Origin of the sequence: Acinetobacter sp. NIPH1876 (genome assembly GCF_022808535.1) — a bacterium.
GTDB classification, from domain to species: Bacteria; Pseudomonadota; Gammaproteobacteria; order Pseudomonadales; family Moraxellaceae; genus Acinetobacter; species Acinetobacter higginsii.
Genome location: NZ_JALGBR010000003.1, coordinates 115343 through 230685 on the forward strand (window position 1 = coordinate 115343; position 115343 = coordinate 230685).

104 protein-coding genes, 6 tRNA genes and 1 pseudogene (1 of these 111 cut by a window edge) are annotated in these 115343 nt (G+C 41.3%); 67 read left to right on the top strand and 44 right to left on the bottom strand.

Annotated elements, in window-relative coordinates; genetic code table 11:
* Positions 1 to 12 precede the first annotated feature (12 nt).
* From MN869_RS04445 to MN869_RS04465, 5 genes are all read left to right on the top strand, one after another.
* A complete protein-coding gene (locus MN869_RS04445; RefSeq protein ID WP_004652355.1) occupies positions 13 to 375 on the top strand; it encodes a response regulator in 363 nt (120 codons plus the stop codon).
* 40 nt (positions 376 to 415) lie between these two features.
* On the top strand, positions 416 to 952 hold the full coding sequence (locus MN869_RS04450) for a chemotaxis protein CheW (protein WP_005206065.1): 537 nt from the start codon (positions 416 to 418) through the stop codon (positions 950 to 952).
* A 46-nt stretch (positions 953 to 998) separates the two neighbouring features.
* Positions 999 to 3083, top strand: coding sequence for a methyl-accepting chemotaxis protein (locus tag MN869_RS04455; protein ID WP_005322576.1), 2085 nt, complete (start codon positions 999 to 1001; stop codon positions 3081 to 3083).
* A gap of 153 nt (positions 3084 to 3236) precedes the next feature.
* Positions 3237 to 8324 carry an Hpt domain-containing protein gene (locus tag MN869_RS04460; RefSeq protein ID WP_241304718.1) on the top strand — a complete coding sequence of 1696 codons (5088 nt, stop codon included), beginning with the start codon at positions 3237 to 3239 and terminating at the stop codon, positions 8322 to 8324.
* Positions 8325 to 8337: 13 nt separating this feature from the next.
* The gene (locus MN869_RS04465) at positions 8338 to 8793 is read left to right on the top strand and encodes a hypothetical protein (RefSeq protein ID WP_241304719.1); all 456 of its coding nucleotides are present in this window, start codon (positions 8338 to 8340) and stop codon (positions 8791 to 8793) included.
* A gap of 51 nt (positions 8794 to 8844) precedes the next feature.
* On the opposite strand, the gene dapE is transcribed toward MN869_RS04465, so the two are convergent.
* The 3 genes from dapE to MN869_RS04480 all read right to left on the bottom strand — a co-directional run bounded on the left by dapE (position 8845) and on the right by MN869_RS04480 (position 11224).
* Positions 8845 to 9978 carry a succinyl-diaminopimelate desuccinylase gene (gene dapE / locus MN869_RS04470; protein ID WP_241304720.1) on the bottom strand — a complete coding sequence of 378 codons (1134 nt, stop codon included), beginning with the start codon at positions 9976 to 9978 and terminating at the stop codon, positions 8845 to 8847.
* A 123-nt stretch (positions 9979 to 10101) separates the two neighbouring features.
* Positions 10102 to 10245 carry an entericidin A/B family lipoprotein gene (locus MN869_RS04475; RefSeq protein ID WP_016541456.1) on the bottom strand — a complete coding sequence of 48 codons (144 nt, stop codon included), beginning with the start codon at positions 10243 to 10245 and terminating at the stop codon, positions 10102 to 10104.
* 121 nt (positions 10246 to 10366) lie between these two features.
* Positions 10367 to 11224 (bottom strand): DUF1853 family protein, encoded by an 858-nt coding sequence (locus MN869_RS04480; RefSeq protein ID WP_241304721.1) that lies wholly within the window; start codon positions 11222 to 11224, stop codon positions 10367 to 10369.
* A gap of 100 nt (positions 11225 to 11324) precedes the next feature.
* Here MN869_RS04480 and MN869_RS04485 point away from each other — a divergent pair, with 100 nt between their 5' ends.
* From MN869_RS04485 to MN869_RS04520, 8 genes are all read left to right on the top strand, one after another.
* Entirely contained in the window at positions 11325 to 11690 is a 366-nt protein-coding gene (locus MN869_RS04485; protein ID WP_004802942.1) for a YbaN family protein, read from the top strand.
* 309 nt (positions 11691 to 11999) lie between these two features.
* The gene (elsL, locus tag MN869_RS04490) at positions 12000 to 12509 is read left to right on the top strand and encodes a cell wall-recycling L,D-carboxypeptidase ElsL (protein ID WP_004802943.1); all 510 of its coding nucleotides are present in this window, start codon (positions 12000 to 12002) and stop codon (positions 12507 to 12509) included.
* 163 nt (positions 12510 to 12672) lie between these two features.
* Positions 12673 to 12748, top strand: a tRNA-Val gene (locus MN869_RS04495).
* Between the two features lie 23 nt (positions 12749 to 12771).
* Positions 12772 to 12848: transfer RNA gene (locus MN869_RS04500), tRNA-Asp, on the top strand.
* Between the two features lie 93 nt (positions 12849 to 12941).
* Positions 12942 to 13017, top strand: a tRNA-Val gene (locus MN869_RS04505).
* A gap of 39 nt (positions 13018 to 13056) precedes the next feature.
* A tRNA-Asp gene (locus MN869_RS04510) sits at positions 13057 to 13133 on the top strand.
* Positions 13134 to 13272: 139 nt separating this feature from the next.
* A tRNA-Val gene (locus tag MN869_RS04515) sits at positions 13273 to 13348 on the top strand.
* 89 nt (positions 13349 to 13437) lie between these two features.
* Positions 13438 to 13920, top strand: a complete 483-nt coding sequence (locus tag MN869_RS04520; RefSeq protein ID WP_004802944.1) for a DUF2750 domain-containing protein — start codon at positions 13438 to 13440, stop codon at positions 13918 to 13920.
* Between the two features lie 20 nt (positions 13921 to 13940).
* Here MN869_RS04520 and MN869_RS04525 read toward each other — a convergent pair whose 3' ends face one another.
* The 4 genes from MN869_RS04525 to yccS form a co-directional block, all read right to left on the bottom strand.
* Entirely contained in the window at positions 13941 to 14726 is a 786-nt protein-coding gene (locus MN869_RS04525; RefSeq protein ID WP_004802948.1) for a YdcF family protein, read from the bottom strand.
* Between the two features lie 120 nt (positions 14727 to 14846).
* Complete coding sequence (locus MN869_RS04530) at positions 14847 to 17384, bottom strand: sulfite reductase flavoprotein subunit alpha (protein WP_241304722.1); 2538 nt, start codon at positions 17382 to 17384, stop codon at positions 14847 to 14849.
* Positions 17385 to 17547: 163 nt separating this feature from the next.
* The gene (locus tag MN869_RS04535) at positions 17548 to 18129 is read right to left on the bottom strand and encodes a YcxB family protein (RefSeq protein WP_004802952.1); all 582 of its coding nucleotides are present in this window, start codon (positions 18127 to 18129) and stop codon (positions 17548 to 17550) included.
* Between the two features lie 106 nt (positions 18130 to 18235).
* Positions 18236 to 20410, bottom strand: a complete 2175-nt coding sequence (gene yccS, locus MN869_RS04540; RefSeq protein ID WP_243306907.1) for a YccS family putative transporter — start codon at positions 20408 to 20410, stop codon at positions 18236 to 18238.
* A gap of 107 nt (positions 20411 to 20517) precedes the next feature.
* Here yccS and MN869_RS04545 point away from each other — a divergent pair, with 107 nt between their 5' ends.
* Positions 20518 to 21732, top strand: coding sequence for a multidrug effflux MFS transporter (locus tag MN869_RS04545; protein WP_241304724.1), 1215 nt, complete (start codon positions 20518 to 20520; stop codon positions 21730 to 21732).
* 20 nt (positions 21733 to 21752) lie between these two features.
* On the opposite strand, the gene MN869_RS04550 is transcribed toward MN869_RS04545, so the two are convergent.
* Positions 21753 to 22457: a nitroreductase gene (locus tag MN869_RS04550; protein ID WP_171550157.1), complete on the bottom strand. Its 705-nt coding sequence runs from the start codon at positions 22455 to 22457 to the stop codon at positions 21753 to 21755.
* 423 nt (positions 22458 to 22880) lie between these two features.
* Between MN869_RS04550 and MN869_RS04555 the strand changes: the two genes are divergently transcribed.
* The 6 genes from MN869_RS04555 (at position 22881) to MN869_RS04580 (ending at position 32098) form a co-directional block, all read left to right on the top strand.
* Positions 22881 to 24269: a DcaP family trimeric outer membrane transporter gene (locus tag MN869_RS04555; protein WP_241304725.1), complete on the top strand. Its 1389-nt coding sequence runs from the start codon at positions 22881 to 22883 to the stop codon at positions 24267 to 24269.
* Between the two features lie 188 nt (positions 24270 to 24457).
* Positions 24458 to 25693 carry a sodium/glutamate symporter gene (gene gltS / locus MN869_RS04560; protein WP_033134684.1) on the top strand — a complete coding sequence of 412 codons (1236 nt, stop codon included), beginning with the start codon at positions 24458 to 24460 and terminating at the stop codon, positions 25691 to 25693.
* A gap of 94 nt (positions 25694 to 25787) precedes the next feature.
* Positions 25788 to 27269, top strand: a complete 1482-nt coding sequence (locus MN869_RS04565; protein ID WP_004652334.1) for an alanine/glycine:cation symporter family protein — start codon at positions 25788 to 25790, stop codon at positions 27267 to 27269.
* A gap of 156 nt (positions 27270 to 27425) precedes the next feature.
* Positions 27426 to 28406 carry a patatin-like phospholipase family protein gene (locus tag MN869_RS04570; protein WP_241304726.1) on the top strand — a complete coding sequence of 327 codons (981 nt, stop codon included), beginning with the start codon at positions 27426 to 27428 and terminating at the stop codon, positions 28404 to 28406.
* Between the two features lie 227 nt (positions 28407 to 28633).
* A complete protein-coding gene (sbmA, locus tag MN869_RS04575; RefSeq protein WP_241272114.1) occupies positions 28634 to 29827 on the top strand; it encodes a peptide antibiotic transporter SbmA in 1194 nt (397 codons plus the stop codon).
* Between the two features lie 219 nt (positions 29828 to 30046).
* Positions 30047 to 32098 carry a M13 family metallopeptidase gene (locus MN869_RS04580; protein WP_241304727.1) on the top strand — a complete coding sequence of 684 codons (2052 nt, stop codon included), beginning with the start codon at positions 30047 to 30049 and terminating at the stop codon, positions 32096 to 32098.
* Positions 32099 to 32147: 49 nt separating this feature from the next.
* Here MN869_RS04580 and MN869_RS04585 read toward each other — a convergent pair whose 3' ends face one another.
* Positions 32148 to 32663 (bottom strand): chromate transporter, encoded by a 516-nt coding sequence (locus MN869_RS04585; protein ID WP_241304728.1) that lies wholly within the window; start codon positions 32661 to 32663, stop codon positions 32148 to 32150.
* Positions 32660 to 33232 (bottom strand): chromate transporter, encoded by a 573-nt coding sequence (locus MN869_RS04590; protein WP_004652328.1) that lies wholly within the window; start codon positions 33230 to 33232, stop codon positions 32660 to 32662. The genes MN869_RS04585 and MN869_RS04590 overlap by 4 nt, the downstream gene beginning before the upstream one ends.
* A 100-nt stretch (positions 33233 to 33332) precedes the next feature.
* Here MN869_RS04590 and MN869_RS04595 point away from each other — a divergent pair, with 100 nt between their 5' ends.
* Positions 33333 to 34232, top strand: a complete 900-nt coding sequence (locus MN869_RS04595; RefSeq protein WP_004802973.1) for a LysR family transcriptional regulator — start codon at positions 33333 to 33335, stop codon at positions 34230 to 34232.
* 6 nt (positions 34233 to 34238) lie between these two features.
* Here MN869_RS04595 and MN869_RS04600 read toward each other — a convergent pair whose 3' ends face one another.
* Positions 34239 to 34988 carry a DUF4850 domain-containing protein gene (locus MN869_RS04600; protein WP_241304729.1) on the bottom strand — a complete coding sequence of 250 codons (750 nt, stop codon included), beginning with the start codon at positions 34986 to 34988 and terminating at the stop codon, positions 34239 to 34241.
* A 288-nt stretch (positions 34989 to 35276) separates the two neighbouring features.
* Here MN869_RS04600 and MN869_RS20470 point away from each other — a divergent pair, with 288 nt between their 5' ends.
* The 7 genes from MN869_RS20470 (at position 35277) to MN869_RS04630 (ending at position 39398) form a co-directional block, all read left to right on the top strand.
* A complete protein-coding gene (locus tag MN869_RS20470) occupies positions 35277 to 35414 on the top strand; it encodes a PAAR domain-containing protein (protein ID WP_338149692.1) in 138 nt (45 codons plus the stop codon).
* 36 nt (positions 35415 to 35450) lie between these two features.
* Positions 35451 to 35822 (top strand): hypothetical protein, encoded by a 372-nt coding sequence (locus MN869_RS04605; RefSeq protein WP_241304730.1) that lies wholly within the window; start codon positions 35451 to 35453, stop codon positions 35820 to 35822.
* Positions 35806 to 36342 (top strand): hypothetical protein, encoded by a 537-nt coding sequence (locus MN869_RS04610; RefSeq protein WP_241304731.1) that lies wholly within the window; start codon positions 35806 to 35808, stop codon positions 36340 to 36342. The genes MN869_RS04605 and MN869_RS04610 overlap by 17 nt, the downstream gene beginning before the upstream one ends.
* The gene (locus MN869_RS04615) at positions 36339 to 36716 is read left to right on the top strand and encodes a hypothetical protein (protein ID WP_241304732.1); all 378 of its coding nucleotides are present in this window, start codon (positions 36339 to 36341) and stop codon (positions 36714 to 36716) included. The genes MN869_RS04610 and MN869_RS04615 overlap by 4 nt, the downstream gene beginning before the upstream one ends.
* A gap of 155 nt (positions 36717 to 36871) precedes the next feature.
* A complete protein-coding gene (locus tag MN869_RS04620; protein WP_241304733.1) occupies positions 36872 to 37936 on the top strand; it encodes a DUF1176 domain-containing protein in 1065 nt (354 codons plus the stop codon).
* Positions 37937 to 37970: 34 nt separating this feature from the next.
* On the top strand, positions 37971 to 38741 hold the full coding sequence (locus tag MN869_RS04625; protein WP_241304734.1) for a hypothetical protein: 771 nt from the start codon (positions 37971 to 37973) through the stop codon (positions 38739 to 38741).
* A gap of 135 nt (positions 38742 to 38876) precedes the next feature.
* Positions 38877 to 39398, top strand: coding sequence for a hypothetical protein (locus MN869_RS04630; RefSeq protein ID WP_005322606.1), 522 nt, complete (start codon positions 38877 to 38879; stop codon positions 39396 to 39398).
* 85 nt (positions 39399 to 39483) lie between these two features.
* Here MN869_RS04630 and MN869_RS04635 read toward each other — a convergent pair whose 3' ends face one another.
* The 5 genes from MN869_RS04635 to gatC form a co-directional block, all read right to left on the bottom strand.
* The gene (locus MN869_RS04635; RefSeq protein WP_005322607.1) at positions 39484 to 40296 is read right to left on the bottom strand and encodes an NYN domain-containing protein; all 813 of its coding nucleotides are present in this window, start codon (positions 40294 to 40296) and stop codon (positions 39484 to 39486) included.
* Between the two features lie 70 nt (positions 40297 to 40366).
* Positions 40367 to 40849, bottom strand: coding sequence for a hypothetical protein (locus MN869_RS04640; RefSeq protein ID WP_005322608.1), 483 nt, complete (start codon positions 40847 to 40849; stop codon positions 40367 to 40369).
* A 97-nt stretch (positions 40850 to 40946) separates the two neighbouring features.
* Positions 40947 to 42416, bottom strand: coding sequence for an Asp-tRNA(Asn)/Glu-tRNA(Gln) amidotransferase subunit GatB (gene gatB / locus MN869_RS04645; RefSeq protein WP_241304735.1), 1470 nt, complete (start codon positions 42414 to 42416; stop codon positions 40947 to 40949).
* Positions 42416 to 43894 (bottom strand): Asp-tRNA(Asn)/Glu-tRNA(Gln) amidotransferase subunit GatA, encoded by a 1479-nt coding sequence (gene gatA / locus MN869_RS04650; protein ID WP_241304736.1) that lies wholly within the window; start codon positions 43892 to 43894, stop codon positions 42416 to 42418. Before gatA ends, gatB begins: the two co-directional genes overlap by 1 nt.
* A 53-nt stretch (positions 43895 to 43947) precedes the next feature.
* Positions 43948 to 44265, bottom strand: coding sequence for an Asp-tRNA(Asn)/Glu-tRNA(Gln) amidotransferase subunit GatC (gene gatC, locus MN869_RS04655; protein ID WP_004652310.1), 318 nt, complete (start codon positions 44263 to 44265; stop codon positions 43948 to 43950).
* Positions 44266 to 44398: 133 nt separating this feature from the next.
* Between gatC and MN869_RS04660 the strand changes: the two genes are divergently transcribed.
* From MN869_RS04660 to MN869_RS04685, 6 genes are all read left to right on the top strand, one after another.
* Positions 44399 to 45439, top strand: coding sequence for a rod shape-determining protein (locus MN869_RS04660; protein WP_004652309.1), 1041 nt, complete (start codon positions 44399 to 44401; stop codon positions 45437 to 45439).
* Between the two features lie 17 nt (positions 45440 to 45456).
* Complete coding sequence (mreC, locus tag MN869_RS04665; RefSeq protein WP_004802987.1) at positions 45457 to 46314, top strand: rod shape-determining protein MreC; 858 nt, start codon at positions 45457 to 45459, stop codon at positions 46312 to 46314.
* Positions 46301 to 46792, top strand: a complete 492-nt coding sequence (gene mreD / locus MN869_RS04670) for a rod shape-determining protein MreD (protein WP_005206019.1) — start codon at positions 46301 to 46303, stop codon at positions 46790 to 46792. Before mreC ends, mreD begins: the two co-directional genes overlap by 14 nt.
* Entirely contained in the window at positions 46780 to 47340 is a 561-nt protein-coding gene (locus MN869_RS04675) for a Maf-like protein (protein ID WP_241304737.1), read from the top strand. The genes mreD and MN869_RS04675 overlap by 13 nt, the downstream gene beginning before the upstream one ends.
* 63 nt (positions 47341 to 47403) lie before the next feature.
* Positions 47404 to 48858: a ribonuclease G gene (gene rng / locus MN869_RS04680; RefSeq protein ID WP_004802994.1), complete on the top strand. Its 1455-nt coding sequence runs from the start codon at positions 47404 to 47406 to the stop codon at positions 48856 to 48858.
* A gap of 135 nt (positions 48859 to 48993) precedes the next feature.
* Entirely contained in the window at positions 48994 to 49167 is a 174-nt protein-coding gene (locus tag MN869_RS04685; protein WP_004775299.1) for a PA1571 family protein, read from the top strand.
* A 36-nt stretch (positions 49168 to 49203) separates the two neighbouring features.
* On the opposite strand, the gene MN869_RS04690 is transcribed toward MN869_RS04685, so the two are convergent.
* Both MN869_RS04690 and MN869_RS04695 read right to left on the bottom strand, forming a co-directional pair.
* Complete coding sequence (locus MN869_RS04690; RefSeq protein WP_004802995.1) at positions 49204 to 50586, bottom strand: wax ester/triacylglycerol synthase family O-acyltransferase; 1383 nt, start codon at positions 50584 to 50586, stop codon at positions 49204 to 49206.
* A gap of 186 nt (positions 50587 to 50772) precedes the next feature.
* A complete protein-coding gene (locus MN869_RS04695; RefSeq protein WP_005206012.1) occupies positions 50773 to 51504 on the bottom strand; it encodes a phosphoadenylyl-sulfate reductase in 732 nt (243 codons plus the stop codon).
* A 173-nt stretch (positions 51505 to 51677) separates the two neighbouring features.
* Here MN869_RS04695 and thrH point away from each other — a divergent pair, with 173 nt between their 5' ends.
* Entirely contained in the window at positions 51678 to 52295 is a 618-nt protein-coding gene (thrH, locus tag MN869_RS04700) for a bifunctional phosphoserine phosphatase/homoserine phosphotransferase ThrH (protein ID WP_004652299.1), read from the top strand.
* An 89-nt stretch (positions 52296 to 52384) separates the two neighbouring features.
* Here the strand turns inward: thrH and MN869_RS04705 are convergent, their stop codons facing one another.
* Positions 52385 to 53614, bottom strand: a complete 1230-nt coding sequence (locus tag MN869_RS04705; protein ID WP_241304738.1) for an outer membrane protein transport protein — start codon at positions 53612 to 53614, stop codon at positions 52385 to 52387.
* Positions 53615 to 53868: 254 nt separating this feature from the next.
* On the bottom strand, positions 53869 to 55386 hold the full coding sequence (locus MN869_RS04710) for an outer membrane protein transport protein (RefSeq protein ID WP_005206009.1): 1518 nt from the start codon (positions 55384 to 55386) through the stop codon (positions 53869 to 53871).
* A 488-nt stretch (positions 55387 to 55874) separates the two neighbouring features.
* On the opposite strand from MN869_RS04710, the gene kdpA reads away from it, so the two are divergent.
* The 8 genes from kdpA to MN869_RS04750 all read left to right on the top strand — a co-directional run bounded on the left by kdpA (position 55875) and on the right by MN869_RS04750 (position 65510).
* Complete coding sequence (kdpA, locus tag MN869_RS04715) at positions 55875 to 57581, top strand: potassium-transporting ATPase subunit KdpA (RefSeq protein ID WP_241304739.1); 1707 nt, start codon at positions 55875 to 55877, stop codon at positions 57579 to 57581.
* Between the two features lie 16 nt (positions 57582 to 57597).
* Positions 57598 to 59610, top strand: a complete 2013-nt coding sequence (kdpB, locus tag MN869_RS04720) for a potassium-transporting ATPase subunit KdpB (protein ID WP_241304740.1) — start codon at positions 57598 to 57600, stop codon at positions 59608 to 59610.
* A gap of 9 nt (positions 59611 to 59619) precedes the next feature.
* A complete protein-coding gene (kdpC, locus tag MN869_RS04725) occupies positions 59620 to 60255 on the top strand; it encodes a potassium-transporting ATPase subunit KdpC (protein ID WP_241304741.1) in 636 nt (211 codons plus the stop codon).
* 12 nt (positions 60256 to 60267) lie between these two features.
* A complete protein-coding gene (locus MN869_RS04730) occupies positions 60268 to 62922 on the top strand; it encodes a sensor histidine kinase KdpD (RefSeq protein ID WP_241304742.1) in 2655 nt (884 codons plus the stop codon).
* 11 nt (positions 62923 to 62933) lie between these two features.
* Complete coding sequence (locus MN869_RS04735) at positions 62934 to 63632, top strand: response regulator transcription factor (RefSeq protein ID WP_241287142.1); 699 nt, start codon at positions 62934 to 62936, stop codon at positions 63630 to 63632.
* A 146-nt stretch (positions 63633 to 63778) separates the two neighbouring features.
* Entirely contained in the window at positions 63779 to 64450 is a 672-nt protein-coding gene (locus MN869_RS04740; protein ID WP_241304743.1) for a CsgG/HfaB family protein, read from the top strand.
* A gap of 17 nt (positions 64451 to 64467) precedes the next feature.
* Positions 64468 to 64836 carry a DUF4810 domain-containing protein gene (locus tag MN869_RS04745; protein WP_241304744.1) on the top strand — a complete coding sequence of 123 codons (369 nt, stop codon included), beginning with the start codon at positions 64468 to 64470 and terminating at the stop codon, positions 64834 to 64836.
* Positions 64833 to 65510 (top strand): GNA1162 family protein, encoded by a 678-nt coding sequence (locus MN869_RS04750; protein ID WP_241304745.1) that lies wholly within the window; start codon positions 64833 to 64835, stop codon positions 65508 to 65510. Before MN869_RS04745 ends, MN869_RS04750 begins: the two co-directional genes overlap by 4 nt.
* A gap of 59 nt (positions 65511 to 65569) precedes the next feature.
* Here the strand turns inward: MN869_RS04750 and MN869_RS04755 are convergent, their stop codons facing one another.
* The gene (locus MN869_RS04755; RefSeq protein ID WP_241304746.1) at positions 65570 to 67030 is read right to left on the bottom strand and encodes a coniferyl aldehyde dehydrogenase; all 1461 of its coding nucleotides are present in this window, start codon (positions 67028 to 67030) and stop codon (positions 65570 to 65572) included.
* Between the two features lie 131 nt (positions 67031 to 67161).
* On the opposite strand from MN869_RS04755, the gene MN869_RS04760 reads away from it, so the two are divergent.
* The 5 genes from MN869_RS04760 to MN869_RS04780 all read left to right on the top strand — a co-directional run bounded on the left by MN869_RS04760 (position 67162) and on the right by MN869_RS04780 (position 73665).
* Positions 67162 to 68241: an AraC family transcriptional regulator gene (locus MN869_RS04760; RefSeq protein ID WP_241304747.1), complete on the top strand. Its 1080-nt coding sequence runs from the start codon at positions 67162 to 67164 to the stop codon at positions 68239 to 68241.
* Positions 68242 to 68722: 481 nt separating this feature from the next.
* On the top strand, positions 68723 to 70060 hold the full coding sequence (locus MN869_RS04765; RefSeq protein WP_241304748.1) for a CitMHS family transporter: 1338 nt from the start codon (positions 68723 to 68725) through the stop codon (positions 70058 to 70060).
* Between the two features lie 142 nt (positions 70061 to 70202).
* The gene (locus MN869_RS04770) at positions 70203 to 71312 is read left to right on the top strand and encodes a porin (protein WP_005322642.1); all 1110 of its coding nucleotides are present in this window, start codon (positions 70203 to 70205) and stop codon (positions 71310 to 71312) included.
* A gap of 213 nt (positions 71313 to 71525) precedes the next feature.
* Positions 71526 to 72086 (top strand): undecaprenyl-diphosphatase, encoded by a 561-nt coding sequence (locus MN869_RS04775; protein ID WP_005322644.1) that lies wholly within the window; start codon positions 71526 to 71528, stop codon positions 72084 to 72086.
* A gap of 166 nt (positions 72087 to 72252) precedes the next feature.
* Complete coding sequence (locus MN869_RS04780) at positions 72253 to 73665, top strand: glutamine synthetase family protein (RefSeq protein WP_241272093.1); 1413 nt, start codon at positions 72253 to 72255, stop codon at positions 73663 to 73665.
* A gap of 45 nt (positions 73666 to 73710) precedes the next feature.
* Here the strand turns inward: MN869_RS04780 and MN869_RS04785 are convergent.
* Positions 73711 to 73783, bottom strand: a tRNA-Arg gene (locus MN869_RS04785).
* Between the two features lie 69 nt (positions 73784 to 73852).
* Positions 73853 to 75211: an amino acid permease gene (locus tag MN869_RS04790; RefSeq protein WP_005205978.1), complete on the bottom strand. Its 1359-nt coding sequence runs from the start codon at positions 75209 to 75211 to the stop codon at positions 73853 to 73855.
* A 372-nt stretch (positions 75212 to 75583) separates the two neighbouring features.
* On the opposite strand from MN869_RS04790, the gene prpF reads away from it, so the two are divergent.
* From prpF to MN869_RS04805, 3 genes are all read left to right on the top strand, one after another.
* Positions 75584 to 76771 carry a 2-methylaconitate cis-trans isomerase PrpF gene (gene prpF / locus MN869_RS04795; RefSeq protein ID WP_241272091.1) on the top strand — a complete coding sequence of 396 codons (1188 nt, stop codon included), beginning with the start codon at positions 75584 to 75586 and terminating at the stop codon, positions 76769 to 76771.
* 170 nt (positions 76772 to 76941) lie between these two features.
* Complete coding sequence (locus MN869_RS04800; protein WP_004803041.1) at positions 76942 to 77859, top strand: polyprenyl synthetase family protein; 918 nt, start codon at positions 76942 to 76944, stop codon at positions 77857 to 77859.
* A 193-nt stretch (positions 77860 to 78052) separates the two neighbouring features.
* Positions 78053 to 78421 (top strand): MmcQ/YjbR family DNA-binding protein, encoded by a 369-nt coding sequence (locus MN869_RS04805; protein WP_241272090.1) that lies wholly within the window; start codon positions 78053 to 78055, stop codon positions 78419 to 78421.
* Positions 78422 to 78468: 47 nt separating this feature from the next.
* On the opposite strand, the gene MN869_RS04810 is transcribed toward MN869_RS04805, so the two are convergent.
* From MN869_RS04810 to MN869_RS04825, 4 genes are all read right to left on the bottom strand, one after another.
* Entirely contained in the window at positions 78469 to 79320 is an 852-nt protein-coding gene (locus MN869_RS04810; protein WP_004803045.1) for a stomatin-like protein, read from the bottom strand.
* Between the two features lie 19 nt (positions 79321 to 79339).
* On the bottom strand, positions 79340 to 79801 hold the full coding sequence (locus MN869_RS04815; RefSeq protein WP_241272089.1) for an NfeD family protein: 462 nt from the start codon (positions 79799 to 79801) through the stop codon (positions 79340 to 79342).
* 182 nt (positions 79802 to 79983) lie between these two features.
* A complete protein-coding gene (locus MN869_RS04820; protein WP_004803049.1) occupies positions 79984 to 80901 on the bottom strand; it encodes a patatin-like phospholipase family protein in 918 nt (305 codons plus the stop codon).
* 62 nt (positions 80902 to 80963) lie between these two features.
* A complete protein-coding gene (locus MN869_RS04825; RefSeq protein WP_004803051.1) occupies positions 80964 to 81590 on the bottom strand; it encodes a 1-acyl-sn-glycerol-3-phosphate acyltransferase in 627 nt (208 codons plus the stop codon).
* A 144-nt stretch (positions 81591 to 81734) separates the two neighbouring features.
* Between MN869_RS04825 and MN869_RS04830 the strand changes: the two genes are divergently transcribed.
* The 5 genes from MN869_RS04830 (at position 81735) to MN869_RS04850 (ending at position 88416) form a co-directional block, all read left to right on the top strand.
* Positions 81735 to 82982 carry an MFS transporter gene (locus tag MN869_RS04830; protein WP_241304749.1) on the top strand — a complete coding sequence of 416 codons (1248 nt, stop codon included), beginning with the start codon at positions 81735 to 81737 and terminating at the stop codon, positions 82980 to 82982.
* Between the two features lie 347 nt (positions 82983 to 83329).
* Complete coding sequence (locus MN869_RS04835) at positions 83330 to 84436, top strand: porin (RefSeq protein ID WP_004803055.1); 1107 nt, start codon at positions 83330 to 83332, stop codon at positions 84434 to 84436.
* Positions 84437 to 84738: 302 nt separating this feature from the next.
* On the top strand, positions 84739 to 86376 hold the full coding sequence (locus tag MN869_RS04840) for a phosphoethanolamine--lipid A transferase (protein ID WP_241304750.1): 1638 nt from the start codon (positions 84739 to 84741) through the stop codon (positions 86374 to 86376).
* A 14-nt stretch (positions 86377 to 86390) separates the two neighbouring features.
* A complete protein-coding gene (locus tag MN869_RS04845; RefSeq protein ID WP_004803058.1) occupies positions 86391 to 87068 on the top strand; it encodes a DNA-binding response regulator PmrA in 678 nt (225 codons plus the stop codon).
* Between the two features lie 4 nt (positions 87069 to 87072).
* A complete protein-coding gene (locus MN869_RS04850; RefSeq protein WP_005205968.1) occupies positions 87073 to 88416 on the top strand; it encodes an ATP-binding protein in 1344 nt (447 codons plus the stop codon).
* Positions 88417 to 88429: 13 nt separating this feature from the next.
* On the opposite strand, the gene MN869_RS04855 is transcribed toward MN869_RS04850, so the two are convergent.
* The 11 genes from MN869_RS04855 to MN869_RS04905 form a co-directional block, all read right to left on the bottom strand.
* A complete protein-coding gene (locus MN869_RS04855; protein WP_241304751.1) occupies positions 88430 to 89245 on the bottom strand; it encodes a lipopolysaccharide kinase InaA family protein in 816 nt (271 codons plus the stop codon).
* A gap of 61 nt (positions 89246 to 89306) precedes the next feature.
* Positions 89307 to 90023 (bottom strand): phosphatase PAP2 family protein, encoded by a 717-nt coding sequence (locus tag MN869_RS04860; protein ID WP_241304752.1) that lies wholly within the window; start codon positions 90021 to 90023, stop codon positions 89307 to 89309.
* Positions 90024 to 90260: 237 nt separating this feature from the next.
* On the bottom strand, positions 90261 to 90986 hold the full coding sequence (locus MN869_RS04865) for an amino acid ABC transporter ATP-binding protein (protein WP_171068244.1): 726 nt from the start codon (positions 90984 to 90986) through the stop codon (positions 90261 to 90263).
* Between the two features lie 14 nt (positions 90987 to 91000).
* On the bottom strand, positions 91001 to 91684 hold the full coding sequence (locus MN869_RS04870; protein ID WP_241304753.1) for an ABC transporter permease subunit: 684 nt from the start codon (positions 91682 to 91684) through the stop codon (positions 91001 to 91003).
* Between the two features lies 1 nt (position 91685).
* The gene (locus tag MN869_RS04875; RefSeq protein WP_004803070.1) at positions 91686 to 92429 is read right to left on the bottom strand and encodes an amino acid ABC transporter permease; all 744 of its coding nucleotides are present in this window, start codon (positions 92427 to 92429) and stop codon (positions 91686 to 91688) included.
* A 79-nt stretch (positions 92430 to 92508) separates the two neighbouring features.
* Positions 92509 to 93453 carry a transporter substrate-binding domain-containing protein gene (locus MN869_RS04880; RefSeq protein WP_241304754.1) on the bottom strand — a complete coding sequence of 315 codons (945 nt, stop codon included), beginning with the start codon at positions 93451 to 93453 and terminating at the stop codon, positions 92509 to 92511.
* A gap of 433 nt (positions 93454 to 93886) precedes the next feature.
* A complete protein-coding gene (locus tag MN869_RS04885; protein ID WP_243306909.1) occupies positions 93887 to 95074 on the bottom strand; it encodes an ammonium transporter in 1188 nt (395 codons plus the stop codon).
* Between the two features lie 351 nt (positions 95075 to 95425).
* Positions 95426 to 96835 carry a TIGR00366 family protein gene (locus MN869_RS04890; protein WP_241304756.1) on the bottom strand — a complete coding sequence of 470 codons (1410 nt, stop codon included), beginning with the start codon at positions 96833 to 96835 and terminating at the stop codon, positions 95426 to 95428.
* 131 nt (positions 96836 to 96966) lie between these two features.
* A complete protein-coding gene (locus tag MN869_RS04895) occupies positions 96967 to 97608 on the bottom strand; it encodes a CoA transferase subunit B (RefSeq protein ID WP_033133597.1) in 642 nt (213 codons plus the stop codon).
* A 2-nt stretch (positions 97609 to 97610) separates the two neighbouring features.
* On the bottom strand, positions 97611 to 98315 hold the full coding sequence (locus MN869_RS04900; protein ID WP_070075836.1) for a CoA transferase subunit A: 705 nt from the start codon (positions 98313 to 98315) through the stop codon (positions 97611 to 97613).
* Positions 98316 to 98495: 180 nt separating this feature from the next.
* Positions 98496 to 99380: a LysR family transcriptional regulator gene (locus MN869_RS04905; protein WP_004803082.1), complete on the bottom strand. Its 885-nt coding sequence runs from the start codon at positions 99378 to 99380 to the stop codon at positions 98496 to 98498.
* 505 nt (positions 99381 to 99885) lie between these two features.
* Between MN869_RS04905 and MN869_RS04910 the strand changes: the two genes are divergently transcribed.
* Together MN869_RS04910 and MN869_RS04915 are read left to right on the top strand one after the other, a co-directional pair.
* The gene (locus MN869_RS04910) at positions 99886 to 101310 is read left to right on the top strand and encodes a GntP family permease (protein ID WP_241289371.1); all 1425 of its coding nucleotides are present in this window, start codon (positions 99886 to 99888) and stop codon (positions 101308 to 101310) included.
* Between the two features lie 72 nt (positions 101311 to 101382).
* Positions 101383 to 102168, top strand: coding sequence for a 3-hydroxybutyrate dehydrogenase (locus MN869_RS04915; RefSeq protein ID WP_241304757.1), 786 nt, complete (start codon positions 101383 to 101385; stop codon positions 102166 to 102168).
* Between the two features lie 63 nt (positions 102169 to 102231).
* On the opposite strand, the gene MN869_RS04920 is transcribed toward MN869_RS04915, so the two are convergent.
* Positions 102232 to 102840, bottom strand: coding sequence for a hypothetical protein (locus tag MN869_RS04920; RefSeq protein ID WP_241304758.1), 609 nt, complete (start codon positions 102838 to 102840; stop codon positions 102232 to 102234).
* A gap of 163 nt (positions 102841 to 103003) precedes the next feature.
* On the opposite strand from MN869_RS04920, the gene MN869_RS04925 reads away from it, so the two are divergent.
* The 5 genes and pseudogenes from MN869_RS04925 to MN869_RS04945 all read left to right on the top strand — a co-directional run bounded on the left by MN869_RS04925 (position 103004) and on the right by MN869_RS04945 (position 106546).
* On the top strand, positions 103004 to 103591 hold the full coding sequence (locus tag MN869_RS04925; protein ID WP_241289379.1) for a hypothetical protein: 588 nt from the start codon (positions 103004 to 103006) through the stop codon (positions 103589 to 103591).
* Positions 103592 to 103694: 103 nt separating this feature from the next.
* Entirely contained in the window at positions 103695 to 104714 is a 1020-nt protein-coding gene (locus MN869_RS04930) for a molecular chaperone DnaJ (protein ID WP_241289382.1), read from the top strand.
* Positions 104715 to 104860: 146 nt separating this feature from the next.
* A pseudogene (locus MN869_RS04935) lies at positions 104861 to 105142 on the top strand (endonuclease domain-containing protein); the annotation flags it as partial.
* 173 nt (positions 105143 to 105315) lie between these two features.
* Complete coding sequence (locus MN869_RS04940; protein ID WP_241304759.1) at positions 105316 to 106029, top strand: FRG domain-containing protein; 714 nt, start codon at positions 105316 to 105318, stop codon at positions 106027 to 106029.
* Positions 106030 to 106036: 7 nt separating this feature from the next.
* Entirely contained in the window at positions 106037 to 106546 is a 510-nt protein-coding gene (locus MN869_RS04945; protein WP_241289387.1) for a YfbU family protein, read from the top strand.
* A gap of 53 nt (positions 106547 to 106599) precedes the next feature.
* On the opposite strand, the gene MN869_RS04950 is transcribed toward MN869_RS04945, so the two are convergent.
* A complete protein-coding gene (locus MN869_RS04950) occupies positions 106600 to 109500 on the bottom strand; it encodes a valine--tRNA ligase (RefSeq protein ID WP_159886705.1) in 2901 nt (966 codons plus the stop codon).
* Between the two features lie 371 nt (positions 109501 to 109871).
* Here MN869_RS04950 and MN869_RS04955 point away from each other — a divergent pair, with 371 nt between their 5' ends.
* From MN869_RS04955 to MN869_RS04970, 4 genes are all read left to right on the top strand, one after another.
* Positions 109872 to 110552 (top strand): hypothetical protein, encoded by a 681-nt coding sequence (locus MN869_RS04955; RefSeq protein WP_005322691.1) that lies wholly within the window; start codon positions 109872 to 109874, stop codon positions 110550 to 110552.
* A gap of 112 nt (positions 110553 to 110664) precedes the next feature.
* A complete protein-coding gene (locus tag MN869_RS04960) occupies positions 110665 to 111327 on the top strand; it encodes a hypothetical protein (RefSeq protein ID WP_159886709.1) in 663 nt (220 codons plus the stop codon).
* Positions 111328 to 111340: 13 nt separating this feature from the next.
* Complete coding sequence (locus MN869_RS04965; RefSeq protein ID WP_241304760.1) at positions 111341 to 112147, top strand: SDR family NAD(P)-dependent oxidoreductase; 807 nt, start codon at positions 111341 to 111343, stop codon at positions 112145 to 112147.
* Positions 112144 to 112854, top strand: a complete 711-nt coding sequence (locus tag MN869_RS04970) for a diphthine--ammonia ligase (protein WP_005205929.1) — start codon at positions 112144 to 112146, stop codon at positions 112852 to 112854. Before MN869_RS04965 ends, MN869_RS04970 begins: the two co-directional genes overlap by 4 nt.
* Positions 112855 to 112885: 31 nt before the next feature.
* Here the strand turns inward: MN869_RS04970 and MN869_RS04975 are convergent, their stop codons facing one another.
* The 4 genes from MN869_RS04975 to adeJ form a co-directional block, all read right to left on the bottom strand.
* Positions 112886 to 113326 carry a YbjQ family protein gene (locus tag MN869_RS04975; protein WP_033133586.1) on the bottom strand — a complete coding sequence of 147 codons (441 nt, stop codon included), beginning with the start codon at positions 113324 to 113326 and terminating at the stop codon, positions 112886 to 112888.
* Between the two features lie 8 nt (positions 113327 to 113334).
* Entirely contained in the window at positions 113335 to 113685 is a 351-nt protein-coding gene (locus tag MN869_RS04980; RefSeq protein ID WP_005296351.1) for a YbjQ family protein, read from the bottom strand.
* A gap of 108 nt (positions 113686 to 113793) precedes the next feature.
* Positions 113794 to 115257, bottom strand: a complete 1464-nt coding sequence (gene adeK / locus MN869_RS04985) for a multidrug efflux RND transporter AdeIJK outer membrane channel subunit AdeK (RefSeq protein ID WP_005205918.1) — start codon at positions 115255 to 115257, stop codon at positions 113794 to 113796.
* 5 nt (positions 115258 to 115262) lie between these two features.
* Positions 115263 to 115343, bottom strand: the final stretch of a protein-coding gene (gene adeJ, locus MN869_RS04990) for a multidrug efflux RND transporter permease subunit AdeJ (protein WP_005192618.1). The gene runs 3093 nt beyond the window's last position; 81 of the gene's 3174 nt are visible here — the last part of the coding sequence; its start codon lies off the right edge, out of view; it ends in the stop codon at positions 115263 to 115265.

Genomic DNA, 115343 nt, shown 5'->3' on the forward strand with positions numbered 1-115343 from the left:
ATTGAGGAAAAAATGGCTCGTATACTTATTGTAGATGATTCACCTACTGAAACATTTCGCTTTAGAGAAATTTTGACGAAGCACGGTTATGATGTTATTGAAGCGACCAATGGTGCTGACGGGGTCACTATGGCTCAAGCAGAATTGCCTGACTTGGTATTGATGGATGTGGTGATGCCAGGGATGAATGGCTTTCAAGCAACACGCCAGATTAGTAAGGGCAAAGACACACAGCATATTCCTGTTGTAATCGTGAGTACCAAAGATCAGGCGACAGACCGTGTATGGGGTAAACGTCAAGGGGCTTGTGATTATTTGACTAAGCCGATTGATGAACAGCAGCTTATTGATGTAATTAAACAATTATTAAGTTAATTTTTTGCTCAAGATGAGCCTTCTCAATACGGGATAGGGTATGGCAGCAAATGGATTTATCGAATTGCTTCGTTTATCCAAGCGAGGCAATAAACAATACACTTCAACTCAAAATGAAGTCAGCCGTTGGTCTGGTATCGCATTTGAGATGTTAGGGCAATATTTTGTTGCGCCGTTAGGGGAAATTTCGGAGGTGATTTATCCTCCGAAATATACACCAGTACCAAATACTCAGGCGTGGGTACGTGGTTTGGCCAATATTCGTGGACGACTACTTTCAGTTTCTGATTTAACACATTTTATTTCAGGACAACGAAGTCAGTTTTCCCCAACGCAAAAAGTGATTTGTATTAGCCATCAAGACCATTATGTGGGGTTGGTCGTCGATCAGGTTTTGGGGATTCAACACTTTAATAAAAAGAGTTTTTTCTCTCAAAATAATGAGCTGGATAATAAATTGAAAGATTATTGCCAAGGTCACTTCCACCAACATAATCAACAATGGCATGTGTTTTTATTGAGTCGGTTGCTCAGCAATCCACAATACATGAACGCATCAATAAAATTTATAAACTAATTTATACGCTACGGAACATAAACGCGTATTCAGGGGAGAAGCTGATATGGGCTTTAAACTTAAAAAAAAGAACGGCAATGGCGATAGTGCAGGGCTGAAAAAAGGTGGTGCGTTTTTAGATAATATTAAAGCGCAACTTGACCAGTTTTCACGCTTATTCGGTGAAACAGAGAAATCGAAACCGATTATCTATCGTGCTTTAATTGCTTTGGCCCTTGCAGTTATCCTCTTAATTTACTTATTCGTGAGTGTTCCGCGCTCGAACCAGTTGACCCGTAGTTTGGGTGAATTGCGTTTGTTATCGCAAACCATTTCGCGTCAAGCAACTGAAGCAACTGCATCTGGTACGCCAGAAGCGATGAAAAAACTAGTTGAATCAGAGAAGCAGTTTGCTGAAAACCTAGACACTGTTGAGAGTGTCTACGGTAAAGGCTCTGATGAGTACAAGAAGGTGAGTGGTCTTTGGGATACTGTTGCCAAGAATATTGACCTGATTGCATCGCAACAAAAAGTTATTAACCAGCTTTACGACACCAACATCTCGATCAGTGAAACCATTCCTGAAATTCAGGCGGAATATAACTTGATGGTTGACCAGATGGTTCGTGAAAACATGCCAAGTAGTCAGGTAATTATCACCAAAAACCAAGTGTTCATTGCAGAACGTATTTTACGTTCGATCAACTCGGTATTGGTCGGTACGGACAACTCAAACGTTTCAGCGAATGACTTTGGTGCCGATATTGATACCTTTGGCGTGTATTTAAATGCACAGTTAAATGGTAGCTCAGAGCTTGGTGTAGACCGCATCAGTTCAGCAGCATTGCGCGAATCTGTAGACAGTATTAAATCTGATTATGATGCCGTATTGAAATCTGCGGCAGCAACGGTATTGCAAAACGCCAACCAGATTGTTCGTGTACGTCAGGCATCTTCACAAATTTTCTCTCAGTCCGATGCACTTTTAACTTCGCTCAATGATTTATCAAATAAAGCCGAAGGCGGTTGGGATAATGTAGTTGCAGGTATTGTACTGATTGGCGCTTTGGGTTTACTTGTATTCTCAGCATTACAATTACTTGCATTACGTAGTAATACTGATAAAGAACGTGTAACGCGTCTACAAGACGAATATGACCGTAACCAAAACGCGATTTTACGTTTACTGGATGAGATCGCCGACTTAGCGGATGGTGATTTACGCTCTTACGCAACAGTATCGGAAGACTTTACGGGGGCGATTGCCGACTCGATTAACTTCGCGATTGACCAGTTACGTGACCTTGTATCTCGAATTACCGATACCTCGCAAGAAGTTGCACGTTATACCCAAGATACCCAGAGCATTACTAACCAGTTAGCAGAAGCTTCTGAACATCAGGCGCAAGAAATTGCAGGTGCATCAGCGGCGATGAACGAAATGGCATTGTCAATTGACCAAGTATCTGCCAATGCATCTGAATCTGCTGATGTAGCACAACGCTCGGTACAAATTGCAACCAATGGTGCGCAAGTGGTAAACCGTTCGATCGAAGGTATGGATCATATTCGCGAACAGATTCAAGAGACTTCAAAACGTATTAAACGTTTGGGTGAATCTTCTCAAGAGATTGGTAACATTGTCTCGTTGATTAACGATATTGCCGACCAAACCAACATCTTGGCATTAAACGCAGCGATCCAAGCATCGATGGCGGGTGAAGCAGGTCGTGGTTTCGCGGTCGTAGCCGATGAAGTACAGCGTCTTGCAGAACGTTCTGCATCAGCAACCAAGCAGATTGAAAGCTTAGTAAAAACCATTCAAACAGATACCAACGAAGCCGTAATTTCGATGGAACAAACCACGTCGGAAGTTGTACGTGGTGCGAACTTGGCAAAAGATGCGGGGATTGCACTGGATGAGATTCAGACTGTATCGGGCGACTTGGCAAAACTGATTGAAAGCATTTCGGATGCAGCAAAACTTCAGTCTGCATCTGCCAGTCATATTGCAACTACGATGAATGTCGTACAGGAAATTACTTCACAAACAACAACTGCAACGTTTGATACAGCGCGCTCAGTTTCTGAGTTGGCAAACATGGCTGAATCATTACGTGAATCGGTAACTGACTTTAAGTTACCTGAGTAAACCGAATTGGAAAGGCAGATGGGGGTGTCTGTCTTTCCATTTTTAGAGATGTTGGATATCTCAACAAGGTGATGGCGAAATGTAACTACATCTTGTGTGATAGATAGACGTAATTTTTACCCACGTTGGTGGATAAAAACGAAAGAAGCAGCTATGAAACAAATATTAAAAACGTTAGTTGAAACGATGACGCTTCCTGAAGACAGTTATCTTGAACAAGATGCAGAGATTCTTGAAATTTTTATTGAAGAATTAGATGAGATCTTTGTTGAGTTAGAACCATTATTAGTTCAATGGACGGAACAACCACATCAGCAAGATGTGCTCACCGATATTCGTCGCCATTTCCATACGCTTAAAGGGTCTGGAAGAATGGTGGGGGCGAAGTCGTCTGGAGAGTTGGCGTGGACGGTTGAAGATACTTTAAATCGTGTGATTGCGGGTACGATTAGCTTAAATACCGATATCCAACGCTATATACAAGCAGTTTTCAATCTCTACCGTTTTAAACTGATTCATGATTTTAAAGCAGTTCAAAGTCATCTGATCGACTTCAGACCACTGGTTTTATTGGGACAACAATTACAACAACAGCAAAGTCCTGAGCCAGCATTGGCCGAGTTATTTAAGCTTGCTACTGATCTGACGCATGATGATGTCGTGACAGGTCTTGAATGGGCAGATGTCGAAGCAGTTGAAGAAACTGTTCCTGAAACTATCGCAGTCGAATCTCTTTCGGCTGAGACAACAGTTCATACCGATGATGAGGTTCTTGCGAAGGAAACTTTGGCCATCTTCTTGGAAGAAGCAGAAGAGCATCTCGCCACGATTGATCAATTCTTGGTGAATGATCGTCCAAGTAATGATCACTATAATACGCTGATTCGAGCATTACATACCTTACGTGGTAGCTCTGCCATGGCGCAGGTTGATCATGTGTTTGAGGCTAGCTCAAAAGTTGAGAACCTGTTTAAAACATTATTACAAGAAGAGTTGGATTCAAGCTCAGATGAAACGGCTCTGTTGACACATTATGCTCAATTTGTACGTGATTATTTACACACTTTGAAACAGCAAGCTCCACAGCAGAAATTTGATGAAATCTACCAGACCTTCAATGTTGCTTGGGATAGCTACGATTTCCAACTTGAAGAAAAGAATGGGAACACCGTTCGACCACAAGGTTTAGTCTCTGAGTTACTTGAACTCAATATTAATGATCTCTTAGACGTTGAGTTTGATTTTGAAAAACGTGCACGTCATGAGTTCCCGAAATATATTCAGTTACTCAGCCAGCAAGCTGAAACCTTGTTACAGCATACTCATCACCATGCAACCATTGGCATGTATCAATACACCAGTCAGTTGCGTTCTAGCTATCAAGATATTCTCTTTAAACCAAGTCTGCTTAATCTTGATTATGCATTTGAGCTTTATCATCAAGTCCATCAACAGTTTATCCAACTGTTTGATACTTTGGCTGCAGGACAGCGTGTTACCTTAAGCAAAGCGCATGAGCTTGTTTTAAATGAATTAAGTTCCTTCACTCAACAAAATGTTGAGTCTCTAGAAACACCTGTTGTTGAGGTGACTGAGGCAGTTGAAGAGATAAATACAGTTGAACTCCAACAGGCAACTACGCCTGTTATTGCGAGCACCGATTTAGCCGCTCAATTTGCTTTAGATAAGCAGCAGTTACAGTCAGATGAAGCGAATCGAGATTTTGACCCTGACGTATTGGATATCTTCCTTGAAGAAGCCGACGAATTACTGGGTGGGATTGATACTGACCTGAATACATGGGCTGCGGATCATCAAAACGTCAATGCCCTAAAGAATCTGATGCGCTATTTGCACACCTTAAAAGGTGGTTCAAATATGATTCAAGCGCGTCATATTGGTTTGATTGCGCATGAGTTGGAAACCATCTACGAGAAGTTGATCAACCAACAGATTCAAGCAACGCCACAGTTGATTACTGCGATTCGTTCAGTGCAAGATGATATTGCTGATCGTATTCAAACCATTCGTGATCAGCAGGTAGATTATCCATCGACACACACTTTGATTGTGTTAGCCGATTTGTCCAAAACAGCTGCTGTGGCAGATCCCGTTGAAACTGAATCGGTACCAGCAACACTACAAGATCCATTAGCTGTAATTGAAGATGTTACTGAGTCATCAGATGCAATTATAACGGTTGCGCCAGTCCAAACTGAGTCTATGTCAGCAACGATTGATGTCACCACATTCGCTGCTCAGTTGGCTCTGGATAAGCAACAGTTACAATCAACTGATGCAAACCGTGACTTTGATCCTGACTTGTTGGATATCTTCCTTGAAGAAGCAGATGAGTTGATGGGGGGGATTGATGCTGATCTAATTACATGGACTGCCGATCACCAAAATATTAATGCTTTAAAGAACTTGATGCGTTATTTGCACACCTTAAAAGGTGGTTCAAATATGATTCAAGCACGTCATATTGGTTTGATTGCGCATGAGTTGGAAACGATTTATGAAAAACTGATCAACCAACAGATTCAGGCAACACCACAACTGATTGCGATCATTCGTTTAGTCCAAGATGACATTGCAGATCGTATTCAAACCATTCGCGATCAGCAAACAGATTATCCATCGACCCATGTGGTGCAGTTACTGCAACAGGCAGATCAAACAGTTGCTCCTGCAACGCTTGATCCAGTTGTCGAGGCTATACCTGTAACCGAAGTAAATGAAACTGAGCGTGTTGATGCTCCGGCAGACGTACTTGAACTTGTTGAAGCTGAAGCCGATGTGCAGCCAATAGCACTTGAAGAGCAAGTTGGCATTGTTGAAGTTGAAGAAGAAGTGTTGGAAGATACTTCAGCAGCTCAAACCGTTGAGACAGAGAACGTGTCGGCTGATGACGATGTCCGTTCTCTGGTTGAACAAACTTTCCTTGAAGAAGCAGAAGAATTAATAGAGCAGGCACAGGGCTTATTAAAACAATGGTTTGATCAACGCAGTAACCGTAGTTTACTGTTGCAGTTACAGCGTAATGCCCACAGTCTTAAAGGTGGTGCACGTATGGCAGAAATGGATGCGATTGCCATTATTGCCTACCACTTAGAAAATGCATTTGAGCAATTTGGTGTACATCATTTCAACTCGAATGTGTATGACAACCTACTCAACACTGCATTTGCATGGCTTGAGGATGCGATCTCTAAACGCCAATATGCAAACTTTGATGGCTTAAAACAAAGCTTGGAGAAGATGGAATTTGTCGATGTTTCGGCACAACTTCCACAGAAACTCTCTGCCAAAGACATCTTTACGCCTGAATATACGATGGAGTTTGTTCAAGGGGATGGCACTGAGCCGCCGTCAATGCTAGGTGAATGGGAAACCGCTGAACGCATTGAACAGAATAATGAAATGATCCGTGTTTCTGCTGACGTCATCGAGAAGATGATTGATTTGTCAGGGGAGAATGCGATCAACCGTTCACGTATCGAGATGGACTTAGGTCAATTGGGCGGTACCTTGACGGAAATGGAACTGGCAATCAAACGTTTGGCGGATCAGTTACGCCGAATGGAAGGTGAGTTAGAAAGTCAGATTATTGCACGACATGGTGGTGAAAACTCGCGTTATGCCGACTTTGACCCACTGGAAATGGACCAATACTCTTCGCTGAACCAATTGTCTAAATCATTGGCAGAATCTGCATCGGATTTGGTTGATTTCAAAACTACGCTGTCTGAAAAGATTCGTGATACCGAAGGTTTGCTGTTACAACAGTCACGTATTCAAGCAGAAATCCAAGAAAGCTTGATGCGTACTCGCTTGGTACCATTCTCTCGTTTATTGCCGCGTTTGCAACGTATTGTGCGTCAAACAGCATCGACCTTAAACCGCCCAACAGAACTGGTGGTGAATAATACCGAAGGTGAATTAGACCGCAGTATTCTTGAGCGTTTGGTTGCGCCGTTTGAACATATGTTACGTAACGCGATTGACCACGGGATTGAAGACCGCGAACAACGTCTACAGGCACAAAAGCCAGAGACTGGACATATTGTGTTGAACATTGGTCGTCAAGGCACAGATGTAGTGGTGACCTTTAGTGACGATGGTAAAGGGATTGATGTTAACCGCATTAAAGAAAAAGCATTACAGACTGGTTTAATGACCAAAGACCAAAAGCTTGATCAGGAAGAAATTCTACAATTTATCTTCCATCCAGGCTTTAGTACCGCAGCTCAAGTCACTCAAATTTCTGGACGTGGTGTAGGTCTGGATGTTGTACAAAGTGATATTAAAGCCTTAGGTGGTCACGTCAGTGTCGATTCAAGCTTAGGTCAGGGCACCACCTTTACCATTCGCGTACCGACGACGGTGGCGGTGAGCGATGCCTTGATGGTAAAAGCAGGCGATCAACAGTTCGCGTTCCCATTGGCACAGATCGATCGTATTGTACGTATCTCACCAATGGCCTTAGAACAGTACTTTGAAAGTCAGGATGATTACTTCAGCATTGATCAAGAGCGTTATCGTTTACGTTACTTGTCTGAGTTTGTTGCTGGGCAGCCAATTCCACGATTGAGTGGTGTGGTCCATTCCTTACCAGTGCTGTTAATTAAAGGTGCGCAAGGTCAAACCACGGCATTACTGGTTGATCAGTTGATTGGCTCGCGTGGACAGATTGTGGTCAAACCAGTGGGACAACAGTTCTCCAGTATTGGTGTGATTGCAGGTGCAACGATTCTCGGTGATGGTCAAGTCTGTTTGATCTTGGACGGTCAAAACATTGCGCGACAAGCACAGTCAACTGCACGTAGTAAACAGGCGGATGAGACCTATACCAAGCAGCGTTATGACGAACGTCGCTTGATTATGATTGTCGATGACTCGGTGACGGTACGTAAGGTGACTTCACGTCTATTAGAGCGTCAAGGCTATGATGTTGTAACCGCGAAAGATGGTGTCGATGCAATTGAACAGCTTGAGACGGTTAAGCCAGATCTGATGTTATTGGATATCGAGATGCCACGTATGGATGGTTTCGAGGTTTCGAATCTGGTACGACATCATGAAATTCACCGTGACTTGCCAATTATCATGATTACATCACGTACTGGTGAGAAGCATCGTGAACGTGCATTATCATTGGGTGTAAACCAGTATATGGGTAAACCATTCCAAGAAGAGGCGCTCTTGGAAAATATTGAAAGCTTACTTGCGGTGCGCTAAGAGGTGAAAAATAATGGCTAAGAAAAGCGCAAACTCAGCACTGGGACAGATTGACCAGCAAGAGTTACAACATTTAATTACGGTCTCAACCGGATTTATTGATGCATATATTATTCAATGTCATCAAAAAGTGCCGATGCTGTTACCCCAAAATATTGTGTTATCAGCAATGGATACCCAAACCAATGTTGATCATATCGAATGGCATGATCTAAAACTTCCTGTCTATGCCGTGAATGATCCAAAGCAGAAACAAGGGGTTGCTTTGGTGATAGAGGGTGATGACGTTTCTGAACGATTTGCGCTGGTCTGCGATGAAATGCCTGAATCGATTCGTGTGCGTATTTCAGAGATTGTGGATGAAGAGCGTGAAATCAATGACGACAAAGTCTTTAAATATGTAAAAATGGGAGAGCATGAATTCTATGTTCCCCATTTGCAAAATATACAAACCCAGCTCGGGCTGTAATAAAAAAGGAACTCATTTGAGTTCCTTTTTTATTTGCATGATTTTTGGGGTTTAAGCCAGTAATTCAACTAAAATCTGTTCATAGATTTCAGCCAATGGCTCAAGCTCTGCAACATTGACATGCTCATTAATCTGATGGATGGTTGCATTCAACACACCGAGTTCAAGCACTTGTGCACCCGTAGGGGCAATAAAGCGGCCATCAGAAGTACCACCACTGGTTGAAAGCACGGTATCAACCCCTGTGACATTTTTAATCGCGGTTTTTGCAGCATTGACTAACTCACCGACTGGGGTAAGGAAAGGCAAGCCAGATAAAGTCCATTGAATGTCGTAATTGAGCTTATGTTGATCTAAAGTCTCAAGCACACGCTGTTTCAGGATATCGGCCGTGACTTCAGTCGAGTAACGGAAGTTAAAGGTCACTTTTAATGTGCCTGGAATCACATTGGTTGCGCCAGTACCTGCTTGGATATTTGAAATCTGGAATGAGGTTGCAGGAAAGTATTCATTGCCGTTGTCCCAAACTGTTTCGCACAATTCATTGATGGCTTTAGAAGCAGAATGAATTGGATTCTCAGCGAGATGTGGATAGGCAACATGACCTTGCTTGCCATGAACAGTCAGTACAGCATTTAGAGAGCCACGACGGCCATTCTTGACGATATCGCCCAGTTGATTTGTGCTTGATGGTTCGCCAACTAAGCACCACGTCATTTTTTCATTACGCGCTTCTAATGTTTCAACGACTTTAACTGTACCGTTAATTGATGGACCTTCTTCGTCTGAAGTAATCAGGAAGGCAATAGAACCTTTATGATTTGGATGTTTTGCAACAAAACGTTCAGAAGCAACCACCATCGCAGCCAATGCGGTCTTCATGTCCGCAGAACCACGCCCATATAACTTACCATCACGAATACTTGGTAAAAATGGATCTGAATTCCATGCGTCTAAATGACCTGTGGGTACAACATCGGTATGTCCTGCAAAACAGAATACTGGATTTTCAGTACCGCGGCGTGCCCATAAATTATCAACATCTTCAAAACGCATGTTTTCGATATTAAAGCCAATCTTCGATAAGCGTTCAGCCATGATATTTTGGCAATCATGGTCAACAGGTGTGACAGAAGGTTGGCGAAGGAGTTGTAAACTAAGTTCAAGCGTATCGGAATGGTTCATGCGAGATGTAGCTAAATCTGGTGAAATGTGAACCGATATAATAGGGGAATATGCAGCAGAAAGGTATGGGAAAATAAACCTTATCTAGGTTTAGATAAGGTTTTGGTAAGTTGCTTTCAGGGATTACATTTTATCTTGTGTTTTCTCCGCAGTTTGTGTGACTTTATCACCTGCCTTAGACACATCTTTACCAATACCTTTAAATGTATTACAGCCAGTTAAAACAAAAGCAGTCATGATTGAAGCAACTAAAATTTTTTTCATCATCGTCTCCATTTCAATTTAATTATGATGTACTTAAGAGGCTAAAAAAGTTAACAGAAAATGACCATGTGGGTTTGATGGTAGATATGTTATAAAATGTTAATTTGTAGAATAATAATTCACTTTATTTCATAAATAAAAGTGAAGGTTGGCGAAACATATAATAAGAATGTGTTGGCTGATCCTGATAATACAAACCATTGCTCCACCAGACTGCAGTTTGTGATGAAGGCTCTAAATCAGGGCAAAGCCATTCATGCCGTTGTAGGCGGTAATAGGGCGTTTGTGGGATCTGGGTTCCCCAATGCCCTAAACGTCGTGATGTATTGATCCAAGACGGTAGATTTAAGTTATTTTGCTCTTGGGGTAGATAGAGTTGGCCTTTCATCACTGCAAACTTTCTTTGAATTTGATACAGATTGGCTTCTGAAAACTGAAATTGACGTTCAGTAAAATGTGTTAACTTTCGGTGCAAGGTATCTTCGCGGTTTAGGCCGTACCATTGTGCTAAATCTAATTCGTTTTCACCCAGATAATATTTTAAGGCGACTTCCCAATGTTCAATTTCATTTGTTCGTGTATTGAGTACAACAAAATCGAGTTCACCTAAGGTGACTGCACCTGCAATTTTTTGAATACTATGTCCCAACAGTTGGTAGGGATGATAGTCATCATCCAATAACCAGAACCAGAGTAAATTCTCAAAACGTAAACCGAGACGGGTACTTTTGAGTTGTGCCAGAAAATCAATCAGTGGCTGAGGCTGTTGATCGAGCTGCTTTAATCGCTGTTCATAGTTTTGATAATGAGTGAGCCAAATCGAATCATGATGAAGCTCAAAATGATGTTTTACATGAAGCTCATTGGGAATCTGAGCCAATATACTCGGGCTGGCAATACAAAATGCTAAATGTCGTACGATTGGGTTATTAAACTGTAACCACGGTTCAAAATAACTGGAAGTGGTAATCAGGTTAGGCATGAATTAACTCAATCATTGAAATAATAAGTGAAGTTTAAGAAAGAACGATAAAAACACTTTATACTAGCACGGTTGTAAATCGGTGTTGGTTAATTGCTCAATGAAAACATTATTCTGGCGTAGTTTAGTCGTGATTTTTATTACGTTAGGAATTATTGGGGCAATTCTACCGGGGATGCCAACCACTGTCTTTCTGATTTTAGCAGCATGGGCTGCTTCAAAAGGCTGGCCTGAAATGGATGCATGGTTATTGAATCATCCGAAGTATGGACCGACCTTACGAAATTGGCGTGAGCATGGCACAGTTCCGCGCAAGGCGAAATGGATTGCCAGTATCATGATGTTGATCAGCGGTATCTTAATGCTATTTACTAATGCGCCATTTTGGGTAAAAGTTTTTACCGATGTCACTATGTTTATCGTGGCTGTGTGGCTGTGGTTACGCCCCGAGCCTGAGCAGCGTTAAGAAAAGCAACGCTCTTGCGGAATATATTCCTCATGCGCAAGACGAGAACTATGTTCGAGTGAAGAAAGTAACGCTCTTGCGGGAATATCTTCCTCATGCGCAAGACCTTGCGCCAAATATGGCTCATATGCTGTGAGTGGCGAGGATAAATAAACTTAAAGCACTGCTTTTAGCTTATCTCAAAGATAAATCATGCTGTTTTGTTTTTTATATTTAAAACCAACAGATAATTAAAACTACTGAAAAGTACAAGAAAAAGCCGATAGTCTATGTTGAAATAAAGATGTTCTATCAGTTATCGAGATAAAAATGAGCTACACCTTAGATCAGGCAGACATTGTCATTGACTTGGCACAACAGACCTTAAGTTTGCCAAAACATAATAAATTCTATGTGATCTCTTCTGGTAAGAACGGCATTGGTGAGCAAGAAAATAGTGGCAAGACGCCAAGAGGTTGGCATCAGGTTGCTCAAAAGATTGGTGGTGATGCACCTAAAAATGCCGTATTTATTGCACGCCAACCCACGGGTGAAGTGTATGACCAGCAATTAGCGCAACAATTTCCACAACGAGATTGGATATTGTCGCGTATTTTATGGTTGGATGGTTTAGAAGAAGGCTTTAACCATGGGGAAGGGCACGATACCTTTAAGCGTTATATCTATATTCATGGTACTCCTGATACAGAACCGATGGGCATTCCAATGTCACATGGTTGCATTCGTATGAAGAATGATGAAATTCTTGAACTGTTTGAACTCGTTTCTGAGCAAGCTGTGGTTTATATTTCTGAACAAGCCTTAGAAAATAAAGCGTGAAAATGCAAATAAGTGCTTAAATAAAATACGAAAATATCATTTTTTTGATGGAATGACTTATTTTTTAATCATTCGTACGGTTTTTTCGGAAAAGAGTGGCAAAAGCGTTTGACAGGCTGTAAAGATTCTCTATAATGCACCTCACAAACGATGAAGACGTTAAGGGCGCTTAGCTCAGTTGGTAGAGCGTCTGCCTTACAAGCAGAATGTCGGCGGTTCGATCCCGTCAGCGCCCACCAAGCCTTTACGTTAAAACTCAAGTGCAGCGGTAGTTCAGTTGGTTAGAATATCGGCCTGTCACGCCGAGGGTCGCGGGTTCGAGCCCCGTCCGCTGCGCCACTTAAATTTGCAAGAATGAACACCTTGGGATACAAGATGATAATTTTTATCTTGCGTCATAAAGATTGATAGTTAATCAGTTTTTATTCCTTAGGGCGCTTAGCTCAGTTGGTAGAGCGTCTGCCTTACAAGCAGAATGTCGGCGGTTCGATCCCGTCAGCGCCCACCATAATTTGTGACATTTACTTCTCAATAGAAGTAATACAGTGCAGCGGTAGTTCAGTTGGTTAGAATATCGGCCTGTCACGCCGAGGGTCGCGGGTTCGAGCCCCGTCCGCTGCGCCATTCTCTTGATATCAGTTTAAGAGAATGTTAGTTTTAACAAGTATCTTTATACTTGATCTCTGATTCGAGATGCCATTAGAAAAATCGAAGATTTTTCTCTTGCGCTCAGACAAAGCTTCGCTTTGTTTATCCTCGCTCAGGGCGCTTAGCTCAGTTGGTAGAGCGTCTGCCTTACAAGCAGAATGTCGGCGGTTCGATCCCGTCAGCGCCCACCATATATCTTCCCTAAATCTCATATCATTGTAATCCATACAAAGTTATTCTATGATTAGCGTCAATAATGATTCTAATATTGAAGTACTTTATGAGAAACCCTTATCAACGCAAGGCTGCGTCGAAATCTCAAACTACACCTTCTGGTTCTTCACTCAAAGACGCTTACCGTCAGTTCATTCAAAATATTGTTATGCAACGTCATGTGATTGCACTGTATCACGATGGTTGGGCCTTATGCTCAACACCATCTGGACAGCATGCATTATCCGTGTGGCAGAATAAAAGTTTGGCAAAACTGCTGATTAAAGACAATTGGGCGCAATACGAAATTCAGGAAGTACCATTACTGGCTTTTATTGAAAAATTGATTCCATTTTTAAAAGAAAATAATACGATCTTATCTCTAGATTTAACCCCAGAGGGAAACAATTTATTGGTTTCCCCTGATTCTTTGTTATTGGATATTAAGAATTTTTTATACCAAATATATTTACAACGTCCAGATGTCTTTGCTGAGTTAAAACTACCTTTACCACGTGATATTCGGTTGCATAACTCAGCTTCATCCTAATTGAGAGGGTAATCTCTCAATCAATACTCATTTAAGATCCAACCACTCGCATAGGCAAAGTATTCTCTTAACCATGCATTGTAGCGTGTGCTTAGAGGTGTAGTCGCACCGAGTAGGGTAATATCCGTATAGCCTTGTTTCTTAGCAATGGCAGCAGCACGCAAGGTATGAAAGTCACTGGTCACAATTGCAATTGGTTGTTGAATGCTAATCTGTTGTGCCTGCAAGAGCTGTTGGCTATTTTTAAGATTTAGCTCAGTGCTGGTGCTTTTATCTTCCAAAATGATTTGTGATGCAGGAATGTGATAGTGTTGTTGTACGTAACGTGACATCACCACGGCTTCGCTATCAGTTTCACCAAAATCAATACCACCTGTCATGACTAATTTTGCTTGAGGCTGAGCTAAAGCAATTGGGGCGGCACGGTCTAAACGTTTTGCGAGTGTTGCAGATGGTTGTCCTTTCTCTACACCACTACCTAGTACGATAATCGCTTTAACCGCAGGGATATGTTGAGTTTTATCATTGTTATCGGACAGATAATCAAAGAAATAGCCTAAGCTAACTAACCAAATCCAGAAACAGAGCCAGCCAAAGCGCCAGATTGAATGCAAGCGGAAATGATAGAAAAAGAAACGTTCAATATGATAATAGAAATAAGCATAGAGACAGAAAAATAGTCCAAGTAGCAGCGGCAGTACGGTTCCGATATGAATCTTTTTAAAAGCGATCAGAATTGCGCCATCTAAGAACAGAACTGAACCGATAAGGGCTAAAATAATACGAACCCATGAACTTATTTGCATAATCTTAATTGTGTCGATTTGAACCGTGCTAAGTGTATGCAAAATTCAGAGAAAGGCAAATCCTCTTATTGTCTTATAAAAAAACGAGTGGCTAGCACTCGTTTTTTTTATAGAGAAGAATTAATAAACGTCTCGGCGATAACGACCAGCTTGTCTTAACTCATCCAGTTTTTCTTCGCTAAGAATTTCCATCAATGCCTGATCGACACCAGAAGCCATACCTTCAATGCTACCACAGACATAAATCACAGCACCTTGCTCAACCCATTTGATCAGTTCATCTGCATTGTTGCGTAATACATCCTGCACATAGATACGCTGTTCTTGATCGCGAGAAAAGGCGAGGTCTAAACGTTGTAGTGTTCCCATGTTTAACCAGGCTTGAATGGTTTCTTGATAGAAAAAATCATGTTCGCGTTGACGTTCACCAAAGATCAGCCAGTTAGCAGTGTAATTTTGTCGATTACGTTGCTGTAACAAGCTCATAAGACCTGCGATACCAGTACCATTACCGACACAGATAATAGGGCGGTTATCGTCAATTAAATGGAATGATTCATTGGTTCGAATACGCAGGGCGATATTTTGTTTTGGTTGCGCAAATTCGGTTAACCAGCCAGAACCAAGACCGAGTTGATCATTTTCATCACGTTTTTGGCGAACCACCAGTCTTAGTACTTGTTGAGATGGAATACTGGCAATCGAATATTCACGTGCGGGTAGGGTGGGTAATTGTTCCAGTAAGTCTTCAAGTGTACTAAAAGGCTGGATCTCAACCCGCAGATTTCTATTCCACAGTGCTTGTTCAATATTTTGGTTCAATGATTCAACGATACTATGTGCAGGGGTTTGGTACTTGATCAAGAAATTCTTAATATCAGTCAAACTGTTGGCAGGTTGAATTTCTGCAATATCACCCGCATGCCAGGTCATGTCAGATGCTGAGGTCAGCTCGATATTATAAGCTGCCTGCCCTAAGCTATCTGGATTAAGTAGGGTGCGTTCGCTTAGCGTCCATTGATCAAATACTTTCTCAATATTCATGGCATGTAGCTCATGCTGGGTTACCGCAGACAAGCCCTGATTCCAACGCTGAATATCAGAGGCATTGGCATTATCCACTTCGATCAAGTCAAATAAGGGTTGCGCATGACATTGCTTTAGCCATGTATCTACCGCATAGCCGAAGCTACAATAACTATCAAGATATTCTTTTGAACCCAGTGCTAGTACAGCATATTGCATTTGGCTAAGATCAAGCTTTTGTTGCATCAGTTTCTTGCTGAAACTTGCGGCCAGATCAGGTGCCTCACCTGTACCATAGGTACTGACTACGAATAAAACCTGTGCTGCGTGTTGCAGGTCTTGCTCAGTCAGTTGCTGAATTGGTTTAACCGTGGTTGGCTGCTGTGCTTCCTGTAAGCTGGTCGCAGTACGCCAAGCCAACTGTTCAGCCACACCAGTTTGCGTTGCATAAGTAATCAGCCAAGGTTTGGCATTTGGGTCAATCTGCTGTGCGCCGAGTGACTGACGTGCCGCTTGAGTTAATTTCTTCTGTTTACGGCGTTTGAGATACAGCATCCAACCGGTTACAAAGAATAGTGGCATGGCCAATGAAGCCAACATGGCAATAAATTGATAGGTTGAACCAAAGAAGCTACCACGATGCACGGGCAGCATACTGCTCATGATTTTTTCATTGAGCTTCTTGTCTTCATAGAGTTCGAATTTTTCGAATTTATTGTTTTGATAGTTATAGACGGCTTGGTTACGCGCGCGCTCATGCTGTGGAATGGCATCGACAAATGAAAGTTCAACCTTGGCATCATCACGTTTAGGAATATTTAAGGTCAGGCTAGAATATTCACGCCCAATCTGTGCATTTACTCCTGTCCATGTTTGCGTCAGGATGCTATTAACCTGCGTTTTTTCCAGTTCAGGTTGTTTATTTTTGCCACGTTCATTATTTTGTTGATTACGTTGAGGTTGTTCAACGCCCATGACTTTGAACATACCTGCGCGCCACCAGTCATAAGACCAATATAAGCCTGTACATGCAAACAGTAGATAGAATACAACCACCCAGGTTCCGACCACTGCATGCAGATCCCAAATAAAATTACGACCTCTTAGTTTTGGCTTAATAAACAACCATTGTTTAATACTATGTTTCTTTGGAAAGCGTAGATAGATACCACTTAATACAAAGAAAATCAGCATCAGCGTAGATGCCCCAGTAATCTGCGCCCCAAATTCTCCAGCCGTTAAATTACGATGTAAACGCTGAATAAATTGTAAAGTGTCACGACCTTTAATATCAGGTAAGACTTCCGCTGTATATGGATTGACCATCATGTTGTAACCACGACGCGCACCTTCTTTTTTAATATTGACGGTAGAAGATGCTGTTGGGTCAGAAGCAATGGTAATGCTGTTAATTTCAATCTCGGCTTGTTGCTGATTGAAATGTTGATACAGTTGGGCAGGGGTGAGTTTTGGTGTTTGGGCAACCTCAACGACATAGCTGTCTTGGTTGATCCATTTTAGAATCTGTGGTTCGTATGAGTAGATTGCACCTGTTACCCCCATTAAGGAGAGAATAAGCCCCGCAGTAATCCCTAAAAACCAATGGATTTGGAAGAAAACTTTTTTAAACATGGTCAAAGAATGGAAAGATAATGAAATTCATGTAAAAAATTATAACCCAAGAATAAGAACATAATATGGATTTTGCAGGTAATATTGATTTTGATTCTCATTTATTTAATGAGCATTAAAAAACCTCCCATGTAGGGAGGTCTTTTACGTCAGAGACTAAAACTTAAATTGATTTAGGTGCACCAACTGTTTCATTTAGGTGTCTACGTACGGTATTGAACGAGAAATTTTTCGAGTCCATACGCTTTGGTAAAATATAGGCACCTTGTTGTTCTTCGCCTTTTGTTTTTACCTTGAAGTTCACCAAAATAAAGTCAGGTGAACTATACCATTCGTAAATGTCTTTCCAACCAATGGTTGCAGTACCTTCTTGCAGACCCATTTTTTGGCGCATCACGATACCGTGTGGTTGTACGCCTAAACGTAGACCTTTAATTTCCTGTACAGGGAATTCAGTCATCTTGCGTTTAACGTACCACTCCAGACCAAAACGTTTGATCAAATAGAACAGCACCACACTCACAATCACGACCCAACAAATCACAGTTGAGTAGGTTGAATAATATTTAATAAGTCCTGCAGCAACCAATGAGAGCACAACCAGTGCAATCATAATCATCCATGCTTTGCGGCTGAATTTGTTGGTACTACGCCAAATCATCAGTTGAGCTTGACGTTGTTCAGCTTCAGAAACTTCGTAAGGAACAGGTTGTAGCGTATAAGCGTATAGCGTTTTGGCGGTCATAGTATAAAAAATGAGTATATAACTGGGTTTAGTTTAACATCTATTAGCATGCAAAGATATTATGCCAATGGCGAATCATGGGAGGCTATTGCAATCACAACAGCCATTAAAGTGAAGCAAATTCGGTACCATCTTCATTCGGTTCATGGCTCAGACTTTGTTTCAGCATACTTAAGCGTGTTAACACACTGAGCATGAGTGAAAGCTGCTGCAAAATGATCAGCGATTTTGGATCATGATCTTCATTGCGGCTGAGACGGTCACGAATGGTTTGCATCAGATTTTGTGCTGATAAATCAGGAACTTCATCTCTGAGGAGTGCCCCTTGAATATCATCTAAAGCCTGATCGAGTAAGCCTAATACTTCCTGATTTTGGATTTGCTCTCGATGCGCACCTAATGCTGCGATGTAGCTTAAAAAAGTATGGCTCAGGCATAAAAACTCAAACGCTAAACTTTTTTGATTCACATCAATATTCGGTTCAGTTGCAATAGTGGAAATCAGGGAAGCCACTTCAGCATCGGTATTGTGTGCGGCACGTCGAACTACACGATAATTCAAGGCATTATTACGACCCTGATGATATTGTTCTACAACCTCAGCAAGATATTTACATTGTGCCTGTAGAGAGCGTTGAATTGAGCGCGGTAATCTGCGGAACTTCCAGTCTGGCCAAATGAAACTGACACCAAACCATGCCAAGGCGCACCCAATGACAGTATCAATAAAACGGGGTAGACCCGCTGCGAATGCAGAGCCATCCAGATTAAAGTTGATTAAAGCAAGGATGGTTATGAATGCAGTGGCTTGCGCATATTGCTTACTACGCAGCTCCAGAAACAGCACACCACTCAGAATCAACATCACCAATTGACCTTCGATTGAAGGAATAAAATAGATGATGGCAAGTCCAACGATAATACCGACCAATGTTCCGACGATACGTAAATACAAACGTCGTTTGGTGGCATTGAAGTTGGGTTGACATACAAATAACGCAGTGAGCAGAATCCAGTAACCATAGGCGATATTAGTAAGCTGAATAAACAGATAGCCAATAAACAATACGATCGATAAACGTACCGCATGACGGAACAATACCGACTCAGGTGTGAGATGCTGTTTCACTCGTACCATGATGTCATTCCAGCCTTTTAGATCATCATCTTTTAACTGGCTTTCGGTATGTTGTGCATTGATCTTTTGCAGATTTCGTTCGGTTTCTAGGTTTTGTAATTGTGCATCAATCGACTTAAGGTTCTGATAAAGTGCAAATAGGGCATTCACCCGCACCTGATCATAATGTCCATCTTCACGCAGTTTTTCTAAGGACAGTCTTAAATTTTCAAAACTGTGTTTAAAACGCTTGTTATGCACATAACGGGTACGGCTTAAAATGGATTGTGCCAAGTCCTGACAGGCTTTGCCTTGAATAGATAAAATCCGTTGAAAGCGAAATAAGATATCGCTGTGCTGAAAGACCTTTGCCAGTTTTTGATAATCAATATGGGCTGAGTCCGCGCGTTCATGAATATCTTGTGCCACAAAATAGTATTGCAGACTGCGCCGAGTATCTTTTTGTCCTCGGTCACCCTTCAAACGAGTCAATAACGACATGCGCAGATCATTGAAGATCCCCACCAGTTTGCCATTTTCCAAGGCGATATCAATCATGCTTTGTTGATAGCTTGACGGCGTCATGTCGACATCAAATAGGTTTGATTTAGCAAATAAGAAGCTACCAAGAGCTGAATAGGAGGCAGAAAGTTGGTCCTGAACTTTTCGCACAGGGAACAACAGAAAGCTAATGGTGGAGAGTAAGCCATACCAAGCTGCACCTGCGACTAAAAGTGCAGGCTGAATATACCATTGATCGAATAAATGTACGCCCAACATGGTGTAGACAGACGTTACTAAGCAGCCATAAGCAATGGTGGCATAACGTCGTCCGAGAGAACCCAATAAGATCCAGCCAATACAGGATGCAATTAATCCAATCGCAAAGGCAACTGGATAGGGGAATAACAATTGCACCGAAGCGGCGGTAATAAAGAAACCAATATAGGTATAGATCAGATTCTGGATACGTACAGAAAAGCGGTCGTCGATATCACTGATCGCGGCTGCAACAACACCTAAAGTGAGTGGAATAGTGGCTAATTGAAAATTTAAAAGGTAGGGAACAAAAGCAGTTCCAGTAAAGGCAATGAGCATGCGCACGTTATACATCAACGTGGTGTTATAGGTTGTTTGTTTTAAACGTCCGAACCAAGGATTCAAGGGGTGTCCTTCTTGTATTCTACAATCGATTTTATCATTCTTATTATGCACAAATTCATGGAGGATGCTAAGCTTAGAATCCAGATATAGATGAAAAGTAGCGTATTATGCAGACAGAGCAAACCAATCAGCGTCAATATTCAACAGCATGGATTTTGTTGCTTGCTTTGTTAACCGCATTAGGGCCCTTATCGATTGATATGTACTTGCCTGCACTGCCACAAATGGCTGATGAATTTGGGGTGAGTACACAAATGGTGGCCAATACCTTACCTGCTTACTTCTTGGGACTGGCGATTGGGCAATTGATCTATGGTCCGGTGAGTGATCGAATTGGCCGTAAAAAGCCTTTATATTTTGGTTTGGCATTGTATGCAATTGCCAGTTTGGCCTGTGTATTTGCAAGCAATGAGTGGGCCTTAATCGCCGCACGTATTTTCCAAGCCTTGGGTGGTTGTGTCGGTGTGGTGATGGCACGGGCGACCATTCGTGACCGTCTGGATATGCAGGGTTCTGCTCAGGCATTTTCCAGCATGATGATTGTGATGGGGCTGGCTCCGATTCTTGCACCCATCTTTGGGGCATGGATTTTGACCTTCTTCCCTTGGCAGGCAATTTTTATCGTCTTGTCGATGATTGGGGTGGTGTGTTGGCTCTGTGTACATTTCTTCTTTAAAGAATCCCTTCCTGTTGAGCGCCGTTTGAAATTATCGGCCTATCAAGTCAGTACGCTGTATGGGGCAATTTTAAAAGATGAGAGTTTCCGTGTGCCGATGTTTGCGGGCTGTTTAACGGGTGCAGCTTTATTCTGTTATATCAGCTCGGCTTCAGAAGTGTTTATGGGGCAATATGGATTGTCGCAGCAGCATTTCTCTTATGCATTTGCGCTGAATGCCGCAGGGATCATGTTGATGTCTTCGCTGAATAAACATTTGAATACTCGCATGGGAATTTTCCAACGCCTACGTTTGGGTGGTTTAATCCAATGTTTTGGGGCATTGATTGTGCTGACTGCTGGATTGATGACAGATGCACCACTATTGCTGCTAATGTCAGGCTTATTCTTGGTGGTATCCGGAATTGGTTTAACAGGGCCGAATGCCATGGCTTTGGCGATGTCTCAGCAAGGGGCACGTGCAGGTACGGCCAGTGCCATTATGGGCAGTATGCAATTTGCTTGCGGTCTGTTGGCTGGGATTATCTTGAATTTCTTGGTATGGAAGGCATCTTTGAACATGGGCATCATGATGTTACTGTTTACCAGTGCAGGACTGTTTGCCATTTTAAAAGTTGGAAAACAGCAAAGCAGTCTCTCAGCTTAGAGACTGCTTTATTTACAGGTTTAGTCTAAAAACACCGTGAAGTTTTCAACAGGTTCACGCGGTGTAATAAAGGTATTCACAATATGCTCAGGGTCAGCATGACCTAAAGCCACCGCACAAACCAGTTCTTCATCTTCTGGCGCGCCCAAAATATCCAGTACGATTGGATGAAAGTGATTCCATGCGGCTTGCGGGCAAGTATCTAAGCCACGCGCTTTAGCAGCCACCATGACGTTTTGAATCATCATGGCAATATCCATTTTGGATCCGATCCCCATGACTTTATTCACGGTAAAATATAAAGCAACGGGGGCATCGAACAATTGAAAGTTACGCAATTGTTGTGCGGCCATTTTTTCTTTTTCGCCTTTTTGGATGCCCAGCAAACCATACAGTCCCCAACCATTGGCACGACGACGATCAATGAACGGTGAAATCCAAGTTGCAGGATAATAGGCAAAAGTCTCTTGATATTGTGCTGCAAGCTCAGGGTTTTGTAGCAGTTCAATTTGGGCAGTGCAAACACGATCAATCATCTCTGCACGTTTTTGCCCTGTCACCACATAGACTTTCCAAGGCTGAACATTGGTGCCAGAAGGCGCACGACTTGCTACCGCTAAAATATCTTTGATGGTTTGTGTTTCGATAGGGGTATCTAAAAATGCACGGACTGAATGACGAGACGTAATCGCTTCATCTACATAGCGGACTTGTTCCGTGTTCATAAAAAACTCCTCATCATTTTGATCTTTTAATGTGTGCTGACTATAAATCAATAAATGGTTTTTGCAGATAGTTTTTCACATACAACTTTAGCGGTGTGTAAAAAATAATCACAAAAAGAAAGCTTTATGATAAGTTGTAGTATGTTTTATATGTTTTGTTTGGTTTGTGTGAAAAAGAAAACTATTAGTAACATAATGAAATCGAAAAACTATTTTTTTATTCACGCGAAAATGATGAAAACTCCTTAAATAAAAAGTACACACAATATTCGAAATTTATGCATAATACGCCCTTTTTAAAAAACTGATTGGGCTTTCCTTACTGATAAGGTGAGGGGAATTTTCTATCCTAGGCATAGCAAATTTATCCAATTTTATGCCGCTAGAAAATGTTGAAATATACACAGATACAAGGAGCTTCTCATGAGTGTATCTCTCATCCGTAAGCCGTTCGTACTACAAGGTTTAGCAATCACTGTTGCTGCCTTAATGATGAACAACGCACACGCTGCTAGTGAGCAAGAACAGATTCAACAACTTCGTGATGAAGTGAAGGAATTAAAAGCTTTATTACAGCAATATGTTCCCCAAGCAAAACAAAAAAATGACCTTGCTCCTGTACAGGAACATTCTAATTTTAAAGAAACACACCCAGATCACCCTGCAAATGTAGCTGTGGCACCCGCTGTTCCTAAAAAGTCGCAATTGGTGTTTAACACTGCGTCTGGTGCAGAAGTTAAATTACACGGTTTCTTACGTGGTGATGCTTCTTATCAATCTAAAGGTGGTGACGGGATCTTTAACCGCATCAATAAGGTTGATTTAGAAGGCGCTGAAAAGAATAGCGATCGTTTCTATAGCACTGCAACGGTTACCCGTTTGGGGCTTGATTTTAAAGCACCAGTCGAAGGCGCTGAAGTGGGTGGTAAGTTAGAAGTCGATTTCCGTGGTGGTAGTAGCAATGACACCATTCGTATTCGCCATGCTTATTTAACAATGAATGACTGGCTATTTGGTCAAACTACTTCAACTTTCTTGGCAACTGACTTACAGCCAGAAATGCTAGATTTTAACTCGCCGTTGGGAATCGGGACTTACCGTACGCCAATGGTCCGTTATAGTGGTGCATTTAATCCAGCGACACATTATTTTGTTGCTTTGGAAAAAGGCAATGACGATAACCGAGCACCTGCTTTAACTTCAAAATTAAAATATGATTTTGCTGAAGGCAAAGGTACAACGTCTGTACGTGCATTGATTACCGAAGCACGTAGTAAAGATGCGTATAAAGAAGTGTTAACGCAAATTGATAACGATACCTTTAAGAAAGAAACTAAACAGATTAGTGCCAATGATTCAGAATTGGGCTGGGGTGTCGCGGTCGGTGCAAAATATAAGTTCACCGATGCGTTGCAGGCGATGATCGACTATTCGCATGTGAAGGGTGATAGTAAATTCTTGTTGTATACCAACAATGCTTACAACGTAAATCCAAATAATTTCCGTCTAAATTTGAATGAGTTTGATGCGCTGACAGTAGGTGCGACTTATCAAATTAATCCTAAATTACGTAGTACTTTGGCTTATGGCGCAATGTTTGCTGATGACAGTAATGACTTTGCTAAGCAGGCTGTGATCGCCAAAGATTCTGCACAGAACAAAACTTTGCAACAAGGTTGGTGGAATATCATGTATTCGCCAGTTACACCGATTACGTTTGGTCTAGAGTATGTCTACGGTGAACGTAAGACCTTTGATGGACAAAAAGGTAAGGATAATCGTGTAGGGGCCATGGCTCGCTATAACTTCTAAGCCACCTATCCAGTAGGTGTAAATCATCCGTGAAAACTGATCAACGAAACAGCCTTAGTTCTTGCTTAGAACTGTATGCTTTTTATTAAGTTGATTGAGTTTTCACTCATTTTGAGAGTTACTATTTTATGCGTTCCAAAGTGGTGAAAAAATCATCGGTAGAACGAATAAAATAAACGGAAGAAGATATGGAATTTACTTTTAATGGTTTCTATACCCTAATTTCGGCGGTCATCGTCTTGTTATTAGGACGTTTGCTCGTTAATAAAATTGACTTCTTAAAACGCTATAACATTCCTGAGCCTGTGGCTGGTGGTTTGGTTGCAGCGGTACTTTCACTACTTGTACACTCACTTTGGGGTTACAGTATTGTTTTTAGTAGTGAATTACAAACCAGTTTTATGTTGATCTTCTTCGCTTCGATTGGCTTAAGTGCTAACTTCATGAAGCTCAAAGAAGGCGGTATTGGTTTAGTGATCTTCTTGGTCTGTGTCGCCTCTTTTATTGTGGTACAGAACGCTGTCGGTATGAGCCTTGCAACCCTATTGGGTATTGATCCTTTGGTGGGTTTGATTGCAGGTTCAATTACATTGACAGGTGGTCACGGTACTGCAGGTGCGTGGGGTGAAATTCTTGAGACTCAGCATGGGATTCAAGGTGCGTTGGCTTTAGGTATGGCGAGTGCAACTTTCGGTCTGATTATCGGTGGTATTATCGGTGGTCCATTGGCGAAGTTGTTGATTAACCGTTATAGCCTTGCTCAAGCACAGACCCCAGCTGAAATCAAAAATCGCGATACGCATTTAGATCAACATCCTGACGAGCTAGCACCATTTGAAAATCCACATCAGGTTCGTTTAATTACGGCTGATAATGCGATTACGACTTTGGGTATGTTTGCTGCGTGTTTGGCATTTGCAGAATTCATGACAGGTTTCAGTAAGGGCACTTGGTTCGAGTTACCAACATTCGTTTGGGCGCTTGGTGGGGGTGTGATCTTACGTAATGTCTTAGAAAGCGTATTAAAAGTAGATATCTTTGACCGTGCAATTGATGTGTTTGGTAATGCGTCATTATCACTTTATCTTGCAATGGCATTGCTTTCATTAAAATTATGGCAGTTGGCAGATTTGGCTGGCCCGCTTGTCGTTATTTTAGGTGCGCAAACCATTACGATGGCATTATATGCTGCGTTCATTACCTTCCGCGTCATGGGTAAAAACTACGATGCAGCGGTACTGGCAGCAGGTCACTGTGGTTTTGGTATGGGGGCAACACCAACTGCGGTTGCAAACATGCAAGCGATTACCAATATGTATGGACCATCTCATAAAGCCTTCTTGATTGTTCCGCTTTGTGGTGCGTTCTTCGTTGATTTAATTAACGCAACAGTAATTCAATTAATTTTGAAATTCTTTGCCTAAGTCGGATCAAAAGCCCCAAGCGGGGCTTTTTTGATTCATCCATTGTTATCGTATATGTACGGACGTACATAAAATATTTAAAAGCGAATAAGTGATGAATGAAAAATTAAATGACACCCTGATGGCTTGGGTAAGTTTTTTCAATGATCCTTTATGGGACTTTCTCGTTGTTTTTCTGCTAGCAGTTGGTATTTTCTATACCATTGCAACGAAAGCTGTCCAAATCAGAATGTTCTTCCACAGTATCAAGGTGATGAAGGGCAGTCGCAGCAAAAGTGATGAAAAAGATTCACATGGACTGACACCATTTCAGGCATTTGTAACGGGCTTAGCCAGTCGTGTTGGGGTAGGTAACATTGCAGGTGTAGCAATTGCGATTGCGATTGGTGGACCAGGTGCGGTGTTCTGGATGTGGTTTACCGCGATTCTCGGGATGAGCTCAGCATTCATTGAATCTTCACTCGCACAATTGTTTAAAGTCAGAGATAGTAATAGTAAGCAATTCCGCGGGGGGCCAGCCTACTATATTACTCAAGGCTTACGTAGTAAAACCTTTGGTGTGATTTTCGCGCTTGCATTGATCTTTACCTATGGTTTCGTATTCAACTCAGTTCAGATTAATGCGATTGCCAATGCCTCTTCACATGCATGGGGTTGGGACAAAGCCAATTTGGTTGCCCACTTAGGTGGTGTTGATCTCGAAATTTCATGGGTAGGCCTTGCACTGGTTGTTATGGTTGCATTGGCAATTTTTGGTGGTATTAAACGTATTGCCAAATTTGCAGAAATGTTTGTTCCATTAAAAGCAGGTCTGTATCTTGCAGTAGCGATGTATATTGCCATCAGCAATTACGAACTTTTACCTGGTATCTTTAAACTGATCTTCACTGAAGCATTCCAGTTTAATGCTGCAGCTGGCGGTTTCTTTGGCGCCATGATTTCGATGGCGATGATGCAAGGGATCAAGCGTGGTTTGTTCTCTAACGAAGCGGGTATGGGTTCTGCACCAAACGCTGCCGCAGCATCGGATGTGAAACACCCTGTGAACCAAGGCTTGGTGCAAATGCTTGGTGTATTCGTTGATACGTTCATTGTGTGTACCAGTACTGCGATCATTATCTTGGTATCGGGTGTTTATCACGATGCGGGCTTTGTCGGGGTAGAGCTGACACAGCGTGCCTTAGAGACTCAAGTCGGACATTGGGGGGCTGACTTCCTAGCAGTGCTGTTGTTCTTATTCTGTTATTCCGCTGTACTTGGTAACTATGCCTATGCAGAAAGTAATGTGCAGTTTATCAATAACAATCCGAAAGTGATGTTCATCTTCCGAATCTTTGTATTGGTGATGGTGTACTTCGGCGCGATTGGTAGTGTTCCATTGGTTTGGTCAATGGCAGACTTGTTTATGGGGATTATGGCGACGATTAACTTGATCGCAATCTTATTGTTAACCCCTATGGCACGGACTCTGTTAAAAGACTATACCTCTCAGTTGAAGCGCGGCATTAAAGAGCCTGAGTTTAAGATTGATAACTATCCAGAATTAAAGAAAAAAGTTGATTCTGATATTTGGTAATACAGTCAAAGCAAAACTAAAATCATAAAAAGCTCCTTTCGAGGAGCTTTTTTTATGTCTTTTTGATGACAAATACAAAAAATTGCTACAGTTTTTAGATGCGCTAAACGCTAAAATTTAGATCTAGAGATATGGTTAATATGGCAATCGCGGCGTATGAAACAGCTTAAATTATGGATGTTGGGTCTTTCAATGGCAGTTTTGGCTGGTTGCCAAAGTACTTCACATTTAAAACCCGTGATTGAAGATGCCCAAGCTCAAGCTGTAAGCCAACCCTTTAATGCCATAAAACAACAGCAAAAACGCCCTGTGATTGCATTGGTATTGGGTAGTGGTGGTGCGCGTGGTTATGCCCATATTGGCGTGATTGAAGTATTAGAGCAGCAAGGTATTCGTCCAGATTTTATCGTGGGCACCAGTGCAGGCAGTATTGTCGGTTCAATCTATGCCAGTGGTAAAAGTCCTGCTGAATTACGCGATATTGCTTTAAAGCTCAAAGCCAATGATGTGCGTGAAGTCAATGTGAGTCTGAAGGGCTTTTTTGATGGCAAAAAAGTGGAAGACTATATCAACGAGCAAGTGCATAACCTGCCATTAGAAAAAATGACAATCCCAATGTATGTGGTGGCGACCGAATTAAAAGATGGCACCAGAACCGTCTTTAATTATGGCAATACCGGGCAGGCGGTACGGGCTTCCGCATCCATTCCAAGTATGTTTGTACCGACCAAGATTCATGATGTTGAGTATGTCGATGGTGGTTTAGTTAGCCCCGTGCCCGTACAGGTCGCACGTGAATTGGGGGCGGATGTGGTCATCGCCGTGGATATCTTGGCTCAGCCGATTCATACTGAAACCAGTAATGTTTGGGGCTTGTTCAACCAAAATATCAATATCATGCAAGGACGTTTGGCCGAAGAGGAACTTAAAGAGGCTGATATTGTAATTCAACCTGATCTGCGTGAAAAAGCGCATATCTTTGATGTCAAAGGTCGAGAGATGACTATGCAGGCAGGAGTGGATGCTGCCAATGAAAAACTCGCTGAAATTCAATGGGCAATTCAAAGCAAGAGCTTCCCAACGCAAAGCGAGCAACAGGATATTGCCTTAAAAATGAGTACCTCAGCGCCACGTTAAACCTTTATTTTATGAACCTTATAATGGACTTAAGTACTTGAGTCCATTTACTAAACTTATATTTGGGCAAAAACAAATTGTAAATCATCTACAAAAAGCTATTAAAAAGAGAAAAAAACAGGTAAATAACTACAAATCATCAAACTTTTTTATCAGACAGTTTTAAGTTTCAGGTCATAGGATGACCTAGTCAAATGAGTCGCTACCTAACAAGGATTGTTAAACAGATGTTTAAGTCTTTCTTTCCCAACCCACGTTTGTTTTTTATTTCTGTCATCGTATGGTTATCCCTCAATATGTTGCTGTGGTACACCGGTGGTCATAGCTGGGGTGAATATCTAGGTTTTGCCAAAGGTTATACTGATGCGGAACTACCGATTGATGTCAGTCGCTTCTGGGCACCTTCATTTCTTTGGTTTTATATCTGGTTTTTTATCGCAACAGCATTATTTGCTGTTTTTTGGCGGATATGCTCAGACAATAAATGGCAAGCTTGGTCGATTTGGGGATCAGCTTTTATTCTGTTTAATATCTGGTTCAGTGTTCAGGTTGATGTAGTGATCAATGCTTGGTATCAACCTTTTTATAATTTAATTCAGAAAATGGTATCTAGTGGAGGTGGAGAACTTAATCTGCTTTATACTGAGATGCTGACTTTTATCTTTATTGCGATGGTCTATGTCACCATCGCGGTCCTGAATTTATTTTTTGTCAGTCATTATATATTCCGCTGGCGTACAGCGATGAATGAATACTATACCCAGTTCTGGGATAGACTCCGTCATATTGAAGGTGCTTCACAACGTGTACAAGAAGACACGATGCGTTTTGCAAAAACTTCAGAAAGTTTAGGAGTCAGTTTTATTGAAGCAATCATGACACTGATTGCCTTTTTGCCAATCTTGTTGCAACTCTCAGTTCATGTAAAGGTTTTACCAGTCGTTGGCGAAATTCCCCATGCGTTAATGATTGCTGCTTTAGGTTGGGCAATCTTCGGGACAGTTGTTTTGATGTTGGTTGGATATAAGCTTCCTGGTTTAGAGTTTAATAATCAAAAAGTTGAGGCTGCATATCGTAAAGAGTTAGTTTATGGAGAAGATCATGCAAATCGAGCTGATCCTTTGACTCTAAAAGAACTCTTTAGTAAGGTTCGTTTGAATTATTTTAAACTGTACTTTCATTATACCTATTTTAATTTAGTACGTATTTGGTACCTACAATTAGATAATTTATATGGGATTTTTATACTTGCGCCTTCAATTGCAGCGGGTGCTGTTACTTTAGGGATCATGATGCAAATTCTGAATGTATTCCAACAAGTGAGAAAGTCCTTTCAATACCTGATTACATCATGGCCAACGATTATTGAATTATTATCCATTTATAAGCGTCTTAAAGCTTTTGAAAAAACTTTGGATTAATCGTTTAGTTGGTTAATAAAAGAAGCCTTGGCTCAATGCTAAGGCTTTTTTATTGCCAACGGTTTTAGCGAGTTTGTGGTTTTTATGTGAAAAGTGAATATATATTGCAACGAAAATGACTTTATTTGATCAAAGTACTTCACTATAGTCGCTTGATAAAATTAATGATCTTTCATTTCTCTCTTGTATCGCTTAAAACCTAAATAAATAGGATAAATCATGAAACCTATATTGCTCAAAAGTGCATTGGCGCTTGCACTGACTGCCTTTACTGCAACTGTATGGGCAGATCAAGCAATTCAATTCTCCCCAACACAAAAAGTTTCAGGCATAGACCAACAGTATATCGACCAAAGCGTGTCTGCCAATGATGATTTTTATAACTATGTAAATGGCACATGGTTAAAAGAGACTGAGATTCCTGCAGATAAATCACGTTGGGGCGCATTTAACGAATTACATGAGCTATCGACCAATCAGTTACATGCGATTGTTGAAGAGCTTAGTACAAAAAAATGGGCAACAGGAACGGTCGAACAAAAAGTTTCCAGCCTATATGCCAGCTTTATGGATGAAAAAGAGATTGAAGCGAAAGGCATTAAACCTTTACAGCAAGAACTGGCACAGGTTGATGCAATTCAAAACAAACAAGATTTTGCTCAATTAATGGGGCATTTCTCTCGTATTAGCGTCAGAACACCGTTTGATATCAGTATTGATCAGGATATGAAGCATTCCGATGTAATGATTGCAGGTCTGGCACAGCGTCGTTTGGGTTTACCAGATCGTGACTATTATCTAAAAGATGATCAGAAGTTTGTGGAAACTCGCGCTAAATACTTGAAGCATATTGAGCGGATGCTGCAACTGTCTGGTGATCAGCAAGCGGCACAGCATGCACAAGACATTCTCAAGCTCGAAACAGACTTAGCAAAAATCCAGTGGAGTAATGTACAAAACCGTGATTTATCTAAGCGTTACAATATTTACCCACTTAAAGATTTAAATAAGTTAAGTCGTAGCTTTGATTGGGATAGTTATCTCAATACAGTCGGGGTCAAAGACAAAATTCAGACCATTCAGGTGCATCAATTAAGCTATTTCAAAGCACTTGATCCAGTGATCAATAAAACCCCTTTAAATGTGTGGAAAGCTTATTTTAAATGGAACTTGATCAGTAATTTTTCACCCTTCTTAAACAAGGCCTTGGTTGATGAAAGTTTTGAGTTTTACGGCAAAACCTTGCGTGATGTTGCAGAACAAGAAGTCCGCTGGAAGCGTGGTGTACAAACCGTGAATGCAGTATTGGGCGATGGTCTAGGCAAAATCTATGTGGAAAAACATTTTTCTGCAGAGAAAAAACAGCGTATGGATGCCTTGGTGCAGAATTTGATCCAAGCCTATGATCAAAGTATTAGCCAATTGGACTGGATGAGTCCTGCAACCAAAGTGCAGGCTAAAAAGAAATTGGCCAGCTTATCGATTAAGGTCGGCTATCCAAACAAATGGCGTGATTATTCAGCACTTGAGATTAAAGACGGTGATTTGATTGGTAATGTGATTCGTGCCAGAGAATTTGAGCATCAAGACAGTTTGGATAAGTTAGGCAAACCTGTGGATCGTGATGAATGGTTTATGACTCCGCAAACCGTGAATGCCTATTACAATCCATCCTCCAATGAAATTGTCTTTCCTGCTGCAATTTTGCAACCGCCATTCTTTAATATCGATGCTGATGATGCAGTGAACTATGGTGGGATTGGCAGTGTGATCGGGCATGAGATCAGCCATGGTTTCGATGATCAGGGCAGCCAGTTTGATGAATTGGGCAATATGCGTAATTGGTGGACCAAACAAGATCATCAGAAGTTTAAAGCCAAAACACAGGCTTTGGTTGCGCAATATAATGCCTATGAGCCGATTGCAGGCTATCACGTCAATGGTGAACTGACCTTGGGTGAAAATATTGCCGATAATTCGGGTCTATCGATTGCTTATAAAGCGTATCAAATTTCGTTAGCAGGTAAACCTGCGCCTGTGATCGAGGGGCGTACGGGTGAGCAGCGTTTCTATATGGGCTGGACGCAAGTTTGGCGTGCCAAAACCCGTCAAGCACAAGCGATTGTGTATTTAAAAACCGACCCACACGCACCAGATAAAGTTCGCGCCAATGGTGCTTTAGTCAATCAAGCGCCGTTCTATGATGCTTTCAAGATCAAAGCGGGAGATAAAATGTATTTAGCGCCTGAAAAACGGGTCAGTATCTGGTAATTCAAGATTCAATAAAAAACCTGCATCAAGCAGGTTTTTTATTGCCCTTTTAAAGGAAGGCAATTCCAAGCCCTGCGGCTGCGGCCATGACCCAAAGCGGATGAATTTTTTTAAACATGCCGAGGATGGCTGTCAAAATCACGATGATGACCAAAAGCAGATTCTGTGCAGATGCATCCGCAATCAACCATGCACTGACCAGAACTAAACCTACAGTAATCGGTTTCAACGCTTTTTCAAAACGTGCCCGTAATGGATTGGCTTTAAAACGTTCCCAGAATTTCAGTGCATAAATGGTGATGATTGAAGATGGGCCAAACTTCGCGAGAGAAGTGACCAATAGTCCTGCTGGACCTGCGACATGCCAACCGACCAAAGGTACAATCATCATATTCGGGCCTGGGGCAGCCTGTGCCATGGCAAACAGCGAACTAAACTGTTCTGCACTCATCCATTGATGTACGGTTACCACTTGGTGCTGCATTTCAGGGAGAATAGCATTACCACCCCCAAAAGCCAGTAGCGAAAGCTGAGTAAAAACGACAGCAAGGGTGACTAAGATCATGATTTTTTCACTCCTAGAACCAGCATATTAATGCCCAGTAAAATCGCTAAAGTCAGTGCTAAGGGCAGCTTGATCCAGATCATAAATACGAAGGTCAGGCCAATGGTGAAAATGGTCAGATAGCTTTTTAAAATCGGCTTGAGCATCTTAAATCCTGTCGCAAACAGTAAGCCTGCGGCAGCAGCGGCCAAACCTTGAATCATGTGTTTGACTGCGGGGAGGTACTGGAAATGCTCATAGACCTGATAGATGATCAGTACAATTGCAGTCGGGGCAGAGATTAAACCGAGGACTGAGCTGATCGCACCTTTCACGCCTTGGAATTCCATTCCAATGGCAACGGCCATATTGATGATGTTACCGCCTGGCAATAACTGGCACACGCCAAGTAAGTCGGTAAATTTGCCAGCATCAATCCATTTATGTTCTTCAACGATAATGCGATGTGCCAGTGGCAGTACGCCACCAAAACCCATCAACCCCAATTTCATAAATCCCGTAAAAAGTGCCTTACAATCAGGAGCAGTCGCTAGTGGTTCACTCTCTATTGATAGGGCTTGGGCTTTCATTGGATTACCTTTCTGTTCAACCTTGTGAGCTATAGCATGAAAGATTTGTGGTATATTCACAAATGCTATTTTTGCCGTTATCTATACTTTTAGGGTATGTATGATTGATATTCATAAACTCAATGCATTCGTTGCTGTGGTGGAAGAAAGCAATATCTCCAAAGCAGCGGTTAGACTGCATATGCAACAGCCGCCACTGACCCGACTGATTAAAAGTCTGGAAGAAGAGCTGGATACGGCTTTGCTCAAACGTCTGCCGCGAGGTGTGGAGGTAACGGAAGCAGGTAAGGCTTTATATCAGGAAGCGATTACCATTCTGGCGCATGCTCAGTCGATTCCGAAACGGGTCAAAAACATTGCGCAAGGTTTGGAAGGTCAAATCAATATTGGCTTTACCAACTCCGCAGGGCTGCATCCTTTTTTGCCTGCCCTCTTGCGTCAATTCAGGGAAAAGTTTCCTGCTGTCGCCATTCATTTGGAAGAAGATAGCAGTACCGCCTTAACCGATGCAGTGATCAATGAAAAACTGGATATCGTTTTCCTACGCAAACCTGCGCCGATTCATGCCGAAGTACAAAGCATACATGTACTGGATGAGCCCTTGATTGTGGCTTTACCAAGTAATCATCCTTTGGCTGAGCAAGCAGGATCAATCCGCCTACTCGATTTAGAACCGTATGAGTTTGTGTTGTATCGCCGTATTGCGGGGCAAGACTTGTTTGATAATATTTTGGCAAATTGCTATCAGGCAGGGTTTAGTCCCAACATTGTGCAAGAAGCCCCTCGTTTAACTTCGAGCCTGAATCTGATTGCAGCGGGGATTGGACTATCAATTGTCCCAGCCTCAATTCAGGACTTTTGGAATAAGCAAATTGTGTACAAACCGCTAGAAGCGAAAAAGCCCTGTATCGCTCCGATCTATGCAATTTGCCGTGCCAAAGGCAATAGTGTTCGGGTTGAGCATTTCTTGAGTTTACTCAAAGCCAGTCAAGCGGTTTGAAATGGCTCAATGGTTAAAGTGATAGAAGTTTAAAATGGGCCCAACTAAATGCTGCTGTGATTTGTCCAGCGTGACGATGATTTCTCTAAAATTGAAGGTGTCCTCGTCATGGTATTTCGCGACGCCATGGGTTTTATTATTGACGTTTGCAATCTGATAGCTAAAGAAAGCCACTTGTTTAGAAGGATGCACTACGGTCACCAATTTTTGTGGATCTTTATAGCCGCCAAACTCATTTTCAATACTCTCTTTTAACAGATTGGGAAAGTAAAGCGTGGCATTGGGCATGCCGCAACCGACACAGAAGGATGAATCGTATAATTCTATGGCCTGTTTTTGATCTGGACTCATCAGTAGGGCTGAACCCGTACCATTTGCGCCCGCATGTGCCTCCACATCGTGCCAATCTTTGGGTACAAGTACTGCGCCAATTTCAGGTAGCGCAACTAATTTAAGTTGCTTGGCCTGATTTGTATCCAGTTTAAAATCGAAATGGCAGCTTTTTGCTGTACAGCTTTTAAAGTCTTTTAATAAGCCTTCATCGGCAGGATTCAACGCAGTAACGCCATAATAGGGAACACGGACATCGTTGGCAAAGGACACTTCACCCAAGGCATAAATTTGATTTTCGGCTTTTCGCTCTAGCGTTGTATTTGAAAATTTGGGAAAGATCGGCTTAAAGGTGCTGACCTCTGCATGAATTGAAGTGGCTGATAATGCGAATAAAATAGTAAGAATAGAGATTAATGTTTTCATTTTCAGATGATGTTTTGGGTTGAGTTAAAATTAACATATTGTTTGAGATATGGGGGAAAGCAGATTTGAATCATAATAAAAAAAATTGACTGGATTCTACTTAGATTCTCATTGCTCTAATTAATAGGGTAAGAGTTTATAAAGGCTTTTCTAGTTAGAATTCATGCCTTATTAAAACTATGAATTAATAATAATAATTAAATAATTTATTTTTTTTAAAAAATTAAGGGAACAAAAGTAAAACAACTAATCTAGTGCTAATATTTTCTTAATTAGAGCTAGTCAGATATGCAAGCATTTATAACAAGAGGTTGCTTCACTGATCATGGTGGAAAAATTCTGGAAGGTGTGGAAATATGGTTAGTCGATGGAAAGGCTATTCACCTAGAAGGAATGACTCATTATTGTCCTCGATGCAAAGTTTGATCAAAAGCGATTGCTACGGAAAGAGGGTTCATACAAGTGAATGGACGAAACCCAATTGTTGCTGGTGATGTCTCTACTTGTGGTTCAAGGTATATAAAAATTTCAGATTTAGCTGTCCGTAACAGTAGCACTGGAAAAGATACATTCGTAAACGTCGTACCTCTACTGACAGATTATGTAAATGGTCAATTCTTCTCTGATCAATTTATGCTTGTTGACCAGAAAACAGGAAATATACTCTCGGGGATTCCATATCGAATACATAGAGAAAATGGGGAGATAGAAGAGGGTGTTACTGATAAAAATGGATATACAAATAATATATCGAATAGCGAAAGAGCTGAAAATATAACAATAGAAATTAATGATTTTGATTTGGAAAGATTTTTTAATGAAAATTTTAAATAAGACATTGACCGTAGGAGGTAACAATAAAAAAGATCCAGTAAAAATTGAGGTGAAAACTTCCTACAGAATTACGATTATGGTAAATAATAATGATGTTATGGTCGGTACACATGCTGGAATGTTGCTTATCAGTCCGAAAGGGTTTGAAATATTTGATCCCAATGGGAGCTTTTATTATCCAGAAATCGCTGAAGGGCGTTTACGACTGTTTCCTATTTATGAACCGCAGAAGAGAGCGGATGTCTATAGAAGTTACTTAGAATATCAACTAGCCGATGGTGGTGAAGTGTATATTTATACATTTTATCTTTCTAAAGATGAGTTCCTAAAGATTGAAGACAGAATTTTAAATGAAGAGGGTTGCAGTGGCATTTTGAGCTGTTCTAGATGTACCTCCAATTCAATCACAGGGATCGGTGTATTTAAGAATTTTCCACCTGATATTTTCTTACCATCTAAGTTGAAAAAGGAACTTGATAAAATCGCTAACCCAATAAAAATATTGAGAAATAAACCATGATGAAGCCAAGCTATCTAGGGTGGGGATTACTCAATTTACAACTGACCATCTGTTTTGTTTATTCTTATGATTATTTTCATAGACATATTATTGTAGACCATGTTTTAGCTTTTACTTTGTTAGTTACTTTCATTGCAAATCTATTTTTCTTTTTTACTAAATTTATTAAAAATTATTCTCTTAGAGCATTTATTTCTATCATTTTCTCTAGCGTTCTAGTCTCTATATTATTTATTCAACTTAATAGAGAGGATGCTAATTTCATTGTGAGTGATGTTCTCCTTTTGATTGGGTATATGATGCTTAGAATGCTGCTCTATATTACAACTCCTATTGCATTTGTGGTTGAATTCTTTTTAAAGAAAAACAATTAAAATTTATTTGAAAAACAGTTGCTTGTGTTTATTTGTTTTTTGGTAAAGTTGCTTAATCTGTAGCGTTAAAACGTATATAGTATGAGTAATCATGTCAGTATTCATAATGATTAAAATAATAGTATTGAAATTAGACGGCCTAGAGCATAAGTCTTATGAAAAAGATTCTTTCAGCCTGTTCCCTTATTGTCCTGAGTTCCAATGCTTTTGCCCAAGATATTAAAGGCATTTCATTCTCACACGAAGATTGGGAAATTTACTGTAGCAATACAGGCACTTGCCGAGCAGCAGGTTATTACAATGAATATAGTGATGATGAACCCGCATCGCTGTTATTGACCCGTCAGGCAGGTGCAAGACAGCCTGTACAGGTTGAATTTGCATTGGCTCGTTTTGAACAACCGTCTATGCCCGCAGCAAAGCTTAAAAATCTCCTTTTTTATGTGAATGGCAAAGACTTTGGACAGGTGCCCGTCGATGGAACAGAATTCCCACTGATGGGGCAACTCTCTACAAATCAAGTCAATGCCTTATTACAGCAATCTAAGAAAAAGACCGAAATCGTGTTTAAAAATGCTAATCTACATTGGCAAATCTCAGATAAGGGGATGACTGCGGTATTACTGAAAATGGATGATTTTCAAAAACGTATTGGAACAGTGGGCGCTTTAATTAAAAAGGGCAAGGCAGATGAGTCCAAGGTATTGGCCGCTCAACCCAAATTTACCGTCAAGCAGATCAAAACATCCAGTAAGCCTTATCTGACATTGCGGCCAACAGACAAACGCTATGCTGCACTCTATCAAAACTTGATGGCTGCCCAGCCAATTCCGAAACAAGAAGGCTTTTGTGAAGGGGCTTATGATGGTAAGCAAACAGCACCTCAAGCAATTGATCTCTATAAATTGACCAATAAAAAAGTTTTGGCAGCTACCCTATGTTGGCGAGGTGCATATAACGAAGGTTATGGTGCATGGGTATTGGATGAGTCACTGGCTAATAAAGCCACTTTTGTGACGGAACATTCCTCTGAGTTTTATAATGGGATTCTCAGCAGTTCGCAGAAAGGGCGCGGTATTGGTGATTGCTGGTCGAGTGATGAATGGGTCTGGGATGGGCAGAAGTTTGTACATACGCTAGATCGCTGGACAGGGATGTGTCGAGGGCTTGCTGCGGGTGGAGTGTGGGAACTTGATCAGATTGAAGCAATCGTCAAATAATATTGTGAATATAAAAATAGCCTAAGGAAACACAATGCTTAAATATAAGATGGGTTTAGGTGGAATGATTTTAATAGGTGCATCCGCCTATTTTAGTGCATCAGTTTTTGCTGCACCTTTACAGATTCTTGACTTTAAAAAGGGGCAACTGAGTGCAACGGAACAAACACAACTCTGTGAACAAGTCAAAGAGCTGTGTCAGCAGCGCACACAATGGCAGAGTTTGAAAACACCAGATCAAACCTTATGGTTATTATCTGAGGGAAATATTGCCCAGTTTGCGACTTCGACCACAGGTTTTAAATTGTTAAAGCAGTGGCGTATTGAATTGGCGGCTACGGAAGAAATGGCACGATCTAGCCAATATATTTTCCCTAAACTGTTTCCTATGGATCAAAACCGTTATGCCGTTGCAGTGATTGATACCTTTTCGGAAATGTATTCAGGTGGTGGGGCAGGAATTGAACGGGCCAGCTTTTATGAGTTAAAGGATTCAGGTAAAACGCATCGCTTTATTGAAAACTATCCTTTTAATTTTAGCCGTATGATTCGGGCCTGTTTCTCCGAACAGGATTATGAAAGCTCTAAGGGCAAGTGCCATGATGAAGATAGTTTGAGTCTGGATATTCGTCCGATCAAGCCGATGCTTTGGCAATTCCGTTACCGCTACAGTCTGGATGTATCACCTGCGTCAGATTCGGGTGAGAAATCATTTAAGGGCAGCCGCAACCTGAATATTGATTTAAATAAAGCACCTGAACAACCGAATATTCCAGAAGAATGGGATTATGAGGGTGCAGGTTGAGTGATTTACCATCATCATGGTTTTTACATTTTGCCAAAGCTTTAAGGGCGTGGACTTACGCAATTTACAGCGTCATAACAGATGATCTAGACAGAGCATGGTACAAAGGGAAGATTGCAATTTGGAACTGTGCTTATGTCTCGTGTTTATACTTCTGCCCGCCGTAAATTTTCTCATTTGAGTCGTTCTGTGTTGATGGCTGCGGCTGTGTTGGGTACAACCCAAGTGGCGATGGCAGGGCCAACTGTGGATCAATTGAGTGATTGTTTAGTGAAAGCCACAACGGCAGCAGATAAGACTACGGTTTTGCAATGGACTTTCACGGCTTTAGCGGCACATCCAGATTTAAAGTCTTTTAGTAATGTTACACCTGAGCAGAAAACCCAGTTGGATCAGAAATTGGCACAGGTGTTACAGCGTGTGATTGTGGAGCAGTGTTCGACACAAACCAAAGCAGTGATTCAAGCTGAGGGCATTCAAGCAGTTGGACAGGCTTTTCAACAGTTAGGTCAGAGTGCAGGTCAGGATATTGTCAAAGACCCTGCGGTTAGACAGCAGTTGCAAGGTACCTTGCGTTATATTGATTTGAATAAATTGGTTACGACTTTTTTAACACCTGATATCTGGAATAAGTTGGGTGTGTTAAGAGGGCAGTGATGTTTTAGGCCTTCCATTCTAAGAATAGAAGGCCATACAATAAATTAGTTATATTAGACTTAGCATTTTATTAATATTGGATAATTTAATCTTTTAATTTTATATATATTTGTCTGTGTCCATTTTCTAATAGACGCTCATCATACTTGAAAATATCGGTATGGCTTTTGATTAAATCTACAACTTTTTTGAAACCATAATTTCTTGGGTCGAAGTCATTTTGTAATAACTTCCATTGAGACGTGAAAGACGAAGCGGGTATCCATTCAGCATCATGATTATCGAAAATTTGCTTAATTGTTGATAATGGTAGTTTATGACTAATATTGCTGATTATTGGAGTGCTTTCTGTTTTTTTTGTTTCTTTTTGAGGTGTTTTAATATTTGTTTGCTGTTTAGTTGGCAACGGTTGAATGATTTCAGTATCATTTTCATTGCTTAAATTTTCAACATATGTGAAATGTGAGCAAGCATTTTTAAATGCTTCGGGCGTTTGCATTTTACCAAAGCCATAAACGGTTGCTCCTTGTTCTTTAATACGAATAGCTAAAGCAGTGAAATCACTATCACTTGAAATTAGGGCAAAACCATCAAATCGATTCGTATAAAGCAAATCCATTGCATCAATAATCATAAAACCATCAGTAGCATTTTTCCCTGTGGTATAAGCAAATTGTTGCATTGGCTTGATGGCTAAATCATTAATAGCTTGTTTCCAGTTACCATTTTGACTAACAAAATTTCCATAAATTCGCTTTACTGTTGCTTCCCCATATTTTGTAAGTTCATCTAGAATATTTTTAATATCTTTTGCTGAGGCATTATCTGCATCGATTAAAACAGCCAGCTTGGATGTTCTTTCTTCTGTGATGTTAAAAACTGTTTTAGTTTGAGCCATGATTTTTATAGTCCCTAATATGTAAAATCACTATTTTGATTTTACATATAATTTTGATTTATTATAACCTTTAATCTAATTTACAAGCCTTGCCTTCGTATTCGTAGCGATTAACCTTGTAGGCTTGACCATTCCAGCGTAAAACTTCAAAACAGAAACCAGGCCCACCATTCTCAATATCAGGCCAGTCATCTGTTCCTTTCGTTTTTAAAAATTCAGGCATACCAGCTTCTTTTAAAATGGTTTTCCATTGACCGTTTTTCTGTTGGGCCACAATATAATAACCAACGCCTGTATTGCCATAACACATGGTGCCGTAATCTGAAACGATTGCATCTTTCAGCCCATCACTGTTTAAATCGGCATAAGCTGTAATTTCACCGACTGAACAATCACTTTTCCAGCCCTTTTTACTTTTTGTAAAACCTGCTGCTTTGAAAATAGCATCAGTATCCGCTTTCGGGACTTGAGGTGTTTGTGCAAAATTAGAATTGCTGATCAAAAGCAAACAGGCACCTAAGAGTAATCTATTTTTCATAAGTTGAATAATCATGTCAGTTTTAGTTTAAAAATTTATTGTGCGGGTATTTTATCCTATAAAAACCAAAAAACCCGCTCTAAAGCGGGTTTTCTTTTGAAATTAAATCAGTTTAACCAATCAATTTCTTCATTAATTCATTTACTTGGGCTGGGTTGGCTTTACCTTTTGCCGCTTTCATGACTTGACCAACCAGACCATTAAAGGCTTTTTCTTTACCAGACTTGTACTCTTCAACCATTTTTTCATTGGCTGCAAGTACGTCTTTGATAATCGCTTCAATCGCACCGGTATCGGTTTCTTGCTTCAAGCCTTTCTCAGCAATGATGTCATCCGCAGATTTTCCTTCTGCTTCCCACATAAAGCCAAACACTTGCTTCGCAATTTTGCCGTTAATGGTATTGTCGACAATACGTGCAATCATGCCACCTAATTGCTCAGCAGAAACAGGAGAGTCCGCCAATTCTAGGCCCGCTTTGTTTAAAGCACCTGAGAATTCACCCATTACCCAGTTTGCAGAGACTTTACCTTGCTTCGCACCGCCAGCAGCAGCCACAACAGCTTCGTAGAAGTCCGCCATTTCGCGTGACAGCGTCAATACATGCGCATCATACTCAGTTACAGCAAAGTCAGCGATAAAGCGTGCACGGCGCGCTTTAGGTAGTTCTGGAAGGGCAGCACGTGCCGCTTCGATTTGTTCGTCAGCAATAATTACTGGCAACAAGTCTGGATCTGGGAAGTAGCGATAGTCGTTCGCTTCTTCTTTCGAACGCATAGAACGGGTTTCCATCTTGTTCGGATCGAACAAACGGGTTTCCTGATCAATTTCGCCGCCGTATTCCAAAATTTCCATTTGGCGTTCAATTTCGACATTGATCGCTTGCTCAATGAAACGGAATGAGTTGAGGTTTTTCAACTCGCAACGCGTACCAAAAGGTTGACCCGGACGACGGAGTGACACATTACAGTCGGCACGGAATGAACCTTCTGCCATGTTACCGTCAGAAATACCTAACCAACGCACTAGGGTGTGAATCGATTTGATATAGGCAACCGCTTCTTCAACCGAACGCATATCCGGCTCAGATACGATTTCAAGCAATGGTGTGCCCGCACGGTTTAAGTCGATACCCGACATACCTTCGAACTGGTCATGGATCGATTTACCTGCATCTTCTTCAAGATGGGCACGTGTTACGCCAATACGCTTCACAGTGCCATCTTCAAGCTGGATGTCGATATGACCCAAGCCCACAATCGGATTGTCCATCTGGCTGATCTGGTAGCCTTTTGGCGAATCTGGGTAGAAGTAGTTTTTACGTGCAAACACAGAGGCTTGGTCGATATAGGCATCGATACCCAAACCAAAGCGAATTGCAAGATCAACCACTTCAGCATTCAATACTGGCAACACACCCGGCATGGCCAAATCAACAAGGTTGGCTTGTGTATTTGGGTCTTGACCAAATTCAGTCGATGAACCTGAAAAGATTTTAGACTTGGTCGCCAACTGCGTGTGGATCTCAATCCCGATAACGACTTCCCAACCGTCAATAAGCTTTAACTTTTGAGCTTCAGCCATTATGCATTCTCCTCAGCAATTGCCGCACGTTTGGTATGCCAGTCTGTATTTTGTTGATATTGATGCACAATCGAAAGCAATTGTGATTCTGACCAGTAGTTACCAATCAACTGTAAGCCCACAGGCAAGCTGTCTTTATCAAAACCAACAGGTGCGTTGATGGCTGGTAGACCTGCCAAGTTCACAGCAAGGGTATAGATATCGCCTAAATACATTTCAGTCGGGCTGAGATTCGCACCGATCTTATAGGCTGTGGTTGGTGCAGATGGCGCAGCAATCACGTCAACATTTTCAAATGCTTTGAGGAAATCTTGTTGGATCAAACGACGTACTTTTTGTGCTTTGACATAGTAGGCATCGTAGTAACCCGCAGAAAGGGCATAAGTCCCGATCAAGATACGACGTTGTACTTCAGCACCAAAACCTTCTGAACGTGAACGCTTGTACAAGTCCATCAAGTCCACAGGATTTTCACAACGGTAGCCATAACGGACACCGTCAAAACGTGATAGGTTCGAAGAAGCTTCCGCAGGCGCGATCAAGTAGTACGTCGGTACATAAGCTTCAGTCATGTGGAGATCAATCTCAACCAAGATCGCGCCCATGTCTTCAAGCTTTTTCAACGATTCTTCAACGCGTGCTTTTACATCAGCGTCTAAACCGGCCACATTGAAGTATTGCTTTGGAATACCAATGCGTAGACCTTTCACTGCCGTACCGTTTAGGTTAGCAACGTAATCATCCACTTCTTTGTTGATCGAAGTCGAGTCTTTGGCATCATGACCTGCGATGACATTCATCAAATAAGCACAGTCTTCCGCAGAACGTGCCATTGGACCGCCTTGGTCGAGAGATGATGCATACGCAATCATACCGAAGCGAGATACACGACCATAGGTTGGTTTTAAGCCTGTTAAGCCGCAGAATGAAGCAGGTTGACGAATTGAGCCACCTGTATCGGTACCTGTTGCGATTGGCGCAAGATCAGCCGCGACAGCTGCTGCAGAACCACCTGATGAACCACCCGGAACATGATCCAGTGCCCAAGGGTTAGAGGTTGCACCGACATAAGAGTTTTCAGAGGTTGAACCCATGGCGAATTCATCCATGTTCACTTTACCTAAAGTCACGAGACCCGCAGCTTTGGCTTTTGCAACAACCGTTGCATCATAAGGTGAAATGAAGTTATCCAGCATTTTTGAACCCGCAGTGGTTTTAATGCCTTGGGTACAAAAAATATCTTTGTGGGCAAGTGGAATACCTGCCAGCGCGTGTGCATTGCCTGCTTTCAGTGCTGCATCGGCTGCATTCGCTTCAGCAAGAGCCTGTTCTGCGGTAACCGTCACATAACTTTTTACTTTCGGGTCAATTTGGGCAATACGCTTTAAATAATGTTCAGTCAATTCGCGTGATGAAAATTGGGCTTGTTTTAAGCCTTCAGAGAGTTCACGGATTGATAAGCGATGTAAATCTGTCATATGAAAAATTTCTTTACATTCTAAATATAAAATATTGACTAATCGAATAAAACTTATTCAATTACGCGAGGTACGAGGTATAAACCTGCTTCTGTAGCAGGTGCGACCGCTTGATATTCATCACGATGGTTGCTTTCAGTCACAACGTCAGCGCGTAAGGGTTGCGGGTTGTCAAATGGGCTCTTTAAAGGCTCAACATCATCGGTATTAATGCCTTTCAAGCTTTCCATCATGCCAAGGATTTTATTCAAACTTTGAGCATATTCAGCAGATTGCGTGTCATTGAGAGATAAACGTGCAAGGTGTGCAATTTGCGAGACCGTTTGCGCATTTAAGTCAGTTGTCTGCTGAGCATCTGATGATGTAGACATAACTTTACCTAATTCAGTATTAAAAAATTTCAAAATATCGTGCGTTATAATAAGCGATTGACTTGTTCAAATCATCACATTTAGTTAAAGTTGCCACCTTGTATTCACACAAAGTTTAATTGAGAACGCCCCCGTGATTCTAAAACGACTAATTGGCTTGTTTTCGCCGGATTTAGCCATTGATTTAGGTACTGCAAATACACTTATTTATGCACCAGGCCGTGGCATTATATTAAATGAACCAACTGTTGTGGCAATTCGCCATAGTGGTTCACAAAAAATTGTTGCCGCTGTAGGTATTGATGCTAAACAAATGTTAGGCCGTACACCAGCGAATATTTCAGCAATTCGTCCGATGAAAGACGGTGTGATTGCTGATTTTGAAGTCACTGAGACCATGTTGAATCAGTTCATTGGCAAAGTGCATGAAAAGCGTTTATTCCCGCCAGCACCGCGTGTCGTGGTCTGTGTACCTTGTAAATCGACATTGGTTGAGCGTCGTGCGATTCGCGAAGCTGTATTTAATGCAGGTGCGCGTGATGTACGTTTAATCGAAGAGCCAATGGCTGCTGCAATTGGTGCGGGTATGCCTGTTGAGCAAGCATGTGGTTCGATGGTGGTCGATGTTGGTGGTGGTACCACTGAAATTGCAATCATTTCATTACAGGGTTGCGTCTACGCTGATTCATTACGTATCGGTGGTGATGTATTTGATGAGCAAATCATCAATTATGTGCGTAAAGCACACGGTTGTGTGATCGGGGAAACGACAGCCGAAGTCATTAAAAAAGAAGTGGGTATGGCTGTTGCTGATGGCAAGACCCTAGAGATCGAAGTTCGCGGTCGCAACTTGGCTGAGGGCGTACCTCGCGCGATTACGGTGACTTCTGATGAAATTACGCAGGCCATTTCTGATCCGTTACAAAGCATTGTGAGTGCTGTTAAATCTGCACTAGAACAAACGCCACCTGAATTGTCTTCGGATATTGCAGAGCGCGGTATTGTGCTGACAGGTGGTGGTGCATTATTGCGTAACCTAGATAAATTGCTTGCGCAAGAAACAGGTTTGCCTGTAATTGTTGCAGATGATCCTTTAACTTGTGTCACTCGTGGCGGCGGTAAAGTATTAGAGTTCTTTGACAATCCAAACCACGACATGCTTTTCGTTGGTTAAATCATAAGGACTAGGCGGTGCAACCGAATCTTTTTTCAAGACAACCGCCATCTTTTCGCTCATTTGTTATTGCGGTGATTACATGTTTGGTGGTGCTTTTCTTTGATTGGCGCATGCCTTATGTAATTCAACCTGCAAGGGATGTCTTGTACGCCGCGTATAATCCAATTTATGCGCTGGCAAGCTATCCTGTACTGTCGCGAGAATGGCTTAACCAACAAACCAAATCTGAAGCGCAATTGCGTCGTGAAAACACCGCAATGCAAGCTGAACTGCTACAAGCACAAGTCCGCCTCCAAAAACTTTCAGAACTCTCTGCGGAAAATAACCGTTTAAGAGGGCTTTTGGATACGCCATTGATTATTGATGGACGTATGCAAATTGCGGAAGTGATTGGAACGGATGCAGACCCATTACGCCATATTATTATCATTAACCGTGGTTCAGTGGATCATTTAAGTGCGGGACAAACTGTTCTAGACGATAAAGGGATTATGGGGCAGATTATTAATGTCTATCCACATAGTGCCCGTATCATGCTGTTGTCTGATAAAGAGCATTCATTGTCTGTGCGTTTAGAGCGTACCGGAATGCGTGCGATTATTTCGGGTACTGGCGATTTGGGTCAACTCAAAATGGAATATGTGCCTACCAGTGCCAATATTCAGGTTGGTGACAAAGTCTTTAGTTCAGGTTTAGGCGAACATTTCCCAGCAGGTTATTTAGTGGGAACTGTGTCTAAAGTCAGTCGTCATACTTCAGGTGAGTTTGCTGAAATTGATGTTACTCCAGCAGCTCAACTTGCCAGTGGTCATCATGTTGTGGTGCTGTTCTCTGAATCCTTAGCGCAGGAGCAACCTTATGCCGATCGCTAAGCTCAATTATGAGAAACGCAAAGATCCGCTATGGATGATTATTCTATCCATCGTGATTGGTTCTGTATTGATGGTTTATCCAATGGCCTATGAGGCCTCGGGTTGGCGACCATCCATCATGCTAATGATTATGCTGTTCTGGATTCTCTATCAGCCTGTTTGGTGTGGTGTCTGGTTTGCTTTTGGCATGGGCCTGTTTGCCGACCTGCTGCTCGATGCACCGTTTGGCTTAAATGCACTCAGTTTTGTTGTAATCAGTTTCGGTATTCGCTATTTAATCCGTGAGCGCCGTATTCTCACTTTTGGGAATTCGTGGGTGATTGCGGTGATTGCGATTGTTGCACATATTACTTTTTTGTGGATTAGCCAGACCATTGCAGGTACACATTTTTCGATTGCGCGCCATTGGCAACCGGTTGTGACAAGTGTACTGGCATGGCCATTGGTTTATTATTGCTTACATAAATGGCGCATATAATTCTCGCATCAAGCTCGCCTCGTCGGCAGGAGCTACTACAGCAGTTGGGTTTGGACTTTGAAATCTATCGTCCAGATGTCGATGAGGCGGTGCATGAGGGTGAGACTGTTGAGCATTATGTTGAACGCTTGGCGCGCGAGAAGGCACAAGTCGTTTTAAATAAATATACTGACGCAATTGTGATTGCGGCAGATACCAGTTTAAGTTTTGCTGGGCAGATCATTGGTAAGCCAGAGTCAAAGCAACACGCTTTCTCCATCTGGTCGACGCTTTCTGGGCAATGGCATGATGTCTATTCCGGAATTTGTGTTGCAAGTTCTGCTCAGATTTTGAGTCGTGTGGTGAGAACGCAAGTTGAGTTACAGCAACTCAGTCATGCGGAAATGGAAAAATATTGGGCAACGGGCGAACCGATTGGTAAAGCAGGTGCTTATGCGATACAGGGAATTGCAGCACAATATATTCCACAAATTCGAGGCAGTTATAGCAATGTCGTGGGTTTGCCTTTGCATGAGATCGCACAGTTATTAGAAAGCGTTAAAGCCTAAGTATTTCAATACAGGGAACGACACTTTCGGGTATAAGAATTTTTATAAAATTTTGAGTTTGTTATGGCAGAAGAGTTGCTGATTAACGTCACGCCGATGGAATGTCGTGTGGCATTGATTGAAAATGGTACGGTCAATGAATTATTCGTTGAGCGAACTGTAAAACGTGGGTTAGTAGGTAATATCTACAAAGGTAAAGTGGTTCGTGTGCTACCAGGTATGCAAGCAGCCTTTGTTGATATTGGTTTGTCTCGAACCGCTTTTTTGCATATTAACGATATGGTTTGGTCGCGTTCGCAACCGACACCAAACGTTTTTGAGCTGTTACACCCGGGACAGATGCTCACTGTCCAAGTCATGAAAGATATGTTGGGGACCAAAGGTGCTCGTCTAAGTACTGATCTTTCTATCCCGTCGCGTTATCTGGTGTTGATGCCATATGGTAATCATATTGGTGTGTCGCAGCGAATTGAGTCTGAAGAAGAGCGAGACCGCCTACGTAGCATCATTGAACATATTCAGGCAGAACATAATTTGCCGGGTAGCGTCATTGTTCGTACTGCGGCAGAAGGCGTCGATGAAGCTGCGATTGCACAAGATATGTGTTATCTCAGCAAACTTTGGGAATTTATTCAGCGCAAACAAAAAGAAGCGGCAACGGCTGAACTGATCTTTGAAGAATTGCCTTTACCGCAACGTATCATCAGAGATTTAGCCAGTGATGAAACGGCGAAGATCTATGTCGATTCACGCGAGATTCATGGCAAGCTCAGTGAATTTGTCGATGAGTTTGTTCCGACGATTCAAAATCGCTTAATTCATTATCCTGGCGAAAAGCCACTTTTCGATTTGTATAACGTCGAAGAAGATATTCAAAAAGCGTTGCAAACCCGTGTCGCACTCAAGTCTGGCGGCTATCTGATGATTGATCAGACCGAAGCGATGACCACGATTGATGTCAATACCGGCTCATATGTTGGTGGGCGCAGCTTAGAAGACACGGTATTTAAAACCAATATGGAAGCGACTCAAGTGATCGCAAGACAACTGCGTCTGCGTAATTTGGGGGGGATTCTGATTATTGATTTTATCGACATGCAGGAAGCTGAGCATCGTGAAGAAGTAATGCGTCAGTTTGAACGAATGCTGGAACGTGATCATGCGAAAACTAAAATTACCCAAGTTTCGGAGCTGGGCTTAGTTGAAATGACACGTAAACGCACGCGTGAATCATTGGAACATTTGCTTTGTGAATCATGTCCAACCTGCCAAGGGCGGGGCTATGTGAAGACAGCAGAGACAGTATGTTACGAAATATTTCGAGAGATCATGCGTTATGCGCGTGCATTTGATTCCAAGGGTGGCTTTACTGTCGTTGCGCATCCAGCTGTGATAGATCGGCTATTAACAGCAGAAGCCCCAGCTGTCGCGGATTTAGAACATTTTGTGAATCGTGTGATCAAATTCCAAGTGGAAAATCTATATACGCAAGAGCAATACGATATCATTTTGACCTAAAGTTGTAACAAGATTTCGCTTAAGCCTTGTTACAACTGAAATTTTACTTTCTATCACGAATTTTAAATACTAGAACCATAAAATGAGCCATAGGTACTTTTGGGTCCCTTAGCAAATAATATGAGGTATATAACGATGAATGTGAGTGAAAGATTAGTGAACCACGGTTTCAAGCATGTTTTAGACAGCAACCCTGTAAATACATGTTATATGGTAGACAGCCAAGGTAAAGAAGTTCAGATTACTACGGCGATGATTCGTTCAGCCTGCCATCAACTGCTACAACGTTGCCGCACAATCAAAAAATAAGGGGCTACTGAAAGCCCCTTAATTTTTTCTCAATCCTTAATTCGCCACTTTCTGTGGTAAATCTTGAATCGCTTGCTCAAAGCGTTGAATTTCTTCTTCTAAATGGGTCAGTAAATTTTGCATTTTTGGCAAAGCATTACGACATGCAATCAAACCCACTTCCAGTTTATCTAAATAACTGGTCATGGTGATATTCAAAGCCTGTCCATCCATCACAATCGATGCAGGGTAGAGCGCATCTAACTTTGCACCATTCCAATATAAAGGTTCACGCGGACCTGGTACGTTTGAGATGACAAGGTTAAAGGCTTGACGCTTAGGTAACATGCCTGATGCAATATTCAAACCGGCTGGACCATACACAACTGCACTATAATTCAAAATCTCATTGGCAGTCATACGGCTAAAACGCTGTTTCGAGTTCTGTACGCTACGGCGAATAACTTCTAAACGCTCAATTGGATCTTCAATATGGGTCGCAAGATTGGCCAAAATCATGGTAATACGATTGCTGACATCAGAATCGTCGGTACGCAGTGATGCTGGAACCATCGCAATTAAAGGTTTCTTTGGCAAGCTGTTATGGCTGATCAGGTATTCACGTAAAGCACCTGAACATACCGCTAGAATCACGTCATTGAGCGTTACACCCAAAGATTTGGCAATACGACGGAAACGACCGAGTTCAAAGGATTGTGCGGCAAAACGACGTGAAGAACTCACGCGTTGGTTCAGAATAGAAGGTGGTGCTTGAAAGGTTGAGACATAATCTGGATTTTTGCCCATCTCTTTAAAAATGGTTTGCGACAGCTCTTGCATGACTTTAGGGGCAACTTCAAGCTGAGATTTAATCCCTTCCATCACACCTTTGATTTTGCTGACAGTCGGCGGCTTTGGTGCTTTGAGGCGTTTGGTTCGTTTACCTTCTACACACCAAAGTGGTACTACATGCTTTTCATTTGGATCTTGCGAAAGTGATTTTTCAATCAGACGCATACCTGCGACGCCGTCCACCATGGCATGGTGAATTTTGAAATACATGGCAAAACGGTTGCCTTCAATGCCTTCAATAATGTCGCAGGTCCAAAGAGGCTTAGCGCGATCAATCAAGGAGCTATGCTGCTGTGAAATATAAACCAGTAATTCACGGATACGCCCAGGATTTGGCAGCGCAATATGGCGGAAGTGGTGATCCAGATCAAATTCGCTGTCTTCACCCCAGAACAAACCATTCAGTTGATTGTTAAATGGTGGGACAGGAATACTTTTTGATTGGCGAATTTCATTGACGAGATCGTGCACAAACGTGGGTGATGCATTCTCTGGAAGCTCGAATAAAAACAATCCGCCTACATGCATAGGCTGCTGCCTTTTCTCTAGCGAGAGAAAGATAAAATCAATGGGGTGTAGTGGGCGCATAGCAGATCTAGCCTCTCATCGCATTTTTTCTAAGATACTCTCGAAGAGCTCTTATTAGAATTATTGGAACCGTTCTGCGCAGTATATACTGTTTGTTCTGGTTAAAATATGACTTTAGACAGGCGAGTCAGGAAAAATAAAACCACTGACGAATCAGTGGTTTTAATATACCAAATATGTAATTGATTATTTTTTTAGGTTGCCTGCGTGCAAACCACATTCTTTATGCGTGGCCTCTTCCCACCACCAACGACCTTCGCGTTCATGTTGATTTGGCAGCACCGCACGTGTACATGGTTCGCAACCAATTGAAGTAAAACCGCGTTCGTGCAATGGGTTATATGGAATTTCCATCATGCGGATATAACTCCAGACATCGGCACTGCTCCAATTTGCAAGCGGGTTATATTTGATCAATTGCTTGCCTTCACCCGAAAAACCAGCATCAGCTTGAACCACAGGTACCTCGCTACGGGTTGGACTTTGATCCTTGCGTTGGCCAGTAATCCATCCATCTAATGTTGCCAGTTTCTTGCGTAGAGGTTGTACTTTACGGATTCCACAACATTCCTGATGTCCATCTTCAAAAAAGCTAAACAAGCCTTTTTCAGTCACGAATTGCTGAACTGCAGCAGACTCAGGGAAGCAAATTTCAATATCGATCTTATAGTGCTTACGAACAGTTTCAATGAATTGGTAAGTCTCTGCATGTAAACGTCCCGTATCCAAACTAAAAACACGGAAGGGCTTGCCAAGACGAGAAGCAATATCAATTAAAACAACATCTTCTGCGCCTGAAAATGAAATTGCGATTTCACCTTGCTGGCTTAACGCAAGTGCTAAAATTTCTCGTGGCGATTTATCTGCATATTCAGCAGCGAGCGCATCTACAAGGTCAATAGTCGGAATAACAGTCATGGATGTTCCTGGCGATAGGCTTGGGCACAATTGTAAATCAATCGAAGCAAAGCAGTGTGCTTGTCATTGATTTTAATCTTGCAGAATAAAATGATTTTATTCAACAACAGCGCAAAAATTGAATAATCTTAGTGCTATGATACAGCAATTTTTAACCAACATTGGAAGCATTCATGGAAATCGTATGCCTAGATCTTGAAGGGGTGTTAGTTCCAGAAATCTGGATTAACTTTGCAAAAAAAACAGGGATTAAAGAACTCGAAGCAACTACACGTGACATTCCAGATTACGATGTACTGATGACACAACGTTTGAATATCTTAAAACAACATGGCTTGGGATTGAATGATATTCAAGCTGTGATTGCTGATATGGGACCATTTGAAGGCGCGAAAGAATTTGTTGAATGGGTACGTACTCATTTCCAATTGATTATTTTATCTGATACTTTTTATGAGTTTGCGCATCCACTCATGAAGCAATTGGGATGGCCAACGATTTTCTGTCATAAGCTTGAAACTGATGAAAATGGCATGATTACTGCGTATAAATTACGTCAACCTGATCAAAAGCGTCAGGCGGTAAAAGCATTACATGGTTTGAATTTCCGTGTCATTGCAGCAGGTGATTCTTATAACGATACCACGATGCTGGGTGAAGCTGATCATGGTTTCTTATTTGATGCACCAGCCAATGTGATTGCAGAATTTCCACAGTTCCCACCATTGCATGGTTATGAGGCATTAAAACAGGCGATTCGTTCGGTATCGCAACGTGATATTCCTGAATAATGAATTCTCTCCAGCTTTCTTTTAAGTATGTTGGAGAAAATTAAAAGATAAAAGGCGCCTAAATAGCGCCTTTTATCTTGGGTCGATAGTTAGAATTTATAACCAATCTTTAAACCATAAGCGATGGCATCATTATTTTCAAATTCAGCCACATAACCTGGTGTGTTGAATTGTGAACCTGATTGAGCTTTGGCATCGCCGAGCCAGAAGTATTTCACGCCACCCGCAATAAAGGTTGCAGGCGTAGGACTATATTGAACACCGATACCAACATTCCAATAACCTTCAGTTGGACCCAGTGTGGTCACAGGATTACCTGCACCAGAGTCCCAACCCACAGATACATTTCCTGCCCATTGATCATTCAGTTTACGACCAACACCTGCGGTAATTGAGTATTGATCTTCAGTATATGCAACCAGATCAAAACCGTCTTTTTTACCTGTTGAAGCAACGATTGGAGGTAATGTTGAAGCAGCACCAAATTTATATGGACGAATGGCAAAATCTTTCCAGTTCACCCAGCGTAAATTCGCAAATGCAATCGTGTTTTCCATAATCCCTGTTTGGAAATCAAGGTTAACCGATTGAGGGGTGGTGATTTCAGTTGTGCCTGTTGAATGATTGATTTTATTTAAAATCGCATCAAAACCAGCATTGCCAGTCATTCCTGCAATGCCATGAGTTTCATAAGCATTCATTTCATGCTTGATTTTGGCACGGTAAGTTAAAGAGGTCTTGAGTGCAATTTCAGGAATTTGATAAGCAACCCCTGCTAACCAGCCAACTGCTTCATCACGGCCTGTTTTAAAATCATAACCACTATAGGCACTATAGCTTTGACCACGTAATAACACGGTGCTGTCTAAGGTTTGATAAACTGCACCCGCATAAAGGTTCCAGTTTTGTGTTGGTTGATAACCGAATAACAAGTTTAAGTTTTCAGTATCGACAGTAACTGATGTACCACCTTTAAAAGGTAAAGGGCGGCTTTCGATAAAGTTACTTTTGCCTGTATATTCTGCATTTGCACCATAAGGCTGGTCATAGATCAAACCAATCGAGAATTTATCCGTTGCTTGAATTTTTAGGGCAGCATTTGGCGAGTAATAATGATTCGCCATATTCCCTGTATTGTTTTGAGATGTGTCCTTACCTGATACATTGGGATCAAGAACAGTAAGACCTGCTTCAAAATAGTTATTTGGCTGTAAAAATGCTGCAATTGATTGACCTGAGCGATCCAGTGCTGCGGCAAATGTTGTCGTTGTTGGAACTAAGCTAAGTAGAAGAGCCGTTTGAATAGCATTCAGCTTCATTAATATGTTCTCTCAAATCACTTTGTAACAGAATGGCGCGAAAAGTATCATAATTTTTATGCGCTTAAATATTTTACAAATGTCAATAAATGAACTGATAAAGTCACGAAAAATGCTTGAGCATTCATGTTTTCTATTGATGCATCTAAACGTACAAGAGGGTGTGTGTTTATTGATCTATTAATTTGATTTTGTTGATTAAAACATAATAAAAAAGGTCATCCTAAGATGACCTTCTCTTTTCTAAAAATTGATTAGAATTTATAACCAATTTTTAAGCCATATGCGAGCGCATTGTTGTCTTCAAACTTCGCAACATAATCATTGCTACCTGCTTGAGCACCAGTTTGTGCCTTAGCATCACCTAACCAGAAGTATTTTACACCACCAGCGATGAATGTAGCAGGGGTTGGGCTATATTGAACACCAACACCAACATTCCAGTAGCCTTCTGTTGGGCCTAAAGTTGTTACAGGGTTACCTGCGCCAGAATCCCAACCCACAGAAACGTTACCAGCCCACTGTTCACTCAGTTTACGACCAACACCAGCGTTTACAGACCATTGGTCATCTGAATATTCAACTAGGTTAAAACCATTTGCTTTACCTGGTACTAGACCTGCACCACCTAATACTTTAGATAACTCGCCAAATTTATATGGTTGAATAGAGAAGTCTTTCCAGTTCACCCAACGAACGTTTGCAAATGCAACAGTGTTCGCCATGATACCAGTCTGGAAATCTAAGTTAACAGATTGAGGAGTCGTAATTTTTGTTTTCTTATCAGCATTTAATCCTGCAAGTTTAGTTGGATCAACACCTAAACCTGTAAGTACGTTTGTTAAACCAGGAAAAGCTAATAAAGATAAATCTTCTTTGATGTTCACATCGTGATCGATTTCTGAACGGTAAGTTAAAGAAGCTTTTAACGCAATTTCAGGAATTTGGTATGCAGCGCCTGCTAACCAACCCACACCAGTTGTTTCTTTAATATTTGCATCATAACCATTGTAAACGCTGTAAGCTTCACCACGAAGGCTAACATTACCTTTTACAGTCTGAAGCACTGGACCCGCATAGAAATTCAGGTTTTTATTTGGTTGGAATCCAAAAACCATAGAAAGGTTTTGAGTGTCAACTTCAACTTGTGTGCTATTTGAACCTGTGCTTGAGCCAAGGTAGCCTTTTGCTGCATTTAACGCTGCTTGAGTTTGTTGTAGTTTTTGAAGACCAGCACCTACGGCAGCATTACCACCTAGTGCAACTCGTTGTAATGCACCTAAAATTTCTTGTTGAGTAGGATTTGTTGGGTCTTTTGCAACTTGTTGAAGAGCTGGTCCGAATGAAGAACCAGCAGCTTGAACTAACTGACCAACAGATTTGGTTGATAAATCGTTTAGAGATTTTTGATTTAAAACACCGTCAGTTGGGCTAGAAACGAATACATTGTTACCAGTATATTTTGCATCAGCACCAAATGGTTGATCATAAATAAGACCAAAAGAAATGTTGTCAGTCAGTTGCAGTTTTAATGCTGCGCTAGGGAAATAATAATCATCACCCATATCGCCAATTTTACGAGTGGTCGATGATGTACCAGCTTCCTGACCTTTAACTGTTGGGTCTAGAACCGAAAGACCAGCTTCAAAATAGTTACCCGGCTGTAAAAATGCAGACATAGATTGACCTGAACGGTCTAACGCTGCTGCAAAAACTCCAGTTGCAGGTAGCGTTGCTAAGATCATGGCAGTGCTAAGATGTTTTAATTTCATTGTAATCTTTCCTTGAACTTCAAGATTCTTAAGTGTTAAGAAGCTATGATCTGACAACAAAAAAGTTATCTATCGTGATTGGCTATAACTTCATGTAACAAAAATACCATAATTAAAATAAGAGTAAATGTTCTAAATGAACTAAGCAGTACGCTGGATTAGATGAAAATGGATAAAAATAAATCTTAAAAAATTTATATACATATGTGTTTTTATTTGTAAAATAATGATAAATATAAATTATTATTTTAAAATAGTAATCGTTATTTTTTGCATTTTTCCCAAAAAAGTTTTTTATTTGGTCAAAGATTTTTTGTAAAAAATGAGATTTATTTCTCCATATTTTCTTTTTAGGTAAAAATTTCAGCGCATTAGAACATCGTTGAATAATTTTACGCAGAATTTACGTCTACTGGTTTTTTCAATATAGAGAATTTACGTCCTTCATTTCCATACTAACGCTAACCTATTTTTAAATGGCATATGCTATGTGGGAATTTATCTCTGTATTTGTCCTTTCATTACTGCTGGCTTATCCGCTCGGTGCTTATCTTGCAGATGTGATGCAAGCAAAGCCAATGAAAAGTGACGCGTTGTTTAAATGGATTGAACAACCCATTTATGCTGTGTTGGGTGTTAAGCGTAGTGGAATGAATTGGCGGCAATATTTAACGGCATTTGTGCTCAGTAATATTTTACTGCTCGCTGCAAGTGTCACTATTTTAATGACTCAAGCATGGTTACCACTCAACCCTGATCATATTCCAAATATGAATTGGGATCTGGCTTTACATACCAGCATTTCATTTCTGACCAATACCAACCAACAACACTATTCAGGACAGGCTCAACTGTCTTATCTATCGCAAATGACAGTCATTGTTGGATTGCAATATTTATCGCCAATTATTGGGCTGGCTTTGTTGGTGGCAATGTTGCGAGCTTTATTTTTGCAATCAGGTCGAGAAGAAGGCTCGGATAAAAAAAATTGGAATACGATTAATTTAGGTAATTACTGGATGGATATCGTCCGACCATTATTTCGATTCTTTATTCCATTAGGTCTTATTTTTTCTTTGCTACTCACTTTTCAAGGCGTGCCTGCAACACTATCTGCCGGTCCAACCGCACAGGTCTTGGATCAAAGCACAGAAGTAAAAAACCAACATATTCCATTGGGTCCTGTTGCGCCGATGGTGGCGATTAAACAATTGGGGAGCAATGGTGGTGGCTGGTATGGTCCAAATAGTAGTGTGCCTTTAGAAAATCCAACGCCGTTATCCAATGTGATCGAGATGATCGCGATTTTACTGATTCCATTGTCTGTGGTGTTTATGGTGGGACGCTTTATCCAACGTAAGAAATTGATGTGGATGATTTTTGGCACCATGTTACTGATGTCATTGGCTTCAACCTCATTAACGTTGTGGGCTGAAAAATCTTCGTTGATTCCAAACACGGCATTGATGGAAGGTAAGGAAGTCCGCTTTGGTACAGAGGCATCGGCGCTGTGGGCAAGTTTGACCACCCAAGTGAATAACGGTTCAGTCAATATGATGCATGATTCTGCCTCACCACTGACGGGATTGGTTGAACTGTGCAATATGCTGATTAATGCCATTTGGGGTGGTATCGGCTGTGGTCTATTACAGTTCTTTATTTACCTGTTCTTGGCTGTATTTATTGCAGGCTTGATGACGGGACGTACCCCTGAATTGTTTGGCCGAAAAGTTGAAGTGACTGAAATTAAGTTATTGGCTTTGGTCATTTTACTGCAACCCGTGGTGATTCTTGGCTTAACAGCCATCGCCATTGCATTTCCATCGATTACAGGGAATTCAAATCCAGCATTTCACGGCATCAGCCAAGTGTTTTATGAGTATGTCTCTGCTTATGCCAACAATGGTTCTGGTTTTGAAGGTTTAGGCGATAACACTCTGTGGTGGAATCTGAGTGCCAGTGTCGCTTTATTGGCAGGCCGTTATAGCGTATTGATCATTCCAGTCTTGATTACAGTCAGTTTGGCAACTAAGCCTCAAGCAGCCGAAAGCAAAGGTTCTTTACATATTGAGTCACCGACCTTTGCACTGACCTTAATCGGAATCGTGTTGATTCTCACCTTATTGCAATTCATGCCAGTGTTGGTGATTGGGCCAATTGCTGATTATTTATCTGTGCTATCTGTGAAAGTTTAAGCGTGGAGCGACAACAATGAAACATTCAAATGCGACACAACAAATGGATATTTTGAATAAAGAAATTATTCAGCAAACTTTTCATAAACTGTTGCCACAGTATGCTTTTAAAAACCCAGTGATGGCCTGTGTCTGGGTGGGAACAATCTTAACGATTATTGCAACCTTGATGGGCAGTACCAGCTTCGGTTTTGGTTTGGTACTGAGCTTGATTCTATTGGTGACGGTCTTATTCGCCAATTATGCAGAAGCGGTTGCAGAAGCCAAAGGCCGCGGACAAGCCGCATCATTGCGTCAAGCGCGTGAAAACTTAACTGCAAATCGTATTCTAGATTTAAATGCAATACCGAATACCATTTCTGCCAATCTACTTAAAAAAGATGATTTGGTGATTGTCAAAGCGGGTGAAATTGTTCCTGCGGATGGTGAGATTATTCAAGGCTTTGCCACGATCAATGAGTCGGCAGTCACAGGTGAGTCTGCGCCTGTATTGCGTGAAGCCAATACCGACCGTTCAGGTGTGATTGGTGGAACTAAGGTGCTATCTGATGAAATTATTATTCGGGTCAGTAATGAAGCGGGTCATAGCTTCTTGGACCGTATGATTGCATTGGTTGAAGGTGCCAACCGCCAAAAAACACCGAATGAAGTTGCACTCAGTATTTTACTTAATATCATGACCATTACTTTTATTGTAGTAGTCGCAACATTACCTTTTATTGGTTCAATGGTGGGGATCAAAATCAGTATGGTTTTGTTGATTGCACTGTTGGTATGTTTGATTCCAACCACGATTGGTGGCTTGCTGCCTGCGATTGGGATCGCTGGGATGAACCGCGCTTTAAAAGCCAACGTCTTAGCCAAATCAGGTAAAGCAGTTGAAGTTGCGGGTGATATTGATGTGTTGCTGTTGGATAAAACTGGCACGATTACCTATGGTGACCGCCAAGCGACTGCTTTTTATCCATTGGCTGGTGTAACGCCAAGTGAATTGCGTCAAGCCGCGATGTTGACTTCTTTTGCTGATCCAACCCCTGAAGGGAAATCGGTGGTGAGTTTGGGTAAAGAAATGGGTGAGAGCATCCGTGAACCTCAAGATGCCGAATTCATCCAGTTTAGTGCATCGACACGATTGTCTGGTGTGGACTTGGTCACAGGGCAAAAGATTCGTAAAGGCGCAGTGGATGCCATTCTTAAATTCACCCATCAAGATATTAAGGATAACGTTGAGCTTAAAACTCGTGTCGAACAAGTGGCATCAAAAGGTGCAACACCACTCGTAGTGGCTTCGAATCACAGCATTTTAGGGGTGATTGAACTTTCGGATGTGATTAAGCAAGGGATTAAAGAACGTTTTGCGCTGTTACGTGAGATGGGTATCAAAACCATTATGGTCACGGGGGATAATCCGCTGACTGCAGCGGCTATCGCGGCTGAGGCTGGGGTGGATGATTATATTGCTGAAGCAAGACCTGAAGATAAATTGGCTTGTATCCGTAAAGAACAAGCTGCGGGTAAATTGGTGGCAATGGTCGGTGACGGAACCAATGATGCGCCAGCTTTGGCTCAAGCAGATATTGGTTTAGCCATGAATTCAGGCACCCAAGCCGCCAAGGAAGCAGGCAACATGGTGGACTTGGACTCCGATCCAACCAAATTGCTGGATGTGGTGGAAATTGGGAAGCAGCAATTGATTACCCGCGGTGCATTAACCACCTTTTCTCTGGCAAATGACGTGTCTAAGTACTTTGTCATCTTACCTGCATTGTTTGCAGTGGCAATTCCACAACTTGGTGTACTCAATATTCTGCAACTCAGCAGTCCAAGCAGTGCAGTAATTTCAGCATTGATCTTTAATGCACTGATTATTCCGATGCTGATTCCATTGGCATTAAGAGGTGTGCAATTCAAGCCCGCCAGTGCATTGCAATTGTTACGCCGTAATATGCTGATTTACGGTGTAGGTGGCGTGATCTTTCCGTTTATTGCGATCAAATTAATTGACCTTGTTGTGTCATTGTGGATTTAGGAGTGAGAGATGAATACTTTATTGAATCATGAGCAATTGAATAAACAGGATCTACCATTATCCAATTCAGTGCATGCAATTTTACGTCCAAGTCTTGGTTTGATTGTGGTCGGATTTGTGATCGCTGGGGTCTTATATTCTACTGCGAGTGTATCGATTGCTCAGTTGATTTTTCCGAAGCAGGCCAATGGCAGCTTAATCGAACTTGATGGCAGAATTGTTGGTTCAAGTTTGGTGGGGCAAAATTTTGTTGGTGAACAATATTTCCATGGCCGCCCTAGTGCGGTAAGTTACAATGTTGATGGGATGGCAGGCAGTAATTTAGCGGTCTCTAATCCTGATTTACAAAAACAAATTAGGGAAAGAACTGTGCAATTTGCCCAGCATAATCATATTTCAGAGCAACACGTACCGAACGATATGGTCACAGCATCAGGCAGTGGGATTGACCCCGATATTTCACCTGAGAGTGCATTGTTACAGGTGAAGCGAGTGGCTGAGCAACGTCATTTAGCAGAGCAACAATTGCGAGATTTGGTGCAACAACAGATTCAGCCTGCACAGCTTGGTTTATATGGGCAAGCACGAGTCAATGTACTGCAGTTGAATCTAGCCTTAGACCAATTGTCATCTACACCTCGTTAGTAGAGTCCACTTATGCAGATCGACCGTAATCACAAAGCAGATGCATGGCTGGCACATAGCCAGCGTGAACAGTCTGGACGTTTGACCATTTTCTTGGGTGCAGCACCGGGGGTTGGTAAAACCTATGCCATGCTGACTCGAGCACATGAATTGATGCAGCAAGGGCAACATGTGGTGGTTGGGGTGGTCGAAACCCACGGTCGATCTGATACCGAGCGCTTGATTCAAGGCCTCAATGTGATTCCAAGAAAGGCAGTGGAGTATCAAGGCCGTATTTTGGAAGAGATGGATCTTGATCAAATCCTCAAATTAAAGCCTGAAATCGTGTTGGTGGATGAACTCGCACATCGTAATGTACCCAATAGCCGACATGAGTTTCGCTGGCAGGATGTCAATGAACTGTTAGATGCAGGTATTGATGTCTATAGCACCTTAAATATTCAACATTTGGAAAGCCTGAATGATGTGGTTTATCAGATCACTGGTATTCGGGTCAGTGAAACGGTTCCAGATGCGTTATTAAAACGCTTGAAAGATATCCGTCTGGTCGACCTTCCTGTTCCTGAGTTATTGGAGCGAATGAATCACGGCAAGATTTATTTAGCCGATGTTGCACCATATGCACTGCAAGGTTTTTTTAAGCCTGCACATTTAACTGCTTTACGTGATCTGGCAATTCAAACCGTTGCAGGGCAAGTTGAAATTGATTATCGAGAAAAGTTTGTTGCGCAAGGGCAGATTATCCCGATTCAAAATCATGTGATGTTGGCGATTGATGGATCAGAATTTTCTGAAGATCTGGTACGGCGGGCACATCGTATTGCAGAAAGACGCAATGCAATCTGGAGTGTGATCTCGATCCAAAAGAGCCAGAAAACCACAACCCAGACATTAGCCGTGACCAAAGCATTTAATTTGGCACGTAAGCTAGGTGCCGATACCTATTTGTTACATAGTAATTATATTGCATCGACCATTTTACAAGCAGCTTATGATTATGGTGCGTCCAATATTTTACTCGGTAAAAGCCCTAAAAAATCACTCTGGCAGCGTCTATTTTCAGACCATATTGCTGACCAACTTTTAGAAAAACAGCATCCATTTGAGATCACTTTTGTTCAACCTTTAAAAGCTAAAAACAATAATAATGAGGCGAAGCCACAGACAGACAGGGTTTATTCTTCTTGGTTAGAACAAGGCTTGGCATTTAACCCACGAGAGATGATCGAAAGTATTTTGATTGTACTACTGGGATTAATTGCGGCAACTGTGAGTGATCATTTTATTGGTTATAGTGAACTGGCTTTAATCTTTGTGGTCACCGTACTTATCGTGGCGATGCGAGCAAGGATGTTCATCACCATTATCAGTGTCGTGATTTGCTTCTTACTGTATAACTATTTCTTTATTGAACCGAGATTTACCCTCAGAATTAGTGCTGAGCGTGGGGTGATGACCATCATCATCTTTATAATTTCAGCATTATTGGTTGGCCGTTTAGCCAATCAATTACGCGCTCAGGTATTGAGCTTACGTGCAGCAAATTCAGTTTCTTTGCAGTTACAAGAGTTGGAGCGGAAATTATCCAGTTGCGTTGATATTGAACAAGTCTTAAATGTCGCTAAGCAGCATTTAGAAAGCTCTTTAAATGCAATTGTTTGGCTTCGGATTGGAACACAAGAGTTAGGTGATCACTCTTTATTCAATGAAAAAGATCAGATTGCAGCAAATTGGACTCAGAAAAATGCCAAACCTTGTGGACGTTTTACCAATACATTAACGCAATCCGAATGGTGGTTTAATCCGCTTAATCTGGTCGGTAGGTTTGGGGTAATTGCGATTCGCTTTCATCAAAATTCAGAAAACATTAATTTTGAACAACAACGCCTTGCCGAATTGATGATTGATGATATTGCTCAAACTGCTTCTCGTGTACAGTTGTCCTTACAGTTGGAAAACTCCCGCGTAGTTGCTGAAACTGAAAAGTTGCGCTCTGCATTATTGTCGTCAGTCTCGCATGACCTACGCTCACCCTTGGCGGCAATGATCGGTTCTGCTGATAGTCTGAAATACTATGGCGAGCAAATGTCCGAGGAGGACCGACACGAATTGTTAGATACCATTCATGTTGAAGGTGAACGGTTGGATCGTTATATTCAAAATCTACTGGATATGACCCGACTTGGCCATCAAGGTTTGAGTCTCAGTCGCGACTGGATTGGGGTGGAAGAACTGATTGGTTCTGCGACACAGCGACTGAAACGCTATCAACCCAAGGTCAATATTGATGTCACAATGACAGATGACTTGCCGCAATTGCATGTGCATCCTGCGTTGATTGAGCAAGCGATATTTAACGTGCTAGAAAATGCAGCCAAGTTTTCACCTGATGATATCCCGATTGAAGTACATATTCAGCAGGATGACGGTTATCTTCAAATTGATATTATCGACCAAGGTGTTGGCATTCCTGAAGAGGAGAGAGAGCAAATCTTTGATATGTTCTATACCATGCAACGTGGAGATCGGGGCAAAACAGGAACGGGCTTAGGCCTCGCCATTGTCAAAGCCATTATCGGTGCACATATGGGCAGTATTGAAGCTTTGGCTGGTACATATGGTCAGGGCACCTTAATTAGAATACGATTACCACTGCATCAGGATTAAAATTAGCATCTATGCCACAAACATTAAATTCTCAAGCATCTATTCTGATTATTGATGATGAGCCACAGATTCGTAAGTTTTTGGATATCGCCTTACGTGCACAGGGTTATCAGGTACATGTGGCTGAAAATGGTATGAAAGGACTAGAGGTTTTGGCGACGCGTGGTGCTGATTTGTTGATTCTGGATCTGGGCCTACCAGATATGGATGGGCAGGCGGTATTGCTTGAGTTGCGACAATGGTCAGATATTCCTGTGATTGTCTTGTCGGCTCGTCCAGATGAAAATCAAAAAATTAAACTGTTAGATGCAGGCGCGAATGACTATGTCACCAAGCCATTTAGCATTCAGGAGCTCTGTGCGCGTATTCGGGTGATGTTCCGCAATAAGCCACAACAGGCAGAACACAATCTGATGTTTAATGATGGACAGCTCTGGGTTGACGTGGCTGAACATGCAGCCAAACTGGCAGGCGAGGACATTACTTTAACCAAAAAAGAATTTCAGTTGCTGACTTTATTGATTCGTCATCAGGGTAAGATTGTCACACAAAAACAAATCATGACCGAGCTATGGGGCATTACTCATGAAGAGGATACCCATTATCTTCGTATCTTGGTGAAAAAGCTTAGAACCAAAATCGGTGATTCTGCTGTGACGCCCAAGTATATTTTTACTATTGCGGGTGTAGGGTTACGTTTTTGCGAATAATCTGGATTAAGTTGAGCTAATTGGTTGGATTATAAAATTATTTATGATGATTTAAAGGTGGAGCTTGAATTGTAAAATGTTAGATAGTTCACAGTTTTTAAGCTATAATTTTCACGTTTTTTAATCTTTATTTTGATCGAGCGACAATGAAAAAATTATTAGCGGTTACAGTATTCAGTGCTTTCGGCTTAATGGCCTGCTCAACAACAGAAACATCCAAATCAATTCAAAGTCCTCAAGTGACAGCAGCAGTACAACAGATTAAATATAACGGGGTAAAAGTACCTGTTTCGATTGGTAAGTTTGATAACCGTTCAAGTTATATGAGAGGTATCTTCTCTGATAATGTTGACCGTCTTGGTGGGCAGGCGAAAACTATTTTAGAAACGCATTTACAGCAAACGGGTTATTTCTCGGTTCTAAATCGTGATAATTTGTCTGAACTTAAACAAGAAGTGGGATTTAGCAACAGCACTCAAAGCATTAAAGGTGCACGTTATGTGATCACTGGTGATGTGTCTGAATTTGGTCGCAAAGAAGTGGGTGATCAGCAATTATTTGGGATTTTAGGGCGCGGTAAACAGCAAATTGCTTATGCCAAAGTGAACTTGAATATTGTGGATGTAAAAACCTCAGAGATTATACATTCAGTACAAGGCGCGGGTGAGTATGCATTGAGTGCGCGTGAAGTACTCGGTTTTGGTTCTACAGCCTCTTATGACTCAACCTTGAATGGTAAGGTGCTTGACTTAGCGGTACGCGAAGCGGTCAACAATTTGGTGACTGATATTCAAAATAATCGTTGGACTGCGCAATAAGGCTGGACCGCTGTAAAATGAAAAAAATTCTGTTCAGCAGTCTGATGACGATCGGCTTGGTTGGCTGCACTGCGGGGCCTCAACCTTTATATAGTTGGGGCTCTTATACACAACAGACCTATCTGATGTATAACCAGCCAGAAAAAGCCACACCCAGTGCACAAATCATTAAGTTAGAAGCGGAAATTGAAAAAGCCAAAGCGAAAAATCTGGCCGTTCCGCCAGGCTTATATGCACATCTAGGATTGTTATCTTTACAAGTGAATAATGCGCAAAAAGCAGTTGAATATTTTCAATTGGAACGACAAGTTTATCCTGAATCTACGGTATTGATGGATCGGTTGTTGCAGAAGATGGGTGCCAATGGGGGAATTGCAAAGCCATGATCAAGGCATTTTTAGTTTCAAACCTTGTGCTTGCAGGCTTACTGGTTACAGGCTGTGCATCATCTCCAGTAGCGAATAAGGATATGACGGCGTATAAACAGCATATGCCAAAATCTATTTTGGTATTACCGCCTGTCAATGATTCCCCAGATGTAAAGGCAACCTATAGTTATTGGCCGACAGTCGTTATGCCTGTTGCTGAAGCAGGCTATTACGTCTTTCCAATTGCTGTGGTCGACACAATGTTTAAAGAGAACGGTGTGACCAATGGTCATGACGCACAAAGCATTTCGACACAGAAATTGCAGGAAATCTTTGGTGCTGATGCGGCTTTGTATATTCGAATTAAAGAATATGGTTCTCAGTATCAAGTCATTCAAAGTGTTGCAACGGTGAGTGTGGAAGCAAAACTGGTCGATTTAAACACCAATGAGACGCTTTGGTCGGGTGAAAAGAAAGCCGTGCAATCCAGCAATAGTGGCAACAATGACTTACTCACTGCACTGGTCGGGGCATTGGTTGAACAAATTGCGGGGAGCTTAAATGATCGTGCTTATCCCTTGGCAACGATTGTTAATACTCAACTCTTTACCCCGACACAGCATAACCCTGGTTTGGGCTTACTCTATGGACCTCGTTCACCGAAATACCAACAAGATGGCGTAGTGAAGTAATTCATGTTTCATCTGAAGAATAAAAAAGCCTCTTGATGAGGCTTTTTTATTCTCGAATCTTATTTAATATTTGGATCACCTTGTTTCAAGAAGAAACGTAAGGCGAGTTTCTGTACCCAAGTCCCATAAGGTGGATAGAACAACTGTGTTGGGAAGAAGCGATGACGCGCAAAAACAGTTTTTGCATGGGAAAGCTCACGGAAACCTTCTTCGCCATGATATGTGCCCATGCCCGAGTTACCAATACCACCAAATGGTGCATCGTGATTGACCACATGCCAGCCCCAATCATTCAAGGTTACACCGCCTGAATGAGTCTGCTTTAAGACATAATCACGTTCATTGGCATCATGGGTGAAGAGATATAAGGCCAATGGTCGTTCACCCGCTTGAATATAATCAATTGCCTCATCCACGGTATCGTAAGCAACCACAGGTAAAACTGGGCCAAATAGTTCTTCTTTAAGAATCCGCATCTCTGGAGTGCAATTCAGGACGATATGTACAGGCATACGACGTGCATCTTTGTCACGATCATATTCGCCACAGGCAATGATTTGAGCGCCTTTGGCTTTGGCATCATCTAAGATATCAAGCAAACGTTTTAGATGGCGATCATTCACAATCGAGGTGTAGTTGGAGTTTTGGCTAATATTTTTGCCATACATCGCAGTGAAATTCGCTTGGCATTCTGCAACGAATTGATCCACTTTTTCTTTTGGCACCAGTGCATAGTCGGGCGCAACGCAGATCTGACCACAGTTGGTGGCTTTACCATGTAAAACACGTTTTGCTGCATCAGCAAGCGGATAGTTGCGGCTGACTAATGCTGGGGATTTACCACCAAGTTCTAAGGTGACTGGGGTTAAATTATCTGCTGCCGCACGCATCACCACCCGACCAATCGCAGGCGAGCCAGTAAATACAATATGGTTGAAGGGCAGCGAGGTAAATTGTGCTGGATCAAGGATCTCTTCACCAAAAACAGCTACTTCATCTTCACTGAAAATTTCAGCCAGCATCCTTTTTACTACGGCATTGGTTGATGGAGTCACTTCAGGTAACTTGATCATCACCCGATTGCCCGCTGCAATTGCGGCAATTAAAGGACCTAAGGCTAAGTAAACAGGGAAGTTCCAAGGAACAATGACACCGACTACACCTTTAGGCTGGTATTGCACACGTAGGCGATTGGATAAAAATAGCAGCTCAGTGCTACGTTTACTTGGTCGCATCCAACGGCGGACATGACGAATGGCATGTTCTGCTTCAAGTACTGAACCGAGTAAATCAAGCAGTTTTGATTCATCTACCGAGCGTGAACTAAAGTCGGTATTAATTGCAGTCGCAATCACATCTTGATAACGGATAATTTGTTTTTTTATTTGCAATAATTTGGTACGACGAGCATCGAGATCTGGGTAGGGCTGAGCATCAAAAGCAGCACGTTGCTGATTAAAAACCGAATACATATGCTCGGTTGCAGGATCACTGAAGGCTTGTGAAGTTGAAAGTGTCATTGTTGCTCCTTTCATGCTTATTAGTAGAATAGACTTTATGATTGATGAGATTTGTAGTCGATGTTAAATTGAGACAACAAAAGGTAATTTAGTGCCATTATGCATCATCACTCAAGGGATGAGGTGAAAAAATGCGTAAACAGGAGTTGAGCTCAACATTGGTCGAAGCACGTTATGATCAAAATCAATTGGCTCAAGGTACGCCGATTTTAGGTCTAACCAGTCTGCTAGAAGCCATGCAACAGCAAGGTTATCGTTTGGATGAGGTTTTAGCAGGCACAGGCATTTCTCAAGATGCGCTGAATAGTGCAGCCTCTCATATTTCCCCCTATCAAAAATTACAACTGTTTCAAACCATTCAGCGTTTATCTAAAGATCCGCTGATTGGCATGCGGGCTGGGCAAAAACAGCGGCTATCGGATTTTGGCGTTTATGGTTATGCGCTGTCTTCCTCTCGTAATTTCCAACAAGCCGTAGAGTTTGGTATTCGCCATATCAAACTCGCGGCACCCGTCCTTAAGAAAAGCTTTTCAATTCAAAAGCAAGTTGCCATTTTTGAAGGCCATGAAATTATTGCGCTGGGTCAATTATTGCCTTTGGTGTGTGAATTTTGGTTTAGTTCGATGCAAACCTTGATTGAATGTGTTTTGGAAGCACCCTTTCAAGCGAAAAAATTATTACTGCCTTATCCCGCCCCAGCGTATGCGGCAGAGTATGAAAAAGTCTTTCGCTGTCCAGTCGAGTTTGATGCTGATGTGATGCAATGGCATTTTGATCTTGATTGGCTTGATAAACCGTGTCCGAATGCCAATCCGATTACTGCAGATATGTGCCAATCTTTTTGTGAGCGCATGTTAGCTACAGATGACAATGAACAAGAACCTGAATTAGTTCGTAGCATTCGACTCATTTTATTAGATGCAGTGGGAAGCTTTCCAACGGCACAACAGATGGCGGACCAATTGCATTTATCCAAGCGGACTTTGTATCGCCGTTTAGCCGATGTGGATATCAGTTATCAAGAGATTTTAGACAGTACCAGAAGGCGGCTTGCGGATGAGTATTTGGCAACTAGCCTGAGCATTGATGAAATTGCTGAGCGTTTAGGGTTTTCTGATACCTCAAATTTTAGAAAAGCCTATCGTAATTGGGTGGGGATTTCACCAAATGAGTATAGAGTGCATAAGAATGCGGAAATTGAGTTTAAATAATTATGTTTATTCTCAAAATATGAATTTTTTAATTTATTTTTAATATCTCTCATTAATAATACTTGTTATTATTCTGGAATAAGTTTGAACGGGTATTTAGTCCGCTTTTATTTTAATTTAAATAGTAGAATTATAAATAAATGAGATTTGTTTTAATTATCATTTAATGAAATGTATTATTTTTTAATCAAAAAATGCACCATAATAATGCATTAATATTTTAGCTAAATGGTACTTTGTTTATTTACTATTCAGGTGTTTTGATCGGGTGGTCTAATTTTTTTTGGAAAAATATATTAATAATTAAAGTTTTATAATAAAAGTATATTTGTATACTTTTAAGGTATTTTTCATGTGAATGGATGCGTTCACTATATAATTAAATTAAATGAATTAGCTAAAGTTAAATCGCATAGAATCTGTGCTGGATTAGGGTAGGTCTACCCATTAAAAAAACTTATTATGCTAAGGATTGCATTCAATGCTGACTTTTTTAGGTATCAGCATGATCATGTGCTTTATGTATTTGATCATGTCAAAACGTCTCAGTGCATTAGTTGCATTAATTTTAATCCCATTCATATTCGCTATTATCGCTTGGGGCTTAGGTTTTTATTTTGACAGCTTAAGTCATATTCAATTGGCCGAACTTGGCAATACCATGTTAGAGGGTATTAAAAAGCTCGCACCAACAGGCGTCATGCTTCTTTTCGCTATTTTATATTTTGCCTTAATGATTGATTCGGGGTTATTTGACCCTTCGGTAAGATGGATTTTAAAGAAAGTAAAAGGTGATCCATTAAAAATCACTTTGGGTACCGTTTTTCTCACCTTATTGGTCTCTTTGGATGGTGATGGTTCAACCACATATATGATTTGTGTGGCAGCAATGATGCCGCTTTATAAACGAGTCGGTATGAATCCACTGATCATGACCTGCTTGATGTTGCTTTGTAGTGGTGTGATGAATTTGACGCCATGGGGTGGACCAACAGCCCGTGCTGCAAGTGCATTACAAGTTGATGCCAGTGAAGTGTTCATTCCAATGATCCCATCAATGATTGTGGCGGCTGCTTGGTTATTCTTCTTGGCTTATATGTATGGCATGTATGAACGCAAACGTTTAGGCGTGATTGAACTGGTCGATATTAGCCATGCAGATGATATTTCGATTTCAAAAGATCCAGAAGCACAACGTCCACATTTACGTTGGTTTAACGGTATTTTGACCTTAGTCTTGATGGCGTCTTTGGTAAAAGGGATTTTACCGATGTCGATCTTATTTATGCTGGGTTTCTGTATTGCATTGGTGGTGAACTATCCGTGTGTCAACATGCAGAAAAAGCGTATTGCCATGCATGCAGACAGTGTCTTAGCAGTAGTGGGGGTAATCTTTGCTGCGGGTGTTTTTACAGGGATTTTATCGGGCACAGGTATGGTCGAGGCCATGTCTAAAGGTTTCGTTGCGGTGATTCCACCGAGCCTAGGACCTTATCTAGCGCCAATTACGGGTGTCTTGAGTATGCCTTTAACCTTCTTTATGTCTAATGATGCCTTTTATTTTGGTGTTCTACCGATTTTGGCAGAAGCAGCGTCGCACTATGGCATTGCACCAGTTGAAATCGCACGTGCATCGATTATTGGACAACCGATCCATTTATTATCACCATTGGTTCCTTCAACCTACTTACTCTGTGGTTTGGCTGCGGTAGAAATGGGTGATCATCAGAGATTCACTTTGAAATGGGCATTTATTACTTGCTGCGTGTTAATGGGCAGTGCCTTAATATTTGGTGTATTTCCATTTTATAATATGTAAATCAAATTGTTATAATGCTTTTATATTCATGAGAATATAAAAGCATACTTATTTACGCATTCCCACTTAATTCTAAATTTTGCTTGAAACACAGCGAAATAGAGATTTTTTACACTTTTTTTAGATGGTTAGGAACATAACAATGAAGATGAAAATTGCACTCGCGACAATGATGAGTATTGCGACCTGTTCTGCATTTGCAGCACCAAAATTTTATGGAGAGATTGATGCCAGTATTGATTATCTACCAGAAAAAAATGCAAATTCGGCAGATCATGATGTTTGGAAAGTAAATAGTAATAGTTCATTTGTTGGAATTAAAGGTGAAGAAAAATTAACCGAAAATTTGAGTGCGGTTTATTTAGCAGAATGGGCATTTTATGCGGATGGCGACAAAACTGATTGGTCGCAACGTAATCGTTTTGTCGGATTAAAAGATGATCGTTTTGGTACAGTCAAAATTGGTAAACATAATACACCGTTAAAAGATTTATCCAGTCCTGTAGATAGTTTTAATAACTATATCAGTAATAAAGCGGATATCACCGGCATTATGACAGGTGAGAATCGTGTCAATAATGTGGTGGTCTATGATTCACCTGAAATTGCCTTGAATGGTGGTAACTTAGAAGCCAGTGTTTTACTTGCAACAGGTGAGAGTAGAGGCATTGAAGATGATAAACGTGGTGGTGTGAATGCTGCGGGTCGTGGTCTAGGTGATGCATGGTCGGCATCGCTGAGCTATAGTCATCCTGTATTTTTGGTTGGTGTTGGCTATGACAAAGCCATTCCAAGTGATTTCTTGGGGCATGGTTTATTAAATGCAGCTGAGACTGAAACGCAAGTGGATGAAGTGTTCGCTGCTGCGAATACCGTGCGTGTGATTGGTCGTTTAACACCAATTGAAGGCCTAGCACTGAAAACGCTATACCAAACCTCGAAGGTCGCTGATAAAAAGGGGAATGATGACGCTGCAATCAACATTGATGATTCACAAGGCTGGCTCATCGGTGCGGAATACAAGTTACCAAATCAGTCAAAATGGACAGTGAAAGCACAATATAGCCAAAACAGTACCAGCTTTAAAAGCAATGAGGCGGATTTCGATGCCAAGCAATTATTGCTTGGTACAGACTATTCATTTAACAAACAAGTGAAAGTCTATGGCTATGCTGGATACTCAACATTCGAGCAAGCACGTGCTAAAGACAAGCAACCGATTGCGGGGACTGGTCTAGAATTTAAGTTCTAAATTTCAGTGAATTAACATCAATAAATAGGATAAATTTGTCCTATTTATTGGTGATTTTATTTGAAGTGTTTTTCTCGTTGATAAAGCAAAGCTTGACTTAATTCCTTTTAGAATATGTGAATAATAAAATATAAAAATTATTAATAATTTCTTCATTATTCTCCTGTATATTGAGCGCATTGATCTTCATGGATAGTGTGGATAGAAAAGGAAATGATTTTTAAAGATTTAAATATCTCTTTGTTTAATAGTATAAATTCTTTTGCAAAGGAGCATGCCGCGCTAGACAAGGCCGCAATTTTTTTGGCGGAGGATTTAAATACGGTACTGATCAGTTTTCTGGTATTTTTATTGGTCATCCAATGGAAAACATATCATCTTTTATTTGCCAAAACTTTAGTGATTGTGCTGTTTTCTTTACTTTTAAGCGACATTATTGAATTCTTTTATCATCATCCTCGCCCATTTCAAATTGACTTAGGTCATAAGTTAATTGGCCATGGTTCAACTTCATCTTTCCCAAGTCAGCATACGATAACGGTTGTGATTATTGGCTTTTCTTATTGGATGGCGGGCTTTAAAAAGATTGGTTTGATCGGATTATTGTGTAGTGTAGTTGTCGGTCTATCGAGAGTTTTTGTCGGTGTTCATTTTCCCTTTGATGTGATTGGTTCTTTTGTGATTGGTTTTATGCTGGTGGTATCAGTCAATTATGCACTGAAAGAATTGGCAATTAGAATTAGACGTATAAAGCCAGTTCAATTGATGGATTGATATCTGGCCTAAATTAATTTATAAAAAACGGAGCATTGCTCCGTTTTTTATTGTCCGAGTTATAAGAAATTTATTCGATTACCCCAAGAGTTTACGCACTGTTTACGTTACTTCTAACCAAGCTTTAACTAAGCTAAATCTATCTATATAACTTGAGCTTTCAGCTATGAGTGCTGTACTTGTTGAGATCAATCATCCATCTGCGCTTAAAAAGTATATTCAAACGGCAATCTGCAACAATGAGATTGATGGCCTTACGCTAAAAAAACGATTTATAGAAGAAGTTGAAACTTATTTAAAACATTATCCACAGACACAACACGTCGATATTTATTTATGTGACTTAAATGGACATTTACGCGGTAAACGTATAGATGTTAGTTGCCTCAAAAATCTGAGTAAAGGTTGTTATTTCCCATTGTCGATTTATGCCATGAGTCTGGATGGCAAAGTGATTGAGGAGACAGGACTCGGTAAGTATATTGGAGAGCCTGATCATTTATGTGAACCTGTTTTAGGCACATTGAAACCACATGCGCTTGAGCCCGAAACAACAGCTCAGCTATTGCTCAGTATGAAGGATGATCATCAGCAAGATTGCGTATTTGAACCTCGCAATATGTTGAAAAAAATCCTCTCTCAACTTCATGATAAAAGTTACTTTCCCTGTATCGCTGCCGAAGTCGAGTTCTATCTACAGCCTTTAAGTGAGGCTGATGAGGTTGAAGAATCGGTAAGCCAATGCTTTGATATTAATACCTCCGATCATTACCAAAATATTCTGAATGAGATCGAAGCAGTCGCAAAACGACAGCGTATTCAAATTATAGGAATCGTTTCTGAATCCTCTTCAGGTCAGTATGAGATTAATCTGCAACATACAACGGATCTATTGAGCTTATGTGATCAGATTATGTTGCTGAAAAGAAGCATCAAGCAGATTGCGAATAAGCATGGACTGCGTGCAAACTTCCTTGCCAAGCCTGATATGCATAAGGCGGGGAGTGGTATGCACTTCCATATGAGTCTTTTAGATCAACATCAGCAGAATCTTTTTAGTTCGGCACAAGAGAATATCTCTGATAATTTATTAAAAGCCGTGAGTGGATTACTGTTATTGATGCCTGATTCGATGGCGATTTTAGCGCCCAATCTGAACTCTTTTAGACGCTTTAAATTTGGCAATCATGTGCCACTTGAAGCCAATTGGGGGCTGAATAATCGGAATGTGGCGATTCGAATTCCATGTTCAGATCAAGAAAATCAGAGACTGGAATACCGCGTGGCAGGAGCTGATTGTAATCCTTATTTGGCTGTCGCTATAATTTTGATAGGTACATTGCATGGTCTAACACAGGGATTAGATATTCCAAAGCAAGCGCATCAGTTAAAACTGAAAAGTGAGCATGTATTCTTGCCGACTGAGCAAATGCAAGCATTGCAATTATTCCAAGCCAATTCGGTTTTAATCGAATACTTAGGAAAGGACTTTGCCACGCTTTGGTGTACGCTAAAGCAGGCTGAATATCAAAGTGTCTATAGCCAGATTACAGCGATCGAAAAGAGTTGGGATATTTAGCCGCTCGATGTGCTGTTGCAATATAACAAAAATGCTAATGGGTTATGCGCTCAGCGGGACTCGAACCCACGTCGGTCGCTTAGGAGGCAACTGCTCTATCCAGTTAAGCTATAAGCGCATAATTTTATGATTATAAACAAAAAAGTGATTGCAGAAGCAATCACTTTTTAATGAAACCGATCAGCTGTTAACTTTCAGTTTTACGATTTAAAAACTTATAGAAAATAAACATTAATACGATCCAGATCGGAATCATCAGTACAGATTCTTTGAAGCCTTGTTGCCACATGATGTAAAGCACCACAGCAATAAAACCTAATACCAAATAGTTACTAAATGGAGACCACAAAGCAGGATAAGAGGTTTTAATTTGAGCTTTTTTGATATGACTTCTATATTTCAAATGGGTCAAACTGATCATTGCCCAGTTTAAAACTAAAGCACCAACAACCACATACATCAAATGTCCAAGCGCATCTTCAGGCACAAAGTAGTTGAGTAATACGCAACCAAAGATTAGGAACGCTGAAAGGAGAACTGCTGGAACAGGGACGCCTTGCTTATTGGTTTTGGTAAATACTTTTGGTGCATTACCTTGTTGAGCCAAACCAAACACCATACGGCTATTGGCATACATACCACTGTTATATACGGATAATGCTGCGGTCAGGATAATAAAGTTAAGTAAATGCGCTGCCCAACCAATCCCCATTTGACTGAAAATCATCACGAATGGACTTTTATCTAAGCCACCTAAGTCCAATTGGTTCCAAGGCACAAGTGATAAGAGAATAGCAAGCGAACCCACATAGAACACTAAAATACGAATCACCACTTGGTTAATCGCTTTAGGAATGGTGGTCTTTGGATCTTTGGCTTCTGCTGCGGCCATACCAATCAGTTCAATGCCCCCGAAGGCAAACATCAAGAAAGCCAGCATATAGAACAAGCCATCGAAGCCATGCGGGAAAAAGCCGCCATGTGACCATAGATTGCTAAATGAGGCTGTTGAGTTTGCATCCGCAGTAAAGAGTAAGAACAAACCAAACAAGATCATGGCAACGACAGCAGTCACCTTGATGATGGCTAACCAGAACTCTGATTCACCATAGAATTTAACATTGGTTAGGTTCACTGCCGTAATCACGACAAAGAAGAACAATACAGACTGCCAAGCGGGGATTTGTGGCCACCAGTAATTAATGTATTTACCTACTGCCGTTAGCTCAGTCATTGCGACAAGGATATACAGTACCCAATAATTCCAGCCAGTGATAAAACCTGGAAATTTACCCCAATACTTATAAGCAAAATGGCTAAATGAACCTGCAACAGGTTCTTCAACAATCATTTCACCTAAATGACGCATGATTAGAAAAACAATCAAGCCGCCAATCGCATACCCCAAAATAATAGATGGCCCAGCAGACTGGATAATTTGCGCAGAACCTAAAAATAAGCCCGTACCAATCGCTCCACCCATCGCAATGAGTTGGATATGGCGGTTTTTTAGTCCACGCTGAAGTTGAGAAGAATCGTTGTTCAAAGGACTGAGCTCGACGAGGAATTAACTGGATTATTCTAATAGATTCAAAGATTTTCGCCTAGTAAAAGTACAGCGATGCTATGACTGGAAAGTTGTTTTTAAAAGTTATTTAAAATCTTATATTTATATGAATATTAAAATGAAATATGCTGCAATTTTATACAGTTGGAGAATCCCCTTGTTTTTCCCGACGGATGGAATGGTATTTTTGCCATTGTGAAAGTCTTGAAATCTACTCACTATAATGCACAGATTTTACACATTATGACCAATCCCAAAACCATTGGTCGTATGGTATTTTTAATAGCAGTGCAGTACCTTTAGATTCAAAATTGATCTGCACCAAGAATATGATAAAAGGAAGACATTGACATGAGCTCAGTACCGCAAATAAAAGTCCCAGCAACCTATATGCGTGGGGGGACAAGTAAAGGTGTGTTTTTCAAACTGGATGATTTACCTGAAGCGGCACAAATAGCGGGCAAGGCACGTGATCAACTTCTTCTCCGTGTGATTGGTAGTCCAGACCCTTATGGCAAACAGATTGATGGCATGGGTGGGGCGACCTCAAGCACCAGTAAAACGGTAATTTTGGCAAAAAGTTCTGAGTCAGAACACGACGTTGATTATCTATTTGGTCAAGTATCAATTGATCAGCCGTTTGTCGACTGGAGTGGTAACTGTGGCAACCTAACCGCAGCAGTGGGTTCCTTTGCCATTTCAAATGGTTTGGTCGATGCAGCGCGTATTCCTGAAAATGGGATTTGTACGGTACGGATCTGGCAGAATAATATTCAAAAAACCATTATTGCACATGTTCCTGTGACCAATGGTCAAGTTCAGGAAACAGGTGATTTTGAACTGGACGGTGTGACTTTCCCCGCAGCTGAAGTTCAGATTGAATTTTTAGACCCGGCGGATGATGGCGAAGAAGGCGGCGATATGTTCCCGACAGGAAACGTTGTGGATCAACTGGTTGTTCCTGAAATTGGCACATTCCAAGCCACATTTATCAATGCAGGTATTCCGACCATTTTCCTCAATGCAGAAGATATTGGTTATCAAGGTACAGAATTACAAGATCAGATTAATGGTGATGCTGCAGCTTTAGCACGTTTTGAGAAAATTCGTGCTTATGGCGCAGTACATATGGGTTTGATTAAAGATATTTCAGAAGCAGCTGCGCGTCAGCATACGCCTAAAATTGCTTTTGTATCACAACCAAAGAGCTATACCTCATCAAGTGGTAAACCTGTCGAGACCAGTGATGTGGACTTATTGGTACGTGCTTTGTCGATGGGCAAATTACATCATGCCATGATGGGAACGGCAGCAGTTGCGATTGGTACGGCAGCCGCTATCCCAGGAACCTTAGTGAATTTGGCTGCTGGTGGCGGTGAGCGTGAAGCCGTTCGTTTCGGTCATCCATCTGGGACTTTACGTGTGGGTGCTCAAGCTGAATTGATTGATGGTAAGTGGTCTGTTAAAAAAGCCATTATGAGTCGCAGTGCGCGTGTGTTGATGGAAGGCTGGGTTCGTGTACCAGGGGATACCTTCTAGTTTATTTTCTTTTTGAGTTTTATAGGTAAGGCCTTCATTTGAAGGCCTTATTATTTTAGGTCTATTAAAAATACAAACACAATTTCATGAGATAAATAATGTTATGATGTGGCAATTCTGACAAGTCTTGTCATTTTACTCTTCCATTCAGATTTCCTGAGGCAACAACTGTGTCATCTATCTCTCAAGTTAATGCGGATGTTCTAAAACAAGCTCAACAACGTATTCAACAAGATTTATTGACAGCATTGGCTGCATTTTCAATTCCAGAACCTTTAAAAGCAGCCGTTCATCATACCGTGATGTTAGGTGGTAAGCGGGTTCGTCCTGCACTCTGTTATGCAGCAGCGTCATTACAGCCGAATCACAACTTTGCAGCAGCACGCCGTGCCGCAGTTGCGGTTGAATTGATACACTGTTATTCGTTGGCACATGATGATTTACCATGCATGGACAATGATTTACTACGTCGTGGACAACCAACCTGTCATGTTGCATTTGGTGAAGATACGGCCTTATTGGCGGGTGATATTTTGCAGTCGATGGCATTTGAGATTTTGGGCAGCCGTTTGTTTGATGAGCAGGGCCAAGGAACTGAAGCTGCCATTGTCTTAAAACAAGTGCAAATCTTGGCAACAGCAAGTTCAAGGATGGTTTGTGGCCAGGTATTGGATTTACAGGCTGAAGGGGAAGGAAAACAAGTTGATCAAGCTGAATTGGAAAATATTCACCGTAATAAAACAGGGGCTTTGATTCAAGCAGCAATTATGATGGGTGCGGTGACCATTTTTAATGGGACTGATCAGGCAATTCCTAAATTACGCCAATTTGGGCAAACGATTGGTTTAGCCTTCCAAGTACAAGATGATATTCTAGATGTGACGGCAAGCACTGAGACTTTAGGCAAGACTGCGGGTAAAGATGAGCAAGTTCAGAAATCAACTTATCCATCGTTGATGGGCTTAGCACAAGCACAGGCTTATGCACAAACTTTACATGATCAGGCTTTTGAAGCCTTGGCTTATTTTGGTGCTGATGCCAAAGAGCTGGTCGAGATTTCGCAGTTTTTACTGGCACGGAAAAGTTAATCTTCCGTCATCTTTGATCAATTATTGAGTGTTATAAAAGACCATCCTTGTATGGTCTTTATTTTTGGAGTCGGTATACACCTTAATGCAATCAACAGCATAGATTTAAGCAGTTTATAAATCATTGTTTTAATATAAAAGTGAATCTAAGATAAATAGATGATCCATAGAAATAACAACAGAGCATCGCTTTATGAATGACGATCAATTAGAAAAATGTGCGCTTGAATATGGACAACAACTGGCTTTTTCCATCCAATCACAACCTTTTGGTCCAGACTGTGAGGTCTTTAAGGTCTTTGATAAGGTATTTATGTTGATTGGTGCTTATTCTGGCAAGTTGCTGGTGACGATTAAATGCAAGCCTGAGAAAAGTTTGGAATATCAGGAGCTGTATCCTTCAATTTCCGCAGGTTATCACATGAATAAGAAACACTGGATTTCGATTGCAAGTCGTCCAGAGATCACCGCAGATTTGCTGCAAGACCTGATTAAAGATTCTTATGATTTAGTGGTGGGAAAACTCCCACTTAAAGATCGAAAGCGAATTCAGAATGTATAAAAAATAAAGCAGCGATAACGCTGCTTTATTTTGATTGGAAACAGGACTTAGTGTTTGCCCATAATTCCACGAATGGCATTGAGTACATCCGCTGGAAGGACCACAGTTTTTGCATTGCTAGATTTAGAAAGATCTTGCATCGCTTTCACATATTGCTCACCGAGTAAGTAAGCAACAGGGATTTCTTTATCACCGACAGCTGTCGTGACCATTTCAATCGCACGTTGTGAAGATTCTGCAAGAACAACCTGTGCCTCTGCATCACGACGCGAAGCTTCCAAACGACCATCCGCTTCTAGAATCGCAGCCTGTTTTTCACCATCTGCTTTAGTCACCGTCGCACGACGTTGACGCTCAGCCGCCGCTTGAGCTTCCATCGCAGCTTGCATGGTGTGAGATGGCTGAATATCTTGGATTTCAACCGTTTTCAGGGTAATGCCCCAATCTGAAATATCATCAGAAATGGCTGCTTTTAACTTCGCTTTGATATGATCACGTGAAGAAAGCGCATCATCCAAATCCATTTCACCAACGATTGAACGGAGTGAAGTTTGAACAAGGTTTTGAATGGCCCAAGTATAGTTTTCAATCCCATACACCGCTTTTTCTGGTGTTGTCAGGTTGATATAAGCTACGGCATTCATCACCAGTACAGCATTGTCTCGGGTAATGACTTCTTGTGAAGGAATATCTAAAACAATATCTTTCGTGGTAATTTTATAAGCAACTTCGTCTACATATGGAATCACGAAATTGAGACCAGGATTCAACGTGGTATGGTATTTACCTAAACGTTGAACAATCCATTTATAACCTTGGGGAACAATACGAACCCCTTTAAAGATGGTTATAGCAATAAAAGCTAAAAAAGCTAAAACAACAATAGTACCGACAGACATTGAAAACCCTCTTTTGTGTTTATGACGTGCTATGCGGTTGAACGACTAAATCATTACCCAAAATATCAACGACTCGAACGCGATCGCCGACTTGTACAGGTACAGTACAACGGCAATTCCATTCATCAGAACCTAAAACAGGCATCGAGAAGCGTACAATAATTTGTCCATGTTCAAGACCAGTCTGGATCACCATACCGACTTGACCAATGGTTGCTTCACGAGGAAGTCCTGCTTTGGTTTTATCAATTGAGAGAGGTTTGATAAATTTGAACCAAAGAATCGTGCATAAAATAGATAAAACTCCCCAAGTAATGACTTGGGTGGTAAAGCCCATCATCGGGAAAAGCCACAGTAAAATACAGACCATGACTGCTGCTATGCCAAACCATAATGCAGCAAAAGCAGGCAAAATTAACTCTGAAAGAATGAGTAAAATCCCTAATACAAACCAGTGCCAAGGTTCAACTACAAATTCCATAGATTTGCTCGCATCATTAAACGGAGTGGAGGTGAAAAAATATTCACCTTTAGCACTCTAGCAGATCATTATCTTTATGAATATACAAAGATTGTTTTTTTGGAATTTGGGGCTGATGGTCACAAGGAATCTTGCTTGGATTGCAAGTCGTTATGCAGATCAACAGCCCTTGAGGAGGATTTTTAGAATTTAGACTTTGGCGCAGGCTTAAGGGCAGCAGGGGAGTTTTTAAACGTCGTAATCGCATTTCGAATCGCAGTGATCTTGGCTTGAGCCGCTTTTTCACCTTCTAAAATTGCTTCATTACTGGATTTTAGGTCTAATGCGCCTAAATGGCCCACTTTAGGCTGAATCACGACGGTGGCTTGATTCAACTCTTCATTAATACTTTGCTGTCCCATGATATTAATGGTTTGATCGAGTAAGCCCCACATACTTAAAGGTTTGCCTCCTACTGGACGTGCAGAAATATCTACGGCAATCACAATATCAGCCCCCATATCTTTGGCTGTTTTAACAGGAATTGGACTGACTAAGCCACCATCTACATATTTGGTATTGCCAATCACCGCAGGCACAAACACGTTTGGAATACTACAAGAAGCTCGTACAGCTTGACCTGCATTGCCTTTAATAAACTCTGCTTTTTTTCCATTATCTAAGCGCGTTGCGACCGCAGCAAAACGAATTGGGAATTGCTCAATTGGTTTATTGCCCACTTGCGTATTTACATAGTTTTGTAGTTTTTGGCCGAGGATAATACCTTGACTATTCAAAGTTAAATCGCGTAAATCAGATTCTTGCAGTTTTAACGCCAGATTCTGCATTTGATAAGGGGTTTGTCCACTGGCATAAATACTGCCCACGAAACTCCCTGCACTGGTGCCCGTCACGATTTTGGCTTTAATGCCATGTGACTCTAACACCTTGATCACGCCAATATGGGCAAAGCCTTTGGCACCGCCACCACCCAACGCGAGTGCAATGACAGGTTCACGTGCTTTAATCGCCGTAGTTTGAGGTGTTTTCTTTGCTGTTTGATCACAACCAAATAAAGCGAGACTTAGAACAGCCAAGCAAGACAGTCGAGCAATTTTCATATCAGGTGCAGATAAAATGTACAAAAAGATGGGCACATCAGAGCAGATTTGCCCTTAACTTTCTAGTTTTTTTTCACAAGTTTTTGTAAGGGTTCTGCCAGCCAATCTGGGTTCTTGGGCGAGAAGTGTCCGACATAACGTTGCATGATGTGCTCTAAGTCTTGTTGATAGTGACCTGTTGGGGTAAAAGCGCCTAAGCAGTAAATGGTTTTATGGTCGTAATCAAAAGCAAACATTACGATGGGAATCCCGGCAGCATGGGCAATATGATAGAAACCACTTTTCATTTTCTCTGCTTTTTTACGTGTTCCTTCAGGCGCCATCCCAATCCAGATTTTATCGTGTTGATGAATCGTGGCAACAACTTGTTCTGTCAAACCATGAGCACTATCACGATGAACAGGAATGAGTCCTGCCCAGTTTAAAAGTGGCTTCAAAGCTGGTTTAAATAAAGTATCTTTACCTAAAACCGTAATTTTTAAGCCCAAGCCACCTATAGCGAGAAAGCCATACCAACCGTCAATGTTGGAAGTATGTGGCGAGATAATGGCAACAGCTTTAGGTAGATTGGGAATTTCACCAACAACCGTCCAGCCTTGGCCGAGAAAAAGTTTTTTACACAATGCACGACTATAAGCTGTACCACGTTGTGGAACCAGCGGAGGTAAATCTGGAAAATGCTGTGGCATAAATCACGATATGTAATGACAACTACAATTATGTTAAACACTCATGACAGCGCCTGCATTGGCAAAAAATAAGATTTTATTGCCTTACAGATGAAAGGATTGGATACTTGATCGACTTTATTGTAGTGCGATGGAAAACGCGGAATGCCTAATCTTCGACAGATTTACATTTTATTGTTTTCTTTGTATTGGGCACAGGGCTTGCCTGTTGGCTTTATGACGCATGCATTGCCTGTGATTTTAAGGGCACAAGGGGTGTCACTGGCGCATATTGGTGGTTTCGGCTTATTGATGTTGCCTTGGTCGATTAAGATTTTTTGGGCTGCTTATGTGGATCGGTTTGCCTTATTGGGATTCGGGCACTACCGTAGCTGGATCATTCCGACGCAACTTTGCAGCGTTGTTATTCTGATTATTCTCTCATTTTTCCCTATTGATGCCTTGGATCAACCGAGTTATCTACTGATTTTCTTTGGCTTACTCTTGTTGATGAATTTAACAGGGGCAACCCAAGATATTGCCACAGATGGCTTGGCTGTCAATTTACTCAAAAGTGATCAGCAGCATTGGGGCAATACCTTCCAAGTGATCGGATCACGTTTAGGTTTTATTGTCGGGGGCGGAGCTGTACTTTGGTGTTTGGATTGGCTGGATTGGCAAAGCACATTTCTGGCTTTGGCAGGTTTGGTTTTTTTAAACACATTGCCTGTTTTATTTTATTCCGAGCCGCAACATGAAAGCAAAGACACACTCAATAAAGCGAATGTTCAATCCTTTACTCAGGCAATTAAAGCTTATTTAAATTATTTCCAGTCTTCTCCAGAATTAAAAGCATGGCTGTTGGTACTGATCAGTTTTAAAGTGGCTGATGGTCTAGCAGGACCTTTATTGAAACCATTGATGGTGGATATGGGGCTGAATTTCACTCAGATAGGGGTGTTTATTACCATGTTTGGAGCGGTTGCGGCATTATTGGGAGCGGCTGTCGCTGGGCTATTATTAAAATATTTCTCTAGAACAAGTTGTTTAATCGTATTCTCATTTTTGAAAATTATAAGTTTGGGGGCGTATGCCATTCTCGGCTATGCCTATGAATCTCGTTATCAAATTGCTCCACTTTGGTTGTATGTGGTAAATGCAGTTGAAGATGCCTGTTCTGCAATGCTGCTGGTCGCGATGCTGACACTGGTCATGCAATATAGCCGTAAACAATTTGCAGGAACGGACTTTACCTTTCAGGTATCGATCATGGCAACGGTCAGTGGTTTATTGTATTTATTCAGTGGTGTGGTGGGCGATTGGCTGGGCTATGCAGATTATTTACTGGTGATCTGCATCATTTCAATGCTGTGTTTGAGTCCGATCTTTTATTGGAAAAATAAAGCAAGATAAAGGTCACTTTTTATTACAATTTTTGTGTTTAAACGATGTATGTTGAAACAAATAATCTGGGTATATGACTCAGCTTATATAGGAATGGAATGATTTTCGTCGGATTTTATCATTTTATGAATATAGAGATTTCTGTGAATAAAAATAAAGAAATATTTCGATAATTAATTGATATAGATATTAAATTTAGAGTGTATATTGTCGTAAATAAGTCAATTAAAATGAATAACTGAATGTATAAAAATTAAACTTTAGTCGAAATTGGAATAAATTAATAAGATTTTAATCGTTTTGTCATATAAAGTTAATGTGTAGGATTTGTTACAAATTTAACCAGGATGTAAACAATGAAAATCAAAATTGTAACAGCAGCAGTGCTTAGTTTACTTGCAACAACCACTTTTGCTGCACCAACATTTTATGGCGAGATTGATGCCAGTGTTGATTATTTACCAGAAAAAAATGCAACGAAGTCAAACAAAGACGTTTGGGAAATCAGCTCAAACAGTTCATTCCTTGGACTTAAAGGTGATGAAAAGCTAACTGAGCGTTTAAGCGCAGTTTATGCAATTGAATGGGGCTTTAGCGCTGATGGCGATAGCAATGATTGGGTACAGCGTAATCGTTTTGTCGGTTTGAAAGATGCGCAATTGGGTACTTTGAAAATTGGTAAGCATGATACGCCTGTAAAACAATTATCGAGCGTTGTAGATACTTTTAACAACTATGTTGCCAACAAGGCTGATATCACAGGTATTTTCACAGGTGAAAACCGTATTGATAATGCAGTGATTTATGAATCACCAGCAGTGAAATTACTCGATGGTGCATTTAAATTTAATGCGTTACTTGCAACAGGTGAGTCTTCTGGTATTAAAGCAACCAGTGGCGGCGCAAAAGTTGCTGGTCGTGGTTTAGGTGATGCATGGTCAGCATCTGTAACTTATGAAAATCCATTGGTGGTAGCTGGTCTTGGTTATGACAAAGCGATTCCAAGCACCTTCCTTGGTCGTGGTTTCTTAAATGCTGCTGAGCCTGCAATTGCTGGTGGTGGCTTGTTTGCAGCGGCAAATACGGTACGTGCAATTGGTAAAGTCACGCCGCTTGAAGGCTTGGCACTTAAAGCACTGTATCAGACTTCAGAAGTAGAAGCTGTGTCTGGTAATGCGCCAGGTTCAGAAAATATTGATGACACACAAGGTTGGTTGTTAGGCGCGGAATATAATATCCCTCAAGCGAAGAACTGGACGGTGAAAGGTCAATATAGCCAGAATGATACGAGCTTTAAAACCAATACTGCTGACTTTAAAGCAAAACAAATTATCGCTGGTGCAGATTATGCATTTAACAAACAAGTTAAGACTTATGGTTATGCAGGTTATCTAACGCTTGAGCAAGCAAGTAAAAAGGATAAACAACCTGTTGCAGGCTTAGGTTTAGAGTTCAAATTCTAATCTGCTTTTATTTAAAAAAATGCCCTTTAAGTTTGCTTAAAGGGCATTTTTGTTTATATTGTTTTTTCTTTAAATAGAATTATTTATTTTCATAAAACTCTAGGCTACAAGGATCGGGAATTGCTTCGCCAAGGATTTATAAAAATAGGACCTTATTCATACTTTAATTACTCCAATTCTTAATTAACTCAATTTTTAACCTGTCATTTTGTTGGGTTGCTATTGTTTTGTTTAAGTCATTTTTAAGTTTTTATTCTTATCTTAAAAAAAGCTAAGAAATTTATTTTTAGATTGTGATGCTTATGTTGCTAAAAAGACTCAAAACCAAGACCATTTCATTACTTACCTTCAATGTGTTACTCGCAGTTTGGTTAGGGGTTTTTCTGAATTTTGCATTTTATGAAAAGATGCAGACACTGACCCCTTATACAGGTTTTAAAGCAGGACTATTTGCTTTAGCCTCAGTCGGTGTGGTAACTGCATTCTATACTTTTCTTTTTCAAGTTTTGAATTGGAAATGGACCGCAAAACCAATTGCAATCGCCTTAGTTTTTATTGGTGGTTTTGCCTCTTATGCGGTTAATACTCTAGGGGTCTGGATCACTTCAGACCAAATTCAAAACCTGATGCAAACGGATATCGCTGAAGCAAAAGATACCTGGTCTTGGCATTTGCTGGTTTGGATCATTGGTATGGTGATTGTGCCGATTATTGTGATTTTGCTGATTAAATTAAAACCTGAACCTGTTATTCGACAAATTTGGAAAAAGGTGCTGGCTTCACTTGTTTCTTTAGCTATGGTTGGTGGTTTACTATTTGTCTTTTATGTCGATTTTGCTGCAATCTTTCGTGAAAACCGCGATTTAAAAGGCATGATTTCTCCTCAAAATATGATTGCTTCATTTGTATCGTATTATAAAAAGAAAGCTCCTAAGGAAAATCTTCCTCTGGTGACTTATGGCGAAGATGCTCAAGCAACGCAATCATCAACAACTATACCCAAACTGATGGTATTGGTGGTGGGTGAAACGGCACGTGCAGAAAATTTTTCTTTAAATGGTTATGCAAAAGATACTAATCCCAAACTCGCCAAACAGGATATTTTAAATTTCTCTCAGGTGAGTTCGTGTGGTACAGCAACGGCAGTTTCAGTACCTTGTATGTTCTCTGGTATGCCAAGAGAAGATTACGATGAACGTCTTGCGAGTCATCGAGAAGGTCTACTGGATATTGCAAAACGAGCGGGTTACCAAGTGACTTGGATTGATAATAATTCGGGTTGTAAAGGGACTTGTGACCGTGTTGAGCAATTCAAAATCCCTGAGCCAATTCAACAGAAATGGTGTAAGGATGGCGAATGTCTGGATGACATTTTGATTGATAGTCTGAAAGCTTATATTGAAACAATCCCGAAAGATGATACCCGTCCACATTTAGTGGTATTGCATCAAATGGGCAGCCATGGACCAGCCTATTATAAGCGGGTACCTGCTGAATACCGTGTATTTAAACCAACCTGTGATACCAATGCGATTCAGGGCTGTACTCAAGAAGCACTCGTGAATAGCTATGATAATACTTTGCTTTATACCGATTATGTTTTAGATTCATTGATTGAAACATTAAAAAATACAACGAAATATCAAACAGGTTTGTGGTATTTGTCTGATCATGGTGAATCAACAGGTGAGAGTGGGATGTATTTGCATGGTGCACCTTATGCGATTGCGCCGACGCAACAAACCCATGTACCGATGGTGATGTGGTTCTCTCAGGTATGGCAACAACAAGCAGCGAAGCAAGTCAAATGTTTGGCACAACAAAGTAAAAATAAGCTGAGCCAAGATAACTTGTTCCCAACCATGCTGAGTTTGCTTGATATCAAAACCAAGGTAATTAATGCTAAAAATGACATGTTGCAGACATGTCCTAACCCATAAGGTGTAATGAAATCATGACTAAGATCTTGATGATAGAAGATGATTTTATGATTGCAGAGTCAACATTGACTTTATTGCGATATCATCAGTTTGAGGTGGAGTGGGTCAATAACGGGGTCGATGGACTAGCTTTGTTAACCAAACAGTCTTTTGATTTAATCTTGTTGGATTTAGGGCTACCTTTGATGGATGGGATGCAAATTCTCAGACAGATTCGTCAACGTAGTTCAATACCTGTGTTGATTATTTCTGCACGAGATCAGTTACAAAATCGTGTGGATGGTCTCAATCAAGGCGCAGATGATTATTTGATCAAGCCGTATGAGTTCGATGAATTGCTTGCACGAATCAATGCGTTATTACGTCGTGGCAGTGTAGAAACAGCACAGTTGAAAAGTCAGTCACAATTGTTAAAAAGTGGTGAGTTGACTCTCGATGTTGAACAGCACTTGGCGACATTTAAAGGACAACAGATTGAACTGTCTAATCGGGAATGGGCCATTCTGATCCCGATGGTTTCTCATCCAAACAAAATTTTCTCGAAAGCTAATTTGGAAGACAAACTGTATGATTTTGACAGTGAAGTGACCAGTAATACCATTGAAGTCTATGTACACCATTTACGAGCCAAACTTGGAAAAGACTTTATTCGAACCATTCGTGGTCTAGGTTATCGTTTGGGGCAAGCTTAAACTTATGAAAAAAACTCAGCATTATTCACTCAAGAAAAGACTGATTTGGGGAACCTCTATTTTCAGTATTGTGCTGGGTTGTTTCTTGATTTTAGCCGCATATAAAATTTCATTACATGAAGTCGATGAAATTTTAGATACCCAAATGCAATACATGGCGGAACGTTCCAGCTCTCAGCCAGTAACGCCAACGGCAAGTCGGGTGGAGTTGCACAGAACCTACCATGAAGAGGATTTGTTGATTGATATTTGGGCCTATAAAGATCAAAGTCATTTATGGCATCAGACCCATCTCTTGCTCCCGCCTGTGAAACAAGCTGGTTTTTATACCCAAAACACACCGCAAGGAAAGTGGCGTGTGTATGTGATTCCATTAAAAGACTATCAGATTCAAGTCAGTCAGCAAGAAGAGGTACGCCATGCGTTTGCGTGGGAGTTGGCCGGGAGTATGTTTGTCCCTTATCTGCTCTTATTGCCGATTGCGATTTTGGTGTTAGCATTTATTATCAGTTTGAGCTTAAAACCCTTAGATGATTTTAAAACGGAATTGACCCAACGTGATTCGGATGGTTTATCACCGATAGATGTGAAAGATTATCCACAAGAACTGTTACCTACCATTGAAGAAATGAATCGTTTATTTGAGCGTATTCAGCATGCTCAAACTGAGCAAAAGCAATTTATTGCCGATGCCGCGCATGAACTTAGAACACCTGTGACTGCACTGAATTTGCAAACCCGAATTTTGATCAGTCAGTTTCCAGAACATGAGGCTTTGCAAAATCTGAGTAAAGGCTTAGCCCGTATTCAACATTTAGTCACCCAGCTTTTAGCATTGGCTAAGCAGGATGTTGCACTCAGCCTGATTGAACCCAATACTAATTTCAGATTGAACGATGTTGCACTCAACTGTGTTGAGCAATTGGTGAATTTAGCCATGCAAAAGGAGATTGATTTAGGCTTTGAGCGCAATGATCCTATTGAAATGCAGAGTCTTGAATCAACGGTACATTCGATTATTTTTAACCTGATTGACAATGCAATTAAATATACCCCGAATCAAGGCATTATTAATATTTCAGTCTATAGCGATACCGATGATTTTGCCTATATTCAAATCGAAGATAGTGGTAATGGAATTGATCCTGAACAATACGACAAAGTACTAAAACGTTTTTATCGTGTCCACCATCACTTAGAAGTGGGTAGTGGGCTTGGACTTTCAATTGTAGATAAAGCCACCCAACGTTTAGGTGGGGTTTTGACTTTATCTCGGAGTATTGAATTAGGCGGTTTGAGCGTATTGGTCAGATTACCAAAGAAACTTGCGCATCATGAACCGCATTGAATATAACGAGGGCTTAATTTGACTGAGTATTGGCTTCAGATTGCTGTTTCAGATCGCGCAGAAATAACACACATTTCTGGATACGTTTACCATCATTGCCGACTTTGCTGACATTCAAGCGTAATACCCAGTTTAAACGTTTACCGACCTTACAAATATCTTTATAGACTTGAGGTTCATCCAGTAAAGCTTGATAAAGCAGTTGGCTGGCTGGCTCGAGTCGTTCAAATTCAAAATGATAGGCTGTCGAGAAGATAAACAGTAACCAGTCACGAACAAAACAATCATGCAGGCTGAGCACATCTCGCGGATCTGTTTCAAAATCAATAAAAGTAAACTGATTTTGTTCATCGACCAGAATGTTCCGCGCAAAGGCTTCACTTAAATAACCCTCATTCGCATGCAACTGGCGAATGGCTTGAATGGCTTGATGAAATAAGTCAAATTGTTGTTCAGGATGGTCTTTAAGGCTTGCAATTTTTTGGTCTAGTTGGCTGACATAGCTTTGACGTTGTGAGCCGACATCTTCGAGCAGAATGCCTTTTTTTGAGAGCGCCAATACATTCGGTGTTGAAATCCCTAATGCTTTGAGCTGCTGAATACGTTTGAATTCACATTGGATTGCAACTGATCCCCCTTGGTTGGGAACTGGGGTAATGGAGCCGAGATTAAATATTTTTGCTAGCCATTTCAGAGGCGTATATAACCACAAACCATGACGTTCAGATGCTTTTTTAAGCCATACTTTACGTGAATCTAGTTCATAAGACTGAATAGAGTCGGATTGCGTTGCTAAAGTGGATTCCAAAAAAGATTGATAGTCAGACATACGGCAGCAAAAATAATCCTAATGTGAGCGTCAAACATACTCGTTGTTTGAGTACGGGCGTTCACTTTACCACATCAATTGTCGATAACGGTATAGAATTACGATTTGTAATGGCTTGGTGGCGTTTATAAGTGAACGCATACAACACAAGGTTCACAGCAACGCAAACCCATGCAGTCCACAAATTATGACTCAAAAAATGGGCGCCGCGCATCATCTGAGCCCAACCCATCGCAAAGCCAATGATCATTGCTGCCATGAGATAAAACCAAGCACGTTGTGTTTGATGTAGACGATAGACAAAATAGCCTGTGACCAATGCAAAACCTGTACTGGCATGTCCACCTGGAAAGCAGTGTCCAGCAGTTGCAGAGAAATCCCAGATAAAGCCTGTTGGCGTTTCATGGGTCATATACCATGGACAGGCGTGATAAGAATGGGCTTTGAGTAGTCCTACGATACCTGTACAGAGCATGCTGACCCAAAACATATAACCATATTGCCAACGTTGTGGTTTCAGCTTTTCGACTTTAAAAGAGGCGCACCACAAAAAGAAAAAAACCACATAAACAAGCGTTAAAAGTTGTTTGACGTAAGTATGGTTAAGTTTATCGAGAAACCAATCATTTTTATAAGGGAAGCCACCATGTTGACTGACCCAAGGTTGAATCAGTTGCATGTCAATGGTTCCACCGACTGGAAACACGAACAACAAGATGAAAAAGCTGACCAATAATAGAAAGCTCATCAATGCGAAGAAAGGTGTTTTCAAAATCATGGAACGTATTATTAAAATCAGATGACAATTGTGTTATTTAATGTGAATAAGCTTAATTGGCTCTTAAATTATCATAAAAAAATGGTAGTGGAGGGGAGTTAAAAATAAGTGTAAGTTTATTTCTTAAGTATTTGAAAATATTTATTTTATTTTTTTAAGTATATTTTATGATTTTTCCTTGTTCCATTTCAGCACAAAGCAGCCATTTGGCTGCTTTATGCTGAAACCAAGAACTGATTAGTGCAGGATTTTATTCAGGAATTGCTGTGCACGTTCACCACGTGGCGCCCCAAAGAATTCATCTTTAGAACAGTCTTCTACGATTTTACCTTGGTCCATGAAAATAATGCGATTGGCGACCTGACGGGCAAAGCCCATTTCATGCGTCACACACATCATGGTCATGCCTTCTTTGGCCAATCCCACCATCACATCGAGAACTTCATTGATCATTTCAGGGTCAAGCGCAGAAGTTGGCTCATCAAATAGCATTGCGATTGGGTCCATACTGAGGGCACGCGCAATCGCAACTCGTTGTTGTTGCCCTCCTGAAAGCTGAGCAGGGTATTTATTGGCATGGGCACTGAGCCCAACCCGATCCAGATAGGCGAGTCCTTTTTTATTGGCTTCCGCTTCTGAACGGCCAAGCACTTTGATCTGTGCAATGGTCAGATTTTCGGTAATGCTGAGATGAGGAAATAATTCAAAGTGCTGGAACACCATACCGACACGGCTGCGTAGTTTAGTCATATCGGTTTTGGGTTCGTGAACGGGCACGCCATCGACAAAGATTTTACCTTGCTGAAAGGGTTCAAGCCCATTCACGGTTTTAATCAAGGTTGATTTTCCTGAACCTGATGGGCCACAGACCACCACCACTTCACCTTGGCAGATTTGGGTACTGCATTCGGTTAGGACCTGAAATTGATCGTACCATTTACTGACATTCTGGAGGTCGATCATTACTTTATTGTCGCTCATACACTTAACCTCCTTTGTAAACGTTTCACTGCGAATGTTGCTAAAGCACTAATCGTGAAGTACATCAGCCCTGCAAATAAAATATATTGGGTGAGTAGAGACATTAAATCGCCACGAACATAATTTGTTCTGAAAAAATCGAGTAAGCCAATGGCATAGACCATGGTGGAATCCTGAAACAGGATGATGGTCTGTTGAAGCAGTAAGGGTGTCATTTTTCTGAATGCCTGTGGCAGAATAATCAGACGCATGGATTGGCCATAGCTCATGCCCAATGCAGAAGCAGCGGCAGCTTGACCTTTGGGAATGGACTGAATTCCTGCACGGACAATTTCAGAAAAATAAGCGGCTTCAAACAGCATGAAGGCCACGATACTTGAAACCAAAGCGGTATCAATGGTCAGATATTGTCCTGTAATTGCGGTATAAAAAAATGGCACGGCAAAGTAGAACCACATCAGCACCAGTAACAGCGGAATGGAACGGAACAGATCCACATAAGCCTGTGCAATCCAATTTAAAATTTTGATTGATGACAGGCGCATCAGGGCCACGAGAGTACCAATCGCAATACCGCCAATGGTCGCAATCACCACGACTTTTAAGGTAATGCTGAATCCATACCACAGCGCAGGTCCAGACTGCTGTAAGTCACTGAGAAAAGAGGTTAGCCATTCCATACTACTTTCCTCCTGATATTAAACCAGGAATACGCAGACGCTTTTCCAACAGGTTCATGCTAAAAATAAGACAGATGTTAATCAGAATAAAAATCAGCGTGACATAGGTATAAATTTCGATGGTATTCTGAGTGTATTCACTGATGGTTTTCATCTGCGAAATAATTTCTGCAACACCGACTAAAGAGGCGACCGAGGTGTTTTTGACACAGTTGGTCAACTCTGAACTTAGCGGCGGTAAAATGGTGCGAAATGACTGCGGTAGAATGACATAGCGATACAGTTGCGCCGTGGAAAAGCCCATAGCATAGCCTGCATTGATTTGTCCCTTGGGCAGGGCTTCAATCCCAGTTCGGACTTGCTCACATACCCGCGCAGCAGTGAACAGACCCAGCCCGATACTGGCCGAAATCAGGGCAGTGGTATTGGCTCCTAGATCATTCATCCACCAGTTTTTAATCGGGGCGGGCAGAAAGTTGGGAACCACATAAAACCAGATAAATAATTGAACCAGTAAAGGTACATTTCTAAACAGGGTAACGTAGGTGGTACCGATGGCTCTGGCGGTTTTATTGGGGAGCGTGCGCATAATGCCGAGGATACTGCCCAGCAGCAGGGCAATAGTCCATGCGACCACAGCAATCACAACCAGCCAGCCCAGACCTGTGATGATCCAGTTCAGGTAGGTGGTATCTCCGATACCTGTTGATTGCCATAAAACTCCCCAGTTCCAGCTATAATTCATAACAACTCCTGAGTAGAGTCGGGACAACATCCACTGTTTCCCGATCTCACACTACTATGCTTGCGATAAGGGGAGCGAATTATTGATCGCGATCATGTGGATTGCTGATTAAGGCTTTGAGCTGATCCGACATGGCAAAATTCAAATTAATATTCTTTGGTGGAATCGGTTGCTGGAACCATTTTTCATACATCTTGTTGATTTCACCAGAGGCATAAGTTGTCTTGATGGCATCATCAACCACCTGTTTAAAACCAGTATCTCCTTTTCGCAGCATACAACCATAGATTTCATGAATTGGCGCAGTACCAACGATGTCCCATTGATTCGGATCTTTGGCTTTAGATTTTTCACCTGCGAGCAGAATATCATCCATCATAAATGCCACAGCACGGCCATTTTGCAGCATCAGGAAGGATTCAGCATGGTCTTTGGCGGAAATGATTTCGCCAATGCCAAGTTCTTGCTGGTGTTGACGAATATAGCGTTCAGATGTGGTTCCTGCTGTGGTGACCAGTTTTTTGCCTTTTAAATCGGCAAAGTCTTTAATCCCCGAATTTTTAGCAGTCAGCAGTCGAGAGCCCACTTCAAAGAAACCGACAGAGAAATCAACTTGCTGTTGTCGTTCTTTATTATTGGTGGTTGAGCCACATTCCAGATCGACAGTTCCATTCGAGACCAGTGGAATACGGTTCTGACTGGTCACTAAGTTGTAGCGAATCTTTAGGTCTGGCATATTCAGCTTCTGCTTTACGGCCTCAACCACTTTAAGTTGCAGATCATGCGCATAACCGACTGGTTGGTTTGGGGTCGATGCAATATAAGAAAAGGGAATGGATGAATCTCGATAACCCAGCACTATCGTGCCAGAGCTTTTGATTTTGTTTAATGTTCCCGAAGTGGAGGCACCAGCTTCAGTCGCTTTGTCGCCAGCGGCCGGCGCTTTGTTGTCACTACAAGCACTGAGTCCGAATACCAATGTGCCTGCACAAAGCAGAGAGGTCATGGTGCGTTTATAAATCATGTACAAAACTCCTTTTGTATCGTTATGATCGCATGCGTCATTGTTGCGGTTTAACCGTTCATTGTTATGAAAAATAATGTGTTCTTTTTGATGTATTAAAAAACATTATTTTTCATCTTAATAGAGTTCAATGCGCATGCTCAAGCGATATTCTTTACGGTTTTGTTAATCGTAATGGTGGATGAATAGCGTAATTTAAAAGCTGTAAATTACAGTAAAAATTGCAAGAAATATAAAGCATGATATGTGCCATGATCGCTTGGATTCACTAGGACAGAGTCGGTTGCACAACTGCTTTATCCTAGTACTAAAACCGCTATGTATAGGCAAGGTTGATTGGAATAGCATGATCAAATACGAAAACGAAAAGTCAGCTCGTTTTTAGTCGAGATAAAAAAAGCGACGTTTCCGTCGCTTAAAAGGGTTTAAAAAATTAGAACATTGATTCTTCCGAATTGGCTGAAATTTTATGGATTGAAAGATCCGCACCACGATACTCATCTTCTTGTGACAGGCGAATACCCATAGTGGCTTTTAATAGACCATAGACAATAAAACCACCGACTAAGGCAATGATAATGCCAAGACCCGTACCAATGATTTGCGAGATGATGGAGACCCCCCCTAAGCCACCTAAAGCTTGTTGGCCAAAGATGCCCGCTGCAATTCCACCCAATGCACCACATACACCGTGTAAAGGCCATACCCCAAGTACATCATCAATTTTAAGTTTGTTTTGGGTATAGGTGAACAGGTAAACAAATAGTGCACCCGCCGTGCCACCAATTATTAACGCACCAATTGGGTGCACAATGTCGGAACCTGCACAGATTGCGACTAAGCCAGCCAATGGACCATTGTGTAAGAAACCAGGGTCATTACGGCCCATAAAGTTGGCTGCTAAAGTACCACCGACCATTGCCATGAGAGAATTGATTGCAACCAGACCTGAAATCGCTTCAACCCGTTGTGCACTCATCACGTTAAAGCCAAACCAGCCCACGATCAGAATCCATGAACCTAAAGCAAGGAATGGAATCGATGACGGTGGATGAGCACTGACACGACCATCATTTTTATAACGACCATGACGAGCACCGAGTAAAATCACCGCAGCAAGGGCAATCCAACCGCCCATGGCATGCACCACAACGGAGCCTGCAAAGTCATGGAAACTTGCACCAAAAGAGTTCTCTAACCACTTTTGCAGGCCATAATTACCATTCCAGATCATGCCTTCGAAGAACGGATAGATGAGTGCCACCAAAATCAATGTTGCAATGGCTTGAGCACGCATTTTGGCACGTTCTGCAATACCGCCCGAAATAATCGCAGGAATTGCAGCAGCAAAGGTCAGTAAGAAGAAACAACGCATCAGGTTATAGCCATGATCGGCTGCTAAGGTACTGCCAGCGTGGAAAAAGTTTTGACCATATGCAATCCAATAGCCTACAAAGAAATAGGCAATTGCTGAAATGGCAAAATCGGTGAGGATTTTACTCAATGCATTGACTTGGTTTTTATGGCGTACCGTGCCTAATTCCAAGAATGCAAAGCCAGCGTGCATTGCTAATACCAGTACTGTCCCGAGCAGTAAAAAAAATAGATCTACGTTTTGCATAGTGGCGCTCAAAAAAAGTGCTAAATTTTATTTTGGTGCAAATATTTGATTCGTTTTTTGCACCAAAATAGATTTAGTAAATCTAAAAACTCAAGCTATATCGCAACAGCTCAATTTGATGAAATATCTAATGCAAAAAACGCACCAATTTAGAAAATAAATTGTAATTTTGGTGAAAAGTGGTGCAATTTGCTTAAAAATAGCACAGTTCTGGGCACTTAGAATGAAAGTAGTGGGGGATTTGAATGAAAATCGGAAGCGGGTTTTTACTGTGTTCAAGAACAGCTCACGCCACTTTTTATATTCATGATGTTCAATATAAAAAGTAGCGCTGTGCAATTGTTGTTGGTCTTACATGACTGGTGGGCTATAGCTGAGGGTGCGTCCTAAAATCCACAATAAGAACAGCACTAACGGAAGATGGAACACCAATTGAGTCACGGTAAAACCAATCACGTCTTTGGCCTTGAGTTTTAAAATTCCCAACATCGGCAGCATAAAGAAGGGATTGATCAGATTTGGCAATGCTTCTGCCGCATTATAAATCTGCACCGACCAACCTAAATGCACCTGCAAATCATTGGCAGCCTGCATCACATATGGCGCTTCAATAATCCATTTACCACCGCCTGAGGGAACAAAGAAACCGAGTACCGCAGAGTAGATGCCCATCACAATCGCAAAGGTCTCTTTGGAGGCAATCGAGACAAAGAATTCAGCAATATAGTGCGACAGGGATAAATCCTGACTATTCAGCGCTTGGGTCATAATAAAGGCGATACTGCCATAGAGTGGGAACTGGATTAAAATTCCTGACACAGCAGGCACGGCCTGACTCACCGCATTGAGAAAATTACGTGGAGTACGGTGTAGTGCAAGCCCCAGCATCAAAAACACAAAGTTATAAGTATTGAGACTGGAAATGGCGACGATTGGATTGGTTTTAGAAAACTCGATAAACATCCAGATCAAGCCTAATGCCACCACAATAATGGTCAAAAGCGGTGAGTTCTCCAACCAATCCCCAGGTCGGGTCGATTTGACTTCGGTCTTTTCCTCTTCTTCAAAGTTGAGCTCAAAATCCTGCATGGTTTTGACATTGTCACCTTTCGGTGCAGACCAATAGGCAATCGCAATTGAGACAATCACCAAGATTAAAGTCATTAACATGGATTGCCACAGGAAGATGGTTTCGGTAAATGGAATCACACCGGTTAAGTTATAGATCGACTCAGGTAGACTGGCTTTATTCGCCTGTAACTGGGCTGCAGAAGAACTGATACCCAGTGCCCAAGTTGCGCCCATACCAATAATTGCAGCAGCGGCGGCAGCACGATAGTCCATCTGTAGTTCTTTACGCTTTGCCAGCGCAATCACCAATAACGCCGTTAGAATAGTACTGACTGCCCAATTGACCAAAGAAATCAATAAACTGACCGTGGCCACCAACACAATGGCACTGCGTCCCGAATGGGGGATACGCGCCATCTTCTGAATCAGTTTTTTCACAGGTGCAGAAACCGAAACCACATAGCCAACAATAATCAGCATGGTCATTTGCAGAGTGAAAGGGATTAAACTCCAAAAACCATTCCCAAAGGAGCTGGCGACATCTTGTACCGATGCACCGATACTGATTGCAGCCAAGGAAACGATAATCACACCGAGCAGGGCAAAGATATAAGAGTCAGGAAACCATTTTTCCGACCAGTTACTAATCCGCAGGGCAAACCGTTCTAACAAGGCAGGTTGTTTATTCATGTTTAGCATCCATTTTTAATTTTGTTGTATCTGATTCATTTGTCCTAAATGAATGTGCTGCTCCCGAAAACAGCGAAAAGTGATGCCATTACAGCATCACTTCAACGAGAAAAATAAAAAGGGGGGGAGAGTTAAGCTTTGGCTTCAATCAACAGCTCAACACCTGTAGCATCTAGAATTTGTTGTTCAGTGACATCCGGTGCTAACTCCACCAGTTTGATGCCTTCTGCGACAACATCTAAAACGCCCAAGTCGGTAATAATACGATGCACGACTTTTTGACCTGTCAGCGGTAAGCTACACTGCTTAACGATTTTAGCAGTCCCATCTTTGGCATTGTGTTCCATCAGCACCACCACACGTTGAACGCCTGCAACCAAGTCCATCGCGCCGCCCATGCCTTTGACTTTTTTGCCCGGAATCATCCAGTTGGCGAGGTCACCTTGTTCAGAGACTTCCATAGCACCCAGAATGGCGATATTGACGTGGCCGCCACGAATCATGGCAAAGGATTCACTGCTTGAGAAAAATGCCGCACCTGCACGAGCGGTGACAGTTTGTTTGCCTGCATTGATTAGATCAGGGTCGAGTTGCTGTTCGGTTGGAAATTCACCAATGCCGAGTAGACCATTTTCCGATTGCAACCACACATCCATATCCTCTGGGATGTAGTTGGCAACCAATGTTGGCAGGCCAATACCAAGATTGACGTAGAAACCATCTTGTAATTCTTGCGCGGCACGTTGTGCCATTTGTTCACGTGTCCATGCCATGATTATGCGTCCTGTGCTTTTAGGGTTTTTTGTTCGATACGTTTTTCTGGTGTGGCATTCAGCACCACACGATTGACGTAAATGCCCGCTAAATGAATTTCATCTGGATCAAGTTCGCCGATCTCAACAATTTGCTCTACTTCAGCAATGGTGACTTTTCCAGCCATTGCACATTCAGGGTTAAAGTTTTGTGCAGTTTTACGGAACACCAGATTGCCAGCTTTATCCGCTTTGTAGGCTTTAACCAGTGCCACATCTGCGGTCAGTGAGGGTTCAAGGATGTAAGTACGACCATTAAATTCACGTTGTTCCTTACCTTCAGCCACCAAAGTGCCAGCACCTGTTGCGGTATAAAAGGCAGGAATGCCTGCACCACCTGCACGTAATTTTTCGGCTAGTGTGCCTTGAGGTGTGAGTTCAACTTCCAGCTCGCCATTCAAATACTGACGTTCAAATTCTTTATTTTCGCCCACATAAGACGAGATCATTTTTTTAATTTGTCGGGTTTTGAGCAAGACACCCAAGCCAAAATCATCAATACCTGCATTATTGGAGATACAAGTGAGGCCTGTTACACCGGTTTCTTTCAGTGCTTGAATCAAGGCTTCAGGAATACCACATAGGCCAAAACCGCCAACCGCAAATGTTTGTTGATCTTGCACTACATCTTGCAGTGCCAGTGCAGCGGTTGAATAGACTTTATTCATTTTTTTTCACCTGTAAATTCCTTGGTTTCTAATAGTTTTAGCACTCAGGGATTATTTACAGAAGTTTAAATTTTTAAAGGATTAATGAGGGAAACTCATTAATACAATAAATTTCATCTATTTCACTCAAAACTGGCGTTATAACAGGGGAGTCTGTCTTGGTGTATCAGCCGAAAGGAATTAGCCAAAATCATGTTGTAGCAAGATCTCGATAAACTCGGCTGAGATATTGGAAAGCTCAAAGTCTTTTTTATAGACAATGCCAATCGCTTGCGGTAGTTTGCCATCCTCAATTTCGATTAAGACATTATGTTCCTTATCGATAAAATTTTGAAAATGGCGGGGTATGGCACTGACCCCCATATCCAATGCCACAAAGCTGGAGAGGGAACTGATTTGATGACATTCGACTTTTAAATCTAAAGTCAGATGATTTTTAAGACAGTTTTCTTCAATCAGATGTCGAACAATGGAGGGATGTTGCAAGGTGACAAAGGGATTAGCACACAGCTGTTTCCAACTAATCGAATCCGCGCTTGCCAAAGGATGAGTCTTTGGTAAGAGCGCAAGAAAATCTTCCTCAAATAAAGGCTTGAATTCCAGTTGATCATTACGCGGTGGTTCAAAGCAAATCCCAATTTCAAAAATGCCATCCTGAACATTTTCCAGTACTTTTTCATTGGGGATATCATGAATGGAAAAGCTGATATTGGGATGTTTGGCTAAAAAACTATGAATGACTTGCGGCAAAATCGCATGGGTGACAAAGGGCATCGAGGCAATGTTCAGGGTGCCGCGATTGAGTTTAAATCGTTGTTTGACGTCTTTTTCCATATCTTCCCAATTGGCCAGTAATTTCTTGGCATAGGGAATCAGTGATTTTCCTTCTTGTGTCAGTTCAACCCGACGAGTATTACGTTTAAATAGCTTGCCGCCCAGTTCTTCTTCCAGTGATTTGATACTTAGACTTAAAGCAGATTGACTGAGATGCAATTCAGCAGAGGCATTTGCATAATTCAGGGTACGAGTCAAAGCCAGAAATGCTTTGAGTTGCTTTAAAGTCATGGTGGACGACCTATGCGGAAAGTTTTTGATTTATATGCTGTAATTTATAAAAAAACAGCACATTGTGACTGGCATTTTTGTTAATTCGGTGGCGAGAGGCAAGCTGTTTATTTTTAAAAATTTGACATGCGATTATTGATTTATTTTATCTCAATATCGAAAAATGGATTTTAAAAAGAATAAGCTAAATATAATTTGATGAGATTGATGAGTATTTTTGAATAGTTAATTTGTTTTATTAATCAATTAAATTTTTTTGGTATTAATTTGTGTATTATATTGATTTTTAATGATAATTAAAATTATGTGTTTTGTTTTAATGGTCTTGTTTTTTGTGATTTTAATGCTATTTTAAAATACGTTTTAACATGCGTCATGGTTTTAGATTCAGTACTGCAATCGGCAGTATTTTGATTTTATTTATGGTTAGGATAACCACCACACAGTATAAAAAAAATAATTTGGTTGACCCTGACATATATTCTTTGGAATGGAGTAAAAGAATATGTGGGACTTATTTGTCATTCTGCTGTCTTTAGGCTTGCTGATGTACACGGCCTATCGCGGTTTTTCCGTGATTCTCATGGCGCCGTTATGTGCATTGCTGGCGGTTTTTCTGATTAACCCCGCCAACGTGCTGCCGTTTTATTCGGGCGTTTTCATGCCGAAAATGGTCAATTTCATTAAAGACTATTTCTTGGTGTTCTTGCTTGGCGCGATCTTTGGCAAAGTGGTAGAAATGTCCGGTATTGCCGAGTCGATTGCCCGCACCATTGTCAATTTAATTGGCGCAAAAAAAGCCATTTTAACTGTGGTTTTACTCGGTGCCATTCTGACTTATAGCGGTGTCAGTCTGTTTGTGGCGGTATTTGCGATTTATCCATTTGCCAATCAGTTGTTCCAACAAGCCAATATTCCAAAACGTTTGATTCCTGGCACCATTGCCCTAGGCGCATTTACATTCACCATGGATGCCTTACCGGGGACACCCCAAATTCAAAACGTGATTCCAACCACATTCTTTGGCACCAATATTTATGCAGCGCCGTTTTTGGGTGTCATTGGGGCGATTTTCGTCTTAAGTATGGGGCTACTGTATCTGGAATCACGTCGTAAAGCTGCGGCTCGTACAGGTGAAGGCTATGCAGGTTTTGCTGCTGAAGATGCAGTCACGCTAGCGACTGCCGATGTTGAACAATCTACGCAGCACAATGGTTCAGTACTACGTCAAGGCATGGCCTTTGTGCCGTTGATTCTGGTTGCAGTGATGAACCGTTATCTATCCACAGCCATCAAAGAATGGTATCCGAATGGTTTTGATTTTAATGCAATTGGTCTCGCCAACTACACTGTTGATGTGGCAAAAACAGGCGCAATCTGGGCCGTCGGCTTGGCCTTGATTGTCGGGATTATTGCTGCGATTTTATTTGATTATCAGCGCGTGGTAACCAACTTTAAAGAAGGTGTCAATGCCAGTATCAGTGGTTCATTATTGGCGGTGATGAATACCGCGTCGGAGTATGGTTTTGGTGCCATTATTGCGGCATTGCCGGGCTTTGCTCTGATTAGCCATGCACTCGGTACCACCTTTACCAATCCTTTGGTCAATGGTGCGGTGACCACGACCGTGTTGGCGGGGATTACAGGTTCGGCATCGGGCGGGATGAGTATTGCTTTGAGTGCGATGGCAGAAACCTATAACGCTGCTATTGTGGCGGCAGGCATTCCACCAGAAGTGATGCATCGTGTGGTGGCGATGGCATCGGGCGGTATGGACACGCTCCCACATAATGGCGCGGTAATTACCTTGCTTGCGGTCACAGGTTTAACTCATAAGCAATCCTATAAAGATATTTTTGCGGTCACTATTATTAAAACCTTAGCAGTATTTGTGGTGATTGCTGCATTTACATGGTTCGGTATTGTCTAAGTCGAATTTTAATTTCAGCTTGCCTATACTGACAGGTAAGCAATCAAGATAAACAAAAACAGGAGTAACGCAGTGACTCAACAACTTGAAGCTAAAGTGGCCTTTATTACGGGTTCAGCTAGTGGCATTGGTCTGGAAATTGCGAAAAGATTTGCTCAGGAAGGCGCGAAAGTGGTGATTTCTGATGTCAATGCAGAGAAATGTCAGCAAGCAGTGGAGCAGTTAAAACAACAAGGTTTTGAAGCCTTATCTGCGCCATGTGATGTGACTGATGAGCAAGCTTATAAAGCGGCGATTGATTTGACCACGCAAACGTTTGGGCGACTGGATATTCTGATCAATAATGCGGGTTTTCAGCATGTTGCAGCAATTGAAGACTTCTCAACTGATATTTATCAGAAACTGGTACAGGTGATGTTGACAGGTTCATTTATCGGAATTAAACATGCGTTTCCAATTATGAAAGCGCAAAAATATGGTCGTATTATCAATATGTCTTCGATCAATGGATTGATTGGTTTTGCAGGCAAGGCAGGATATAACAGTGCCAAGCATGGGGTGATTGGTTTAACTAAAGTGGCAGCTTTGGAATGTGCCCGTGATGGAATCACCGTGAATGCATTATGCCCAGGTTATGTGGATACACCGTTGGTGCGTGGGCAAATTGCGGACTTAGCCAAAACCCGTAATGTAAGTCTGGAAAGTGCTTTGGAAGATGTAATTTTGGCCATGGTGCCACAAAAGCGTTTACTCAGTGTTGAGGAAATTGCCGACTATGCGATTTTCCTTGCCAGCAGCAAAGGTGCAGGGATTACAGGTCAGGCGGTGGTGATGGATGGTGGTTATACCGCACAGTAATCCGTTTATGTGATTAAAAAAGCCGCTCAATTGAGCGGTTTTTTATGAAATGACAGTGATGAGTTAGCACAGCGCAATGCGTTTAATTTTTTCATCTGTTAAGAAAAACACAGATGTTGCACAGGTTTCTTCTAAAACATTGACAGAAATACCATCACCCTTGAACTTTAGATAATATTTTGGGTCAATTTGCTCATCAGCTAAGATATTTCCATCTTCATCAAAGCGATAATCTTCGTCTACGTAAATATCTGTTTTAGGGGCGACTTCAAAAGTTCCAAAAATATCGAGGTCATAATCTTTATCTGTATTTTCGTAATAATAAACTTTGTCGCTATTTGAGATACGGAATTCAAAGAGATATTTCATTCCTTTTTTATTTGGGTTTTTCAGCACTCGAAAAGTATCCAGATCTCCATCGCCATCAAAATCAATAAATAAAGGCTTTTTGAGATGGGTTGTATCGACTGAATAGCCTTTTGGTAGTGGAGTTGAATTATTGGCGAGATAATCGGATTCAGGTGTAGCAGGAATAAGCACAGGTTCTGAGACGGCTTGAGTCTGTTGAGCTGCCTTTTGTGTGGGGTGATCGCTTTCTGATGATGTTTTTGGTTTTTCATGACATCCAGCGAGCAAAATAAATGAGGTGAGCAATAGGACTTTATTCTTCATACAATTCGAGTATTTAAATGATGATGTATATAACGGATTTTAGCTTAAAAGTTGGGTTTGTCATTTTTAATGTTTAATTCAAATTGAGGAGTATGAGGACTTTCTTTAGTCACTCAATTTTTGAGTTAGAATGAATCAGCTTTTCATTCTAATACGACCTCATATGAACAATAAATTCATCAGTTTTTGTCTTTTATCAGTCTGTTTAACTCAGTTGAGCCAAGCCCAAGCAACGCCATTCAAGATCTATCAATCCGAGTCGTTGCATTGTGGTGAAGCGACTTTTCAAGTGATTTCATCCTGTTTTGATCCAGATGAAGGCGCGCTGAGAGGAAGTGGAGGCGTTATGCGTGAATCTTGTCAATCCAGTCATTTGCTGGTGAATTGGAAAGGACAGCAAAAGCGGATTGATTTTCCAATCGCAACCGCAGCACAAACGCAACAATTAAAAAGCAAAGGCTATACGTTGCAAAAAGTGATTCGCCAAGGGGATTGGTCACCACAAAGTTTGGCCTGTGGTCAGGTCAAAGGCATTTCAGGCTTTTTTGTGGTGGTGAATCAAGCAACCACCAATGATTTGAATCAAGAATACTTAGGTAAAGGGTCACTGAGCGAAGAGCCTGTGTTACTGAATTTGAATGGCAGCATGACCAGTGATGCACTTAGACAAAAAATCTATCCCTTGCTGAAACAAGATAAAGTTAAAATCACCAAAGTCGTTTCAGCCAATGCCTTATTTGGCGATGAGTAAAGCTTAGTTAATCGACGCGTTTGTCCAAACACGATATTGAAAGCGTTTGCTGACTTTGTTAGCTGATTATTGCTACACTTTTTAATTTTTAGGCGGAAGCATTATGTCCTTTGATCTCAAAGTCAGTTTAAAACAAAGGGCAGAACCTTCTGCACAGCAGAAAAAGCTGAATCGCCTGATTGATCAAATAGAACAGCAAAAAATCAGCCTTGCCACATGGCAAAATGCCCAAGCCGAGATTCAACAGCACACACGGCAAAAGCTGATGCCTGTGTATAGTGAATTGCATGAAGTCTTGTTTCAGCAGTTAGATCAGCTTTGGACGCTGTTACAGCAGCATGAGTTTTCCAAAGCGGATATGCAACAACTGGATGAAAAAATTGCTCAGCTTGCGCAAATGTTAAAGCGTTCCAAGATGTTGAGTGATGAACAGTTAAAGCTGGTCAAGCAGATTGATACTTTTTATCAGCAACATGCCCAGCAATCTCTTAAAAAGACTAAAAAAGTACAGTCAGCCAAGTTTGAATTTAATGAAAGTTCTGAGCAAAGCGAAGAATTAGAAGAAGATGACTTTGAACAATATGCGGCGGAGCAGCAACGGGCACGAGAACAAGCTAAACAACTTCGACAGCAGCAGAAACGAGAACAAGCTGAGCAGATGGCAGCGCAGTCGTTGAAAACCGTATATTTAAAAATTGCTGCAATGATTCATCCTGATCGTGAGCAAGACGAGTCCAAAAAAGAAGAAAAAACTGAGTTGTTCCAACAGGCAAGTCAGGCTTATGAACAGCAGGATTTGTTTTATTTGCTCAAACTTCAATTACAGCTAGAACAGGACAAAGGTGTAGGGTCAAAAGAGTTATCGGCAGAGCAAGTGAAGTTTTATAAATTGGCTTTGGATGCACAAAGTCAGCAGCTTGAAAGTCAAATTGAAGAGATTTTGGATTCTTTTCAGATAGCGAAGAAAGTCAAAGCTGAGCATGTGCATATTAGTGATGTGTATAAAGCCATAGATGCGGATTGTGCTGAGTTAAAGCAGCGGTTGAAGTGGGAAAAAGAGCGTTTAAAGCATATGAAAAAGCTGAGTGGGGTGGAGATGTTGTTGGGGCATGGGGTTTTATAAGCTTTTTTAAAAATACCTCTCCCTAGCCCTCTCCTGAAAGGAGAGGGAACTTTATTGCGTATCGAATAACTATCAAATTCACAAAGGACGCTCCCTCTCCCTAAGGGAGAGGGTTGGGGTGAGGGAAATTAAAAATAGGAGAAAAAATGAAACTAGACCCACAGTTATTAGAATTCGCTAAAACTATGCGAAGTAATGCGACTGACGCAGAAAACCTGATGTGGCAACTACTTCGTGCTAAAAGATTTATGAGCTTGAAATTTCGCAGACAGCATGTGATTTCACCGTATATTGTAGATTTTTACTGCCATGAACTGGGTTTGGTGATCGAACTAGATGGCAGCCAGCATGGCGCTGAAGATACGATTGAATATGATGCTGAACGAACTAAGTTTTTAGAGGCTTTGGATTTGAGAGTATTATGGTATTGAAATCATTAGATCTTGCAAAATGCTAATGTGGTTTTAGAAAGTCTTTAGTCGATTTGTTATGAAGTGTAATATGATCCGTAATGAAATTTGCTTCTTCTATTGATAGTAGGTTGTAATATTTTGATTAAAATGTTAGAAGTATTTTTATAAAATTAATAAGTTAGCAAAATATGAGTGATTGGAATAACTTCTTAAATGAATTAAAAGTAGCAGAAGATGAATTGGGAAATCCTACTGAAATTTGGTATAGAGGACAATTTGATTGCAGTTGGGGACTTCATCCAAGTTTATCGAGATGTGTTGATTGGGAAAGAAAAGAAAAAATACTTTTTGAGGAATTTAAACGTCTTTCTATAGGTGTTTTTCAAACAAGGGCAAATGATTGGGAAACCTTGTTTGATATGCAACATTATTGGATTCCAACTAGGTTGCTAGATTGGACTACAGTTTTAGGAGTGGCTTTAGCATTTATTCTACATTCCGATTTTTCTAATGATAGTGACAGTGCAATATATGTTTTAGATCCTTTAGCATTAAATCGCTTAAGTGGACGTGACGAAGTTATTGGTTTACCAGATGATCCTAATTTTGAGTATAAAAAAACTTATTGGGAAAATCGTCCTGTTAAAATTGAAAAACCATTAGCAATACAACCTAATTACATTAGTGATAGATTGAAAGCACAGGCTGGTAGATTCACCGTATTTGGGACTATGGAAGGTAGTTTTGAAAATACAGCAAAAGATTGCTTTAGAAAAATTATTTTGCCTGCTTCTGCGAAAGAAGAAGCTAGAATATTTCTGAAATGGGCAAATTTAAACGAATTTACTATTTATCCTGACATGGTTGGTATTGCTAACCATATTAAAACAAAGATTCTTTAGGTGTATTATGCAATTGGAAAAAAAAGATCGTTTAATATTAATTAATCAATATAAAATTTTGGCTAAATTAGATACTAATGATGCTAATTATTATAAAGAGTTAATTCAAATTCTAGAAAATGGCTATGAAATTTTTTATTCATTGTTAGATCAGTGGATAGATGATGAAATGCCAAAAGAGGAAAGCCGCTTTGTATTAGACATTTTAGATTTATATCGAGCAATAGAAGATTTGAAGCGAAGAACAAAAGATGAAGAGTTAATACAGCATAGTTATAGTATTTTTAAAGGGTTTGATGGTAATAATGAGTCAGAACATCTTGGATTTACCAGATTCTTAATTGAAATTCAGGGGAAATTTCAAGAACAGAAACAATATTATTATCAGAACGACCACTTAAATAGTCATTGCCCAATGCTTGATAAATACAGAAGAATGCTCGCTAAAGTTAATAAAGAGAATATTGTTATTTGGCAAATGAATACTGAACAGGCCTTAAGCATATTGAATGCATAAAATTATCAAAAAAATCCCCTCATTCGAGGGGATTTTTTACATCAAACTAGTACTTAAAGCGCAGCAATCTGCTCCATACTTTGCTTAATTTTCGCTAACTGATCAGCAAACTCAGCCAATTTCACTTTTTCACCTTCAACAACCGCTGCCGGTGCTTTCGCGACAAAACCTTCATTCGAAAGTTTATTGGCAATTTGGTCATGCTGCTTTTGAACCTTATCCAAGTCTTTCTGCAAACGACCCAATTCAGCTTTAGGATCAATCAAGCCCTTCATTGGTACAAATACCGATGCATGGCTAACAACGCTAGAACAAGAAAGCGGTGGTTCTTGCTCATTGCTTAAGAACTCAATGCTTTCAACTTTAGCGAGTGCTTTGAATAAAGCTTCGATACGGATGATTTGTTCACGCTCAGCATCAGAAATATTCTTGAGTAATACAGGCAATAAACGCGCATTACCTAAGCCCATTTCACCACGAATATTACGTACCGCACCAATCAAACCTTGTAACCACTGCATGTCTGCTTCAGCTTGATCATTCACTTTCGCTTGATCAGGAACAGGGTATTGTGCAGTCATAATCGTAGCACCGCCTTTGCCTAACATCGGCGCAAGCGTTTGCCAGATTTCTTCAGTCAAATACGGCATCAACGGATGTGCTAAACGTAAAGAGGCTTCCATCACCGCAAGTAATACACGGCGAACTTCCGCTTTACGCTCTTCAGATACATTGGCATCGTTTAGAACTGGTTTGGTTAATTCAACATACCAGTCACAGTATTCATTCCAGATAAAGTCATAGATCGCTTGTGCAGCAAGGTCTAAACGATAGGTAGCGAATGCTTGATGTACAGCAGCTTCTGCTTTTTGCAGACGGCTCATGATCCATTTTTCTGGAAGTTCCCACAGCTCTGGGCGCGCTTCTTGAGCAACCGTTTGACCTTCAACATTCATCAATACGAAACGGGTTGCGTTCCAGATTTTGTTGGCAAAGTTACGGTAGCCTTCAACACGTTTCATGTCGAACTTAATGTCACGACCTGTATTGGCAAGTGCACAGAACGTGAAGCGAACTGCGTCAGTACCGTAAGCTTGGATACCTTCTGGGAATTCTTTACGGGTTGATTTTTCAATCTTCGCTGCTTGTTTCGGGTTCATCAGACCTGTCGTACGTTTTTGTACCAAGGTCTCAAGGTCTACGCCATCAATCAAGTCCAGTGGGTCAAGTACGTTGCCCTTAGACTTCGACATTTTTTGACCTTCGCCGTCACGAACCAGACCATGAACATAGACCGTTTTAAACGGTACTTGTGGCGTACCATCTTCATTCTTCATGAAGTGCATCGTAAACATGATCATACGAGCAACCCAGAAGAAGATGATGTCAAAACCAGTCACCAATACATCAGTTGGGTGAAAAGTATTGAGAAAATAGTTTTCCGCATCTTTCTTGGCATCGCCAGTCCAACCTAAGGTTGAGAAGGTCCACAGCGCAGAAGAGAACCAAGTATCTAGTACGTCTTCATCTTGGTTTAACACAACATCAGCAGGGATGTTGTTTTTGGCACGAACTTCCGCTTCGTCACGACCCACATAGATGTTGCCTTCAGCGTCGTACCAAGCTGGGATACGGTGACCCCACCAAAGCTGACGAGAGATACACCAGTCTTGGATGTTGTTCATCCACGCCATGTACATGTTGCTGTACTGTTCAGGAACAAACTTGATACGGCCATCTTGAACCGCTTCAATTGCAGGTTGCGCCAATGGAGCAATTTTTACATACCATTGATCTGTTAATAATGGTTCAACGATCACACCTGAACGGTCACCGCGAGGTGGTTTAAGCGTATAAGGTTGGATTTGATCTAACCAGCCTTCAGCTTCTGCTTGTTCAACCAGTTTTTTACGCGCTGCAAAACGCTCTAAACCGATGTAGTCCGCAGGGGCAGGGATGGTTTTAGAAATTTGCTCACCCGCTTTGGCAATATATTCAAACTCAGCCAATACTTCTGCATTTTTATTGAAGATATTGATGATTGGTAATTCACAACGCTTACCAACTTCATAGTCGTTAAAGTCATGTGCAGGGGTGATTTTCACACAGCCTGTACCGAATTCTTTATCTACATATTCATCTTTAACGATTGGAACAGCACGACCTGTGATTGGCAGGATAATGTTCTGACCCACAAGGTGCGTATAGCGTTCATCATCAAGTGCCACAGCAACCGCAGTATCACCTAACAAGGTTTCAGGACGAGTGGTGGCGACAACGATGTGGTCTTTACCATCATGGGTACGAAGGTTTTTATCTTCAAAGAAGTATTTGAAGTGCCACAATGAACCTGCTTCTTCTTTATCCGATTCAACTTCTAAGTCTGATAGCGCCGTTTGTAGTTTTGGATCCCAGTTGACTAGGCGTTTACCACGGTAGATTAAGCCATCTTCATGCAGTTTTACGAAAACTTCTTTTACTGCATTGGATAAACCTTCATCCATCGTGAAGCGTTCGCGCGACCAGTCGACTGAAGAACCTAAACGACGAATCTGACGGGTGATGGTATCGCCTGATTGCTCTTTCCATTCCCAGATTTTTTCGATGAACTTTTCACGACCTAAGTCATGACGGCTGACACCTTGTGCACCTAGTTGACGCTCGACCACCATCTGCGTTGCAATCCCCGCATGGTCGGTTCCTGGCTGCCATAAGGTATTTTTACCCATCATACGATTGTAACGGGTCAGTGCATCCATGATGGCATTGTTAAAGCCATGTCCCATGTGCAAGCTACCGGTGACGTTCGGGGGTGGAATCATGATACAGAATGATTCACCTTGACCTGATGGTTTGAAATAACCTTGTTGTTCCCAGATTTGATACCATTTCTTTTCGATCTCGGTTGGATCGTAAGTGGTTGCAATATTTTGAGCAGATTGAGCGTCAGTCATAGTACAGAAGATTAAAATTGAATAAAAAATTAGATCTATTGTAGCAAAAAATCCTCGCTTCTGTAGGCATTTCAGCCGCGCCAAGTGTTAATGCGAAAAGCTGCTTAAATAATGTCTGAATTGCCATTTTTTGAGCTTTTATTGAGGATATGTTGAGTACAGCTTCATCATGTGGCTTTTATGCCTGATGATCGACAGCTCAATCAAGATAAAGTCTTTATAGACTTCATTTTTTTGAAAAAAGCCGATGAAAGGCGTTGGATTTTTATACAAATAGGATTAGATTTGTGTAATGCATCACATAACTTAAAAATATTGATGCTCAAAACAACAATATAAGAATGCAAAAAACTAAAAAAGGGATGCTTCTCATGAGTTATTCAATCCTGTTGAAAATTAATGACGTCACACATGGACAATTTGAAACCATCCGCCAACAGCTCAATGCTGGTACGCATGAGAGCCAATCCCGTATCTTGGGTGAGGTGTTATCCGAAATTGCGTGTGAGATTGTCGAGCAAGTGTTTTCGGTACTCTTGATTCAAAATCGTCAGCCGACGCAGCTCACCCAGAAAAATACTGCTGAATCTGAAAGGGTGATTCAACAGATCATTGGGGCGGTACGTAAATATATGCCGTGGTCGATTGCTTTATTTGGGAATGAACGTCTGTGTCCCTTTGCCAATTATTTTTCCAATATGATCAAGTATCACGATGAGCAGGTTTATGTATCTTATCCGATTGATCGACAATTGGTGCAGCAGGCACATCGTTTGGTCACGCAACTCAAGAATAATGAAATCAGTGATATGGTCGATGTGTTTCAAACCTTGATTCAAATCGTGGATTTGGGTGTGACCAGCTTGATCCGTGAACCGAAAAAATGTCTCAACTTTAATACTGTAGTGGATAAAACCTTAAATGGGGTGATCAATATGACTGCACATTTAAGTTATAAGCGTTTAGAGAAAATGGGTAATCAAGTGGATAGCAATGCAGCAACGGATTGTGTCAATCATTTTTTAGCATTTATGCATGTCGATACAGAATAGAGTGTGCTAAATTCGGCGTGTACAACGCCAAAAATGATAGAAAAATTGATCTGATAAAAGGGCTTGTTAAACAAGCTCTTTTTTATGCGATCCAAAAACTAGGGTTATTAGAATGAACACCGCCGTTTTTTTAAATATTCATGCGGATACTTATGCACGTTTTGCGCATATTCGGACACAGTTATTGCAAGGAAGTAAAGAAAGTCAGGCCAATGCTTTAGGCAGTGTATTGTCGGAAATGGCATGTGAAGTAATTGAACAAGTGTTTATGGTACTGCTACAAGAGAATCAGCAGTATTCACAAACCGGTGAATCTGAAAAAGTGATTCAGCAAATTTTGGAAGCAATTCGCAAATATATGCCATGGTCGATTTCATTTTTTGGCAATGACCGCTTAATCCCTTTGGTGGAATACCTCTCTAAAACCTTACAACTTGAAGATGAACAGGTATATATGACTTATCCTGTTGAGCAGCATTTGGCTCAGAAGGTCATCGTTTCTAGCCAAAAGTTGGCAGGCGGAGATCATCGAGAAATTTCAAATGCACTCAAACTTCTCACTGAAGTGATTGATGCTGGTGTGACCCATTTGATTCGTGAACCAAAGAAATGTCTCAAGTTTAATTTCGTGGTCGATAAAACCCTTAATGGGGTCATTAATATGACTACACATTTGGGTTATAAGCGTTTGGAAAAATTAGGCACGCAAATTGATCAGCAAGTCGCGGCAACATATGTAGATTACTTCCTGAAATTTATGCGTCATCAAGCATAGGTAGGACATGGACATGGCAAAACTCAAAACTCTCGAAAATAAAGTGGTCTGGATTACTGGCGCTTCATCTGGCTTAGGCAAAGCTTTAGCTCGTGAATGCGCATTGCAAGGTGCACAAGTGGTGCTGACCTCGCGTCGTTATGATGAACTGGAAGCGGTACGCGTTGGGTTACTCAAGCCCGAACAGCATCTTTCGATTGCCGCAGATATTACCGATGAAGCTCAAGTCCGCCATGCGCATGAACAGGTCTTGGCCTGTAAAGGACGTATTGACTGGCTGATCAATAATGCCGGTTTAAGTCAACGTGCTTTAATTCAAGACACCACCATGCAAACTGAACGTGCCATCATGGAAGTCGACTACTTTTCACAGGTCTTTTTTACTAAAACCGTGTTACCGACTTTTCTGCAACAAAAATCAGGTCGAGTAGTGTTCGTTTCCAGTGTCGCAGGTTTACTCGGTACGCAATATCGCGCGACCTATTCAGCAGCCAAAGCAGCCATTCATATGTGGGCCAACAGTTTGCGTGCTGAAGTTGCACCTGAAGGTGTTGACGTTTCGGTGGTTTTCCCAGGCTTTGTCAAAACCAATGTCTCTTTTAATGCCTTAAATGGTGAAGGCAAACCACAAGGTCATCAGGATGAAGCCATTGAAAATGGTTTAGATGCCGATGTATTTGCTGAGCGTGTGGTGGAGTCGTTGATGGCAGGCGAGCAATATATTGTAGTCGGTGGGAAAAAAGAACAATTAGGTGTGTTGGTTTCTCGATTGTCACCAAACTTGTTGTATAAGATGATTCGCAAAATGAAAGTGAAATGAGTGTGAATAATCGTAAGAAAGCTGTTTTTAATTGGAGCGGTGGTAAAGACTCTTCATTGGCACTGTATAAAGTCTTACAGCAAAATGAATTTGAGGTAGTTGCTTTATTAACCACGGTCAATGAAGAAACAGCGTTGTCATCTATGCATGCCATTCCACATGCATTGCTTGAAAAGCAGGCTGAAAGTATTGGTATTCCACTTTATCCTGTATTTCTACCAAAAAGTCTGCCTGTCTATGAGCAACGTATGCTCGATGCAGCCAATCATTTTAAGGCACAGGGTGTTGAGCACTTTATCTTTGGTGATATTTACCTGAGCGATGTACGCAAATATCGTGAAGACCGTTTGCATCCTTTAGGTATTGAAGTGGTTGAGCCGATATGGAATCTGAACTCGCTTGAAGTGATGCAGGATTTCTTGGATTCAGGCATTCAAACCAAAATCATCGTGACCGATGCCAGTAAATTGGATGAGTCGTTTATTGGACAGGATATCGATGCAGCTTTGCTTGAGCGGATGCCCAGCGATGTTGATGTTTGTGGTGAAAATGGCGAATACCATACCTTTGCTTATGCAGGCGGTTTATTCAAACATCCTGTTGAATTTGAAATTGCTGAAATTCGTCAGATGTCATACCAGTTTAAGTTAGAAGATGGGGAAGAGAAAACCTATCATTATTGGCAAGCGATCTTTGCCGAATCCTAAGCAAAAATCCTGTGCATGGCACAGGATTTTTTTATTGTGTATGGATGATTGCCGTACCATAAGCAAATACTTCAACCATTCCACCTTGCATACCCAATTCAGTGGTACTGAGTCGAACCCCCATAATATGGTTCGCACCCATGGCATGCGCTTCTTGCTTTAGGCGAACCACAGCTTCACGACGCGCCCGTTCCACCACACTTTCATAGCTGACCAAACGCCCACCAAAGAAGTTTCGAATGGTTGCCAGTACATACTTAAAATAATCGTGGGAGATCACCACATTGCTGCTGACCATTTGCCCATAGGCTGAGGTTTCTACAAAGCGATTGGTGTCAATACGGATATGGGAAAATTGCTTTTCTTTCTGATCCAGTTCACGTAAGTGTTTCTGCTCGATATGACGACCAAAACCCCAACCGACTGAAAATAGGATCAGAAACAGGACAATCTGAAAAATTAATCCATCCATAATTTTGCCTATGCGCCAAATGGATCAGGAAGTTTAGGCGCAACGGGTTGTACTACTACCGCTGTACCATAGACAAATAACTCTGATGCGCCTTGGGCAATATTTGAAGTTGAGAAACGAATACCGACAATGGCATTGGCACCTAAACCTTTGGCCTTATCAATCATACGTTGAGTGGCTTCCTGACGTGACTCTTCCAGCAATTCGGTATAACCCGTTAACTCACCACCCACAATATTCTTTAAACCTGCCATCAAATCACGACCAACATGTTTACTACGAACGGTGCTGCCATACACCACATCTAGCTGGCGTAAGATTTCATGGCCCGGTACAGACTCTAAACTGCTTAGTAACATCGTATTTTCTAAATCATCAATATATTCAGTTTGAAGATAAGAAATATTGGCAATGGTTGCAATAAAAAAGCTCACCGAAGTGAGCTTTTTTATGCGCAAAAGATGAAATTATTTTTTTGCGTAATGTTGTTCAGAGCTCGATGGCTGATGCGTTACCGTTTCACTGGATGAGGCTTTGAGACCACCGCCAAGTGTTTTGTAAAGTTCAACTTGGTTGTTGAGGTTTGCTTGTTGTAATAACAATAAACCTTGTTCTGCTGAATAAGCAGAACGTTGTGCATCCAATACGGTTAAATAGCTATCAATACCAGCACGGAAGCGGGCATTTGAAAGCTTGTATGTTGTATTAGTTGCATCAACCAAACGACGTTGAGCGGTTAAACGGTCACCAATGTTAGCACGTGTTGCCAAAGCATCATTTACTTCACGGAAAGCTGACTGTACTGACTTCTCATAGTTAGCAAGTGCAATTTTCTGATCAGTTTCAGAGATTTTGACATTGGCCTTACGAGTACCCCAGTCAAAAATTGGGATATTCAAGCTTGGACCAATTGACCATAACGCATTCCCTGATTTGAATAAGTCACTCAAATCAGTTGATGCATAACCAGCAGAACCAGTCAGGCTAATAGTTGGGAAGAGTTGGGCTTTAGCAGCACCAATATTCGCACCCGCAGCACTTAACTGGTATTCAGATGCTTTTACATCTGGACGGTTGTTGAGCAAGTCACTTGGTAAGCCAGCGCTAAACACGTTTTGTTGCGTGATACTCGCCACTTGTTGTTGAGGGAGCAAGTTCTGAGGAACTGGCTGACCAACAAGTAAGTTCAACAAGTTTTGAGCTTGAGCAACTTGAGTCTTGTAGTTCGCGACATCATTACGTGCCGTTTCAACTGAAATTTGTGCTTGGCGCACAGGGATTTCGCTATCAATACCTACATCGAAACGTTTCTTGTTCAAGTTAAACGAGTCTTGTTGAGCTTTTAGCGTTTGATCCGCAAGTTTCAATTGTGCATTCGCGTATGAGTAGTTTAACCATGCTTGAGTCACTTGGCTGATTAAACTGATCTGCGTTGCATCACGTGAGCTTTGTGTTGCGAGGTAGCTATCTAAAGCTGCATCTTTCAAGCTACGTACACGCCCCCAAAAATCTAACTCATAAGCAGTTAGACCCAAACCAACTTGATAAGTTGAATAAGGATTATTTGGGTCACGGGTAGGGGTCACTTGACGAACAGCACTACCACTTGCCCCAATTGTTGGCAATTGGTTGTTTTCCGAAATTTGGTATTGCTGTTGCGCTTTTTGAATGTTCAACGTAGCCGTACGTAAATCACGGTTATTGGCAAGTGCTAGATCAAGCACTTGCAGTAAACGTTGGTCAGCAAAGAAGTCTTTGTAACCTTGTTCCGCAATTGATTTTCCAGAAGCATTGCCATAAGACGCGAAGCTTTCAGGAACATCTGAACTCACAACAGGCTCTGGCCCGCGCATGCTTTGGCAGGCAGCCAAAGATAGCGCGAGTGCAGAGATTGCAATGCCACGACTGGAAATAGACCATACAGTTTGCATCACGATCAATGCTCCTGAGTATTTAAAGTTTTAGGTTTGTACTTAAAGATACTACGAATCCACACGAAGAATACAGGGATAAAGAA

Excerpts from the sequence above, each read along its gene's own strand:
- MN869_RS04445 (WP_004652355.1), top strand. The coding sequence starts at position 13 with ATGGCTCGTATACTTATTGTAGATGATTCACCTACTGAAACATTTCGC.
- MN869_RS04450 (WP_005206065.1), top strand. The coding sequence starts at position 416 with ATGGCAGCAAATGGATTTATCGAATTGCTTCGTTTATCCAAGCGAGGC.
- MN869_RS04455 (WP_005322576.1), top strand. The coding sequence starts at position 999 with ATGGGCTTTAAACTTAAAAAAAAGAACGGCAATGGCGATAGTGCAGGG.
- MN869_RS04460 (WP_241304718.1), top strand. The coding sequence starts at position 3,237 with ATGAAACAAATATTAAAAACGTTAGTTGAAACGATGACGCTTCCTGAA.
- MN869_RS04465 (WP_241304719.1), top strand. The coding sequence starts at position 8,338 with ATGGCTAAGAAAAGCGCAAACTCAGCACTGGGACAGATTGACCAGCAA.
- dapE (WP_241304720.1), bottom strand. The coding sequence starts at position 9,978 with ATGAACCATTCCGATACGCTTGAACTTAGTTTACAACTCCTTCGCCAA.
- MN869_RS04475 (WP_016541456.1), bottom strand. The coding sequence starts at position 10,245 with ATGATGAAAAAAATTTTAGTTGCTTCAATCATGACTGCTTTTGTTTTA.
- MN869_RS04480 (WP_241304721.1), bottom strand. The coding sequence starts at position 11,224 with ATGCCTAACCTGATTACCACTTCCAGTTATTTTGAACCGTGGTTACAG.
- MN869_RS04485 (WP_004802942.1), top strand. The coding sequence starts at position 11,325 with ATGAAAACATTATTCTGGCGTAGTTTAGTCGTGATTTTTATTACGTTA.
- elsL (WP_004802943.1), top strand. The coding sequence starts at position 12,000 with ATGAGCTACACCTTAGATCAGGCAGACATTGTCATTGACTTGGCACAA.
- MN869_RS04520 (WP_004802944.1), top strand. The coding sequence starts at position 13,438 with ATGAGAAACCCTTATCAACGCAAGGCTGCGTCGAAATCTCAAACTACA.
- MN869_RS04525 (WP_004802948.1), bottom strand. The coding sequence starts at position 14,726 with ATGCAAATAAGTTCATGGGTTCGTATTATTTTAGCCCTTATCGGTTCA.
- MN869_RS04530 (WP_241304722.1), bottom strand. The coding sequence starts at position 17,384 with ATGTTTAAAAAAGTTTTCTTCCAAATCCATTGGTTTTTAGGGATTACT.
- MN869_RS04535 (WP_004802952.1), bottom strand. The coding sequence starts at position 18,129 with ATGACCGCCAAAACGCTATACGCTTATACGCTACAACCTGTTCCTTAC.
- MN869_RS04545 (WP_241304724.1), top strand. The coding sequence starts at position 20,518 with ATGCAGACAGAGCAAACCAATCAGCGTCAATATTCAACAGCATGGATT.
- MN869_RS04550 (WP_171550157.1), bottom strand. The coding sequence starts at position 22,457 with ATGAACACGGAACAAGTCCGCTATGTAGATGAAGCGATTACGTCTCGT.
- MN869_RS04555 (WP_241304725.1), top strand. The coding sequence starts at position 22,881 with ATGAGTGTATCTCTCATCCGTAAGCCGTTCGTACTACAAGGTTTAGCA.
- gltS (WP_033134684.1), top strand. The coding sequence starts at position 24,458 with ATGGAATTTACTTTTAATGGTTTCTATACCCTAATTTCGGCGGTCATC.
- MN869_RS04565 (WP_004652334.1), top strand. The coding sequence starts at position 25,788 with ATGAATGAAAAATTAAATGACACCCTGATGGCTTGGGTAAGTTTTTTC.
- MN869_RS04570 (WP_241304726.1), top strand. The coding sequence starts at position 27,426 with ATGAAACAGCTTAAATTATGGATGTTGGGTCTTTCAATGGCAGTTTTG.
- sbmA (WP_241272114.1), top strand. The coding sequence starts at position 28,634 with ATGTTTAAGTCTTTCTTTCCCAACCCACGTTTGTTTTTTATTTCTGTC.
- MN869_RS04580 (WP_241304727.1), top strand. The coding sequence starts at position 30,047 with ATGAAACCTATATTGCTCAAAAGTGCATTGGCGCTTGCACTGACTGCC.
- MN869_RS04585 (WP_241304728.1), bottom strand. The coding sequence starts at position 32,663 with ATGATCTTAGTCACCCTTGCTGTCGTTTTTACTCAGCTTTCGCTACTG.
- MN869_RS04590 (WP_004652328.1), bottom strand. The coding sequence starts at position 33,232 with ATGAAAGCCCAAGCCCTATCAATAGAGAGTGAACCACTAGCGACTGCT.
- MN869_RS04595 (WP_004802973.1), top strand. The coding sequence starts at position 33,333 with ATGATTGATATTCATAAACTCAATGCATTCGTTGCTGTGGTGGAAGAA.
- MN869_RS04600 (WP_241304729.1), bottom strand. The coding sequence starts at position 34,988 with ATGAAAACATTAATCTCTATTCTTACTATTTTATTCGCATTATCAGCC.
- MN869_RS20470 (WP_338149692.1), top strand. The coding sequence starts at position 35,277 with ATGCAAGCATTTATAACAAGAGGTTGCTTCACTGATCATGGTGGAAAA.
- MN869_RS04610 (WP_241304731.1), top strand. The coding sequence starts at position 35,806 with ATGAAAATTTTAAATAAGACATTGACCGTAGGAGGTAACAATAAAAAA.
- MN869_RS04615 (WP_241304732.1), top strand. The coding sequence starts at position 36,339 with ATGATGAAGCCAAGCTATCTAGGGTGGGGATTACTCAATTTACAACTG.
- MN869_RS04620 (WP_241304733.1), top strand. The coding sequence starts at position 36,872 with ATGAAAAAGATTCTTTCAGCCTGTTCCCTTATTGTCCTGAGTTCCAAT.
- MN869_RS04625 (WP_241304734.1), top strand. The coding sequence starts at position 37,971 with ATGCTTAAATATAAGATGGGTTTAGGTGGAATGATTTTAATAGGTGCA.
- MN869_RS04630 (WP_005322606.1), top strand. The coding sequence starts at position 38,877 with ATGTCTCGTGTTTATACTTCTGCCCGCCGTAAATTTTCTCATTTGAGT.
- MN869_RS04635 (WP_005322607.1), bottom strand. The coding sequence starts at position 40,296 with ATGGCTCAAACTAAAACAGTTTTTAACATCACAGAAGAAAGAACATCC.
- MN869_RS04640 (WP_005322608.1), bottom strand. The coding sequence starts at position 40,849 with ATGATTATTCAACTTATGAAAAATAGATTACTCTTAGGTGCCTGTTTG.
- gatB (WP_241304735.1), bottom strand. The coding sequence starts at position 42,416 with ATGGCTGAAGCTCAAAAGTTAAAGCTTATTGACGGTTGGGAAGTCGTT.
- gatA (WP_241304736.1), bottom strand. The coding sequence starts at position 43,894 with ATGACAGATTTACATCGCTTATCAATCCGTGAACTCTCTGAAGGCTTA.
- gatC (WP_004652310.1), bottom strand. The coding sequence starts at position 44,265 with ATGTCTACATCATCAGATGCTCAGCAGACAACTGACTTAAATGCGCAA.
- mreD (WP_005206019.1), top strand. The coding sequence starts at position 46,301 with ATGCCGATCGCTAAGCTCAATTATGAGAAACGCAAAGATCCGCTATGG.
- MN869_RS04675 (WP_241304737.1), top strand. The coding sequence starts at position 46,780 with ATGGCGCATATAATTCTCGCATCAAGCTCGCCTCGTCGGCAGGAGCTA.
- rng (WP_004802994.1), top strand. The coding sequence starts at position 47,404 with ATGGCAGAAGAGTTGCTGATTAACGTCACGCCGATGGAATGTCGTGTG.
- MN869_RS04685 (WP_004775299.1), top strand. The coding sequence starts at position 48,994 with ATGAATGTGAGTGAAAGATTAGTGAACCACGGTTTCAAGCATGTTTTA.
- MN869_RS04690 (WP_004802995.1), bottom strand. The coding sequence starts at position 50,586 with ATGCGCCCACTACACCCCATTGATTTTATCTTTCTCTCGCTAGAGAAA.
- MN869_RS04695 (WP_005206012.1), bottom strand. The coding sequence starts at position 51,504 with ATGACTGTTATTCCGACTATTGACCTTGTAGATGCGCTCGCTGCTGAA.
- thrH (WP_004652299.1), top strand. The coding sequence starts at position 51,678 with ATGGAAATCGTATGCCTAGATCTTGAAGGGGTGTTAGTTCCAGAAATC.
- MN869_RS04705 (WP_241304738.1), bottom strand. The coding sequence starts at position 53,614 with ATGAAGCTGAATGCTATTCAAACGGCTCTTCTACTTAGCTTAGTTCCA.
- MN869_RS04710 (WP_005206009.1), bottom strand. The coding sequence starts at position 55,386 with ATGAAATTAAAACATCTTAGCACTGCCATGATCTTAGCAACGCTACCT.
- kdpA (WP_241304739.1), top strand. The coding sequence starts at position 55,875 with ATGTGGGAATTTATCTCTGTATTTGTCCTTTCATTACTGCTGGCTTAT.
- kdpB (WP_241304740.1), top strand. The coding sequence starts at position 57,598 with ATGAAACATTCAAATGCGACACAACAAATGGATATTTTGAATAAAGAA.
- kdpC (WP_241304741.1), top strand. The coding sequence starts at position 59,620 with ATGAATACTTTATTGAATCATGAGCAATTGAATAAACAGGATCTACCA.
- MN869_RS04730 (WP_241304742.1), top strand. The coding sequence starts at position 60,268 with ATGCAGATCGACCGTAATCACAAAGCAGATGCATGGCTGGCACATAGC.
- MN869_RS04735 (WP_241287142.1), top strand. The coding sequence starts at position 62,934 with ATGCCACAAACATTAAATTCTCAAGCATCTATTCTGATTATTGATGAT.
- MN869_RS04740 (WP_241304743.1), top strand. The coding sequence starts at position 63,779 with ATGAAAAAATTATTAGCGGTTACAGTATTCAGTGCTTTCGGCTTAATG.
- MN869_RS04745 (WP_241304744.1), top strand. The coding sequence starts at position 64,468 with ATGAAAAAAATTCTGTTCAGCAGTCTGATGACGATCGGCTTGGTTGGC.
- MN869_RS04750 (WP_241304745.1), top strand. The coding sequence starts at position 64,833 with ATGATCAAGGCATTTTTAGTTTCAAACCTTGTGCTTGCAGGCTTACTG.
- MN869_RS04755 (WP_241304746.1), bottom strand. The coding sequence starts at position 67,030 with ATGACACTTTCAACTTCACAAGCCTTCAGTGATCCTGCAACCGAGCAT.
- MN869_RS04760 (WP_241304747.1), top strand. The coding sequence starts at position 67,162 with ATGCGTAAACAGGAGTTGAGCTCAACATTGGTCGAAGCACGTTATGAT.
- MN869_RS04765 (WP_241304748.1), top strand. The coding sequence starts at position 68,723 with ATGCTGACTTTTTTAGGTATCAGCATGATCATGTGCTTTATGTATTTG.
- MN869_RS04770 (WP_005322642.1), top strand. The coding sequence starts at position 70,203 with ATGAAGATGAAAATTGCACTCGCGACAATGATGAGTATTGCGACCTGT.
- MN869_RS04775 (WP_005322644.1), top strand. The coding sequence starts at position 71,526 with ATGATTTTTAAAGATTTAAATATCTCTTTGTTTAATAGTATAAATTCT.
- MN869_RS04780 (WP_241272093.1), top strand. The coding sequence starts at position 72,253 with ATGAGTGCTGTACTTGTTGAGATCAATCATCCATCTGCGCTTAAAAAG.
- prpF (WP_241272091.1), top strand. The coding sequence starts at position 75,584 with ATGAGCTCAGTACCGCAAATAAAAGTCCCAGCAACCTATATGCGTGGG.
- MN869_RS04805 (WP_241272090.1), top strand. The coding sequence starts at position 78,053 with ATGAATGACGATCAATTAGAAAAATGTGCGCTTGAATATGGACAACAA.
- MN869_RS04810 (WP_004803045.1), bottom strand. The coding sequence starts at position 79,320 with ATGTCTGTCGGTACTATTGTTGTTTTAGCTTTTTTAGCTTTTATTGCT.
- MN869_RS04815 (WP_241272089.1), bottom strand. The coding sequence starts at position 79,801 with ATGGAATTTGTAGTTGAACCTTGGCACTGGTTTGTATTAGGGATTTTA.
- MN869_RS04820 (WP_004803049.1), bottom strand. The coding sequence starts at position 80,901 with ATGAAAATTGCTCGACTGTCTTGCTTGGCTGTTCTAAGTCTCGCTTTA.
- MN869_RS04825 (WP_004803051.1), bottom strand. The coding sequence starts at position 81,590 with ATGCCACAGCATTTTCCAGATTTACCTCCGCTGGTTCCACAACGTGGT.
- MN869_RS04830 (WP_241304749.1), top strand. The coding sequence starts at position 81,735 with ATGCCTAATCTTCGACAGATTTACATTTTATTGTTTTCTTTGTATTGG.
- MN869_RS04835 (WP_004803055.1), top strand. The coding sequence starts at position 83,330 with ATGAAAATCAAAATTGTAACAGCAGCAGTGCTTAGTTTACTTGCAACA.
- MN869_RS04840 (WP_241304750.1), top strand. The coding sequence starts at position 84,739 with ATGTTGCTAAAAAGACTCAAAACCAAGACCATTTCATTACTTACCTTC.
- MN869_RS04845 (WP_004803058.1), top strand. The coding sequence starts at position 86,391 with ATGACTAAGATCTTGATGATAGAAGATGATTTTATGATTGCAGAGTCA.
- MN869_RS04850 (WP_005205968.1), top strand. The coding sequence starts at position 87,073 with ATGAAAAAAACTCAGCATTATTCACTCAAGAAAAGACTGATTTGGGGA.
- MN869_RS04855 (WP_241304751.1), bottom strand. The coding sequence starts at position 89,245 with ATGTCTGACTATCAATCTTTTTTGGAATCCACTTTAGCAACGCAATCC.
- MN869_RS04860 (WP_241304752.1), bottom strand. The coding sequence starts at position 90,023 with ATGATTTTGAAAACACCTTTCTTCGCATTGATGAGCTTTCTATTATTG.
- MN869_RS04865 (WP_171068244.1), bottom strand. The coding sequence starts at position 90,986 with ATGATCGACCTCCAGAATGTCAGTAAATGGTACGATCAATTTCAGGTC.
- MN869_RS04870 (WP_241304753.1), bottom strand. The coding sequence starts at position 91,684 with ATGGAATGGCTAACCTCTTTTCTCAGTGACTTACAGCAGTCTGGACCT.
- MN869_RS04875 (WP_004803070.1), bottom strand. The coding sequence starts at position 92,429 with ATGAATTATAGCTGGAACTGGGGAGTTTTATGGCAATCAACAGGTATC.
- MN869_RS04880 (WP_241304754.1), bottom strand. The coding sequence starts at position 93,453 with ATGATTTATAAACGCACCATGACCTCTCTGCTTTGTGCAGGCACATTG.
- MN869_RS04885 (WP_243306909.1), bottom strand. The coding sequence starts at position 95,074 with ATGCAAAACGTAGATCTATTTTTTTTACTGCTCGGGACAGTACTGGTA.
- MN869_RS04890 (WP_241304756.1), bottom strand. The coding sequence starts at position 96,835 with ATGAATAAACAACCTGCCTTGTTAGAACGGTTTGCCCTGCGGATTAGT.
- MN869_RS04895 (WP_033133597.1), bottom strand. The coding sequence starts at position 97,608 with ATGGCATGGACACGTGAACAAATGGCACAACGTGCCGCGCAAGAATTA.
- MN869_RS04900 (WP_070075836.1), bottom strand. The coding sequence starts at position 98,315 with ATGAATAAAGTCTATTCAACCGCTGCACTGGCACTGCAAGATGTAGTG.
- MN869_RS04905 (WP_004803082.1), bottom strand. The coding sequence starts at position 99,380 with ATGACTTTAAAGCAACTCAAAGCATTTCTGGCTTTGACTCGTACCCTG.
- MN869_RS04910 (WP_241289371.1), top strand. The coding sequence starts at position 99,886 with ATGTGGGACTTATTTGTCATTCTGCTGTCTTTAGGCTTGCTGATGTAC.
- MN869_RS04920 (WP_241304758.1), bottom strand. The coding sequence starts at position 102,840 with ATGAAGAATAAAGTCCTATTGCTCACCTCATTTATTTTGCTCGCTGGA.
- MN869_RS04925 (WP_241289379.1), top strand. The coding sequence starts at position 103,004 with ATGAACAATAAATTCATCAGTTTTTGTCTTTTATCAGTCTGTTTAACT.
- MN869_RS04930 (WP_241289382.1), top strand. The coding sequence starts at position 103,695 with ATGTCCTTTGATCTCAAAGTCAGTTTAAAACAAAGGGCAGAACCTTCT.
- MN869_RS04940 (WP_241304759.1), top strand. The coding sequence starts at position 105,316 with ATGAGTGATTGGAATAACTTCTTAAATGAATTAAAAGTAGCAGAAGAT.
- MN869_RS04945 (WP_241289387.1), top strand. The coding sequence starts at position 106,037 with ATGCAATTGGAAAAAAAAGATCGTTTAATATTAATTAATCAATATAAA.
- MN869_RS04950 (WP_159886705.1), bottom strand. The coding sequence starts at position 109,500 with ATGACTGACGCTCAATCTGCTCAAAATATTGCAACCACTTACGATCCA.
- MN869_RS04955 (WP_005322691.1), top strand. The coding sequence starts at position 109,872 with ATGAGTTATTCAATCCTGTTGAAAATTAATGACGTCACACATGGACAA.
- MN869_RS04960 (WP_159886709.1), top strand. The coding sequence starts at position 110,665 with ATGAACACCGCCGTTTTTTTAAATATTCATGCGGATACTTATGCACGT.
- MN869_RS04965 (WP_241304760.1), top strand. The coding sequence starts at position 111,341 with ATGGCAAAACTCAAAACTCTCGAAAATAAAGTGGTCTGGATTACTGGC.
- MN869_RS04970 (WP_005205929.1), top strand. The coding sequence starts at position 112,144 with ATGAGTGTGAATAATCGTAAGAAAGCTGTTTTTAATTGGAGCGGTGGT.
- MN869_RS04975 (WP_033133586.1), bottom strand. The coding sequence starts at position 113,326 with ATGGATGGATTAATTTTTCAGATTGTCCTGTTTCTGATCCTATTTTCA.
- MN869_RS04980 (WP_005296351.1), bottom strand. The coding sequence starts at position 113,685 with ATGTTACTAAGCAGTTTAGAGTCTGTACCGGGCCATGAAATCTTACGC.
- adeK (WP_005205918.1), bottom strand. The coding sequence starts at position 115,257 with ATGCAAACTGTATGGTCTATTTCCAGTCGTGGCATTGCAATCTCTGCA.